The sequence below is a fragment of the Aquamicrobium sp. NLF2-7 genome (genome assembly GCF_022359935.1).
Taxonomy (GTDB): Bacteria; Pseudomonadota; Alphaproteobacteria; order Rhizobiales; family Rhizobiaceae; genus Mesorhizobium; species Mesorhizobium lusatiense.
This window is the reverse complement of record NZ_JAKSED010000001.1, coordinates 1,946,536-2,056,500: the sequence shown is the minus strand read 5'-3', so window position 1 is coordinate 2,056,500 and position 109,965 is coordinate 1,946,536. Positions and strand designations below refer to the sequence as shown.

Sequence of the window (109,965 nt, the reverse complement as noted above, 5' to 3'; positions counted from 1 at the left end):
CGCTCGACGCCGCCAGCGAGACGCTGGTGCAGGAGGCGCTGTCGATGCTGATGCGCGCGCGCACCACGCTGGTCATCGCCCACCGTCTGGCCACCGTGCTGGAAGCCGACCGCATCCTCGTCATGGATGAGGGCCGGATCGTGGAGGAAGGCACGCACCGCAGCCTTGTTGCCAAAGGCGGCCTCTATGCCGAGCTTGCCAGTCTCCAGTTCGATGCCGGTGCGGGTATTCTGGAAGGGGCGGCGGAGTAGCGCGGCCGCTTATCCCAGAAGTGCGCGCGCGGTGCGCATGAAAATCCGCGCGCCGATGGCGATCAGCTCGTCGGGAAAATCGTAATCGGGATTGTGCAGGTTCGGGCGGTCGACGCCGGAGCCGAGATAGAGCATCGCCGATTTCGATGTGTGGCCGAAAATGCCGAAATCCTCGGATGCGCGCATCGGCAGCTCAGCCTCGTCATGGGGCACGTTTTCGGCGTCGAGCGCGGCCGCCAGAAGTGCTGCCGCTTCAGGCTCGTTCAGGCTGGCGACGAAGATCTCGTGATAGTCGAAGCTGCATTGCAGCCCTTCTGCCTTTGCCTCCTCGCGCACCATCGCTTCGGCCGCAGCGCACAGGCCCCCCATGCGTGCATCCTGCCTCGTGCGCAGGGTCACGCGGATCTCAGCATGGCCGGGGGCGACGCCGAAGACGGGCTCGCCCATGCGCAGATGGGTGACGGTGGCCATCGAGAAGTCATCGCTGTCGAAGGAGCCGCCGCCGAGTGCTGCCAGCCGTGGCATCAGCCGGCTTACAGCAAGCATCGGCGAAACGCCGCTTTCCGGCATGGAGGAATGGGCGGTCCTGCCTTCCAGCGTGATGCGCAGGCCGCGCGAGGCGCAGTTGACGACGCCCTCGCGCAGGCGGACGTGCCCCAGCGCAGTGCCGGGCAGATTGTGCAGCGAGAAGGCGAAATCGGGCCGGATCAGCGCATAGCGCGGATCGGCCACCACGCCGGCCGCGCCGTCGCCGGTTTCCTCGGCGGGCTGGAACATCAGCACCACGCGGCCGCTTGCCGGCCGTTGCCGTCCGAAGAGGCGGCCAAGGGCTGCGAGGATCGCCATATGGCCGTCATGGCCGCACATATGGCCCTTGCCCTCGATGGTCGAGCGATGCGGAATGTCCGAAATCTCGGCGATGGGCAGGGCATCCAGTTCGGCGCGGAAGAGAAGTGTGAGGCCGGGTTTTCCGCTGTCATAGACGAGGGCGACGCCATGGCCGCCCAGTCCGGTCAGCATCTCGTCGGCGCCCGTGTCGGCCAGAAAGGCGACCACGCGCTCAGCCGTCTCCTTCTCCTCGTTGGAGATTTCGGGGAAGCGGTGCAGCTCGCGGCGGAAGCCCACGAGGTCTTCGATGTCCTGATTGGTAAGGTCCATTAAGGCTCTCCCTGGCCGCCATAGCGCTTTTGCAGATGGGCGATGAAGTGGCGCGCGTCGAGCTTTTCGCCGGTGGCGCGCTGCATCAGGTCCGGCGTCGACCAGCGCGACCCCTGCGCCCAGATGCGGGTGCGGCGCCATTCGTTGACAGCCGAGAAATCACCTTTGGCGATGGCCTCATCCGTGTCCGGGTGTTCGCGCACAAGGGCTGCCCATTGCTGCGCCGCCATCATCGCGCCCAGCGTGTAGGAGGGGAAATAGCCGAAGGCGCCGCCCGGCCAGTGAACGTCCTGCATCGGTCCGTCGCCCGGATTGTCGATGGTGGAAAGACCAAGATAATCGCGCATGCGCGCATCCCATGCCTGCGGAATGTCGGCGACGTCGAGTTTGCCGGAAATCAGCTCCTGCTCCAGCTCGTAGCGCAGGATGACATGCAGCGGATATGTCACCTCGTCGGCATCGACGCGGATCAGCCCGCGCCCGACCTGATGGACGTGAGGCAGGATGTCGTCCAGCGACCAGCTTTCGCCGAGATGGCTGTCCACCACCGGCAGCGCCCAGCGCCAGAAGGCGGGGTTGCGGCCGATCTGCTTTTCCACGAACAGGCTCTGGCTTTCATGGATGGCCATGCCGCGCGCCTTGCCGAGCGGCCAGTGCGACCAGTCGCGCGGCAGGTTCTGCTCGTAGAGCGCATGGCCGGTCTCGTGCAATATGCCCATCAGCGCCGACAGGAACTCGGTGGTGCGGTAGCGCGTGGTGATGCGCACGTCGCTCGGCACGCCGCCGCAGAACGGGTGGTGCGAGACCGACAGGCTGCCGCGCGTCAGGTCGAAGCCGACCGCCTCCATCATGGCGAGGCCGAGCGCCCGCTGCTTCTCGATCGCATAGGTGCCGGAAAGCGGCTTGAGAGGACGCTTTGCAAGCCGTCCGGCCTGCACATCGAGTGCCTGTGGCACGAAATCCTTCAGGAACGCCTTGAGGTCGGTGAAGACCGGGGTGATGTCGGCGGCGCGGTTGCCGGGATCATATTGCTCCATCAGCGCATCATAGGGGGAAAGGCCCAGCACCTCGGCGCGCATGGCGGCTTCCTCGCGCGCCAGCGCGACGACTCCCTCAAGTGCCGGCTGGAAGCTCGCCCAGTCGCCTTTTGCACGCAGGTCGCGCCACAATTGCTCGCAGCGCAGGCGCGCCGCTGTCTGGCGCTCGACGAATTCGGCCGGCAGGCAGGTGAGGTTGGTGTGGTGGCGCCTGAATTCGCGTAGCGCCGCCGTCTGGTCCTCGTTCAGCGCCTCGGTTTCGGCAGCGGCGATCCAGTCGCCGATTTCGGGTGCGGTCGCCTGTCGGTGATACAGGCCTGAAAGGGTAGCCATGGCCTCGGCGCGCTTTTCGCCGCCGCCCACGGCCATGTGCGTGGCCTCGTCGGCGCCCAGTATGGCCAGCGCATGTTCGAGCGCTTCGAGCCGGCGGCAAAGATCATCGAGCTTCTGAAACGACATTCTGCAGTCCTGATTCTGTAACGAAGGGCAGGGGACAGGAATGCGGCGCGGCTGGCAAGAGGGGACGACATGCGGGCCGTTATGGGCGCTTGCGAATCAGATAAGTGTATGCTTATGTGATGGCATGAACGAGAACGAGATATTCCGCGCGCTGGCCGATCCTACCCGCCGCGCCATCTTCGAGAAGCTGGCGGGCGGCAGCATGAACGCCAGCGCGCTGCGCGAAGGCATGGCGATCAGCCAGCCGGCGATGTCGCAACATCTCGGCGTGCTGCGTGGCGCCCGGCTGGTGCGCGAGGAGCGGCAGGGGCGCTTCGTCAACTATGAGGTCGATCCCGAAGGGTTGATGGCTATGGCGCGCTGGATGGCGAAATACCGCAATTACTGGCCGGCGCGCATCGATGGCCTGCGCGACCTGTTGAAGGATATGGATCAATGAGCGACGCACCGATCGACGAGCAGGATGCCGGCATCGACCAGACTTACGAGCTGGATGCACCGCCGCAAAAGGTCTGGCGGGCGATCAGCCTGTCGCAGTTCCGCGAGCAATGGCTGCCGGGCACGGATCTGGCCGATCCGCAGGCAGAAACCGTCACACCCGGCGCGGAAGTGCGCTACCGCATGCGCGACTCCGCGCCGCCCTTCCTTGAAAGCACGGTGACGTTCCGCATCGCCGCCAATGCGGATGGCGGCACCAGCCTGCGCGTCATCCACCGGCTTGCCGAAGCGCAGCCGGCCAGTCGGACGCAGGCGGCCAACAGCAACGGAATGCCCGTCATGCGCGCCGCCTGACGTTTTCCAGATCGTCTCCCAATCACTGAAAAAATGGAGTTCGCCGATGCGCGAAACGATGCAGCTCGTCCCTATGGTCATAGAGCAGTCGAGCCGCGGAGAGCGGTCGTTCGACATCTTCTCGCGCCTGCTGCGGGAACGGATCATCTTCCTTAATGGCGAGGTCAACGATACGGTTTCGGCTCTGGTTTGCGCGCAGATGCTGTTCCTGGAATCGGAGAACCCGAAGAAGCCGATCCATCTCTACATCAATTCGCCGGGCGGCGTGGTGACCAGTGGCCTCGCCATGTACGACACCATGCGCTACATCCGCGCCCCAGTGCACACGCTGTGCATGGGCACGGCCCGCTCCATGGGTTCGTTCCTGCTGATGGCGGGGGCGCCCGGCCATCGCGCGGCGCTGCCCAATGCCAGCCTGCTCGTCCACCAGCCGTCCGGTGGCTTTCAGGGGCAGGCCTCCGACATCTTCATCCATGCCGAGGAAATCCAGCGGACCAAGCGGCGCATGACGCAGCTTTACGCCGACCATTGCGGGCGCAGCTACGCGGAAGTGGAGCAAGCGCTCGACCGCGATCATTTCATGACGGCGGAGGAAGGACTGGAATGGGGCCTGATCGACCATGTCCTGCATGCACGCGATGAGCGCGCGGATCAGGGAGATGGTGGCTGATCCGGGTTGATATCCGGCAGAGCAGCCAACGAGAGGGACAGTTTCCTCACCGCTCTTTCCGGCATACAATCGCTGACATGGAACCCGCCGCTGCAATCGATGCGATCGTCCGGGAGCTGCGGAGCGAGCCGTCGATAAGGGCCTTGTTCCTTGGCGGCAGCTATGGCGCCGGCCTCGAAGACGCCTACAGCGATATCGATTTCGTCATGGTGGCGTCGGACGGCCCTTCGGACGATGTCGCCGCCTTGTGGAAGAAGGCGGTGAGCCGTACTGGAAAGATCGTCCTTTGGTGGGACCGACAGGTCAGGCCATCGCTGGTCAACGCGATCACGCGGGACTGGCTGCGAACCGATGTGGTGATCCTGAAACCGGACCAGATGGCCGGCCATGCAAAGGACAGCCTCAAAGTTCTGTTCGATCATGACGGGATATTCGCGACATTGCCCGAATCGTTGCCACCAACAGGCCCTGATCCGAAACGCGCACGCTACCAGTTCGAGGAGTTCATCCGCATTCTCGGCCTGCTGCCGCTTGCGCTCGGGCGGGAGGAATATCTCAACGGCGTGCTGGGCGTGTTCCTGCTGCGCAACCTGCTCGTCGACCTGATGATCGGGGAGACCGGCGCGCCACACAGGGGCGGGATTCTGCATCTCAACCGGCTGATCACCGGGGAACAGAAGCAAGTGCTGATCTCGTTGCCGCTGCCGGCGCCCGAAAGGCAGGCGCTGATAGACGCGCATCTTCTTTATGCAGAAGCCTATCTGCCACGCGCCCGCAGGCTCGCACGATTGTGGGGCGAGGAATGGCCGGCAGAGTTCGAGGCCGCGACATGGGAGCGTCTTGCCGCAACGCTGGCGATCAGACCGCCCGGCAGCGCTGACTGACCGGCGTCGATCTCATCGCTCGGTCAGCTTCAGTTCTATGCGACGGTTGCGGTCGCGCGCTTCCTGCGTGGCACCTTCGTCGAGCGGCTGGTACTCGCCGAAGCCCGCGGCGACCAGCCGGTTGGCGGGCACGCCGTTCGCGATCAGGAACTTGACCACGGAGATGGCGCGCGAGGCGGAAAGCTCCCAGTTGTCGCGGAAGCGGCCGGTGCCGGAGAGCGGCCGGTCGTCGGTGTGGCCGTCGACGCGCAGCACCCAGTTGATCTCGGGCGGGATCTCCTTCTGCAACTCGATGATGGCATCGGCGAGCTTCTTCATCTCGCCCTGACCTGCCTCGTTGATCTGGTCCGAACCGAGCGGGAACAGCACTTCCGACTGGAACACGAAGCGGTCGCCGACGATGCGGATATTCTCGCGGTCGGCGAGGATCTCGCGCAGGCGGCCGAAGAAATCGGAACGGTAGCGGTTCAGCTCCTGCACGCGCTGGGCGAGCGCCACGTTCAGCCGCCGGCCGAGATCGGCGATCTTGGTGTTGGATTCGCGGTCGCGCGCTTCCGATGCGTCGAGCGCCTGTTCAAGGGCGGCGATCTGGCGGCGCAGGGCTGAAATCTGCTGGTTGAGCAGCTCCACCTGCGACAGCGCGCGCTGGCTGATCTGGCGCTCGCTGTCGAGCTCGCCCTCCAGCTTGTCAGCGCGGGCGGTGGCGGCACTTCCGGCCCCTGTACCGGCGGCCAGTAATTGCTCAAGCCGGCTCTTTTCGGCTTCCGACGCGGACAGCGAAGCCTGCAGGTTGGCCAGCGCATCCTGCGCGTCCTGCGTGTTGCCCTTTTCCAGAGCGAGCAACTGGGTCAGCTCGTTGATCTGCGCGTTGAGGCGGTTGAGGGCCTCGTCCTTGCCGGAAATCTCGCGGCTGAGCAGGAACTGCGCCAGCACGAACACCGAAAGCAGGAACATGATGGCGAGCAGCAGCGTCGACAGCGCATCGACGAAGCCCGGCCAGTAGTCGATATGGCGATAGCTGCGGCGTCCGCGCCCCAGAGCCACCTCACTTCCCTCCCTTCTGGGTATCGAGGGCGGAGGCGATCTTCTCCAGCGTTTCGCGCATGGCGCGCTGCTCGTCGGACTGGGCTTCCACCCAGTCGCGCATGATCTGCTGTTCGGAGCGCATGTTCTTGACCAGCCCGGCAATGCCGTCGGCCAGATTGGCCATGGCGGCTGCCGTGCGCGGGTTGGAGCCGTTGCTTTCCTGCAAAGAGCGCAGCCGCTCCGACAGGGCGCGAAGCTCGTCGGTGGTGCCGGCGCTGCGTCCGTTTTCGGGGCCGGCGAGGTCGGAGGAGAGGTCCGTGACCGAGGACAGCCAGTTTTCCAGCTCGGTGTAGAAACGGTTCTGCGCGCGGCCGGCCTGAAGGTCGAGGAAGCCCAGAACCAGCGAGCCGGAGAGACCGAACAGCGAGGAGGAAAAGGCCGTGCCCATGCCGGACAGCGGCGCGGACAGCCCCTGCTTCAGCGCTTCCAGAACCGAGGCCGAGTCGCCGGTGCCGGGATCGAGCGACTGGATCGTGTCGCTGATCGAACCGATGGTTTCCAGAAGGCCCCAGAAGGTGCCGAGCAGGCCGAGAAACACCAGAAGGCCGACGAGGTAGCGCGAGGTGTCGCGGGTTTCGTCGAGCCGGGTGGCGATCGAATCCAGCATGGTGCGCATGGAGCTGGTGGAAACGGCGATCGCCGACGAGCGGCCAAGCATCGCCTTCATCGGCGCCAGCAGGACGGGGTCGGTGGCTTCCACGCCGGCGCGGAAGGAGTTCACCCACCGAACCTCGCGAAACAGGCGGCCGACCTGCGCGAAAGCGAGCAATATGCCGACGATGAGCACGCCGAGGATCAGGCCGTTCAGGCCGGGATTGGTGGAAAAGGCCGAGTGGATCTGGCGGGACAGAACGATGGCGATGAAGCCGACCAGCCCCAGAAAGATGACCATGGTGAGCAGGAACACCTGCGGGCTGGAAAGCTTGTGGGGATCATAGCTCAGCACATCCGAGCCGCCGCCTATGCCGAACGATCTGAGCAGGGCCATCCGTCTTCCATTTCGTTTCTGCGCGCTGGCGGCAACTCTAGAGCATCGGACCGAAAAGTGGAATCCGGTTTTCGGTTATTCCGATGCTCCATCAATAATTTAGATCGTCCTTTGTGCGTCCGGATGGACGCGCGGCGATCTAATCGGATTTACGGCGAAATTGGAAGCCGCGCCGTCGAGATGAGAGGATTATGCGGCCGTGCCACACTCTCGCCCATCTCCAAATTATGCTGAAGCAGTCGAATCGGTGATGGCGGGAGGGGCTTTCGAGAGAAAAGACACGGATGCGCGCCGCCACTCATGAATCCAGTAAACACATTCCGCAATAGCCATATCGATGCCCTCAGGGGTGCCGGAATACTTCTTGTCGTCTTCGGACATATGATCGAGGGGCCTTCCTCAGGCTCTGAATTGCTGCAGGCGGTCTATATCGGCATCTACAGTTTTCATATGTCGCTTTTCGTTTTTCTGTCCGGCATGTTCGCCCGTGACAGGCTTGAAGGGCGCGACTATCGCAAGATCGTGTGGACACTGATCCTGCCGCTGGCCGTCTTCCAGCTTGTCTATATCGGCGCCAGCCGGCTGACAGGCTGGTATGAATATTCGCTGCTCACGCCTTACTGGCTGCTGTGGTTCATCGCCAGCATGGTCATCTGGCGTCTTGTGCTGCCGCTGTTCGCCTCCCCTGCGGGGCTGCTGGCAGCCGTGGTGGTGGCGGTGGCGGCCGGATATGACGATGGCATCGGCTATACGCTGAGCCTCTCCCGCACGCTCTATTTCCTGCCCTTCTTCGTGCTCGGCCATCTTTATGGCGCGCAGCTCGTCGCTGCCGCGCGGCGGCATCCGGCTGCCTTCGCGCTGATGTTTGTCGGCTGCGTGGGAGCCGTGCTTTTCTGGTGGAAGCTGGGTCTCAATGCCGGTGCGCTCACCGGCAGCCGCGCCTATGCGAGCGGTGCTGCCGATGCCGATTATCCGGCGATCGCGCGTCTTGGCCTGATGGCGCTGGGCGGTGCGGCGGCTGTGGGTTTCGCGGCTCTCGTGCCGGCGCGGGCAGCGATGCTCGGCTGGCTTGGCGAGCGCTCGCTGGCCATCTATCTGCTCCACGGGCTGGTGGTGATGGCGTTCGTGGCTTCCGGCGCGCCGGCATTCATCCCGCAGGTTCTGCTCCTGCCGGTGCTGGCAACGCTGTCGGTGCTGGTGGCGCTGGTGACCGCGCCGGCAGACGGGCCGATGCGGCGGCTGTTCAGTCCGCCGCAGGCCGCATGGAGCCGGATGGTGTCAGCGTGACGAGACGGGCCTTGAAAGCGTTTTGACTAGCGCGCGGTGGATGGTCTCGTTACCGGCGACGACATTGCCGCTGTCGAGCATGTCCTGACCGCCATCCGGTTCGGAGGCGAAGCCGCCCGCCTCGCGCACCAGCAGAAGGCCGGCGGCGATGTCCCATGCCGAAAGGCCGGTTTCCCAATAGCCGTCCATGCGTCCCGCCGCCACATAGGCAAGGTCGAGGGCGGCAGAGCCCATACGGCGCACGCCCGCCACTTCGTTCATGACGTTTCGCAGCTCGACAAGGAAGTTGCCGTGATGGCCGCGGCCGAGATGCGGAATGCCGCAGCCGACCACGGCATCCGAGAGCTTCGTGCGGGCGGCGACGCGCAGCCGGCGGTCGTTCATGAAGGCCCCGCCGCCGCGCTCGGCGGTGTAGAGCTCATCCATGGCCGGGTTGTAGATGACGGCGGCGACCAGCTGGCCCTGACGCTCCAGCGCGATCGAGATGGAGAAGATTGGGATGCCGTGGAGGAAGTTGGTGGTGCCATCGAGCGGATCGACGATCCAGCGGTGCTGGTCGTCGTCACCGGCCACCGCGCCGCGTTCTTCCATCAGGAAGCCGTAGCCGGGGCGGGCCCTGGAAAGCTCGGTGTAGATGATGTCTTCGGCCTTGCGGTCGGCCTGGCTGACATAGTCACCCGGTCCCTTGAGCGAGACCTGCAGGTTCTGCACCTCGCCGAAATCGCGCGAAAGCGAGCGGCCGGCCTTCATGGCAGCCTGAACCATGACGTTTAATATGGCGGAGCGGGCCATGTCTGTGAGGTCTCCGGATCTGTGGAATGGGCGCCGGCAAAGGGGCGTGCGGTTGGCGTTTCCAAGACCACAAATCGCGTTCCGAAGCAAGAGAAAGGCCGTCGCAGCGGGTGCGTCGCCCGCATCAGGGCCGAATGGCGGGCATCAGGGCAGGCGGTTGGCCTTCTGCACCGCTTCCTTCATCTGCTCGTCGGTCAGGCCTTCGAGATAGTCTTCCATCTCGCGGTCGATGAGCCCGGCGCGGCGTGCAACGATGTACCAGCCAGCGGCGAGGATCGGGTCGGGATCGGTGCCGAGGGCGGCGACATAGAGCTTGGCCAGCCGGTTCTGGGCGGCGACATTGCCGCCGCGCGCAGCCACCTGCATCCAGCCAAAACCTTCCTTGTAGTCGCGCTCGCCGCCGCGACCCTCGATCATCCATTGCGCGAGATCGAGCTGGGCGGTGTCGAAATTCTGACGCGCGGCCTTTTCGAGGAAGCTGCGCGCTTTCGCATCGTCATGCGCCTTGCCGCCCACACCGTTGGCATAGGCCTGCGCCAGCGCATATTGGGCATCGGCAAGGCCGGCTTCCGCGGCACGCTCGTAATAGGTCACCGCGCGGGAGAGATCGCCCGGATTTTCCTTGACCAGAAGCTGGGCGAAATTGAACTGGGCAAGCGCATTGCCGGCCTCGGCTGCCGCCTGCATCAGCGCATGGGCCTGCTTTTCATCCTTCGGAACGAAATCGCCGTCGAGCAGCATCAGCGCATACTGGAACTGCGCCTCCGGGATGCCGCGCTCGGCCGCGGCCGCATACCATTTCGCGGCTTCCTTGGCGTTGAGGGGAACGCCCATTCCGCGTGCCAGCAGTTCCGCCACCAGCGTCTGGGCGGCCGGGTCGCCATTCTGCGCCCGGGGTAGGGCGAGGTTGTAGGCGGTCTGGTAGAGGCCCCGCTGATAGGCGCCATAGGCATCATCGGTCAGCTTGCCGAAGCGAGCCGGATCGAGAGCGGGCAAGACGGCCTTGTCGTCGGCAGGTTGCGGCAGTTGGCGGTCGCCTTTGGCTGTTTCATCCACCTTGCTGGTGGTTTCACGGGTGGAAGCGGCGTCGGCCGGCGTCTCGGCCGCATGCGCGGCGACGTGGCCTGCGCAAAAGATCATCACAGCCAGTGCCACCCGCCTTGCCATGGTTCATTCCCCGAAGCGCGGCGCGTTGGCGTCGAGCAATGCGTTGATTTCTGCGACAGCCGCACGCGGATCAGCGCCTTCGGCGAAGATGGCGGCGGACAGCGCCACGAATTCGGCGCCGGTCGCGGCCACTTCCGTCACCGAGGCGATTTCGGAACCGCCCATCACGATGCAGGGAATTTCCACCATCTCCGCCCACCATGCGCCAAGCCCCAGATTGCGCGGATGAGGCACCGGGTCATTGTCATAGCCGAAACGGCCGAAGAACATGTAATCGGGGCCAGCCTCGCCAAGCTCCAGCGCGGCATCGCGCGTCTTGACCCCGCCCGTGCCGACCATCATGCGCTCCTGCAGGCGTTCGATCGTGTCGGCGAGTTCCGCAGGGGCTGCTTCGACATGGACGCCATCCGCCCTGACCCGGTCGGCCACGCGGCTGTCGCCGGCGATGACGGCGGCCGCACCTGCATTCTGCGCGACTGGCACGAGGTCTGCGGCGACGCGCTGAAATGCGGAATCGTCGAGCGTTCCCTGCACGAAGATCACCGATGCCACATCGCCGCCTTCAAGTGCGGCCTGAAGCCGTCCGGCATCGGTGCCGGGCATGGCGATCAGGACAAGACGGCAGCGTTCGGGAGGCGATTGGGTGTTCATGGCGTTTCCGGTTTCGATCTGCCCTATGCAGGGCGAAATTGGTGGCAATGGGGCATAGAGCAAAGCAGCTGTCTTGAACAGGTCGCTGCCTGAGGCAATGCATAGCGAAGACGCTGAAATACAAGCCTGCTATGCCGCTGCGGAAGGGTTTTTCGAGCAGAAATCGGGCCCCGTTAACCGGGCATTAAGCTTTACAGCTGTTTACTATGTGCATCCAGTGATCTGGATTCTTACCGAGTGGTTGGAGCCACTTTGTTTGACGCCTCCCTGTTAACTTCTGAGAGCCGCCTTACCCGCGGCTCTTTTTTTCTTCTCAGGCCAGGGAATGGCCGGTGTGCCGATTTTGGCACGCAGCCTGTTCATATTAACCCTTTATTAAGTATAAGCTTGCCTTGCGAAGCTCTGAAGCGCATTTTCCGGCTCGGAAGCCTTATAGGGTGGCAGTCATGCTGCAGGGGCGAATCGCTTCTGCAGGTGACCAGGGTGCATCATGAATCGATCTTCACAGGAAAGCGGGAACACGATCAGGCTGGCCGAGCGCCGCATTTTCTCGCAATCCTTCCAGCCGCTGTACAATGAAGGCATGGGGCTGGTTGAACAGGCCGCCGAATATCTGGATTCGCGCGGGCGCACCGAGGCGAAGAAGCTGACCCGGCTGGCGGCGACCCTCTATGCGGCCGAATCGATGCGGCTGACGACGCGCCTCATGCAGATCGCCTCCTGGCTGCTGCTTCAGCGCGCCGCCAATTCCGGCGAGATGACGCGCGATCAGGTGGCGGCCGAAAAGGCCAAGGTGCGTCTCGACACCGTCTCGGCGCATGAGGATGCGGAAGGCTGGAGCGAGCTGCCGGTCGAATTCGTCGATCTGGTGCGCCGTTCGCTGCGTCTGCAATCGCTGGTGCGGCGCATGGACGAGGAAGTCTATGGCGATGCGCTGCCGCAGGGTCTTGAGCGCGGCAGCCCGGTGTTCGACCAGATATCGCTGCTCAACACGGCTTTCGCGCGCGGCTGACGCGCTTTTCGTTTCTGGTTTGTTCACATTTCGCTGGCAAGTCTGCCGCCGGTGAATAGAGTGGGCAATCATGGCGGAAACGATTCGGATCATCGGCATCGACCCGGGGCTGCGGCGCACCGGCTGGGGCATTGTCGAAAGCCTCGGCAATTCGCTGCGCTTCGTCGCCTCCGGTTCCGTGTGCTCGGACGACAAGGCGACGCTCGCGTCGCGTCTGTGCCAGCTTCATGACGGACTGTCGAAGGTGCTGCATGAGGCCATGCCGCATGAGGCGGCGGTGGAGCAGACCTTCGTCAACAAGGACGCGACGGCGACGCTGAAGCTCGGACAGGCGCGCGGCATTGCCATGCTGGTCCCGGCGCTGGCCGGCCTGCCGGTGGCCGAATATGCGCCCAATGCGGTCAAGAAGGCGGTGATCGGCGTCGGCCATGGCGACAAGAAGCAGATCCACATGATGGTCAAGGTGCTGATGCCCAAGGCGGTGTTCGACACCCATGATGCGGCCGATGCGCTCGCCATCGCCATCTGCCATGCCCATCACCGGCAAAGCGTGGCATACAGGCTGAAGCAGATTGCATAGCAGGGACGGGCGGGGATCATGATCGGCAAGCTGAAGGGCACGCTGGACGAGATCGGCGAGGATCATTGCGTCGTCGATGTGCATGGCGTCGGCTATGTCGCCTTCTGCTCGGCGCGGACGCTGGCCTCTATGTCCGGGCCGGGCGAGGCCGTTGTGCTGTTCATCGAAACGGTGGTGCGCGAGGACATGATCCGCCTGTTCGGGTTCAGCTCGGCGCTGGAGCGCGACTGGTTCCGGCTGCTGTCCACGCATGTGCCCGGCGTCGGCGCCAAGGTGGCGATGTCGGTCCTGTCGACGCTCAGCCCTTCGGACCTGGCCAACGCCATCGCGCTGCGCGACATCGCCATGGTCAGCCGTGCCCCCGGCGTCGGCAAGAAGGTGGCCGAGCGCATCGTCACCGAACTGAAGAACAAGGCGCCTGCCTTTGCCGGCGAGGCCGCCGGCACCATCGGGCTCAAGCAGGAACTGGGCGAGGGCGTGGCGCCTGCGCCGATTGCCGACGCGGTTTCGGCGCTGGTCAATCTCGGCTACGGGCGTGACATTGCCGCCAATGCGGTGGCCGCCGCGCTGAAATCCGCCGGCGAAGACGCCGATTCGGCAAAGCTCATCCGTCTTGGCCTGAAGGAACTGGCACGGTGATCGCTGACTTGTTCCCGATATCGCGTCATGGCAGGACGGCACCATGAGTTCCGATGATCGCCTGATCTCCTCCGAAAAGCGGGGCGAGGATGCCGAGCAGACGCTGCGGCCGCAAACGCTTGACGATTTCGTCGGGCAGGCGGCGGCGCGCGCCAACCTGAAAGTGTTCATCGAGGCGGCGAGGGGGCGTGGCGACGCGCTTGACCATGTGCTGTTCGTCGGCCCGCCAGGATTGGGCAAGACCACGCTCGCCCAGATCATGGCGCGCGAGATGGGCGTGAATTTCCGCTCTACCTCCGGCCCTGTGATCGCCAAGGCCGGCGATCTGGCGGCGCTGCTCACCAATCTCGAAGATCGTGACGTGCTGTTCATCGATGAGATCCATCGCCTCAGCCCGGCGGTGGAGGAAATCCTCTATCCGGCGATGGAGGATTTCCAGCTCGACCTGATCATCGGCGAGGGACCGGCGGCGCGCTCGGTCAAGATCGACCTCGCCCGGTTCACGCTGGTGGCCGCGACGACGCGGCTCGGCCTGCTCACCAATCCGCTGCGCGACCGTTTCGGCATTCCGGTGCGGCTCAATTTCTACACGGTCGCTGAGCTGGAGCTGATCGTGCGGCGTGGCGCGCGCCTGCTCACCCTGCCGATGAGCGACGACGGCGCTGTCGAGATCGCGCGCCGGGCGCGGGGCACCCCGCGCATCGCCGGGCGGCTGCTGCGACGGGTGCGCGATTTCGCGACCGTGGCCGGCGCGGAAACGGTCAACCGCAAGATTGCCGACGAGGCCCTGCTGCGGCTGGAGGTCGACAGCCTCGGTCTCGATGCGCTCGACCGCCGCTACCTCACCATGATCGCCGGCAATTTCGGCGGCGGCCCGGTCGGCATCGAAACCATCGCGGCAGCCCTTTCGGAGCCGCGCGACGCCATCGAAGACATTATCGAGCCCTATCTGATCCAGCAGGGCTTCATCCAGCGCACGCCGCGCGGGCGCGTGCTGACGGCCAATGCCTGGCGGCATCTGGGGCTGGAAGCGCCGCGCGACATTGCCCAGCAGCAGATCGGCCTGTTCGAGGACGAATGACCACGGACCCACGCAGGATGGTGACGCTGGACCAAGGCGCCCGGCGGTTCAACTTCAGGGTTGCCGGCGTTGCCCTCCGCGACGGACATCTGCTTGTCCACCGCGCCGAGGCGGACGATTTCTGGGTCCTGCCGGGCGGCCGGGTGGAGATCGGCGAGACGACGGCGGCCGCACTGGCGCGCGAAATGCATGAGGAGCTTGGGGTCGAGCCGGCCATCGGCGCGCTGTTGTGGACAGTGGAGAATTTCTTCGGGCTGTCAGGCAAGGAATGTCATGAACTTGCCTTTTATTACGCCATGGATCTGCCGGAGGCGTTTCCCTTCTCCTGCGCGGAGATCGTGCACCGTGTCGAGGATGGCGGGACAATGCTGGAATTTCGCTGGGTGGAACTGAGCCGGACTGTTCTGGCAGGCCTGCCGCTGCTGCCTGTTTTCCTGCAGGAGAGGCTCTGCGAGCCACTTTCTGCGACGCAGCATGTGGTGTGGTACGGATGAACCAACAGAAAGGTAGGGCAATGACCAGCCAAAGACCGTCACTTGCGGCACAGGAAGCAGCCCTTTCCGGAGAACTCACGGAATTCGGCCACCGGCTGCTGGCGCGCGTCTACTATGCCGATACCGATTTCTCCGGCGTCGTCTATCATGCGCGCTATCTGGAGTTTTTCGAGCGTGGGCGTTCGGACTTCCTGCGACTGGTCGGCGTTCATCACACGGCGCTTGCTGCTGGTGAAGGCGGAGAAAAGATCGTCTGGATCGTGCGGCGCATGGAGATCGATTTCCGCGCGCCCGCCCGCATCGACGACATGCTGACGGTGGAGACCCGCACGGTAGACGTGTCGGGCGCGCGCATCACCATGGCCCAGCAGCTCAGGCGGGGCGAGGAACTGCTGGTGGAGGCGCGGGTGGAGGCCGCCATCATCGGCGAGAACGGCCGTCCGCGCCGGTTTCCGAAGGACTGGATCGCGGCCTTCATGCCGAAATCCTGAAAATTCCGCGGCCGGTGGGCACAAATGTTCCGCCGGCACCACAGAAGATATCGGCTGATCTGCGCAGCGCATCTTGCGGCTGAGAACAACATTCCGAAAACCGGCCGCCATTTCAGGCAAGATCGTGCCGGAAACCCGGCATGAGAAAAAGAGATCCTGTCGCGCCGGAAACGGCGTTGTTCTAACGCATCCTTAACCATAACGGTTCATGAAGGTTTCGATGAAAATCGAAGGAATCGGCGCGCCTTCCTTTTACCAACATTTGCCGCGACAAGGCCGCAAACGGCGCTGATCGCAGGCATTTGCGGCGAGGTTCGGCGCGCTGGACCATGAAGGGTTAAAGCGTCGTGGGCCGGCGGACGCCCAGCGCCCGTGAAGTTTTAAGGAACGTTTGGATGGAAAATATCGCTCTTGCCGAACCGGCGGCGAATCTGTCGATCTGGGCCCTGTTCATGCAGGCCAACTGGGTGGTCAAGCTGGTCATGATCGGCCTGCTCGGCGCGTCTGTGTGGACGTGGGCGATCATCTTCGAAAAGATCGTCTCCTACGGCCGCATGCGCTCGGCGCTCAATCGTTTCGAGCAGATATTCTGGTCCGGCCAGTCGCTGGAAGAACTCTATCGCACTCTGTCGGACCGCAAGACCAGCGGCATGGGCTCGATCTTCGTCGCCGCCATGCGCGAATGGAAGAAGAGCTTCGAGAAGGGCGCCAAGTCGCCGCACGGCCTGCAGATGCGCATCGACAAGGCCATGGATCTTGCCCTGACCCGTGAGATGGAACGCCTCGAAGGCAATCTCGGCTTCCTCGCCACCATCGGTTCCGCCGCGCCCTTCATCGGCCTGTTCGGCACGGTCATCGGCATCATGACCTCGTTCCAGGCAATCGCCGGCTCCAAATCGACCAGCCTGGCCGTTGTCGCGCCGGGTATCGCGGAAGCGCTGCTGGCAACGGCCATCGGCCTGATGGCGGCCATTCCCGCCGTCATTGCCTACAACAAGCTTTCGTCGGACGCGGGCAAGCTTGCCGGACGCATGGAAGGCTTCGCCGACGAGTTCTCCGCCATACTCTCGCGCCAAATCGATGAGAAGGTCGCCCGGTCCTGACCGGTGAGATCTGATCGCGCAACAGGGCAGTCTGAGGTTTTTTAAATGGGAATGTCAGTAGGTACGGGCGGCGGGGCCAGAGGTGGACGCGGAAGGCGCGGTCGCCGCAACACGCTGATGTCGGAAATCAACGTCACGCCCTTCGTGGACGTGATGCTGGTGCTGCTGATCATCTTCATGGTCGCAGCCCCCCTGCTCACCGTGGGCGTGCCGATCGACCTGCCGGAAACGCAGGCCAGGCCGATGAATTCTGACACCCAGCCGATCACCGTTTCGGTGAACGACAAGGGGCAGGTCTATCTGCAGGAAACCGAGATCGCGGTCGACGAGGTGGTGCCACGGCTCGAAGCCATCGCCAAGACCGGCTATGGGGAACGCATCTATGTGCGCGGCGACAAGACCGCCGACTATGGCACGGTGATGCAGGTCATGGCCCGCATTTCGGCGGCCGGATACAAGAATCTCGGCCTCGTCACGCTTCAGGAACAGGATCGGTAACCTTGAAGGCGAGCCTCACCACATCGTTGGCTCTGCATGCGGCGATGCTGGCTTTCGGGCTGGTGTCGTTGTCGGCGCCTGCCGCCTTCGAAGTGAGCGAAGTGGAATCGCTGCCCGTCGACATCGTGCCGCTGGAGGAGCTGACGCAGATCCAGCAGGGCGACAAAAAGGCGCCGATGAACGAGAAGCCGGCGCCGATGCCCACCAAGCGGCCGGATATCGTCGCCGATGCCCGCGAGGTCGGCGAGAACATGGTCGATACCGACAAGCCTGTCACGCCCGACCCCAAGCCGACCCCGGTCGACAATGCCTCCGCACCCCCACCTGCTCCGACGCCGAACGAGAAGCCGGTTCCGGCCGAGCCGCCCAAGCCTGTTGAGCAGCCGAAGCCCGAGCCCGTCAAGCCGCCTGAGCCGAAGCCGGATCCCAAGCCCGAGCCGGTGAAGGAGCCGGAGCCCGCGCCAAAGCCGGCGGAGCCGAAGCCCGCCGAGGCCAAGCCGGAGCCGGTTACGCCCGATGCCGTTGCCGAAGCGATCGCGGCGGAAGACAAGCCGACGGAACAGTCCGCGCTGCCCGACAGGGCACCCGCTCCGCAGGCGCGGCCGAAGCCGGCTGAAACACAGACAGCGAAAGCTTCGGATAGCAAGCCATCCGAGAAGCCGGCGAAGGACAGCTCGGCAGCACAGAAGTCCGACGAAAAGGACTTCAACGCCGATGAGATCGCCGCGCTGCTCGACAAGCGCAAGCCTTCGGGTGGCGGCGCCAAGCGCTCGACGGAGCAGGCTTCGCTGGGCGGCAAGAAGACAACCAGTGGCAATCGCCTGTCACAGAACGAGATGGATGCCCTGCGCCAGAAGCTCGGCGGCTGCTGGAGCATTCCAGCCGGTGTCGATGATGCGGGCATGCTGAAGGTTTCGGTGCGATTCCGGCTCGACCGCTCCGGCGTTCTGGAAGGCCGTCCGGAAATCATTGCCGGGGGCGCTGCCTCCGGGCCCGGCCGCACGGCGGCCGAATCCGCGGTGCGCGCGGTTCAGAAATGCGCGCCCTTCAACCTGCCTGCCGACAAATATGACAGCTGGTCGGAAGTGGTGGTCAATTTCGACCCGAGCGACATGTTCTGATCGCCGGACTGGAACAAATGAGGCTGAAAGCATGAAGACACTGCTCAAGACGCTCATGATGGTCGCAGCCCTTGCCGGTGCGGCCACAGGGCTCGCCATCGGCCCCGCCAGCGCGCTGGTGGAGATTGACGTCAACAAGGGAACGATCGAACCGCTGCCCGTCGCCATCACCGATTTCGCGGGCGGCGCACTCGGTGCGGAGATTTCCTCCATCGTTCAGGCCGACCTGAAGCGCTCGGGCCTGTTCGCGCCGATCGACAAGGCCGCCTTCATCGAGAAGATCGCCAATCCCGACCAGACGCCGCGCTTCGACGACTGGAAGGTGATCAATGCGCAGGCGCTGGTCACGGGCCGCGTCAGCAAGGAAGGCGATGGCCGCATCCGCGCCGAATACCGGCTGTGGGACACCTTTGCCGGACAGCAGCTTTCAGGCGAACAGTTCTTCGCCAACGGCGCCAATACCCGCCGCGTCGCCCATATCATCGCCGACGCGATCTATGAGCGGCTGACCGGCGAAAAGGGCTATTTCGACACCCGCGTCGTTTTCATCGATGAATCGGGCGCCAAGAATGCGCGCAAGAAGCGGCTGGCGATCATGGATCAGGACGGCGCCAATGCCCGCTTCCTCTCCGATGGACGCTCCATCGTGATGACGCCGCGTTTCTCGCCGAACCGGCAGGAAATCACCTACATGTCCTATGAGAGCGGACAGCCGCGCGTCTATCTGCTGCAGCTTGAGACCGGACAGCGCGAACTCGTCGGCAATTTCCCCGGCATGACCTTCGCGCCGCGCTTCTCGCCGGACGGTCAGCGCGTGATCATGAGCCTGATGCGCGACGATGGTAACTCCAACATCTATTCCATGGATCTGCGGAGCAGGAACACCACGCGCCTCACCAATTCCAATGCCATCGATACCTCGCCCTCCTATTCGCCGGACGGCTCGAAGATCGTCTTCACCTCCGACCGGGGTGGTCGCCCTCACATCTATGTGATGGGAGCCGACGGTTCGGGCCAGACGCGCATCTCTTTTGGTGAGGGTACCTATTCCACGCCGGTGTGGTCGCCGCGCGGAGATCTGGTGGCCTTCACCAAGCAGTCGGGCGGCCAGTTCCAGATCGGCGTGATGCGCACGGACGGTTCTGGTGAACGCATCCTGACCTCCGGCTTCCTCCAGGAAGGCCCGACATGGGCCCCCAACGGCCGGGTGATCATGTATCTGAAGGAAACGCCGGGTGCCGGCGGACCGAAGCTCTATTCGGTCGATCTGACCGGGCGTAACGAGCAGCAGATACCAACCCCGAATTTCGGGTCCGATCCGGCCTGGTCGCCGTTGCTCGACTGAAGCTGATGAGGGATGGAGCGTGGCAATTGCGCTCCATTCGCGGCTTTTTCGGCCGGATACGGGCTTAAAATAGCCCGCGGCAGGGAGGCGGACAAGATTTCGCCTCTTTGTCGTCATCTGGCTGCATGCCAGTGAGAGGGATGCGCATTCAGGGGGCTCGCCGGATGCGTGAACCGAATTTTAACCGTGTTTTTTGAGTGCCGGTTAACCGAGATGTGGTTACTGGCAGATCAACGAAGTCACTCGAATGCGAAGGAGAGGCGGTATGCGCCGTATCGCAAAACTAGCAGCAAACCCCGTGATGGTCGCGCTCGTAGCCTCGTTGGCGCTTGCCGGCTGCGCATCCAAGAAGACCCCCAACAACGCAGCTGATCTCGGCCTCGGCGGCAGCGCGGCAACGCCCGGCTCGGCTCAGGACTTCACCGTGAACGTCGGCGACCGCATCTTCTTCGATCTGGACTCCTCGTCCATCCGTGCTGATGCCCAGCAGACGCTGGCCCGTCAGGCTCAGTGGCTCAACCGTTATCGCCAGTATTCGATCGTTGTCGAAGGCCATGCCGACGAACGCGGCACCCGCGAGTACAACCTTGCGCTCGGCGCCCGCCGCGCTGCCGCGACCCGCGACTATCTCTCGTCGCAGGGCGTTGCCGCCAACCGTATCAAGACCATTTCCTACGGCAAGGAACGTCCGGTCGCCGTCTGCGACGACATCTCCTGCTGGTCGCAGAACCGCCGCGCCGTCACCACGCTGGGTGGCGCCGGCTCCTGATAGGGAAGCACGGGCTTTCAAAGTGACAAAAAGGCGGCTCCCGGAGCCGCCTTTTTCATTGAAATAAGCTTCAAACAAAATTTGGCCGAAGTCTCGCGCCCTGCTAGAAACGGTGCTGTTCCTGCCCTCGACGGGAGAGCAGGACGCGAAACCGGGTTTCACTGTAATGGCGAGAGGCTCATGCATCTAAGATCAATCCTGAGCGGCACGCTGGCTGTGCTGCTTCTGTCCGGCGCGGCCGCCATGGCGAGCGAAGCCGGACCTGCGGCTGCCGAGCGCAGCGGCTTTTCCTTCAGGCTGCCGGGCGTGGAACTGCCCGACCTGTTCGGCACCAAAAAGGATGAAGGCACCGTTCAGCTGGCCCAGAGCGGCGGCATGACGGCGCTGGAAGAGCAGATCCGCTCTCTCAACGGCAAGGTCGAGGAACTCAACTTCCAGATCCTGCAAATGCAGGAGCAAATCCGCAAGCAGCAGGAGGACAATGAGTTTCGCCTCCAGCAGCTGGAAGAAGGGTCACAGGGCGGGCAGAAAAAATCCGACGCGGGCGGTTCAGGCAGTTCCATTGCCGCTGCCCCCGGCGCGACAAATTCCGACCCCGCAACCTCTGGCCCAATAACCTCCGGCCCAGCAACCTCCGGCGACGTCGCCGGAGGGTCCACCGTGGAAGACATCATCGTCGATTCCGGCGATGGTGAGCCCGGCAAGGTCATTCCCGGCACGCCTCCCGGTAATTTCGGCACCATCACCGTCGACAAGGACGGCAATGTCATCGACGCCGGCGCCGGCACGCGCTCGGTAACAGTGACCGATCCCGGTGCTTCGGCCACACCGCCGGCCGATAGCGGGAATACGGTGGTTGCAGCCCTGCCGCGCACCGATAACCCGCAGGAGCTCTACCGGAACTCCTATCAGTTCGTGCTTTCCGGCGACTACAGCACTGCCGAGGCTGGCTTCCGCGAGCATATCGATCGTTTTCCCAAGGATGCGAACGCTGCCGACGCGCATTACTGGCTGGGCGAATCCCTGCTTGGACAGCAGAAATACCGTGATGCCGCCGAAGTCTTCCTTGCCGCCAGCAAGAGCTATCCCAAGGCAAAGAAAGCCCCCGACATGCTGCTCAAGCTCGGCGTTTCGCTGGTGGGTCTCAAGCAGCGCGATGTGGCCTGCGCCACGTTCGGCGAGATCGGCAAGCGCTACCCCAACGCATCGGGTGCTCTGAAGGAACGCGTAAAACAGGAACGGGCGCTCGCGTCGTGCTGACGCTGGAAGCAGAACCGGACCACGAAGCCCGCCTTTTTTTTGATCTCGATCTGTCACGCGGTGCGGTCGTGGCAATTTCGGGTGGCAGCGATTCCACCGCACTTCTCTTTCTTCTCAACGATTTCTGCCGCAGGCACCGGCCGCACGCAAAGCTCGTCGCGGTAACGGTCGACCATGCCCTGCGCCCCGCCTCACATCACGAGGCTTTGAAAGTTGGCGCTCTATGCGCTTCGCTCGGCATTGAACATCGAATTCGCGTGTGGGAGGGCGAGAAGCCCAAGGCAGGCCTTCTCGCCGCCGCGCGTGACGCCCGCTACCGCCTGCTGGCCGGGGTTGCCCGTGACGAAGGCATCCCGATGGTGCTGACAGGCCACACGGCCAACGATCAGGCCGAGACCGTGACCATGCGGCAGGAGCGCCGCGACGTCGTTGACGCAACGGAGCGCGGCCTTGCCGGCATGGCCTCTTTCACCCTGTTTGACGGGGATGTCTGGATCGTGCGGTCTTTGCTTGGCATGCGCCGCGAGGCTCTGCGCGCCGTGTTGCGGACAAGAGGTGTCGGCTGGATGGACGATCCCACCAATGAGGACCACAGCTATGAGCGGCCCCGCGTGCGTGCTGCTCTCGACGAGCCCGGCATCGCTGCCGCCCTGAAGGTGGCAGAGGCGGCGGGCAGGAACCGAGGCGATCTCGACGCGCGCGCGGCCAGTCTGATCCGCCGCCATGCCTCCCGCCCCGCCCGGGGACTATTCAGGCTCGATCCCGCTTTCGCCGAAGAAGAAGATCGCGGTGCCGCTATCCATGCGTTGCGTCTGTTGCTGTCGACCATCGGCGGTCTTCCCATGCTGCCGGACGAAGCGGCTGTGACCTCTTTGCTGGCTGCGCTGCGGAAGGACGGTAAGCATCGCGCGACGCTGGCGCGGGTTCTGGTGGATGCGAGACGGACCGGCATTTTCCTGCTGCGCGAGGCGCGCGGCCTGCCGGCGCCCATGCGTGCAGTGGACGGAATGCTCTGGGATGGACGTTTCAGGGTTAGCATGCGGAAAACGGCCGCTGCTGCGGTCATTCGCACGGGCGCGGTCCTGCGCAGGGGTGAACCTGTCGCCGGAACTCTGCCTGACCCATGTCCACTCCCCGATGTGCCGGAAAGCCTCGTGCGCGCGGCCCTCGCTACCGAGCCGGAGGTGGATTGCGCCGGAGAAAATGTCGCACTCCTGCCGGTGATTGCGCCTTTCGCCCGTTTTTTGCCGGGTTTCGATGTTCAGTCGGCCGGGATTCTGGCAGAACTTGCAATGGCATCGCCGCTTCCTCCGCTGCCTTTGCCGAACGCAGCGGCTTAGAAAGCCGGACAGGGACAATGCGCCGCCTTAACCGATTGTCGTGCTTTTGCTTGGCAATGGAGTATGGGCTGCCTATGTTAGGCGAAGGCTCCTTTCAACGACGCGCGCCTGAAGGCCGCCAACGGGACAATCGATGAATCCGAACTACCGCAACCTTGCGCTCTGGGCGATCATAGCGGTTCTGCTTATCGCTCTCTTCAATCTGTTCCAGACGCCGCAGACGCGCGGAGCCGCGACCGACATTCCCTATTCGCAGTTCCTGCAGGATGTTCAGTCGGGCCGCGTCAAGACCGTGACCATTGCCGGCGATCGCATCAGCGGTTCCTACGGCGACAGCGCTTCCGGTTTCCAGACCTATTCGCCGGGCGATCCGTCGCTGGTTTCGAAGCTTGAGGCCAAGGGCGTCACCATCAATGCGCGCCCGGAGACCGACGGTTCCAACACGCTGTTCGGCTATCTGCTGTCGTGGCTGCCGATGATCCTGATCCTCGGCGTGTGGATTTTCTTCATGCGCCAGATGCAGTCCGGTTCCGGCCGCGCCATGGGTTTCGGCAAGTCCAAGGCCAAGCTTCTGACCGAGGCGCATGGCCGCGTCACCTTCGCCGATGTGGCGGGCGTGGACGAGGCCAAGCAGGATCTTGAGGAAATCGTCGAGTTCCTGCGCGATCCGCAGAAGTTCCAGCGTCTCGGCGGCAAGATTCCGCGCGGCGTGCTGCTCGTCGGCCCTCCCGGCACCGGCAAGACGCTTCTCGCGCGCTCGGTCGCGGGTGAAGCCAATGTGCCGTTCTTCACCATTTCCGGCTCGGATTTCGTTGAAATGTTCGTGGGCGTCGGCGCAAGCCGTGTGCGCGACATGTTCGACCAGGCCAAGAAGAACTCGCCCTGCATCATCTTCATCGACGAAATCGATGCGGTGGGCCGTCATCGCGGCGCCGGCCTCGGCGGCGGCAATGACGAGCGCGAGCAGACGCTGAACCAGCTTCTGGTCGAGATGGACGGTTTTGAGTCCAACGAATCGATCATCCTGATCGCCGCCACCAACCGTCCCGACGTGCTCGACCCGGCCTTGCTGCGTCCCGGCCGTTTCGACCGGCAGGTGGTGGTGCCGAACCCGGACATCGTCGGTCGCGAGAAGATCCTCAAGGTGCATGTGCGCAACGTGCCGCTGGCGCCGAATGTCGATCTCAAGGTTCTCGCACGCGGCACGCCCGGCTTCTCCGGCGCGGACCTGATGAACCTCGTCAACGAAGCGGCGCTGATGGCGGCGCGGCGCAACAAGCGCCTCGTCACCATGGCCGAGTTCGAGGACGCCAAGGACAAGATCATGATGGGCGCCGAGCGCCGCTCTTCGGCTATGACTCAGGCCGAGAAGGAGCTGACCGCCTATCACGAGGCCGGCCACGCCATTCTGGCGCTCAACGTTCCGTCCGCAGACCCGCTGCACAAGGCGACCATCATTCCGCGCGGCCGTGCGCTCGGCATGGTCATGCAGCTGCCCGAGGGCGACCGCTATTCGATGAGCTACAAATACATGATCTCGCGACTGGCGATCATGATGGGTGGCCGCGTGGCGGAAGAACTCAAGTTCGGCAAGGAGAACATTACCTCCGGCGCATCTTCGGACATCGAGCAGGCGACCAAGCTGGCCCGCGCCATGGTCACCCGCTGGGGCTTCTCCGACAAGCTCGGCCATGTTGCCTATGGCGACAATCAGGAAGAGGTCTTCCTCGGCCATTCGGTCGCGCGCACCCAGAATATCTCGGAAGAGACGGCGCAGATCATCGACGCCGAAGTTCGCCGCCTGATCGAGGAAGCCTACACCACCGCGATGAATGTCCTGACCAAGAAGAAGAAGGACTGGATCGCGCTGGCGGAAGGCCTGCTCGAATACGAGACGCTTTCCGGCGACGAGATCAGGGACCTGCTGGCCGGAAACAAGCCTTCGCGTGATCTGGGCGATGACACGCCGACCAGCCGTGGCTCGGCCGTGCCCAAGGCCGGCGGCACCGCGAAAGGCAAGAAGAAGGGTCCGGAGCCGGAAGGCGGCATGGAACCCCAGCCTCAGAACTGAGTTCCCCGGCGACCGCGCCGACACAAGGAAAACGCCGCGCTCAGCGCGGCGTTGCCTTTTGAAGGGGTGTGCGAGACGGCTTTTTCGGGGAGGAAAAGAGCCTTTCGTCAGGAAATCTTATGATTTGGGCGAGATATTTTCCAGATTCCGTTCACCGTTTACCTTGGAATGATGACTTTCGATCATATAATTTGATATCGGGTGCGGGTCTGGGTGTGGCAATAGACGCCACTGTGCGATCGGTAAGGGGAAGCTTTTCATGGCACGTTACTTCGGCACCGACGGTATTCGCGGGCAGGCCAACAAATTTCCGATGACGGCGGAGATTGCCATGCGCGTAGGCATGGCGGCGGGCCTGTCGTTCCAGCGCGGCAGCCATCGCCATCGCGTCGTGCTCGGCAAGGACACGCGCCTTTCCGGCTACATGATCGAAAACGCCATGGTGGCCGGTCTGTGTGCGGCCGGCATGGATGTCTTCCTGCTCGGCCCCATTCCGACACCGGCCGTCGCCATGCTGGTGCGATCCCTGCGCGCCGACATGGGCGTCATGATCTCGGCATCGCACAATCCCTTTCAGGACAACGGCATCAAGCTGTTCGGGCCTGACGGCTACAAGCTTTCCGACAAGATCGAGGGGCGCATCGAATCGCTGCTCGACAATGGTGTCGACATGGCACTCGCCGACCCGGAGGGCCTTGGCCGGGCCAAGCGTGTCGACGGTGTCCATGATCGCTATATCGAATTTGCCAAGCGCACCCTGCCGCGCTCCATGTCCCTGTCGGGCCTGCGCATCGTCATCGACTGCGCCAATGGCGCTGCCTACAAGGTCGCCCCGGCCGCGCTGTGGGAACTGGGCGCCGACGTCATCTCGATCAATGACGATCCCAACGGTTTCAACATCAACAAGGAATGTGGCTCGACTCATCCCGCGGGCCTGCAAAACAAGGTCCACGAAGTGCGCGCCGATATCGGCATCGCGCTCGACGGCGACGCCGACCGGGTGGTGATCGTCGATGAAAAGGGCGAGATCGTCGATGGCGACCAGATCATGGCGCTTATTGCTGAATCCTGGCATCAGAGCGGCCGCCTCACCGGCAACGGCGTGGTTTCCACCATCATGTCCAATCTCGGTCTGGAGCGTTTTCTCACCGGACTGAAACTGGACCTCCACCGCACCAAGGTTGGCGACCGCTATGTGGTCGAGCATATGCGCGCCAACGGCCTGAATGTGGGCGGCGAGCAGTCCGGCCATATTGTTCTGTCCGATTTCTCCACCACCGGCGACGGGCTGGTTTCCGCACTGCAGGTTCTGGCCTGCATCAAGCGGCTGAACAAGCCGGTCAGCGAAGTGGCGAAGAAGTTCGAACCGGTGCCGCAACTGCTCAAGAATGTGCGTATCTCCGGCGGCGCGCCGCTGGAGGAGAAGCAGGTTCAGGAAGCCATCGAAGAAGGACGCAACCGGCTTGGAGAGGGTGGTCGCGTGGTCATCCGGCCATCCGGAACCGAGCCCCTCATCCGCGTCATGGCAGAAGGCGATGACGCGAAGCTGGTGGAATCCGTGGTCGACGACATCGTGCAGGTTCTCTCCCAGGTGCGCAGCGCAGCCTGAAACTTTCCTTGTTTCTTGGGGGGTGCGGCCGGGCAAGTTTTGTCCGGCCCTTCAGGCGATGCGACGACCGCAACCTGTGTGCGATTTTTTTACGTCAGACACGTGGTTAATAGGCAGGGTTAAATCACCCTTAACCGTTACCATTCATTGTCCTTACCGAACGCAATGATTTTCAGACCCTCTTCGGGTCAGGGCATTCAGGGGAAGACAAGGATGTTCAGCTTCGCAAGGAAAGCTGTTTTGGCCGGCGTCGGAGCGGGCCTGGTGGCTGGTTTCGCCGGTCCTTCACTGGCAGCGGACATTACGGACGAGCCGCTGGTGATCCGCGATCCCGCGCCGGTGGTTTATGAAGAGCAGGGCAGCTACAGCGGCTGGTACATCCGCGGCGACGTGGACTACCACTGGTCGAAATTCCGCGGCGCCGATTACATCACCTACGGCGCCAATCCGGGCACAGGCAGCTTCGATCATCATAAGCTCAAAGGCGCCATGTCGGCGGGCATCGGCGCCGGTTATCAGTTCGACAACCGTTTCCGCACCGATCTGACACTCGACTGGCTGGCCAAGTCGAAGTTCCGCGGCGGCACCAGCGGCTGGTGCGGCGCCAGCCAGTGTACCTCTGTCGACACCACTTCCTATTCGGCGCTGCTTCTGCTGGCCAATGCCTATGTCGACCTCGGCACCTGGCACAGGATCACGCCCTATGTGGGCGGCGGCATCGGCGGCGCTCATGTGAAATGGGACAAGCTCGACAACACCATCTGCGACGACCCGAACAATCCGGGTTGCTCCACCACGACGCATGGCGGAAAGAAGGGCTGGCGCTTCGCCTATTCGCTTGCCGCCGGCGCATCCTACTGCCTGACGAAGAATCTCGACCTTGATGTCGGTTATCGCTTCACCCGCATCGAAGGCGGCAAGATGTTCGGCTATGCCGGGCCGGCCGGCGGCATCGGCGCGGGTCCCGGGCACGACAAGGGCCTGAACAACCATGAGGTTCGTGGCGGTCTGCGCTACACCTTCGGCGAGGGATCGGGTCGCTGCGAAGAGCCGCAGACGGTCGTCTACGAGCCGGAGCCGATCTACACCAAGTAGCGTCAGCTTCCAGAACAGCCTGTTTTCCACCGCCCGGCCATGCGCCGGGCGGTTTTGCTTTTTCGCCCGGCAACGCAAACTCTTTTGCCGTGGGTGCTGAAAGGATTGGTTAGCCTTAACGCTGATTTAACCGGTATGGTTAACAATGCTTCATGACAGGCGGCTGGGTTTCCCTTTTTTCGACCAGCGCCAACCTCGGGAGTTGGTGACATGAAGCTGAACACTTGCATCGCGCTGGCGCTGGCAACGGCCCCGCTTGCTCTTCTGACGGCGGCCGCATCGGCGGCCGATTACGATCCGCCGATCTTTGTGGAAGAAGCGCCGGAATATGTTCCCGTCGAGATCGGTTCCGGCTGGTATCTGCGCGGCGACGTGGCCTATCTTCCCGAAGAAAGCTACAAGCACGTCAATTTCGATTCCACGGTTTTCAGCTTTTCCGAAAAGGAAAAGCCCGTCTTCGCCAGCCTCGGCTTCGGCTACCATTTCAACGACTATCTGCGCGGCGACGTGAACATCGGCTGGCTTCCCGGCAACAAGACCGATGCATGGGGCACCGACGGCACCGCCGATCTGACGGCGCGGGTCAAGAACAACGCCTGGACGGCGATGGTCAACGGCTATGTCGATCTCGGCACCTATGTCGGCATCACCCCCTATGTCGGGGCCGGCATCGGGGTGATGCAATCGCGCAGCAGCGCGTCATACAGCTATACCGATCCCACCGGAATACTTGCCGCTTCGGGGAAGAAGAGCGAATATTCTTTCGCCTATTCGCTTAATGCCGGCGCAGCTTACAAGCTGACGGACAATCTGGTTCTGGATGTCGGCTACCAGTATCTGTCTTCGCCCGATGCGGAATATTTCTCGCTTGATGGCACCACCGGCCTTTCCCAGCACAAGGGAATCGACAACCATCAGATCAAGGTCGGCCTGCGCTACGACCTGTGGTGAACGGGGCCTCGAACGGATTCTTACGAGGGCGGGCTCCGGTCCGCCCTTTTCGCATGTGCGGCCTTTTTGCGCGTGCGGATGTGTTCCGCACGCGACATCAACTTTCCTCTTGACGCCTGAGGCATGAAGGCATATCGCCGTCCGTGGGCCACCCCTCCCCAACGAGGGGCTACCTATCTGGAAGGATAGACCACGATGACAGCACTGCCTCTGCCGGACAAGCGTCCGGCCAATTCCCGTTTTTCCTCTGGTCCCTGCGCGAAGCGTCCCGGTTGGTCGCTCGAAGCGCTTGCCGATGCCGCGCTCGGGCGCTCGCATCGTGCAAAGCTTGGCAAGAACAAGCTGGCCGAGGCCATCGATCTTACCCGTGAAATTCTGCAGGTTCCGGCCGATTACCGCATCGGCATCGTGCCTGCTTCCGATACCGGCGCCGTCGAGATGGCGCTGTGGTCGCTGCTCGGCCCGCGCGGTGTCGACATGGTCGCCTGGGAATCTTTCGGCGCCGGCTGGGTGACCGATGTGGTCAAGCAGCTGAAGCTTCCCGACATCCGCAGGATCGAGGCTCCCTATGGCGAGCTGCCGGACCTTGCGCAGATCGACTTCGATCGCGACGTGGTCTTCACATGGAACGGCACCACATCCGGCGTGCGCGTGGCCAATGGCGATTTCATTCCCGCCGACCGTCAGGGCCTGACGATCTGCGATGCCACTTCGGCGGCTTTCGCACAGCGTCTCGATTTCGCGAAGCTCGATGTCGTGACCTTCTCGTGGCAGAAGGTGCTGGGCGGCGAGGGCGCACACGGCATGCTGATCCTGTCGCCCCGCGCTGTCGAGCGGCTGGAAAGCTACGTTCCTGCCTGGCCGATGCCGAAGCTCTTCCGCATGACCAAGGGCGGCAAGCTGATCGAGGGCATCTTCAAGGGCGAGACCATCAACACGCCTTCCATGCTGGCCCTTGAGGACTATCTCGATGCGCTGCGCTGGGCGAAGGAGATCGGCGGGCTGGATGGGCTGGTCGCTCGCGCCGACGCCAATTTCGCCGTTGTCGACCGCTTCGTGGAAAAGTCGGGCTGGCTCGCCAATCTCGCCACCGATCCGGCAACGCGCTCGAACACGTCCGTATGCCTGTCGATCGTCGATCCCGACATCGCAGCACTCGACGCGGATGGCCAGGCGGCCTTCGCCAAGGGGCTGGTGGCGCTGCTCGACAAGCAGGGCGTGGCCTACGACATCGGTCATTACCGCGATGCCCCTCCGGGCCTTCGCATCTGGTGCGGCGCAACCGTCGAGACCTCCGATCTCGAAGCGCTGATGCCCTGGCTCGACTGGGCCTTCGCCCAGCAGAAGGCGACGCTGAAGGCCGCTGCCTGATCGCGATTTCGGGCTGCCTGCTGTCAGGCGGCCCATTCCTCTCCCGAACTTCCAGATTTTCAGACGAAGGAGGCCATCATGGCGCCCCGCGTACTCGTTTCCGACAAGCTTTCTCCTACCGCCGTCCAGATTTTCAAGGATCGCGGCGTCGAGGTCGATTACCTGCCAGATCTCGGCAAGGACAAGGAAAAGCTCCTCGAAGTCATCGGCCAGTATGATGGCCTTGCCATCCGCTCGGCCACCAAGGTGACGGAAAAGCTGATCGCCGCCGCCACCAATTTGAAGGTTGTCGGCCGCGCCGGCATCGGCGTCGATAATGTCGACATTCCGGCCGCCTCGCGTCGCGGTATCATCGTGATGAACACGCCGTTCGGCAACTCCATCACCACCGCCGAGCATGCCGTTGCGCTGATGTTCGCCGTGGCCCGCCAGCTGCCGGAAGCCAATGCCTCGACCCATGCCGGCAAGTGGGAAAAGAACCGCTTCATGGGTGTCGAGATCACCGGCAAGACGCTGGGCATCATCGGCGCCGGCAATATCGGCTCGATCGTGGCGACGCGCGCCGTCGGCCTGAAGATGCATGTGGTGGCCTTCGACCCGTTCCTTTCCGAAAGCCGCGCCGAAGAGCTGGGCGTGGAGAAGGTGGAGCTCGACGAGCTGCTGGCCCGCGCCGACTTCATCACCCTGCACACGCCGCTGACCGACAAGACCCGCAACATCATCAACGCCGAATCCATTGCGAAGATGAAGGACGGCGTGCGCATCATCAATTGCGCCCGCGGCGGCCTGATCGTCGAGGCGGACCTTATCGCCGCGCTGAAGAGCGGCAAGGTGGCGGGCGCCGGCATCGACGTGTTCGAGGTCGAGCCGGCGACGGACAACGAGCTGTTCAACATGGAAAATGTGGTCTGCACGCCGCATCTGGGTGCTTCGACCTCGGAAGCGCAGGAGAATGTCGCCCTGCAGGTGGCCGAGCAGATGTCGGACTATCTGGTCAAGGGCGCGGTTTCCAACGCAATCAACATGCCCTCGATCACCGCCGAGGAAGCGCCGCGCCTCAAGCCGTTCGTGAAGCTTGCAGAAGTGCTGGGCGCGTTCGTCGGTCAGGTCACGGAAGATCCGATCAAGGAAGTCGAGATCCTGTTCGACGGCTCGACCGCGACCATGAACACCAGGGCGCTGATCAGTGCTGCCCTTGCCGGCCTGATCCGCCCGCAGGTGGCCGATGTGAACATGGTGTCGGCACCGATCATGGTGAAGGAGCGCGGCATCATCGTCGCCGAGGTCAAGCGTGACAAGTCCGGCGTCTTCGACGGCTATATCAGGCTGACGGTCAAGACCGAGCATCAGGAGCGTTCGATCGCCGGAACCTGCTTCTCCGACGGCAAGCCGCGCTTCATCCAGATCAAGGGCATCAATCTCGATGCCGAGGTCGGCCAGCACATGCTCTATACGACCAATGCCGACGCGCCCGGCATTATCGGCCTGCTGGGCACGCTGTGCGGCAAGCATGAGGTCAACATCGCCAACTTCGCGCTGGGCCGCAACCGCCCCGGCGGCGATGCGATCGCGCTGCTCTATCTCGATGCGCCGTTCCCGGAAGATGCTCTGGCCGAGGTGCGCGCGCACGAAAAGATCGATTCGGCCAAGCGCCTGCAGTTCGACGTCAACGGTCTGTAGACCACAGCTTCCCATATTCAGAACAAGGCCGGGGACGGGTTCCCCGGCCTTGTTTACGTCCGGGCGCCCGAGGCCCGGCGGCGTCCGTCCCACTCGGCGACGAGCACGCCCGACAGCACCAGAACCAGCGCAATGGCGTGGTAGGCCTGAAATTCCTCGCCGAGGATGACGACCGCCAGCAGCGCGCCCCAGACCGGCAAAAGGTTGATGAACAGGCCGGCGCGGTTGCCGCCGATGATCTCGACGCCGCGTATGTAGAAGATCTGCGACAGCAGCGACGGGAACAGCAGGACATAGGCGATGATCGCCCAGCCCGTGGCATCGGGCAGGATCAGCGCTCCGGCCGCCGCTTCCGCCCAGAGCAGGGGCAGGGCGCTGATGAACGCGCCCGCGCACAGCGCCGCCATCAGGCTCATCCAGTGAAGCTGCGGCTTGCGCCGCAGGGCGGCGGTGTAGAAGCCGTAGGTCAGGATGGCGATGATCATGAGGGCGTCGCCGAAGTTGACGTCGAGCTGCAATATCCGCTCCGGTTCGCCATGCATGGCGGTGAGGATGATGCCCGCGAACGACAGCACGAAGCCGCCGAACTGGGCAAGCGTGGTGCGGGTGCCATAGAGCAGGTAGCTGAAAATGAAGACCAGCAGGGGGATGCCTCCCTGCTCGATGCTGGCATTGGTGGCGGAGGTGTAGAGGAGCGCGCTGTAGAGCGCCGCGCTGAAAATGGTGAACCCGATGGCGCCCATGGCCAGCAGATACCATTTGTGCTGGCGGATGACGGGCCAGTCCGCCTTGATCTCGCGGCGCCCGGCAACAGCCAGAACAACCAGCACGATGCCCCAGCGGATGGCGTTGAGGAACATCGGCGACACATGGCCGACCGCCATCTTGCCTGCAACGGAATTTCCCGCCCAGAACAATGTGGCGGCGGCCAGCAGGAGATAAGGGTTCTGTTTCATGGGATGGAAACCACCGGGACGGAAGGCAAGTGCGTTCGGGACGTTGTAATGGCTCTTCTTGCCAGATAAACCACTGCCAAGCCAAAATTGTTGTGCTGCCAGCGCCTCCAAACGGCAAACAAAGGTCGCGCGCAGCGTTTGTGGACGCTATAGAGGCCTGTCGTTTTTACGGGCGCGCTGGATTGCGGCCCGATTGAAGGGAAGAAGACATGGCCAATGTGGTGGTCGTCGGCTCGCAATGGGGCGACGAAGGCAAGGGCAAGATCGTGGACTGGCTGTCGGAGCGCGCCGATGTGGTGGTGCGCTTTCAGGGCGGGCACAATGCCGGGCATACGCTCGTCGTCGATGGCAACGTCTACAAGCTGTCACTGCTGCCTTCGGGCGTGGTGCGCAACAAGCTCTCCATCATCGGCAATGGCGTGGTCTTCGATCCGCACGCCTTCGTGGCCGAAGTGGCCAAGCTGCGCGGGCAGGGCGTGGAAATTAATCCCGACAACCTGAAAATCGCCGAAAACACCGCGCTTATTCTTTCCCTGCACAGGGAACTGGACGGTTTCCGCGAAGACGCGGCCTCCAATTCCGGAACGAAGATCGGAACGACGCGGCGCGGCATCGGTCCTGCCTATGAGGACAAGGTCGGTCGCCGTGGCATCAGGGTGATGGATCTGGCGGATATGGAAACACTGCCGGCAAAGGTGGACCGCCTGCTGACGCATCACAATGCGTTGCGCAAGGGGCTGGGCCATGCCGAGGTGGCGCATGAGGCGATCATGCAGGAACTGACGTCGGTGGCCGGCGAGATCCTGCCCTACATGGACAGGGTGTGGAAGGTGCTGGACGACTGCCGCAAGGCGGGCGAGCGCATCCTGTTCGAGGGCGCGCAGGGCACGCTGCTCGACATCGATCACGGCACCTATCCTTTCGTGACATCGTCCAACACGGTGGCCGGGCAGGCCGCCGCCGGCTCCGGCATCGGGCCCGGCGCGCTCAGCTACGTGCTCGGCATCACCAAGGCTTACACCACGCGCGTCGGCGAAGGCCCGTTCCCGACCGAGCAGGTCAACGAGATCGGCGAGTTCCTCGGCACGCGCGGTCATGAATTCGGCGTCGTCACCGGCCGCAAGCGCCGCTGCGGCTGGTTCGATGCCGTGCTGGTGCGCCAGGCCGTGGCCGTCAACGGCATCAAGGGCATCGCGCTCACCAAGCTCGACGTGCTCGACGGTCTCGACGAGATCAAGGTGTGCACCGGCTATATGCTCGACGGCGAGAAGATCGACTATCTGCCGGCCAGCCAGGGTGCGCAGGCTCGTGTGCAGCCCATCTACGAGACGCTGGAGGGCTGGAAGGAAACGACCGCCGGCGCGCGCAGCTGGAACGATCTGCCGGCGCAGGCAGTTAAGTATGTGCGCCACATCGAGGAACTGATCGGCGCCCCGGTGGCGCTGCTTTCCACCAGCCCGGAGCGGGACGACACGATACTTGTGACGGACCCGTTTCAGGATTAACTATGCCCGTTCGGCGGGGCGGGCCGTGGGCTCCGCGCTGCCGATGACAAGGACAGGTCGACTGTAGCATGGCAGATTTCGTTGCGGTTCTGAAGAAGACGCTCGGCGGTCTGGGTGAAACCACGCCCGAGATCCGGGCCAGGGTCTATGACAAGGCCCGTGCGACGATCGCTTCCAAGCTGGCCGCTCTGGACCCGCAGCCGCCGGAAGCGGTGGCCGAACGCCAGAAGAAGATGCTGGAGGACGCCATCGCCACGGTCGAGCGCGATTACGCGCCGCCGCCACCTCCACCGGAACCTGAGATCGACCCGCTGGCCGAGCTGGAGAACATCTTCTCCTCCATCGACCGCAACAAGAACCAGCAGACGCATACGGCTCCTGCCGTGTCTGCTCCGGTCATTGGCCGCACGCCCCCTGCGGCTGCGCTCGCGCAGACGTCGGCTCCAGCCCCGGCTCCGGCAAGATCGGAACCGACGGCGCCGACACCTGCTGCTTTCCCTGCCAAGACGCCTGCTTCTCCTCTCGCGTCGGAAAAGCCGGTGCCGCCTCCACCCGCTCCCGCGCCTGCCGAGGTCATGGGCGCAAAACCCTTTTCGGACCGTGCAGAGCCGGTTTCCCGCGCGGAACCGTTCCGGTCCGAGCCTGAAGTCGATGACGGCAAAGCCGATATCGGGCCAGATCATTCCCCTGCCGGCAACGCATATCCGCAGGATGATGACGATGAGCTGTTCGACATCCCGCCTGAGCCGCCTGTGGACCGCCAGCCCGAACTCGCGTTCGACTTCGAGGAGGAACGCGGCAGCAGAAGCTACCGGGGGCTGATCATCGGCCTGCTGGCACTGGTGGTTCTGGGCGGTGGCGGCTACGCGGCCTGGCTCAACAAGGACGCCCTCGGCACCATGTTCGCAAGCAGCGATGGCGATCCGAAGCCGATTGTCGTCAAGCCGGTCAAGGTGCCCCCGCCTGCCGAGAATACGGCCGATGCGCAGCCGGCAACGCCCGCGCCTGCGCCGGCTCCTGCTGCCCCTCCAGCAACCGGCAATGGCGAAGGTTCGGAAAAATTCACCCAGCGCCTGCTGCCCGACGGCAAGGAAACCGATCCCGGCCCGGCTGGTGGCGGCAGTTCCATCGGCGAGGGTTCCTCGGTCGTGGCGCTGACGACGCCTCCGCCTTCGGCAGCTCCCGATTCCAGCCAGCCGGCCGCACCTTCGCAGGCTCAGCAGGGTCAGACCGGGCAGGCAGGCGTGGCGGTCGGCCAGAAGGCGATCTATTACGAAGAGCGCACCAATGTCGCGCAGGGCTCCGCCGAGCCCGGCAATGTGGTGTGGTCGCTGGTTCAGGAATCACCGGGCGGCGACGAGCCGCCGGAGCCCGCCATCCGTGGCGAGGTCCAGGTTCCGGGCAAGGAGGTGCAGCTTCGCTTCACCATCCGCCGCAATGCTGACGACACCCTTCCCGCCAGCCACATCATCGAGATGATCTTCCTGACGCCCGACGGTTTCGAGGGCGGCGGCATCGACAATGTTCTGCGCATCGCGCTGAAGGCGGCCGAGCAGGAAGCGGGCAATCCGCTGATCGGCATCCCGGCCAAGATCGCGGACGGTTATTTCCTCGTCGCGCTCAACGACACGAAGGCGGATCAGGAAGCCAACCTGTCGCTGCTGCGCAATCAGGAATGGATCGACGTGCCGGTGATCTACAAGTCCGGCCGGCGTGCCCTGCTCACCATGGAAAAGGGCATTCCCGGCGACAAGGTCTTCGACGAGGCGATCAAGGCATGGCAGGCGAAAGCGTCCGGACAATGATGTCCGGGCGGGGCTGACAGCTTAAAGCCGCCGAGGGTTGCCGGGAGGGGCGTCCATGGAAATCGTTGTTCCCAGTGCCGCCAGTCTCGGCCTGTTCGTGGTCTCCGCCATCGCGCTACTCATCATTCCGGGGCCAGCGGTGCTTTACATCGTGGCGCGTTCGGTGGCGCAGGGGCGCAAGGCCGGGCTGGTTTCCGACATGGGCATCCATGTCGCCACGCTGGTTCACGTCGCTGCCGCAGCGCTCGGCCTTTCGGCGCTGCTCGCCTCCTCGGCCGTTGCCTTCTCCATCGTCAAATATGCCGGTGCCGCCTATCTGATCTGGATCGGCCTGCGCAAGATTTTCGGACGCGACGAAGAGGGCGGCGCGGACATGCAGATGAAGCCGCACAGCTATCCGCGCCTGTTTCGCGACGGCTTCGTCGTCAATCTGCTCAATCCCAAGACGGCTCTGTTCTTCCTGGCCTTCCTGCCGCAGTTCGTCGAGGTGGAGCGCGGGCATGTGGCCATGCAGATCGCCTTTCTGGGGCTGGTGTTCACGGCTCTCGGCGTGGTCAGCGACGGATGCTACGCTTTCGCGGCTGGCGCTCTGGGTGAGAGGCTGCGCCAAAGCCGCTCCTATGCCCGTTTCGAGCGCTATGTGAGCGGGGTTCTGTTCATCGGCCTTGGCGTCAGCGCCGCCTTCGCCGGGAACAACCGCAAATAGATCGGCCGTCAGGAATCGGGTCGCCAGCAGCCTGACCGCGTGGCAGGGACCAGCGCGCGGCATTTCTGCTCTGTCTGTTTGTTTTAGCCGCATTCATGCGACGCCCGCTGTTTTCAGCTGGCATGCGAAATGCCCGGGGTGAGACATGACGAAACCAGTTGCGGCAAACCGGCCGATGACCCCGGCGGAATGGGCAACCTTGTTGTGCCTGTCGCTGTTGTGGGGCGGGTCGTTCTTCTTCAATGCCATCGCGGTGCGGGAACTGCCGGTGTCCACCGTCGTGGTGGGGCGCGTGGTGGTGGCGGCGGTGCTGATGCTTGTCCTGTTGAGGGCGACGGGGCAGAAACTGCCGACCGGCCGGCGCATATGGGCGGCCTTTTTCGTCATCGGCCTTGCCAACAACGCCATTCCCTTTTCGCTGATCGTCGGCGGCCAGCAGCATATCGCGGCCGGCGTCGCCTCCATCCTCAACGCGGCGACGCCGCTGTTCACCGTGCTCTTCGCACATTTCCTGACTGCGGACGAAAAGATGACGGGCAACCGCTTCATCGGCGTGGTCATCGGCTTTCTGGGCGTTGCCGTCATGGTCGGCATCGATGCGGTGCAGGATCTGGGCAGCCACGTCACGGCGCAGCTGATGTGTCTGTCGGCCACGGTGTCCTATGCGCTGGCCAGCATTTATGGGCGGCGCTTCCGCACCATGGGCGTGGCGCCGCTGGTGACGGCAACCGGGCAGGTGGTGACCGCCAGCATCCTTTTGGTGCCGGTCATGCTGGTGGTGGACAGGCCGTGGGAACTGCCGATGCCGTCAATTGCAGCAATCGGCGCCGTGGCAGGGCTTGCGGTGCTTTCGACGGCGCTTGCCTATGTGCTGTTCTTCAGATTGCTGGCCTCGGCCGGAGCCAGCAATCTGGCACTGGTCACCTTCCTCGTGCCGGTCAGCGCCATCTTGCTGGGTTTCCTGCTCCTCAATGAGGTGGTGCTGCCGCGCCATCTGGCCGGCATGGCGCTGATCGGCCTCGGCCTCGCCGCGATCGACGGAAGGCTGTGGCGCGCGCTGACCGGATGGCGAGTGCCGCCGCCCGCGGACGGGGCCTGACCGATTTACCCTTCCAGCTCTTCGCGCAGCATTTCCAGTTCCAGCCATTCCTCCTCGAAGGCGGCGAGTGCCGCGCGCTCCTTGTCGAGGGCGGCGATGGTTTTCTGGAAACCTGTCGGGTCGCGGTCGTAGAAGCCCGGATCGGCGATCTGGTCTTCCAGCCGGTTGATCGTGTCGGTCGCGGCCTCGATTTTCTTCGGCAGGTTTTCGAGCGCGAACTTCTGCTTGAAGGACAGTTTTTTCGACGCAGCCTTCGCAGTGTCCTGCGATCTGGCGGCGGGCTTGTCGTCATCGCCTGAGGTGCGCGCGCGCAGCTTGCGGTCGTCAAGCTTTGAGGTTCCGCGCTGCGAGAGCATGTCGGAATAGCCGCCGGCATATTCGATCCAGCGTCCGTTCCCTTCGGGGACGATCACGCTGGTGACGGTCCGATCGAGGAAATCGCGGTCATGGCTGACGAGGATGACCGTGCCGGAAAAGCCCGCAACGAGTTCCTGCAGCAGTTCCAGCGTTTCCATGTCGAGGTCGTTGGTCGGCTCGTCCAGCACCAGAAGATTGGCCGGACGCGACAGCACGCGCGCCAGAAGCAGGCGGGCGCGCTCGCCGCCCGAAAGCTCGCGCACCGGCGTGCGCGCCTGTTCGGGCTTGAACAGGAAATCCTTCATGTAGGAGACAACATGGCGCTGCTCGCCATTGACGATCAGGCTCTCGCCGCGCCCATCAGTGAGATAATGGGCGAGCGTCTCGTTCGGATCGGCGGCCTCGCGCTTCTGGTCGAGGGTCGCGATCTCCAGATTGACGCCGAGGCGCACGCTGCCCGCATCCGGCTTCAATTCGCCGGTCAGCATCTTCAAAAGCGTGGTCTTGCCGGCACCATTGGGGCCGACGAGGCCGATGCGGTCGCCGCGCTGGATGCGGGTGGAGAAATCGCTGACGACGGTGAGCTCGCCAAAGCTCTTCGAGATCGACTTCGCCTCGATCACCAGCTTGCCGGATTCCGCCGCGTCGCTTGCCACCATGGTGGCAGCGCCTTCCGCCCCGCGATAGGTGCGGTGGCGCTGGCGCAGGGTCTGCAATTCGCCGAGGCGGCGCACATTGCGCTTGCGCCGGGCGGTGACGCCATAGCGCAGCCAGTGTTCCTCGCGCGCGATCTGGCGGCCAAGCTTGTGCTGGTCGCGCTCTTCCTCTTCGAGGATCTGGTCGCGCCATTCCTCGAAATGGGCAAAGCCCCGGTCGAGCCGCCTTGTCTGGCCGCGATCCAGCCAGACGGTGGCGCGCGACACGCGCTCGAGAAAGCGGCGGTCGTGCGAGATGATGACCAGCGCCGAGGAGGAACGGATCAGTTCCTCTTCCAGCCATTCGATGACATTGAGGTCGAGATGGTTGGTCGGCTCGTCGAGCAGCAGAATGTCGGGCTCCGGTGCCATGACGCGGGCAAGGGCGGCGCGGCGCGCCTCGCCGCCGGAAAGCTCGCCCGGTGCTTCATCGCCGCTGAGGCCCAGATGTTCGAGCAGATAGGTGGCGCGGTAGGGATCGTCGGCGGGGCCGAGACCTGCCTCGACATAGGCGCGCACCGTGGCGAAGCCGTCCATGTCGGGCGCCTGCGCCAGATAGCGGATGGTGGCTGTCGGCTGGCGGAAGACCTCGCCGTCCTGCGCCTCGGCCAGACCGGCCGCGATCTTCAGCAGCGTCGACTTGCCCGAACCGTTGCGCCCGACCAGCGCGATGCGGTCGCCGGGGGCTACGGTGAGGTCGGCGCCGTCGAGCAGCGGCGTGCCGCCGAAGGTCAGGCGGATGCCGGCGAGATTGAGAAGCGGGGGAGCCATGTCAGCCCTCTTTTGGGGTTGGAGCATTTTGCAGCCAGACTGCATCGTCTGGCGTCGCAGGAATGCGGCTAAACAGATAGCCTGAGAAACGAAACGGCATCAGTCAAAATGCCTGTTGCTGCGGTGGGTGGGCAACGAGCAGGGCGCGGCCCTGTTCAAGCCCCACGCCGAGCCGGCCGCGCACCTCGTTCGACATCGTCAGCGACGAACCGAACGGGACGCGCACGGCTTCAAGCGGCCATTTCGCGCCCTCAACCGTCAGGCCTGTCAGGTCCGAAAAGCCGAGGATCGAGAACAGCGTTCCGTCCGCATAATCGAAGATTGTGGTGCTGCCATGGGGAAGCGGGCGGCCTTCCTGCGTGCCGCTGGTCAGCAGCACCTCTGTTCCCGCCTCTGCCAGCCGCAGCGCCAGCGCAAGATGCAGGAACGCATGGTCGGCGCGTGCGCCGCCGAAAGCGCCGGCCAGCACCAGCGCGGTGGCGCCCTGTTCAAGGGCGATGTCCACCGCCAGTTCGCCGTCGGTGCTGTCCTTGTCGGATGGGAATTTCCGCGTCGGCACTGATGCCATATGCTCAGGCAGGTCCGGCGGCGCGGAATCAAAATCGCCCACCCACAGTTCGGGAACGATACCGAGCGCCTCGGCGTGGCGAATGCCGGAATCGGCGGCGATGACGCGCGTGCCGGCGATCTGGCGGTCAAGGGCGGGGGTGCGGACAAGCTCGCCGCCGAGAAGAATGGTGTATCGGCTCATGGGATCAGGGCATTAGCAGTCCCGCCGGAGGAACGGAAGAGCGGGGCGTCGCTCTTGCTTCCCGCCGCATGGGGGCCTATTTCTGAAGATGCTCTAACGGGGTGCCGGACGCGTCATCGCGGCCCGGCTGAGAGGCGAGACCACGCCAACCCGCTGAACCTGATCCGGTTTGTACCGGCGGAGGGATTAGAAGCTGTCGGAGATCCGGCGCCTCGACCCCCTGAAACGCAACCAAGGAGGCGCCGATGCGCACGATGCTCTTATCCTTTCTGTCAGTCGCGGCCCTGCTGGCCGCCGCGCCCGCTTCGGCGGAAGGCAGGCTCACCATCTACACCTATGACAGCTTCACCGCCGAGTGGGGTCCCGGCCCGCAGGTGAAGACGAATTTCGAGGCCGAATGCGGCTGCGAGGTCGATTTCGTCTCGGTGGCCGATGGGGTCGCCCTGCTCAACAGGGTGAAGCTCGAAGGCGCGTCCACGAAGGCCGACATCGTGCTCGGCCTCGACACCAATCTTACCGCCGAGGCGCGGGGCACAGGCCTGTTTGTCGCCAATGGCGCGACGCCGCAGGTCAACGTTCCGGGCGGCTGGGACGATGACATGTTCGTGCCCTATGACTACGGCTATTTCGCGGTGGTCTATGATACGGAAAAGCTGCCCAACCCGCCGGCCAGCCTCAAGGAACTGGTCGAGGGAGATGCGTCGCAGAAAATTGTCATTCAGGATCCGCGCACTTCGACGCCGGGCCTTGGCCTGCTTCTGTGGGTGCGCTCGGTCTATGGTGACGAGGCTGGTGCAGCATGGGAGAAGCTGAAGGGCCGCGTGCTGACGGTCACGCCGGGCTGGAGCGAGGCCTATGGGCTGTTCACCAAGGGCGAGGCGCCGATGGTGCTCTCTTACACGACGTCGCCCGCCTATCACATGATCGCCGACAAGAGCGACCGTTATCAGGCCGCCGCCTTCGCCGAAGGGCATTATCTCCAGGTCGAGGTGGCCGGCATCACCGTTACCGGAGCGAAGAACCCGCTGGCCGAAAAGTTCCTCGCCTTCATGACAGGTCCGGGTTTTCAGGACGCGGTGCCGGAAACACAGTGGATGTATCCGGCGGCGAAGACCGACAAGCCGCTCGATCCTGCCTTCGACAAGCTCGTGAAGCCGGCAAAGGCCCTGCAATTCAGCTCGCAGGAGGTCGCCGACAACCGCAAGGCATGGGTGGACGAGTGGCTGTCCGTGATGGGCAGGTAAGAAAACTTGGCCGATCGCGCCGCCTCTGCATACAGGGATCCGCGCGTCGCCGCCGGCATCGTAGCGCTGACGGCGATCTCGCTGCTGATCGGCGGCGCCTTCGCCGGGCTGATCGTCGAGGGCGCACGCGATCTTTCCGGCGCGATTGCCGCTTTCGATCCCTACCTGTTCAGGGTGGCCCGATTCACGCTGTGGCAGGCGCTGCTGTCGACGCTTTTGTCGGTTGTGCCGGCGCTGTTCGTGGCGCGGGCTCTGGTGCGCCATCCGGATTTTCCGGGGCGCGGGCTGATCCTTCAGCTTTTCGCCGTGCCGCTGGCGCTGCCGGCTCTGGTGGCCGCTCTCGGGGTGCTGGCGCTCTATGGCCGCGCCGGTTATTTCGCCGACTTTCTTTCGATGCTGGGTGGCGAAACATGGCCGGGCATCTACGGGCTTTCCGGTATTCTCGTGGCGCATGTGTTCTTCAATCTGCCGCTGGCCACGCGCCTGTTCGTCGAGGCCTTGCAGACCGTGCCGGCGGACCAGTGGCGGCTGGCCAGCCAGCTTGGCATGGGCGCGCGCGCCGGCTTCAGGCTGATCGAATGGCCGGTGCTGCGGCAGGCGCTGCCGGGTGTCGCCGGGCTGGTGTTCATGCTGTGCGTGACCTCCTTCACCATCGTTTTGACGCTCGGCGGCGGCCCGCGCGCCACCACACTGGAAGTGGCGATCTATCAGGCGTTGCGCTTCGACTTCGATCCCGCGCGCGCCGTGGCGCTGACCGCTTTGCAGATCGTGCTGACGCTCGCCATCGTCTTCGTTCTCAGCCGTTTCGGGGCCGGCACCGTGGCCGAGGCCAGCCTCTCGGTGGCGCCGCGGCGCTTCGTTTCGGTGAGCGGCGGAGAGACGGCGCTGAACGGTGCGTTGATCGTGCTGGCCCTTCTGTTCGTGGCCGGACCGATGGCGGCCACCGTGGCGGCGGGGCTGCAGGCCGAGCTTGGCCGTCTTGTCATGGAAGCGGCGGTGCAGCGTGCCGCGCTGACCAGTCTCGTCCTGGCGCTGTTGTCGGCCCTGCTCGCGGCAGCCCTCTCCATGGCGCTGGTGATGGCAAGGCAGGCGCTTGCCCTGCGCCGCGCCGGCGCGCGTAGGCCCTTGCTCGAATATCTCACCGATACCGGAGCAGGCTTCGTTCTGGTGGTGCCGCCCATCGTCGTCGGGGCGGGCTGGTTCATCTTGCTGCGCCATGTGGCCGATGTGTTCGCTTTCGCGCCCGTGCTGGTCGTCACCGTCAATGCGGTGATGGCGATGCCCTTTGCGCTGAGGGCATTGCGCCCGGCCTATGATGCGGCCAGCGCCCGTCACGAGCGGCTGTGCGCACAGCTCGGCATCGGCGGCTGGACGCGGTTCCGGCTGATCGACTGGCCTTCGCTGCGCCGGCCTCTGGCTACCGCCGCCGCCTTCGCCATGGCGTTGTCGCTGGGAGATCTGGGCGTCATCGCGCTGTTCGGCTCCGATGCGGTGCAGACGCTGCCCTATCTGCTTCTGGCGCGCATGGGCAGCTACCGCACGGCGGACGCGGCGGGGCTGGCGCTGCTTCTCGGGCTTGCCTGCCTTGCCCTGATGTTCCTGTCCGCCCGGCTGGCGAGGGAGACGAAGCCATGATCCAACCGGCTGCATCCGGCGTGGAGGTCCGTCTGGACAAGGTGGCCTTCAGCTATGGCGACACCGCGTTCGCCTTCAATGTGACGTTCCGGCCGGGCTGCATCACCGCCGTCATGGGGCCGAGCGGATCGGGCAAATCCACCCTTCTCAACCTGGTGGCCGGTTTCGAGATGCCGCAGAGCGGCCGGGTGCTGATCGGTACGCGCGACGTGACCGGCGCTCCGCCGGCGGCCCGGCCGGTCTCCATGGTGTTTCAGGAAAACAATCTGTTCGCGCATCTTTCGGTGGAGCAGAATGTCGGGCTCGGCCGCTCGCCGTCGCTGCGCCTCACCGATGCCGACCGTGCGGCTGTGGCGCAGGCGCTGGAGCGCACCGGGCTTTCCGGCAAGGGGCGACGGCTGCCGCGCGAACTGTCGGGCGGCGAGCGGCAGCGGGTGGCGCTGGCGCGGGTTCTGGTGCGCGAGCGGCCGGTGCTATTGCTCGACGAACCCTTCGCTTCGCTGGGGCCGGCCCTGCGCGAGGACATGCTGGATCTGGTGGCCGGTTTGCAGGCCGAGCGCAACATGACGGTGCTGTTCGTCACCCATCAGCCCGAGGATGCACGACGCATTTCGCACGACATGACCTTCATCGAAGCCGGCAAACCCGTGGCGAGCGGTCCGATCGGCGACTTCTTCGGCGAGGCTGGACCGGAGGCGTTCCGGCGCTATATCGGGCTTTCCTGAGGGTTGGCGCTCAGGTTTGCCCGCATGCGGACATAATTTGCCATCAATGCGACATTAGGGAATATGGCAGGACTGGCCGAATCGTGGCCGTTTGGTGCCTGATCAGGTCCGGGCGGGTGCGGCCGGCGCCACAGCCGTGGAAAGGAAGTTCAACTGTCGTCCGTCGTCAAGCCCGAACGCAAGCAGTTCCCGGCCCGAGCTTTGCTGCTCGGGGGCGTCGCTCTGGCGCTGGCGTCATGTCAGGCCATCGTGCCGCCGGACATGCAGGAATCGGCGTTCCGGCCATCCGCGAAGCCCGTGACGGTGGACAACGTTACCGCCAACAACAAGCTGGCGGAACTGGCGCGCGCGCAGCATCCCAGAATTCTGGCGACCTATGGCGGCGAATATTCCGATCCCAAGCTTGAGCGCATGGTGGCCAAGGTCATCGGCAGCCTGACCACGGTTTCGGCGAATCCGACTCAGAACTACCGCATCACCATTCTCAACTCGCCCAACGTCAACGCCTTCGCACTGCCGGGCGGCTATCTCTACATCACGCGCGGCCTTTTGGCGCTCGCCAATGATTCATCGGAGCTGGCGGCGGTGGTGGCGCACGAGATGGGCCACGTCACCGCCAATCACGGGCTCCAGAGGCAGCGTCTGGAGGCGGAAGAGGGACTGGCCACCAAGGTCGTTTCCGACGTTCTGGGTGACAGCCCGACCGCCAAGGCAGCCCTCATCCGCGGCAAGCTGAGGCTCGCCCAGTTCTCGCGCAATCAGGAACTGGAAGCTGACGTCATCGGCATCCGGTCGGTGGGCGAGGCGGGCTATGATCCTTATGCGGCGAGCCGCTTCCTGCAATCCATGTCGGCCTACACCGATTTCCGCTCGGTCAGCGGAGCGACCGACGCCAGTCTCGATTTCCTCGCGACACATCCGAACACGCCGCAGCGCATCGAACTGGCGTTGCGCCACGCGCGCCAGTTCGGCCAGCCGGGCACCGGCACGCGCGATCGCGACAGCTATCTGGCCGGGATAGACGGTCTGCTCTATGGCGACACGCCTGATGAAGGCTATGTGCGCGGCAACAATTTCCTCCATCCGAAGCTCGGCATCTCCTTCTCCGTGCCGGATGGCTTCATGATCGATAATTCGGCCGCCGCCGTGACCGCTACGGGTCCGGGCGACATGGCGGTGCGTTTCGACGGCGTCTCGCTCGATCCGAACCGGTCGCTGGCCGACTATATCCGCAGCGGCTGGGTGGCGGGCCTCGAAACGGATAGTGTGCGTGAAACGACTATCAACGGCAGCCCGGCGGCAACCGCGCGGGCGCGGGCCGAAGGCTGGCAGTTCGACGTCACCGTGATCCGGGCCGGCAGTCAGGTCTACCGGCTTTTGACCGCGGCACCCGCAGCCAGCACCTCGCTCGACAGCGTGGCCAGGGCGGTCGGCGGCTCCTTCCGGGTTCTTACGCAGGCGGAGAAGGATGCCCTGAAGCCGCTTCGCATCCGGGTTGTGACCGTCAGGCCAGGCCAGACCATGGGCATGCTGGCGGCGCAGATGGTGGGCGTCGATCGCAAGCTCGACCTGTTTCGGGTGCTGAATGCGCTGGCGCCGGGCGCGACGCTTTCAGCCGGAGACAAGGTCAAGATCGTTACCGACAGGTAAGTGCCGCCACGGCGTTCTTCCGTGTCGGCGCGTCGGCTATGCCGTCTGCCTCAGGCGATGATGTCGGGAATGATGCGATCTTCGAGCGTGCGCAGCCTGTCTTTCAGCGCCAGCTTCTTCTTCTTCATGCGCTGAATCTGCAACGGATCACAGCCCGTGGCGATCATGGCGTTTATCGCGGCGTCGAAATCGGCATGGTCCTGCTTCAAACGCGCAAATTCGAGTCGAATCTCGGCCTGTTCCTGCTCGGACATTACCTACCATATATAAAATTCGACGCCCGCCGCGTGCCGCAACGGGTATCCGATTAGGAGGGGGAGAGGCTCGAAAAAAACCGCTCGCTGGCAAATCACTACCACATTTTGGCCAAGGGTGGAATGCAACCCTTATGCGTTCGACAACCGCCGCCGTTGATGGCACAGTGTCATGCAGCCGTCACAAATGTGGACTGGCAACATCGGTGGCGGCCGCAATCGAGGAAACCATGAAAGGGAGAACCAATCATGTCTCTTGCATCCCATCTTGACGAACTCAGCAGGAAGCACAGCGATATCGAGCGGCAGATCAATGCGGCGATGCTGCATCCATCCATCGATGCTCTCGAAATCGCCAACCTGAAGCGACGCAAGCTGGCCCTCAAGGACGAGATTGAGAAACTCAAGTCCCAACCAACCTCTCACTGAATTTCCGCCGGCCTGACAGCCGGAAACAAGGCAGACCCGGTCAGCGGCGTCAGGCTGCTGGCTGGGCAGTCGTTTTGCCGGATCAACGGTCAGCCGCATCATGAGGATGTCTGCGGGCGCCCGCGCCTGATGTGATTTTCCATCACATGGCAGCCGCGTGCATTGGCGGCATTGACAAGATCGGTTGCGTCCTCCACCTCATGACAGAGTTTCGCGTGCCTGATCTGCGCGTGCCGGTGCCTGTTCTGCCGGTCACGGTATCCCGGACCGGTGTGCAGAATGTGTTGCAACAGGGTTTGCGACGCGTCCCGCGGGATGCGGACAAGTCCATGGAATAATGTCAGAGGCAGCCGGTATGACCGGGTATTTTTCCTCTCCGTTCCCGCGTCGCGCCTCGGTCGGCGTCGATGTCGGCGGCGTCATGGTCGGCGGCGATGCGCCTGTCGTGGTGCAGTCGATGACCAATACCGACACGGCCGACATCGACGGCACGGTCGCGCAGGTGGCCGCCCTGCATCGGGCCGGTTCCGAACTGGTGCGCATCACGGTGGACCGCGACGAGAGCGCCGCGGCCGTGCCGAAAATCCGCGACCGGTTGGCGCGGCTCGGCATCAACGTGCCGCTGGTCGGCGATTTCCACTACATCGGCCACAAGCTTCTGGCCGACCATCCCGCCTGCGCCGAAGCGCTGGCGAAGTACCGCATCAATCCCGGCAATGTCGGCTTCAAGGACAAGAAGGACAAGCAGTTCGCCGATATCGTGGAAATGGCGATCCGCTACGACAAGCCGGTGCGCATCGGTGTCAACTGGGGCTCGCTCGATCAGGAACTGCTGACGCGGCTGATGGACGAGAACCAGGCCAACGGCTTTCCGATGACCGCGCAGCAGGTGACGCGCGAGGCGATCGTGCAGTCGGCCATCCTGTCGGCGCATATGGCGGAAGAGATCGGCCTTGGCCGCAACCGCATCATCCTTTCGGCCAAGGTTAGCGGCGTGCAGGACCTGATCGCCGTCTATGCCGAGCTGGCACGGCGCTGCGACCATGCGCTGCATCTTGGCCTCACCGAAGCCGGCATGGGGTCGAAAGGCATTGTCGCCTCCTCGGCATCGATGGGCATCCTGCTCCAGCAGGGCATCGGCGACACCATTCGCATCTCGCTGACGCCCGAGCCCGGCGGCGACCGCACGCGCGAGGTGCAGGTGTCGCAGGAACTGCTCCAGACCATGGGCTTTCGCCAGTTCGTGCCGATCGTCGCCGCCTGTCCGGGCTGCGGGCGCACGACCTCGACCGTGTTTCAGGAACTGGCGCAGAACATCCAGGCGGACATTCGCCGCAACATGCCCGTGTGGCGCACGAAATATCCGGGCGTGGAACAGCTCAAGGTGGCCGTCATGGGCTGCATCGTCAACGGACCGGGCGAATCCAAGCATGCCGATATCGGCATATCTCTGCCCGGCACCGGCGAGACGCCCTCCGCACCCGTGTTCATCGACGGCCAGAAGGCGGCGACGCTGCGCGGACCCAACATCGCCGCCGATTTCGAGAAGATGGTTTCCGAATATATCGAAAACCGTTTCGGCATGGGGATCACGGCCAGAGCCGCCGAGTGACGCCATGCGTCTGGCCGCGCCGCTGATCGCTGTCCTGATCGGCGCCTGTGCCGCCAATGCCGCCTGTGCAGATCCGCCGAGGCCGGCGCGGGAGCGGCTGATAGACCGGGTATGTGACCTCATCGAGTTTCATTCGGAACGCGCCGGGCTGCCGCGTGATTTCTTCGCGCGGCTGATCTGGAAGGAAAGCCGCTTCGATCCCAATGCGGTGAGCCCGGTGGGCGCGGAAGGCATTGCCCAGTTCATGCCGGGCACCGCGAAGATGCGAGGGCTGGCCGATTCCTTCGACATCGAGCAGGCAATCCCGGCCTCGGCCGCCTATCTGGGCGAACTGAAGCGGAGTTTCGGCAATCTGGGACTGGCTGCCGCTGCCTACAATGCCGGCGAGAACCGGGTGGCGCGATGGCTTTCCTCCGGCGGTTTCCTGCCGCTGGAGACGGAAAACTACGTGCTCGACATCATGGGCGAGCCGGCCGATGTGTTTTCGGACAGGGCCTATGCCGGCAAGGTGCAGCCGCTGCATACCGCGCTCGGCTTCGGCCCGGCCTGCCGGCGCCTGCCGGTTTCCGCGCCGTCGACCATCGCCATGGCGACGGTGACGGTCCAGCCATGGGGCGTGCAGGTGGCCGGCGGCTTCAACCGGGCGGCGGTGATCCGGCAGTGGCAGCGCTTGCAGGCGCGCCATTCCAGCGTGCTCGAAGGGCATGATCCGGTGTTGAGCCGGGTGCGCTCGCCGCGCGGACGGCGTGGCATCTATGCGGTGCGCATCGGTGCGGAAAGCCGTTCGCAAGCCGACACGATCTGCCAGAAGCTGCGCGGCTCCGGCGGCTCCTGCGTGGTGCTGCGCAACCGCTGAGGACTGAAGATCAGCCCGTTCTGGCAGTCAGCGTCTCGCCCAGCCAGTTGCCGATCTTGGCGGCCAGCCGGTCGGGCGATACGGGCTTGGGAAGGTAATCGTCCATGCCGGAATCGAGGCATTTTTCGCGGTCGCCCTTGAGGGCGTGTGCCGTCACGCCGATGATCGGGATGCGGTGGCCGCTGACAGCTTCCGAGGCCCGGATGGCGCGGGTTGCCTCATATCCGTTCATGTCGGGCATCGAGACATCCATGAGGATCAGCCTCGGATTCAGCGCCCGGTGCATGTCGATCGCAGTGCGGCCGTTGCCGGCGATGCGATAGCTGAGGCCGAGCCCATTGAGGATCTGGCTGAACACCAGCTGGTTCACCTCATTGTCCTCAGCAATCAGGATGTCGATCGATCCGTCAGCCATATCATTGCCTGAAACCGAAACGAGGACCGGCTTCTCGATCTTCCGCACGGCCTGTAAAGGCCGTGGCGGTTCGCGCACGAACTGTGTCGCACCCGGCTGCATGCGCGCCTTCTGGATGGTCGATATGATGGTTCCCAGGAGCACGACCGAGCGGGCCGGCTTGGTGAGGTGCGCGGCGATGCCGTAATCGATGACCAGACGGCCGAAATCCACCTGATCGACCGATGTCAGGAGCACCACGGGTATGGAGGAGAAGCGGCTGTCGGCGGCAAGCGCGCGCGCCACGTCCGCGCCGTTCATGCCCGGCATCTGGTAGTCGAGGATGATGCAGTCGACGCAGGCGCCGAGCTGGCTCGCCCGTTCGAGGAAGGCGAGGCCGACGGCGCCGCTTTCGGCGGCCGCGCAATCGAAGCCCCAGCTCCGCAGCTGTTCCAGCAAGATGTCGCGGTTGACTGGATTGTCGTCGATGATCAGCACCCGCGCGCCGGTCACGTCTCCGGGGACGTTCTCGTCCTCGACATGGGTGTCGTGGACCGGCATCGGCACCCTGAACCAGAAGATGGAACCGCGGCCCGGCTCGCTGCTCACGCCCATCTCGCCGCCCATCAGCTCCACCAGCCGCGCGCCGATGGCGAGGCCGAGGCCGGTGCCCTCGTGGCGGCGGGTCGAGGAGGCGTCCACCTGCGCGAATTTCTCGAATACGCTTTCCAGCTTTTCCGCGGGAATGCCGATGCCGGTGTCCTCGACGCTGACCTTCAGCATTGCGATGCCGTCCACAACCTCGCCGCTGACATCGACCAGGACATGGCCCTTTTCGGTGAATTTCACGGCATTGCCGAGCAGGTTGGTGATGATCTGGCGCAGGCGGCCGGCATCACCCACCATGAAATGCGGCAGGCGGGGATCGACACGCACGATCAGTTCGAGGTTCTTCTCGGCGACGCGCGCCGAAACCAGCGTGGCCACGTCCTCCACGGCTTCGCTCAGCCGGAAGGGCGCGGGGCTCAGCGTCAGCTGGCCGGCATTGATCTTGGAGAAGTCCAGAATGTCGTTGATGATGGTCAGCAACGCATGGCCGGATTTCACGATCACGTCGGTAAAGGTCTTCTGGCGCGGGGTCAGGTCGGTATTGGCCAGCAGTTCCGCCATGCCGAGAACGCCATTCATCGGCGTACGGATCTCATGGCTCATATTGGCCAGGAACTCGGATTTGGCGCGATCGGCTTCCTCGGCGCGCTTGAGCGATTCCGCCGTGCGGGCGAAGGCGCGCCGGATGGCCTTTTCCATCGGCCGGAAGATCCAGAAGGTGACGCCCGCCAGCGTCAGCGCGAAGACGATCGTTCCCCACATGAGCAGGTTTGATGAGCGGGCATCGGCCAGCCGGCGCTCGCCGTCCAGCGCGACGCGCGCCCGCATCAGCAGGGGCTGCGCAAACAGGGTGTTCTGGTTGAGGATGTCGCGATGGTTCCAGTCGTCGAGGCTTTTTGCCTGCGTCATCAGCGCGAGGTTGCGGGCCATGTCGCGCGCCGACCACATGAGATCGCGATTGACCGAGGCCGCCGCAAGCGCGTCGGTCGTTTTTTGCGTCATCCGGGGCGTAAGTTCCGCCAGATCGTCGGTGATTTCCTCGATGCCCTGCATCAGCTTGCGGGCATGCAGGCCGGCCGACCCGGTGAATTCTTCCTTCGCCGTGACGTGCCATGCGGATGCGGCGTTCTCAGCGAAGTTCGCCGCGTTGTCGAGGCTGGTGCCGAAGCTGGCGATGAGCGCGCTCAGCATGTCGACGCGGTTGCGGTAGGTGTTGATGTGGTTGAGGGTCGCGATGAGGCCGATCACCGACAGCGCCAGCACGGTGAGGCCGGAAAGATATCTGATCCGGACCGACCGGATGAACGACGAATATTCCGGCATGCGCAGTCCCCAGCCCATCTACGCAATTCCAGAGCGTGTCGCGATCTTTCGAATTCGCGCCTTACGCTTCAGGTCTTGTTCTGCGCATGTCGTTGCCCCGAAAGCGGTTCACACTTTCGGGCGACATGCGTGTGGCCGGGATTACGCTCCATATACCATTAACATTCCGTTGCCGGCGGGCCGGCGGGATCACCTGTCGCGATAGGCCACGAAACGGGCTGCCTGCCTGAGGATCGCGGCGTTGTCGCCAAAGGGTTCGAGCAGGCTGGATGCCTGTTCGACAAGGCCGTGAAGCTGACTGCGGGCCCAGTCCGGCCCATGCAGCGCGGCAAGCGTCGCCTTGCCGGCGGCGGCATCCTTGCCTGTCGCCTTGCCAAGCTGGCTGGCGTCGGCGGTCAGGTCGAGCAGATCGTCGGCAAGCTGGAAGGCAAGCCCGATGGCCGAGCCGAATTCGGCCAGCCGCTCGCGGTCGCCTTCGCCAGCGCCGGCCACGATGGCGCCTGCCTCGCAGGCATAGCGGAACAGTGCGCCGGTCTTCATCGCCTGCAGGCGGATGATACCGGTTTCGTCGGGTTTTTCCTGCCCGGCGGAAAGATCGAGCATCTGGCCGCCGACCATGCCGCCGGGGCCCGAGGCGCGGGCAAGGCCGCGCACCAATGCAAGGCGCGCCGCCGGCGGCACGGCTGCCGGGCCACGGTCATGGGCATCGTCGGAGAGGATATCGAAGGCCAGCGTCAGTAGCGCGTCACCGGCCAGAATGGCGGTTGCCTCGTCGAAGGCCTTGTGGACCGTCGGCTGCCCCCGGCGCATGTCGTCGTCATCCATCGCCGGCAGATCGTCATGAACCAGCGAATAGCAATGCACGCATTCGAGCGCGGCCGCCACGCGCAGGGCTTCAGGCTGACGCGCCTTCGCGCCGAACAGGGCGGCACTTTCGATGACAAGGAAGGGCCGCAGGCGCTTGCCGCCGTTGAGCGCGCCGTGGCGCATGGCATCGATCAGGCGTTCCGGGCGCACGATCTCGCCGGGCAGCGGGGTCTGATCGAGAATGCTGCGCAGCAGCGTCCCGACGGCCTGAGCGCGTTCATCGAGCAGGGTTTCGAAGCGAATTCGGGCATCGTTTTCCATGCCGGGAGCGGTAGCCGACGCGCAGACATTGCGCAAGAAGCCAACCACCTTTATGCGGGAAGGGAGAAGGCGGGAGCGGCCGGGTGTCGGAACCGATCATAGAGCAGGAGACCGAGGGGCTGGTCCATCGGCAACGGAGCAGGGCTTCTCGATCCCGGGCGAGAGGCGGTCGTCGGGGATGGATTCGCTCGTTCGTGCGGCTTGCGGTGATCATCGCACTGGTTCCGGTGGTGCTGACCCTGCTTTACCTGCCGTCCTTCGTGCATCCGGTTTCCACGCTGATGCTGAAGGACCTCGCCACGTTTTCCGGCTACGATCGCCGCTGGGTGCCGCTGGACGACATCGCGCCTGTGCTCGCCCATTCCGTGATCATGTCCGAAGACGGGCAGTTCTGCTCGCATCATGGGGTGGATCTGGGCGAATTGCGTGCGGTTGTCACCGATGCGATGTCCGGCGGCGGCGCGCGGGGCGCATCGACGATCACCATGCAGACGGTGAAGAACCTCTATCTGTGGCACAGGCCGCTCACCACTCTGCGCAAGGGCGTCGAACTGCCGCTTGCGGTCTATGTCGATCTGGTGATGTCGAAACGACGCATCATGGAAATTTATCTCAATATCGCCGAATGGGGGCCGGGCATCTATGGCATCGAGGCGGCTGCGCAGCACCATTTCGGCGTGTCCGCCTCCAAGCTGACGCGCCGGCAGGCGGCCCTTCTGGCCGTGACGCTGCCCAATCCCGAGGCCCGCAATCCGGCAAAGCCTGGTCCCGGCCTGCGCCGGCTCGCCAACCTGATAGAGCGGCGCGCGGCCCGCTCCGGCAGCTATGTCGGCTGCCTCAAATCGGCGCGCAGCTAAAAAACTTGGCTCCCCCGCTGGCCAAAAGGCTGCAGGACGTGTATAGGCACGCCACTTTCATCTGGAATTTGGCCCTGCAGGCGGCCCTTCATCAAGGGCGAAGCGGGCTGTCGAACATGAGCGGAGCATATCCATGGCCGTACCGAAGCGAAAAACCTCCCCGTCCAAGCGCGGCATGCGCCGTTCGGCCGACGCGATCAAGGCGCCGACCTATGTCGAGGACAAGAACTCCGGCGAGATGCGTCGTCCGCATCACGTCGACCTGAAGACCGGCATGTATCGCGGTCGTCAGGTTCTGACGCCGAAGGAAGGCTGATCCTTCAGGATCGGCAAGAGCTTTGAAGAGACCGCCTCCGGGCGGTCTTTTCGTTTCTGCAACCTGTCACCACCGCGTGCGCAACCCGCCACTGCCGCGCGGAGAAACGGATCCGGGCCTCAAACGGCCCAGAACTGGTCAAGCCACAGGTTCAGGCTGACGAAGCCATTGTTGCTGACACTGTAGACGCGACGGGTTCCTTCCGCCTGCGCGCTGACCAGCCCGGCGTCCAGAAGCACCTTCAGATGCTGGGAAACGGCCGGCCGCGAGACGGGAAGCCCCGATGCAAGTTCAGTAACGGTTTTCGGGCCACGCCGGAGTTCCTCCAGAATATAGCGCCGGTTCGGATCGGCAATTGCCATGAATGCATCTGCAAGCATCATGATGCTAGTAGTGCGTCAAACTTGCTTAATTCTCAACCGTCGGTTTCATTTTTTGTGCGGGGATCGAGGGTCAGGGACTGCGGCGTAATCGACCGCTCCACCGGAAGGGTGTTGAAAGCCTCACGATCCTCGATCGGGACCGGAGCCCGGCGCCTGATCCGCAGCATGGTGTAGCCCGCGATCAGTAGGTGGGCGAGCGCGGTGGTGAGGAACAGGCCCTCCGGTCGCCACCATTCCATCATGCCCGCCGCCAGCATGGGGCCGATCATGGTGCCGAAGCCGTAGAGAATCAGCAGCCCGCCGGATACCTTGACGAACTCCTCGGCCTTTGCGTGGTCGTTGGCGTGGGCGACCGCAATCGAATAGAGCGTGTAGGCGAAGGCGCCATAGGCGGCGGTCATGATCAGCACGAAAATGCCGGAGCGTGGCTGGACCAGAAAGATCAGCACGGCCACGATCGTGCCGCCAAGCGAGGCGGCAGCCAGAACATAACGGCGGTCGGTGCGGTCGGAGAGGCGGCCGGCCGGAAGCTGCATGAAGGCGCCGGCAATGACCACGAGGCTCATCATCAGCGCGATCTCGGCGGTGGAAACGCCGATGCGTGCGCCGTAGACGGCGCCGAGCGTTCCCCATGCGCCATTGGCCACGCCGACCAGAAGGCAGGCCAGCGCCGACACCGGCGAGTTGGCGTAAAGCCCCTTCAGGTCGAGCGACACGTCCTGCAAAGGCTGCGGGTGCGAGGCGGTGGAGACTGCCGTGGGAATGAGCGACAGGCAGAAGAAGATGCCGGTGATCATGAACAGCGAGGCCGAGCCGACATCGCCCGCGGCGACGATCATCTGCCCGCCCATGATCGAGGCATAGGTGACCATCATATAGAGGCCGAAGACGGTGCCACGGTTCTCGTTGGTGGATTTTTCGTTCAGCCAGCTCTCGATGACCATGAACGCGCCGGCCATGACGAAGCCGGTGAAGGCACGCAGCGTGATCCAAGCTGCCTCGTTGATGACGAGGCCGGTGAGCAGGGCGATGATGGCGCCGCAGGCGGCGAAGGTGCCGAAGGCGCGCACATGGCCGGCGCGGCGCACGATGCGCGGGGCAAAATAGCAGCCAAGCACGAAGCCGGCCGCCCATGCCGTGCCGATCAGGCCGAGCGAGGTGGTCGAAAAACCTTCCATCTGACCGCGCAGGGGCAGAAGAAGACCATGCAGACCGGATGCGGCCAGGAGAAAGGCCGTGCCGCGCAGGAGGGACAGGATCGGTCTGTAGGCTGCAAGCATCTGGCGGGTCCGGCGTCGAATCAGGTCTGCTGGGTATCTCGGCAGATTGTTTCAGGCTTTTCGGTGGCCGTCTCCCCGGTTGGCGACCATCCCGCGTCGCGATGTGCTGCTTTTCGCCGCCTGTCAGCTGCGGCGAAAGAGCGCCTCGGCTGCCGAGCGGGTCGATCCTCTGCTGTGCAGCTCTGTCTCGACGCGTGTGATCTCGCCGCGCAGCATGTCGATGCGCGCCCGCAGATCGTCAATCGAGAGCCGGCTCAGATCCTGGCCGATTTCATGAGGGGCGTTTTTTTTCGCCGGTTCGTCGTCGAAGATCGCCATGGTCGTTCCCCGGAAATCCTTTTGTGTACGGCATCGACAGTTTGCCTGCGCCGTCAATCCGAATAGATAGAAGCATAGATAGGGCAGGTGTCCTGTGCAAACAGGGCTGTCAGAGACGGGAAAGGAAGACGTCGCATGACAAGGACCGAAAATTTGCCGGAAACCATGACGGCAGTCGCCATTTCGGAACCGGGCGGGCCGGCCGTGCTCAAGCCGGAGCGGCGTGCTTTGCCGCAGCCGGGGCCGGGTGAAATCCTGATCCGCGTGCGTGCCGCCGGCGTGAACCGGCCTGACATCGCTCAGCGCAGCGGTTCCTATCCGCCGCCTCCGGGCGCTTCCGACCTACCGGGGCTGGAGGTGGCCGGCGAGGTGGCGGCACTTGGAGAAGGTGCTGCGCGCTGGCGGGTTGGTGATCAGGTGTGCGCGCTGACGCCGGGCGGCGGATATGCCGAATATGTGAAAGTCCACGCCAGCCATGCCTTGCCGGTGCCCTCAGGCTTTACCTTCACCGAGGCTGCTGCCGTGCCGGAGACCTATTTCACGGTCTGGCACAACGTTTTCGAGCGTGGCGGCCTTCAATCCGGCGAGACACTGCTGGTGCATGGCGGCACCTCCGGCATCGGCACGACGGCTATCCAGCTTGCCACCGCACGGGGATCGCAGGTGATCGTCACCGCCGGTTCGGCAGAAAAATGCGAGAGCTGTGTGAAGCTTGGCGCGGTGCGCGCGGTAAACTATCGCGAAGAGGATTTCGTCAAGGTCGTCAGGGAGGTCACGGACGGCAAGGGCGTCAACGTCATTCTGGACATGGTGGGAGGCGAATATGTCGACCGCAACTACATGGCGGCAGCCGAGGAGGGCCGCATCGTGCAGATCGCCGTGCAGGGCGGCATGACTGCGACGGCCAATTTCGCCCGGCTGATGGCCAAGCGGCTGGTGCATACCGGCTCCACGCTCAGGCCGCGCAGCGACGAGTTCAAGGGCAGGATCGCGCAGGCGCTGGAGGCGGAGGTCTGGCCGCTTCTTGCCAGTCGCCGTGTCGCGCCGGTAATGGACATGATCTTCCCGCTTCGGGAGGCCTGGCGCGCGCATGAGCGGCTGGAAAGCGGCGAGGCGATCGGCAAGATCGTTCTCGACGTCGCATGAGTGAAAGGTTCGCTTAACCTTTCGTTTATGCTGCAATGCACAAACGCATTGCCGCTATGCAAAAGCGTCTGTTCAATAATTGGGCAGGACAGCCTATCTGGAGGGCATCGAATTCATACACCCTTAGGAGGCAAACATGAACCTGATCCAATCTTACAAGAACTGGCGCCGTTACAACGAAACCGTTCGTGCGCTGAACCGCCTGAACACCCGCGAGCTCAAGGATCTCGGCATCAACCGCGCCGACATTCCTTCGGTTGCCCGCGCAGCTCTCTAAGTCTGAGAGCGCCCAAGCAGAGCTGATGTCTGGCACTTGAGAAAGTGCCTCCGGCTCCGAGCCCGCTGGACCTTGTCCGGCGGGTTTTGTTTTTGTGCCTGCCAGATGTGCACTATGTTGCACTGCACATAATAAGATCATTTCGAGCCTGTCGGCCTGTGGCCTTCTCGACATCGGCAGTATCTCCCCCTTATCTGTCCTCCATGGAATCGGGCAAGGACGACACAATCGCGGTGCGAATCGCAAAGGCTCTGGCCGAGCGCATCATTTCGGGTGCGATCGAGCCGGGTGCGCGTTTGCGTCAGGACCATGTTGCGGAGGAGTTCGGTGCCAGCCATGTGCCGGTGCGCGAGGCGTTCCGGCGGCTGGAGGCGCAGGGCCTTGCCGTGAGCGAGGCGCGCCGGGGTGTGCGGGTCGCGGCTTTCGACCTCGATGAGGTGAAAGAGGTGGCGGAGATGCGCGCTGCCCTTGAGGTTCTTGCGCTGAAGCATGCGGCACCGCATCTGACGGCCGCGATCCTCGACAAGGCCGAGGAGGCGACGCACGCCGGCGACCGCTCGCGCGATGTGCGCTCATGGGAAGAGGCCAACCGCACCTTCCACCGCCTGATCCTGACGCCCTGCGGCATGCCCCGCCTGCTGGCTGCCATAGACGATCTTCATGCCGCCAGCGCCCGCTTCCTGTTTGCTGCATGGCGTTCGGAGTGGGAAACCCGCACCGACCACGATCACCGGGCAATCCTCAGCGCCCTGCGGCAGGGGCAGGTGGATACGGCGGCCTCCATTCTTGCCCGGCATGTCCAGTGGATCGGCCAGCGCCCGGTGCGCATGCAGTCCGGTGCCACCCGCGAGGCTTTCACAATCGTCGGCTGACGTTGCCGCCGAGGGAAAAGACGAATCGGTGGTCCGTGTCGCGGGTGCCGTTTTGAGCCCGCGCTTGGATGCGTTGTGTGCGCATGGCGGGCGACGCCCCTGAACCAGCCGTTGAAATCAAAATGAAATTTCGGATTCTGCGTGGGTTTTTCCAGCGCCGGAGAGCCGGTTTTTGTCTGGCCGGATCAAAAGCACTTGCCTCCTGCCTGAAAATATGGATTCGATAATAGATCAGAATCGAAAATTATCTATAATTTGGAGAATGCCTGTGTCGCAATCAGAAATCCCCGCCGTAACGCCCTCCCTCAGCCCGCTTCGCCTGCAGGAGCGACCCCTGCTGTGGCAGGTGGCCGCTATTGCCATCGGTACGCTGCTGCTCGCGCTGTCGTCGCGGATCGAGGTGCCGATGATTCCGGTGCCGATCACCATGCAGACCTTCGCGGTCACGCTGGTCGGTGCGCTTTACGGCTGGCGGCTTGGCGCGCTCACCATTCTGGCATGGCTTGGCGAAGCGGCCATCGGCATGCCGGTGCTGGCCGGAGGCTCGGGCGGCCTGGCGCCTTTCGTCGGTCCGACTGCCGGCTATCTGGTCTCGTTCCCGATCGTTGCCGCCCTTGTCGGCTGGCTGGTCGAGCGCGGCTGGAACGGGGATCGCGTGTTCATGGCCTTCGCGGCCATGCTGATCGGCAACGGTCTGTGCCTTGTCATCGGCGCGCTGTGGCTGGCCGGCCTCGTTGGGTTTGAAAAGGCGGTGGCGCTTGGCGTCACGCCCTTCATCGTCGGCGGCGTGCTGAAGTCGGCCCTCGCTGCCGCCACGCTGCGTTTGTTCCCCCGCGCAAAGACGGAGCAGCAGGCTTCGTGACCATCAGGCTGAGGGCGCATCACCTTCTGTGCATGCTCACCTATGTCGGCAAGGGGTACACCCCTGCCTTCACAGCCAATTATGACGTGATCGCCGGGCGGCTGAGCCGTGGCGAAGACATCGTGATCGTGGAGGGGCCGGACGATGTCTGCGCCCCTCTGCTGTCAGAGCCGGAAGCGCATTGTTTCAACACAAGCGTTCTGGAACGGGATGCGCAGGCGGCCCGCGATGTCGGAGATCTGCTTGGCCGGCGTATCGGTGCCGGCGAACGGATCGCACCGGACACGATCTTGCTGGAAAAGCTGCGGTCGGGTTTTGCCGCCGGGCTGACGCGCACTGCCTGTGCGGGGTGCGAATGGGCCGGATTGTGCACAGCCATCGTTGGTGATGCCTATGCCGGCGTGAAGGTTGGCGGGCCGCCCTGCTGACGGCCCGCCTTTCTGGAAATCAGTTCAGTGCGGCGACGTTGCCGAGCCGCAGGAACAGGGTCTCGCCGGACGAATCGGCGACGCCATCATTGTCGGTGACGACGAAGGCTTCGCCGTTCTTGTCGACGGTGAAGCCTTCCACCTTGTCGAGCACATAGCCGTTGGTGGCCGCCCTGAGGTCAGGCACCAGATCGCGCACCAGCGTCTTTTCCACCAGCGGCAGGTCGCCGCCCAGTTCCGCCGGCTTAAAGCCGTCGAGGGCCACGCTGTAGATGCGCTTCACCCTGGCTGCATCGCCGATCAGATTGTCGCGCTCGACGATGTAGAGCTTGCCGTCATGGGCGGTGATTTCCGACAGGCCGATCCAGCCGCTTTCGGCCTTCTCCAGCGGATAGCGCACGGCCGACCATTCCTTTGCCTTCGGCTTGTAGGCGAGCAGTTTCACTTCACCCTTCGGATCGTCACCCCATTCGCGCTGCACGGCGGCGATCAGCGTCAGCTCATCGCCTTCGCCAATAGTGGTGATGCCTTCGAGACCGTAGCGGGTCTGGTGCGCGACCAGCTCGGCCGGCAAGGCGATTTCCTGTTTGATCTCGCCTTTGGCGTCGACGCGGAAGATGGCATGCGGGACGAGTTTGGCGACGTCGCCTTCATTGGCCAGCCAGAACCCGCCTTCGCCGTCCGAAGCAATGCCTTCGAGGTCGAGCTTCTGGGCCGGGTTGCCGCCGCGCGTGATCACGGTCTTGCTTGTGATGCGGGCCGGGGACTGGGTGGCATCGATGGTGAAGATCGCCGGTTGCGCGCCATAGACCGAATCGGAGACGGCATAGAGCTTGCCGGGCGTCTCAGGATCGGCGGCCAGGCCCGACAGCGCACCCCAGCCGATCGGCAGGCCGTTGGCGTCGTTTTCGGACTGGATCATCGGGTAGACCGGCTGGCCTTCGGCGCGCTCGAAGATCATCACATGCGAGCGGGCGCCGCCATCCTCGACCAGATCGGTTTCGTTGGCGGTGACGAAGAGGTTGCGGGCGGGAATGGCCAGCAGGCCTTCCGGACCGATGCCGGAGGGCAGCGCCTGGAGGAATTTCGGCTCCGCGCTGGTGTCCTCATAGACGCCGACCAGCGAGGCGCGCTCGGCGCCGACGAAGATCAGCTTCTGATCGCCATAGGCGCCGGCTTCCATGCCTTCGGGCTCGATGCCCTTCTTGTTGCGGTGCTCGGGATAATGGCCGAGCTGCGCTGCGATGTACTCGAAGCTGGCTGCGGATTCGTAGAGCACTTCGCCCGTCTTCGAGAAGATGGTGAAGCCGCGCGAGCCGCCTTTGTAGTCGCCCTCATTGGCGATGACGAGGCGGTCGTTGTCGAGCCACTGCACGGCGTCCGGCTCGCGTGGGGCGTTCTCGATCTTGCCGGTGAAGGAGAGCTTGCCGTCCTTTTTGGTGTCGACGTTTTCCAGCGAAACCGATCCGGCCGAAAAATGCGAGACGATCTCGCCGGTTTCGGCTTTCACGATGGCGATGTGGTTGTTCTCCTGCAGGGTCACGGCGATCTCGCCGGCCTCGTTGAAGTCGACGAATTCAGGTTCGGCATCTTCCGGCGCGATTTCGGCAAGGCCGTTCAGGTCGACGGTGCGGATGGTGGCGCAATCCGGTGCGCCATCCTTCAGCGAGACGATCTTGAGATTGCCGGCGGGAAGCTGCGGAAGTTCGCCGTCATTGAGGTCCTCGTCGCGCTCGTTCTCGATGGCGACGGCGAGGAAGCGGCCATCCTTGCTCACCGCCACCGAATCCGGCTGGCCGCCGAGATCGCAGGATGCTTCGATCGTCTTCGAGGCGATGTCGATGACCGTCAGGTTTCCGGAAGGCTCGGTGTAGCTCTTCGAGGTGTTGACGCCGGCCAGAACCCTGTTGCCGATGACGGCGACGGAGGTGGGCTCGCCGTCGATCCTGACGATGCCGCCGGCCTTCGGGGCTTTCGGGTCGGTAATGTCGATGAAGCCGACGGCGCCCAGCGGGCTGTCGGAATAGACGAGCGTGTTGCCGTCTTCAGTGGCGGTGATAATCTCGGAGGATGTCGCGGTTGCCGGATCGGTGCCTTCGGGCAAGTTGGAGGCAACCGGGAACGTGGCGATGCGGTTGAAGACCTGATCGGCGTGAGCCGGCAGGGAAACGGATGCGGCAAGTGCGACCATGGCCGCGACAAGTGACGAACGGGTGCGCATGAGATCTCTTTCCCTCATGAGAAGAATGCGCATTCCCTTTGTGCCATCGGTATTTCAGCCCGATGACGGTTTCGCGACACAAGCATGACGTTCCGGAGCGTGCTTCTTTCGGCCCGGATTTTCTTGCTCTCGGGCTCGAACGCGGTTATAGGAAAGCGGATTTTCCCTTTTTCGGTGGCTTGTAAAACCACCGCCCGCGTAACGGGACGCGGGCGAACGAGAGGATTTTATTCGATGGCAAATACGCTTCTCATGCCGAAGGCGACCGCCGTCTGGCTGGTCGACAACACCGCGCTTTCCTTCGACCAGATCGCCCAGTTCTGCGGCTTGCATCCGCTCGAAGTGAAGGCGATCGCCGATGGCGAATCGGCGCAGGGCATCAAGGGCATGGACCCGGTGATCACCGGCCAGCTCAGCCGCGAGGAGATCGCGCGCGGCGAGCAGGACCAGAACCATCGCCTGAAGCTTTCCGAGCCGAAGGTGCGGGTGCCCGAGACCAAGCGCAAGGGTCCGCGCTATACGCCGCTGTCCAAGCGTCAGGATCGTCCCAACGCGATCCTTTGGCTGGTGCGCAACCATCCCGAGCTGAAGGATGCGCAGATTTCGCGTCTGGTCGGAACCACCAAGTCGACCATCGAGCAGATCCGCAACCGCAGCCACTGGAATGCGGCCAATCTGGTGCCGATGGATCCGGTGACGCTGGGGCTGACCTCGCAGATCGACCTCGACATCGAGGTGCAGCGCGCTTCCCGCAACCGCGAGGTTCAGCCCACCGGTGATACGCTGCTGCCGGCTTCGCTCACCGAGCGCCTCGACCCGCGGGCCGATGCACCACGCGACGAGGATGCGGAGCTGGACGCGGATGCCGTGTTCGCCAAGCTCTCGGCGCTGAAGGGTGCGGAGCCGGAAGAGGACGACGAGGAATAAGCCTCGCCTCGATATTTATTCAAAAAGCGCGGGCCTGACCCGCGCTTTTTTGTTGCGGTTTCAGCGGCGGATCAGCCGGGTGACGGCAATGCCGCAAACCATCGAGGCGACGAAGATCAGTGCGGCGGGTTCGCCCAGTCCGAGCGCCGGGATCGAGCCGCCGGGGCAGAAACCGGCGATGCCCCAGCCGACGCCGAACAGGCCGGCGCCTGCCAGCAGCGGCAGGTCGATCTCTTTGCGGGCCGGCAGGTGGAAGCTGGTGTCGCAAAGCGGCGCCGGGTTTTTCAGAACCAGCCGGTAGCCGATTGCCGTGACGATGAGCGCGCCGCCCATGACGAAGGCGAGCGAGGGATCCCATGTTCCGGCAACATCGAAGAAATTCAGCACCTTGGCCGGATTGATCATGCCGGAAAGCGCGATGCCGGTTCCGAAGACGAGGCCGATCAGCAGGGCGGTGATCATGCGCGACATCACAGCCCTCCCACAATGTGACGCACCACAGAGACGGTGATGCCGGTCGTCGCCATGAAGGTCAGCGTGGCGGCGATGGAGCGCGCGGACAGGCGCGCCATGCCGCACACGCCGTGACCGGAGGTGCAGCCGGAGCCGAAGGTAACGCCGACACCGACGATCAGGCCGCTGACGATCAGCCAGGGTGTCGGCGTGGCGCTGGCAAAGGCAATGTCATGTCCGGTCAGCGCGATGATGAGTGCAGGTGCGGCGATCGCGCCGGCAAGGAAGGCAGCGCGCCAGCCCCAGTCGGCGGCCACAGGTGGCAGGATGCCGCCGATGATGCCCGATATTCCGGCGATCCGGCCATGCAGGGCCATGAGCAGCACAGCGGCCAGGCCGATCAGCGCACCTCCGGCAAGGGATGTCAGGGGCGTGAATTCGGTCATCGCCTGCAGGCCTTTCCGTTGGTGGAGCAGCCCAGCATGCAATAAGCGGGGCAGAAGCGCAGGAGGCCGGTGACGATAAGGACAAGGCCGACGATGACCGACAGCCACGTCCACAGTGCGCTTTCAAAGAATGCCCAGCCGGACACGAAGGGCAGGGCAACGAGCAGCAGACCGGCGACGATCCTGACGATGCGCTCCGGGGCTCCGATATTGGCGGTCATGGAGTGTTCTCCTGTGAAACGGCCACTGCCCTATTTGCAGAACAGGGCATGCATGGTGTGGATGAAGGTCGCGATGCGAGGGTCGGCAAGCCGGTAGAAAACCTGCTTGCCTTCCTTGCGGCTGGCAACGAGACCGGCCTCGCGCAATTCGGCGAGCTGCTGCGACAGGCCCGGCTGACGGATGCCGAGCAGGTCCTCGAGCTCGCGAACCGAATGCTCGCCATCGACAAGCGCGCAGCACACCATCAGCCGGTCCGGGTTGGACACCTTCTTCAGGAAGGTGGACGCCTCGTCGACATGGGCGCGAAGATTGGCGGCCTCGCAGGACAGCTTTTCCGATGTGGTCATGTCCGGTGTCACCCCCATGGTGCGCCCTTGAGCAGGTCGAGCGGAATCTTCAGGTAGCGGGTGCCGTTGGCCTCCGGCTCGGGAAGACGCCCCCCATTGGTGTTCACCTGCAGGGCGTGCAGGATCAGCTTCGGCATGGGCAGGGTGGCGTCGCGCGCCTCGCGGGCGGCCACATAGTCGGCCTCGGTCAGATATTTCGACATGTGGCTGTTTTTCGCCTTCTGCTCGGCCACGGTCGATTCCCACAGCGGTTCGCGACCGCCCGGCTGGTAGTCGTGGCCGGTGAAGATGCGGGTGTCGTCGGGCAGGGCAAGGATCGCCTGGATCGACGCCCACAGGGCCGCAGCGCTGCCGCCGGGAAAATCGGCGCGGGCGGTGCCGCTGTCGGGCATGAACAGCGTGTCATGCACGAAGGCCGCATCACCGATGACATAGGTGATGGAGGCGAGCGTATGGCCGGGCGAGAACATCACGCGTGCGGGGATCGAGCCGACCATGAAGGTGTCGCCGTCGGCAAGCAGCCGGTCCCACTGCGAGCCGTCGGCCGGAAAATCGGGCCAGTTGTAGAAACCCTTCCAGAGCTTCTGGACGTCGACCACCTTTTCGCCGATGGCCGTCGGGGCGCCGGTCTTCTGCTTCAGATAGTGCGCGGCCGAGAAATGGTCGGCATGGGGGTGGGTGTCGAGGATCCATTCGACCGTGAGGCCCTTTTCCTGCACGAAATCCAGGATTCGGTCGGCATTGGTGGAGGCGGTCTGCCCGGACTTTTCATCGTAGTCATAGACCGGGTCGATGATGGCGCATTTGCCGGTGGCCGGGTCGGCGACGACATATTGCACCGACCATGTGCGCGGATCGAAGAATGCGGTGACATCCGGTTTCTGGCTCATGCGATGTTTCCTCTGGCTTGCCGGATGGTTCATCCGGTCACATCTTAATATTTGCATAAATACGATTGCAAAAAAACGCAATCGTTATTTTGAAGAAATAAAGGCCAGAGGCGGCGGTCGTCAAAATATGGCGGCGTTTCAGTTGCCGAGCAGGGTTCTGGTCAGGGGATGATCGGGGTCGGCGAGGCCGTCGATGACGTTGAAGTGATGCCGGTCGGGTTCCGTCACAGCGGCGGTGCGCGCACCAAGCCCGGTCCAGATGTTCGCCAGCAGCGCGTTCTGGCGCAGGAATTCCGCCCGCTCCGCGCCGCCGACCCAGCAGGTGAGGCGGATGCCTTCGCGCGGCTGCAGCAGGGCCGGGCTCTCGGCCAGCGCCTCGGCCTCGTCGATGTGCAGGGTTGCGTTCATGCCGGTGCGCATCAGCGGTCGCAGGTCGTGTACGCCGGAGATCGACACGACATGGCGGATGCGGGCCTGTACGGCTTCCGGCAGCGGCGCACTGATGCTTGCCATGTGCGACACGAGGTGGCCGCCGGCGGAATGGCCGGTGAGCATCAGCGGGCCGTCGATCTCGCCGGCGGCGAAGGCGATGGCGGATGCAATCTCGCGGGTGATGCCGGCAATGCGGATATCCGGGCACAGCGTGTAGGAGGGCATGGCGACCGCATAGCCATGGGCGAGCGGCCCGGCCGCCAGATGCGACCAGTAACTCTTGTCGAGCCCCATCCAGTAGCCGCCATGCACGAACACGACCAGTCCGCGCGGGCTGGCTTCAGGCAGGAACAGGTCGAGCCGGTTGCGGCCGGCATTGCCATAAGCGAGGTCGATTTTTGCGCTTCCCTGCGCCGCCAGCTGTTCGCGGAAACTCTGTGCCGGCTCCACCCATGCCGCGGGCCAGCGGTCGCCGCCGGGTATATGCGCGCCATTGGTGTAGGCGTCGCTCCAGTCCTCGATATGGCGGCTCAGCATGGTCGGTTCTCCGGTCTTTCGGTATCGGTGCAGAAAGCCCTGCACCGGGCGGCGAAGTCAATTCCCGTCGCAATCATCGTAGCGAAGAAACTTTAGGCTTGAAATAATTTTCGGCCGGTGTCATTTTTTCTTCTGTCGACGATGCCGGCGTGCCCCTTCCGGGAAGCGCGGATGCCAGGCCGGAGGAGGAACCGGCCGGCAACGATCCGGCGCTCCATGCTGAGCGGGCCCCGGCAGTCGTCGCAGGGAGGACATCACGCGCATGCTTGGGCCTACGGCACATATCGACACCTTCACCCGTGACAATCTTCCCCCGCAGGAAGAGTGGCCGGATTTCCTGCTCGACGGGTTCGACTATCCCGAATTCATCAATGCGGGCCACGAACTCACCGACCGGCTGGTCGAGCAGGGTTTTGGCGATCATACGGCGCTGATCGGCAACGGGCGGCGGCGCACCTACAAGGAACTGTCGGACTGGACCAACCGCCTCGCCCATGCGCTGGTGGAGGACTACGGCGTGCAGCCCGGCAACCGGGTGCTGATCCGCTCCGCCAACAATCCGGCCATGGTGGCCTGCTGGCTGGCTGCAACCAAGGCGGGCGCGGTGGTGGTCAACACCATGCCGATGCTGAGGTCGGGCGAACTGGCGCAGATCGTCGACAAGGCGGAAATCTCGCTGGCGCTGTGCGACACGCGGCTGATGGACGAGATAGTGGCCTGCGCCAAGGACAGCCGTTTCCTGAAGAAGGTGATCGGCTTTGACGGCACGGCCAACCATGACGCGGAGCTGGACCGCATCGCGCTCGGCAAATCCGTGCGGTTCGAGGCGGTGAAGACCGGCCGCGACGACGTCGCTCTGCTCGGCTTCACCTCGGGCACCACGGGCGTGCCGAAGGCGACCATGCATTTCCACCGCGACCTGCTGATCATCGCCGACGGCTATGCGAAGGAGGTTCTGGGCGTGACGCCGGACGATGTGTTCGTCGGCTCGCCGCCATTGGCCTTCACCTTCGGGCTTGGCGGGCTGGCGGTGTTTCCGCTGCGCTTTGGGGCGACGGCCACCCTGCTTGAAAACGCCTCGCCGCCAAACATGATCGAGATCATCGAAAGCTACAAGGCGACCATTTCCTTCACCGCGCCCACCGCCTACCGGGCGATGATGAAGGCGATGGACGAGGGCGCCGACCTGTCGTCGCTGCGCGTCGCGGTGTCGGCCGGCGAGACGCTGCCAGGGCCCGTCTTCGAGGAATGGGTGCAAAAGACCGGCAAGCCCATTCTCGACGGCATCGGCGCGACCGAGATGCTGCACATCTTCATCACCAACCGCTTCGGCGACATGCGCGCCGCATCAACCGGCAGGCCCGTCGGCGGCTATGAGGCGAGGATCGTCGACGACGACATGAACGAAGTGCCGCGCGGCACGGTGGGCCGGCTCGCCGTGCGCGGCCCGACCGGCTGCCGCTACATGGCGGACGAGCGCCAGCGCGCCTATGTCCGCAATGGCTGGAACCTCACCGGCGACACTTTCGTGCAGGACGAGGACGGCTTCTTTCATTTCGCCGCCCGGTCCGACGACATGATCGTCTCGGCCGGTTACAACATTGCCGGGCCGGAAGTGGAAGCCGCACTGTTGGCCCATGACGATGTGGCCGAATGCGCGGTGATCGGCGCGCCCGACACGGACCGGGGACAGATCGTGGAAGCCTATGTGGTGCTGGCGCGCGGCATGGCGGGCGATGCGGAGATGGTCAGGCGCTTGCAGGATCACGTCAAGGCGACTATCGCTCCCTACAAATATCCGCGCTCGATCCGCTTTCTCGATGCCCTGCCCAAGACGCAGACGGGGAAGATTCAGCGCTTCAGGCTCAGAGTGGAGCGCCAATGAGCGACAAGCCCTACGATCCGTCTGCCGAGGGCGCGCAGATGTCCTTTCGGGGGCGTATGTCCTATGGCGACTATCTGCGGCTGGACAAGGTGCTCGACGCGCAGGAGCCGCTTTCTGCCGCGCATGACGAGATGCTGTTCATCATCCAGCATCAGACCTCCGAATTGTGGATGAAGCTGGCGCTGCACGAGCTGCGTTCGGCCATCGCCTGCGTGCGGCGCGGCGAGGTGCGGCCCTGCTTCAAGATGCTGACGCGCGTGGCGCGTATCTTCGAGCAGCTCAACAGCGCCTGGGACGTGCTGCGTACCATGACGCCCAGCGAATACACCGAGTTCCGCGATTCGCTCGGCCAGTCCTCCGGCTTCCAGTCGTGGCAGTATCGGGCGATCGAGTTCCTCGCTGGCAACCGCAACCTCGCCATGCTGGGGCCGCACAACCATCGCCCCGATGTGGTGGCGAAGCTTGAGGAAATTCTTAGCCAGCCCTCGCTCTATGACGAGGCGATCCTGCTGCTCGGGCGCAGCGGCTTCGACATCGGCACGGATGGCCGGCGCACGGACTGGCGCGAAACGCGCACCGAAAGCGAAGCCGTTCTGGAGGCGTGGCGGGCGGTCTATCACGAGCCGAACCGCTACTGGGAGCTTTACGAACTGGCCGAAAAGCTGGTCGATTTCGAGGATTATTTCCGCCGCTGGCGCTTCAACCACGTCACCACGGTGGAGCGGGTGATCGGTCTGAAGCGCGGCACGGGCGGCACCGGCGGCGTTTCCTACCTGAAACGGATGCTGGAGGTTGAACTGTTTCCGGAACTCTGGAAAGTTCGGACACGGCTGTAGAAAACGTCTGCGGACGGGGAACTCTGGGAGGAGAATGATATGAAGAGAATTCTGACGGCGAGCCTGCTCGCACTTTCAATGACGGCGGCCGGCGCAGCACTGGCTGATCCGGTCAAGATCGGCGTCATCACCACGCTTTCGGGCGGCGGCGCCGGACTTGGCGTCGACACGCGCGATGCCCTCGTTCTGGCGTTCAAGAAGTCCGGCAACACGGATGTCGAGCTGGTCATCGAGGACGATGCGCAGAAGCCGGAACTGGCCGTGCAGATCGCGGAAAAGATGATCCAGAGCGACAAGGTCGATCTGATGACCGGCATCATCTGGTCGAACCTCGCCATGGCGGTGGTGCCGAACACGGTGGCGCAGGACGTGATCTATCTCTCGCCCAACGCCGGCCCCTCGGCGCTCGCCGGCGCCAACTGTAACAAGAATTATTTCAACGTCGCCTATCAGAACGACAATTTCCACGAGGCGATGGGCCAGTACGCCAATCAGGACTACAAGAAGACCTTCATCCTCGCGCCCAACTATCCGGCCGGCAAGGATTCGCTGACCGGCTTCAAGCGCTACTACAAGGGCGAACTGGCCGGCGAGCTCTACACGCAGGTCGGCCAGACCGACTATGCGGCCGAGATCGCGCAGATCCGCGCTGCGGGCGCGGATTCGGTGTTCTTCTTCCTGCCCGGCGGCATGGGCATCGCCTTCATGAAGCAATATGCGCAGTCGGGCGTCGGCCTGCCGGTGCTCGGTCCGGGCTTCTCCTTCTCTCAGGACGTTCTGCCGGCCGTGGGGGATGCTGCACTCGGCGTGAAGAACTCGGCGAGCTGGTCGAAGGACCTCGACAACGAGGCCAACAAGGAATTCGTCGAAGCCTTCCAGGCCGAATATGGCCGGCTGCCGTCCATCTATGCGGCGCAGAGCTGGGATACGGCGAACCTCATCCTGTCGGCGCTCGCCAAGGCCGACGTCAAGGACAAGGACGCCTTCCGCGCGGCGCTGAAGGCAGCGGACTTCAAGTCGGTGCGCGGCGAGTTCACCTTCAACACCAACCAGCACCCGATCCAGAACATCTATGTGCGCGAGGTGGTGAAGGAAGGTGACGTGCTGACCAACAAGATCATCGCTACCGCCTTCGAGAAGCATGGCGACGCCTATGTCGAGCAGTGCAAGATGTAGTCTTCGCCTCCCTCGCGGGGTGAAGCACCTTCTTGTTTCTCTTGCCTGAACGGGTTTATCCCGCTGCCGGTTTCCCGCCTTCCTGTGAGACGGGAAACCGGCAGGGGATGTGAACCTCGAAGCAGGTGGATGTATCTGAAAATCCAGCCGGAAGCTTTCGCTTTTGTCCATCGCCCTCATCATCGAGCAACTGCTGAACGGATTGCAGCTCGGCGTCATGCTGTTCCTGATTGCGGCTGGCCTGACGCTGATCTTCGGCGTCATGGGGCTGATCAACCTCGCCCATGGCTCGCTCTACATGATCGGGGCCTTCGCCTGCGCGGCCGTCGCCGCGGCGACCGGCTCGTTCTGGCTGGGGCTGGCGGCGAGCCTTGCCGCCGCCGCCGCCGCCGGGGCGCTGATGGAAGTGGCCATCATCCGCCGGCTTTATGAGCGTGACCATCTCGATCAGGTTCTGGCGACCTTCGCGCTGATCCTCATCCTGTCGGAAGGCACGCGCTGGCTGTTCGGCTCCTTCCCGCTCTATCTCGACATTCCGCCGCTGTTGCAGGGCGCCGTGCCGCTGCCGGGCGGCGGCCAATACCAGCTCTACCGGCTGGCGATCATCGGCGTCGGCATCGTCGTGGCGGTGGGGCTCTACCTGCTGATTTCGCGCACAAGGCTCGGCATGCGCATCCGCGCCGGCGAAAGCGACCGCGAGATGATCGCCGCACTCGGCGTCGATATCCGCACGCTCTACACGGTGGTGTTCGCGCTGGGCGCGGCCCTTGCCGGCCTTGCCGGTGCGCTGGTCGGCGCGCTGCAGTCGGTGCAGGTGGGCATGGGCGAGCCGGCGCTGATCCTTGCCTTCGTGGTCATCGTCATCGGCGGCATCGGCTCCATCAAGGGCGCGCTGGTCGGGGCCATTCTGGTCGGCGTGGTCGATACGATGGGCCGTTTCCTGCTGCCCAAGCTGCTGGCGCTGACCATGCCCGCCTCGCAGGCCAATCTGGTGGGGGCGGCCCTTGCCTCGATGCTGATCTACATCGTCATGGCGCTGATCCTGGCATTGCGCCCCCGCGGCCTGTTTGCGGGGCAGGCATGATGGCCCTGTCGCGCGAAACGCTGGTCAGCGCGCTGCTGCTCGTGCTGCTGGTCGCCATTCCGGTGGCGGCAACGATGGCGGGCGAGCCGTTCTACGTCACGCTTGCCACCCGCATCGCCATTCTGGCGCTGGCGGCGGTGGGGCTGAACATCGCGCTCGGCCTCGGCGGGCTGGTGTCGTTCGGACACGCCGCCTTTTTCGGCCTTGGCGGCTATGTCGCCGGCATCTTCGCCTCCCATGCATTCAATGGCGAGCCGCTGCCGTTCGGCCTTGCGGCGACCACCTCGATGCCGGTGATCTGGCTGAGCGCCATGGCGCTGTGCGGACTTGTGGCGCTGCCGATCGGGGCGATCAGCCTGCGCACCTCCGGCGTCTATTTCATCATGATCACACTGGCCTTCGCCCAGATGATATATTATTTCGCCGTCTCCTGGCCGAGCTATGGCGGCGAGGACGGGCTGTCGATCTATGTTCGCAACAGCTTTCCCGGCATGAATACGGCGCAGCCGCTGCCTTATTTCCTGCTTTGCCTCGCTGTTCTGGCAGCGGGGCTCGTGTTGTTCCAGCTCATCAAGGGCTCGCGCTTCGGCACGGCGCTGGAAGCCTCGCGGCAGAACCCGACGCGGCTTGCCGCGGTCGGCATCGCACCGTTCGGCATCCGGCTGGTGGCCTTCGCCGTCTCGGCTATGGTGACGGGGCTGGCCGGTGCGCTGTTTGCCGATCTCAACCGCTTCGTCAGCCCCTCCATGCTGTCCTGGCACATGTCGGGCGAACTGATCGTGCTCATCATTCTTGGCGGCAAGGGCCGCCTGTTCGGGCCGCTGGCCGGGGCCATGGTCTATGTGCTGTTCGAATATGCACTGGGCGGCATTACCGAACGCTGGCAGTTCTTCCTCGGTCTGATCCTGCTTGGCGTGGTGCTGTTCGCGCGCGGGGGACTTCTCGGGCTTCTGGCCGGAAAGGCGCGCCATGGCTGAGCCGGTCCTCCAGCTTTCCAATCTGCGGAAGAACTTCGGCGGGCTGAAGGCCACCGACGGCGTGAGCCTCGACCTGCGGCAAGGTGAAATCCATGCGCTGATCGGTCCGAACGGGGCCGGCAAGAGCACGCTGATCCATCAGATCTGCGGCTCGATCCGGCCCGACAGCGGCATCATCCGTTTCCTCGGCGAGGATATGGCCGGGCTCGACATGGCGGCGCGCGTGCGCAAGGGGCTAGGGCGCAGCTTCCAGATCTCCTCGCTGGCGCCGGAATTTTCCGCTCTGCGCAACGTCATGCTCGCCGTGCAGGCAAGGCAGGGTTCCAGCTTCCGCTTCCTGCGTCCGGTGGCGCGCGATGGCAGCCTGACCGGGCCCGCCATGGCCATGCTGGAGCGTGTCGGCCTTGAGGCGCGCGCAAAAGTGCCGGCGGCGGAACTGTCGCATGGCGAGCGCCGCCAGCTCGAGATCGCCATTGCACTGGCGCTGGGGCCGAAAGCCTTCCTGTTCGATGAACCGATGGCGGGGCTTGGGCCGGAAGGCTCGAAGCGGCTGACCGGATTTCTCGACGGCCTGCGCCATGAAGCGCCGATCCTGCTGGTCGAGCACGACATGGATGCCGTCTTCGCGCTGGCCGACCGCATTTCGGTGCTGGTCTATGGCCGCATCATCGCCACCGGCACCGTCGCCGAAATCCGCTCCGACCCTGAAGTGCGCCGGGCCTATCTCGGAGACGCGGCATGAGCCTGCTCGTCCTCAATGGCGTTGAAAGCTTCTATGGCGCCTCGCAGGCGCTGTTCGGCGCCAGCCTCACAATCGAGGATGGCGAGGTGGTGGCGCTGATGGGCCGCAACGGCATGGGCAAGACCACGACCATCAATTCCATCCTCGGCCTTGTGCGGCCGCGCGCGGGCTCAATCCGCTTCGCCGGCAGCGAACTGGCGGGCCTGCGTCCGCATCGCATCGCGCGGCTGGGGCTCGGCCTCGTGCCGGAAGGACGGCGCTGCTTCCCGAACCTCACCGTGGAAGAAAACCTGCTGGTGGCGGCGCGCGGCAATGAATGGACGCTGGAGCGGGTGACGGAGCTGTTCCCGCGCCTCGGCGAACGGCGCGGCCAGTATGCCAACACGCTGTCCGGTGGCGAGCAGCAGATGCTGGCCATCGGCCGGGCGCTGATGACCAATCCGCGCCTGCTGATCCTCGATGAGGCGACGGAGGGGCTCGCCCCGGTGATCAGGCAGGACATCTGGGCTGCGATCCGCAAGCTGAAGGCGGCCGGCCAGTCGATCCTCGTGGTCGACAAGACGCTGTCGGAACTTCTGCCGGTTGCCGACCGCTGCTTCGTGCTGGAAAAAGGCGTCACCGTCTTTGCCGGCACGCCACAGGCGCTGACGCCCGACTTGCAGGACCGCTATCTGGGCGTTTGAGCCCTGAGCCTCGTTCTCATCCGGGAAAGCCTTCGCCATGCGATGGCTTCCCGGGTCACGGGCCGGATGACGGAAAAGGTCAGGTCACCGCGGCGCGCACGGCGAAGCGTGGCTCCTTCCACACGCCGCTCGCCAGAATGTCTTCCAGAACGGCGACCGCATCCCAGACATCGCGATAGCTGGTGTAGAGCGGCGTGAAGCCGAAGCGGAGTGTGGACGGGGCGCGGAAATCGCCGATCACGCCATGCTCGATCAGCGCCTGCATCACTTCATAGGCATGGTCATGCGCGAAGGACACCTGACTTCCCCGACTGGTGCGGGCGCAGGTGGTTTCCAGCGAAACGCCATATTGGCCGCAGCGGGACTCGACCAGTTCGATGAACAGGTCGGTGAGCGCCAGGCTCTTCTCCCGCAGCGCCTGCATGTCGACCTCGTCCCAGATGTCGAGCGCGCCCTTCAGCGCCCGAATCGACAGGATTGGCTGGGTGCCACACTGGAAGCGGCGTATGCCTTCAGCCGCCGCAAATCCGGTTTCCATGGCAAAGGGGCGGGCATGGCCCCACCAGCCCGAAAGCGGCTGCACGATGTTGTCGTGATGCCGGCGGGCCGCATAGATGAAGGCCGGGGCGCCGGGGCCGCCATTGAGATATTTGTAGGTGCAGCCAACGGCGAAGTCGGCGCCGGCGGCGTCGAGTTCCACCGGCAGGGCGCCGGCGCTGTGGCACAGGTCCCAGACGGCGAGCGCACCGGCATCGTGGATGCGCTTCGTCAGCGCCGCCATGTCGCGCAGGGTGCCGCTCTTGAAGTTGACGTGGTTGACGAGCACCACGGCCACGGTCTCGTCGATGAGATCCTCGATCGCCGGCGCATCGATGCCTTCCAGTTTCAGCGATGTGCCCGAACGGGTCGAGACGACGCCTTCGGCGACATAGAGATCGGTCGGGAAGGAGCCGCTTTCGGCGACGATGGTGTTGCGCCCGGGTCGCAGCGCCAGCGCCGCGTGCAGAGCCTTGAAGATGTTGACCGAGGTGGTGTCGCCGACAACGATCTGGCCTTCAGCTGCACCCACCAGCCGGCCGAGGCGGTCGCCGAGCTTCACCGGCATGTCGAACCAGCCGGCCGTGTTCCATGAGCGGATCAGGTCCTGGCTCCATTCCTGCCGGGCAGCCGTTTCGAGCTCGGCAAGTGCGGCATGCGAGGCAGCTCCCAGCGAATTGCCGTCCAGATAGATCACGCCTTCGGGCAGCACGAAGCGTTCGCGGAATGCGCGAAGCGGATCGGCCGCATCAAGTGCCTCGATAGCGGAAAGATCGGGAAGAGCGGACATGCAAACCTCCTGGAGCTTTTTGTGCTTTTCTCCGCATCGGAGAAAAGCTCCAGCTCCTTGTTCTGGCGCAATTCCGAACGCAAAAACGCTTCGCTTTTTGCTGGAACTGCTAAGGCGGGCCACGCCGTGGGAGCAGAGGCAGTGCCCGGTTACTTGCGGGTTACGGGCTGCCGGCGAAGCGCTGAGGCTTCGCCGGAGCTTTTTTAAAGGAGCAGGGCTCCTATTCGCGAAACGTTTCCTTTGCAGCGGCGGGGCCGCGTCCGCGCTTGATGCTGGGCAGCGCCAGCATGATGAGCACGAAGAGGCCGGTGGCCAGCTTCAGGTCGGGCGGTGGCATGCCGGCGGCAAGGCACAGCGAGACAAGCTGGTAGTAGACGATGGCGCCGACAAAGGGGGCCAGAAGCTGGCGCAGCACGGTCTGCTTGCCGGTGATCGCCTCGCCGATCATCAGCGCGGCCAGACCGTTGATCAGCACGCCAATGCCCATGTTGACGTCGGCAAAGCCCTGGCTCTGCACCATCAGCGCGCCGCCGGTGGCGGAGAAGGCGCCGGCCAGCCCGATGCCGCCGATGGTGGCGGCCCAGACATTGATGCCCTGCGCTTCGGCCATATCCGGATTGGAGCCGACCGCGCGCATGGCGGTGCCCTTCTCGGTCTTGAAGTAGAAGTAGAGCAGGCAAAACACGGCCAGAACCACGATGCCGGCGACCACGATCTTGGAGGCCGGGAACCCGCCCTGAAGGCCCGGCACCCAGTCGAAGACGGTGGTGTTGCCGAACACGGACAGGTTGGAGCGACCCATGATGCGCAGATTGACGCTGTAGAGCATCGTCATGACCAGAATGCCGGCCAGAAGCGTGTGGATGCGGAAGCGCAGATGGATGAAGGCCGTGCAGCAGCCGGCCACGAAGCCGGCGAGCAGAGCGCCGGCAATGGCGGCGACCGGCGAAGCGCCGGCGATCATCAGCACGCCGCAGACGCTGCCGCCCAGCGGGAAGGCGCCTTCGCTGGTCAGGTCCGGAAAGCTCAGCATGCGGAACGGGATCATGATGCCGAGCACGACAAAGCTCAGGATCAGGCTCTGCGCCAGCGTGACGGGAATGAGCGAGACGAAGCTCGACAGGGTGGTTTCGATGAAGCCCATGATGTCAGCTCGCCAGCAGCATGCGGTCGGTCTTGACGGAGAAGTGGCCGATCAGGTCCACCACCGTGACGTTCTTTTTTTCCTCGCCGGCGATTTCCAGCTTCACCTTGCCGGCATCCAGCATGATGACACGGTCGCCGAAGTCGACGGCATGCTGCATGTTGTGGGTCACCATCAGCGTGGTCAGTTTCAGCGAGGAAACGGTGCGGATGGTGGCCTGCATGACGATGTCGGCGGTGCGCGGGTCGAGCGCTGCGGTGTGCTCGTCGAGCAGCAGCACGTCCGGCCGGTCGCTCACCGCCATGATCAGCGACAGCGACTGGCGCTGGCCGCCGGAAAGCAGCTCGACCTTGGTGTCGAGGCGGTTTTCAAGGCCGAGACCAAGCACCGAAAGGCGCTCGCGATACTCAGCCAGACGGCCGGCATTCAGGCCGGGCCGAAACGTGCGGCTCTTGGCGCGCAGTTCGGCCAGCAGCATGTTCTCGGCCACCGTCATCGAGGCGGCGGTGCCGCGCATCGGGTCCTGAAACACGCGCGCCAGCCGTGCGGCGCGCTTGTGGACCGGCATCGAGGTGACGTCGGCGCCGTTGATGAGGATCTTGCCGGAATCGAGCACCAGCGAGCCCGAGATGGCGTTGAGCATGGAGCTCTTGCCGGCGCCGTTGGAGCCGATGACGACGCCGAATTCGCCGGTGGCGAGCGTCAGATTGAGATTGTCGAGCGCGACCTTCTCGTCGGGCTGACCCCGATAGAAGACCTTGCGCGCGGACCGGACTTCCAGCATCCGCACCTCCTGCGCGTTTCTGAAAAACCTAAGAAAAAGGCGGCGCTTTCAGAGCGCCGCCATTTTCGGCGATGGAGATATTCGTCAGTCGACGAAGCATCCGCAATCATCGAGAGCGGCCGGGATTTCGAGGCCGAACTCCTTGGCGGACTTCTTCGAGATCACCATGACGTGGTCCTCGTAAGCAGGCTTGGACGGGGCGATGGACTTGGGGTCTTCGCCCTTTAGAATGCGCACGGCGATCTTGCCGGCGTTCTCGCCGACCTTGTCGTAGTTGACGGCGAAGCTTGCCGGAACCACACCTTCGCGGACAGCGCCGTCGTCGGAATTGACGATCGGGATGCCGGCCTGGCGGGCGGCGGCGGCCACGGCCGCAACGGCCGGCTGCAGCAGGTTCGAGGTCGGCACGTAGATCACATCGGCCTTGCCGGCGAAGGAGGCAACGCGCTGCTGGATGTCGTTGACGTTGTCGACGCCGACGGCAACGATCTCCAGACCGGCATCCTTGGCCAGTTCGCGGGCGCTGTCGACCAGCGCCACGTCATTGGCCTCGCCGGGATTGTAGGGAATGCCGAAGCGCGTGGCATTGGGCATCAGCTCCTTGGTGAACTTCATCACGGCGGCCAGATCCTGAAGGTCGGAAGAGCCGGTGATGCCCTCGCCGCCTTCATCCCAGGACGGCACCAGCTTGGCGGCGACCGGATCGGTGACAGCGGTGAAGACGATCGGAATACCGGAGCCCGCGAGCGCCTTCTGGGCGATCTGCGAAACCGGGGTGGTGACGGTGTAGATCAGCTTCGGCTGCTCGGCCTGCAGCTTGGCGATCATCTGCGGCACCAGCGAAGCGTCGAAATTGGTGTGGCTTTCGGTGTAGACGACATCCTTGCCGTCTTCGTAGCCGGCGTCGGAAATGGCGCGCTTGAAGCCTGCAATGGCAATGTTGAGCTGCGAATGCTCACCGAAATTGGCGATGCCGATGCGGACAGGGTCCGCCGCCGCCGTCATGGCGCTTGCCAGCATGGCGCCGGCGACAACAATTCCGGACAGCCAGCCGGATTTCGACATGTTCATTGTAACCTCCCGAGACATCGACCATCGGCGTTTTCATTTTCGCCTTGGGGCGTGATCATACCGGCTTCGGAAGTCTTGTCAAACGTATATATATAGATCGGAGAAATGCAGCGGATGATATATAATTTGGCTCCGGAGCCATTTCATATATAATTCGCGCGGAGCCGGGGAGGAGACGCGATCATGGCCGGAGACGGCCGGATGCAAGCGGATGGCACGATGCAGGAAGAAACCCGACAGAGCAAGACGGAAGCAGCCTACAGCCTGCTGCGGCGCGATATTCTGGCCACACGGCTGAAACCGGGTGCGGCGCTGAAACTGGGCGCCTTGCGCGATGCCTATGGCGTCGGCTGGACGCCGCTGCGCGAGGCGCTGTCGCGGCTGGAGGCCGAGAAGCTAGTCACCGCCATCTCCAATCGCGGTTTCGCCGTGGCGCCGGTGTCGAAGGGCGAGCTGGAGGATCTGGCGCGCGCGCGCATGGTGGTGGAGTTGCCGCTGCTGCTGGAATCGATCGCCAATGGCGATGAGGCGTGGGAGGCGGCCGTCGTCACCAGCCATTTCCGTCTGTCGCGCTGCAAGATCGCGCCCGACGATCCGTCCGAGGCGGCGGTCGACGAATGGGATGAAAAGCACAGTGCTTTCCATGATGCGCTGCTGAGCGCTGCGCGCTCGAGCTGGCTGCTGCGCTTCCACGCCACGATCTCCGATCAGTTGCGCCGGCACCACCGCTTTCTTGGTCTGGCACCCACCCTGCGCGCCGCTGAGGGGCGGCAGGAAGGGTATGAGGCCGCGGTGACGGCGTTGCGCGAGGCGATGGGGATCGAGCATCACACGGCGCTGATGGAGGCGGCGCTCGACCGCGACATGGAGCGCGCGCGCCGGCTGATGGAAGAGCATATCGGCTACACGCTGCATGCCTACATTCAGGCCGGGGAAGAAGCGGGGCGCCGCAAAAGGTCAGACAAGGCAGGGGGCAGAAAGGCCGCTGTTGAATGAACGCCCCGCAAAGACCGGTGCTCGCAGCGATGCAGGCTGCGCAGGCACGCCTTGGCGCTTACATGCAGCCGACTCCGCTGGTACCGCTCGATCTCGGGCTTCCGGACCGGCGTATTTTCCTGAAGCTGGAAACGCTCTCGTCCATCGGCGCCTTCAAGCTGCGGCCGGCGCTCAATGCGCTGCTGTCGCGCCAGCGTGCCGAACTGTCGAACGGCGTTGCCACGGTCAGTTCCGGCAACATGGCCTATGGCATGGCGTGGGCGGCGCATGCGCTCGGCGTGAAGATGGCCGCTTACATGTACGAAGGCGCGCCGCAGACCAAGATCGACGGCGTGCGGGGCCTCGGCGGCGAGGTGCGTTTCATCGGCATGGACGACTGGTGGCGCTACATCACCGATGCCGACCGCCCGCAGCTTGACGAGTTGCTGATCAATCCGGTCACCGATCAGGCCGTGCTGGACGGCAACTGCACCATCGGGCTCGAAATCGTCGAGGCGCTGCCTGAGGTCGACGTGGTCCTCACGCCCTATGGCGGCGGCTCGATGACCACGGGTGTCGCCAGCTCTGTGCGGGCGCTGAAGCCGGACACAAAAATTCTGGCCGTCGAGGACGAGAATGCCGCGCCGGTCACGGCGGCACTGGCGGCCAGCCGCATCGTGGACATTGAAACGAAGCCGTCCTTCATCAAAAGCATCGGTGGACCTTCGCTGGTGCCGCAGCTGTGGCCGGTGGTGCGCGAGCTGATCGACGGCGCCGAGACCGTCAGCCTTGAACAGGTGACGGATGCCATGCGGCTTCTGTTCGCGCGGGCAAAGGTGGTGGCGGAAGGTGCAGGTGCTGCTTCGCTGGCCGCTGCCCTTTCCAGTCCGCGCGCGCAAGGCAATGTGGTGTGCGTGATCTCGGGCGGCAACATCGATGCGGACGCCTATGCGACGGTGCTTGCAGGGGGCATTCCCCGGCCCTGACGCCCGCCCGGTGCAAGCTGCGGCTTGTCCAGACCGGCTAAACGGCTCTACAAGAGCCGGATTGCTGGAGGACGACCGGGCCGGAGATGAACGAGATCAGGGACGACGAGCGTCAGGCCGAATGGCTGGACGGGGAGACCAAGGTGCTGGAGGCGCCGGGCGACCATGGCGCGGAAATTCGCCTGTGGCTCAGGCTCCTGACCTGCGCGACGCTGGCCGAGACCGAGATCCGGCGGCGGTTGCGCGAGGAATTCGACTTCACCCTGCCGCGCTTCGACCTGATGGCGCAGCTCGAACGCGCCGAAAACGGCATGGTGCTGGGCGAGGTTTCGCGGCGCATGATGGTTTCGGCCGGCAATCTCACCGCGCTTGTCGAGCGGCTGGTGGAGATGGGCTATGTCAGCCGCACCGTTTCGCCGAAGGATCGTCGCGTGCAGATCATCGCCCTGACCGATGAGGGACGTGCCGCATTCCGCACCATGGCGGACCGCCATGGCGAATGGATCGGCGAATTGTTCGGCCACCTGTCGCGCAATGACGAAGCCCTGCTGATGGATGCGCTGGGGCGGCTCAAGGGCTCGATCCGTCAGGCACTGTCGGGCACGTAACCCCCTTTTCGCTGGCTGGTGCACGGTTCCCGCCAGTTCGCCCGGCGGGAGCATTGCGATTTTTGCTCCGCCTGAAGAAACTTTAAGCTTGAAGTTTTTTTCGGAATGCTCTTTCTTGGGAGCGGCAAAGGTGGTGTTCAGGCTCCGCCATGCCGATGACGGGAGGAACAATCATGCGCATTGTCTGCATCGGAGGCGGGCCGGCCGGTCTCTATTTCGCCCTGCTGATGAAAAAGCAGAACCCGGCGCATCAGGTGACCGTGGTCGAGCGCAACCGGGCCTTCGATACGTTCGGCTGGGGCGTGGTATTTTCGGACGCCACCATGCAGTCGATGCGCGAATGGGATCCGCAGACAGCCGCCACTATCGAGGACGCCTTCAACCACTGGGACGACATCGAGCTGGTGTTCAAGGGTCGCAAGATCCGCACCACTGGTCACGGTTTCGTGGGCATCGGCCGCAAGAAGATGCTCAACATCTTGCAGGAGCGCTGCCTCGAACTCGGCGTCGAGCTGGTGTTCGAGCAGGATGTGCAGAGCGACGAGGAATTCGCCGATGCGGATCTGATCATCGCTTCGGACGGCGTCAATTCGCGCATTCGCGCCCGCTATGAAGACGTGTTCCGACCCGACATGCTGATGCGGCCCAACCGCTATATCTGGCTCGGCACCGACAAGGCCTTCGATGCCTTCACCTTCGATTTCCAGCGCACCGAGCATGGCTGGTTCCAGGCGCATATCTACAAATTCGACGACAGCACCTCGACCTTCATCGTCGAGACCACCGAGGACGTGTTCAACGCCCACGGCATCGGCGAGATGGATCAGGACCAGTCGATCGCTTTCTGCGAAAAGCTGTTCGCGGATACGCTGGACGGCTCGCGCCTGATGAGCAATGCGCGCCATCTGCGCGGCTCCGCATGGCTGAATTTTGGGCGGCTGATCTGCGAGAAGTGGAGCCATTTCAACGGCAAAAGCCATGTCGTGCTGATGGGCGACAGCGCCCACACCGCCCATTTCGCCATCGGCTCGGGCACCAAGCTCGCCATCGACGACGCCATCGAGCTGACCCGCCAGTTCAACGCCTTCGGCCACGATGCGAAAAATATCCCGGCCGTGCTGGACGCCTATGAGGAGGTGCGCCGCGTTGATGTCGCGCGCATCCAGAACGCGGCCCGCAACGCCATGGAATGGTTCGAGGTCGTGGGGCATCGCTATGCCGACCGGCTTGAACCCGAACAGTTCATGTATTCCATGCTGACCCGCTCGCAGCGCATCAGCCACGAAAACCTGCGCCTGCGCGATCCTGAATGGCTGGAAGGCTACGAGCGCTGGTTCGCCAGGCGCGCAGGCGTGGAGCCGGCAGCCGACGGCAGCGTGCCGCCGCCCATGTTCACGCCCTACACGGTGCGCGGCCTGACCCTGCGCAACCGCATCATCGTATCGCCCATGGCCATGTATTCCGCCACGGACGGGCTGGCCGACGACTTTCACATGGTGCATCTCGGCGCACGCGCCATGGGCGGTGCTGCCCTCATCTTTCCCGAGATGACCTGCACCTCGCCGGATGCCCGCATCACGCCGGGCTGTCTTGGCCTGTGGAACGACGGACAGGCTGCGGCGCTGAAGCGCATCGTCGATTTCGTGCATGGCCAGACGCCGGCGAAAATCGGCATCCAGCTTGGCCATGCCGGCCGCAAGGGTTCCACAAAGCGCGGCTGGGAAGGCATGGACCAGCCGCTTGATGAGGGGAACTGGCCGCTTCTTTCGGCCTCCGCCATTGCCTATCTGCCGCAGTCGCAGGTGCCGCGCGCCATGACGCGGGAAGACATGGACCGCGTCGTCGCCGATTTCGTCGCGGCCACGAAACGTGCAGCAGCGGCCGGCTTCGACATTCTCGAACTCCATGCCGCGCATGGCTATCTGCTGTCGTCCTTCCTGTCGCCGCTGACCAACCGGCGCGACGACGAGTATGGCGGCAGCCATGAGAACCGGGCCCGCTTCCCGTTGGAGGTGTTTCGCGCCGTGCGCGCGGCATGGCCGCAGGATCGCCCGATCTCGGTGCGCCTCTCGACCACCGACTGGCATGAGGGTGGCAACACGCCGGAGGATGCGGCCATCTTTGCCAGGATGTTCAGGGAGGCCGGGGCCGATCTCATCGACTGCTCGACCGGGCAGGTGGTGACCGACGACAGGCCCGTCTATGGGCGATTGTGGCAGACGCCGATGTCGGACAAGATCCGCAACGAGGTGGGCGTGGCGACCATTGCGGTCGGCGCGATTTCCGAGGCTGATCATGCCAATTCCGTCATTGCCGCCGGCCGTGCCGACCTGTGCGCGGTCGCCCGCCCGCATCTGGCCGATCCGTCCTTCGTTCTGCATGAGGCGGCGAAGATCGGTTTTTCCGGCGTGGAATGGCCGAAGCAATATCTGTCGGCGCGTTCGCAGTATGAAAACAATCTGGCCCGTGCGGCCGCAGAAGCGGCGGGCCGGAAATGAGCGCGCAACACGCCTTCGTCACCGGGGCGGGCACCGGCATCGGCCGGGCCATCGCGCTGGCGCTGGGGGACAAGGGCTTTGCCGTCTCACTGGCGGGGCGGCGGCCCGGACCGCTTCAGGCGGTTGCCGCCGAAATCGTGGCTTTGGGCGGCAAGGCGCTGGTGGTCGACGGTTTCGACGTGACCGACGAGCAGGTCGTGGCCACAGCTGCCGTGCAGGCAATTTCGGCGTTGGGCGAGGTCTCGGTGCTGGTCAATTGTGCCGGCGAAGCGCCGTCCGCGCCCTTCGAAAAAACCGATCTGGCGCTGTGGAACCACGTTGTCGCGATCAATCTCACCGGCACCTATCTGGTCACGCGGGTGCTGCTGCCGTCGCTGCGCAAGGCTGGTGCGGCGCGCATTATCAACATCGCCAGCACCGCCGGCATGACCGGCTACGCCTATGTTTCCGCCTATTGCGCGGCCAAGCATGGCGTGGTCGGGCTGACGCGATCGCTGGCGCTGGAACTGGCGCGCACCGGCATAACCGTCAATGCCGTCTGCCCCGGCTTCACCGACACGCCGCTGCTCGATGCGGCGGTGGACAACATCACCGGCAAGACCGGGCGCAGCGCCGATGAGGCGCGCGCGGCACTGGCGCGGGCAAACCCGCAGGGCAGGCTGGTCACGCCGCAGGAGGTTGCCGATGCCGTGCTGTGGCTGTCCGGAGAGGGGGCCGGTGCCATCACCGGGCAGGCGATCGCGGTTGCCGGCGGTGAAGTGATGAACTGAAACCGGGAGGACATGATGGCAGAAAAAGATGAAGTCGAAGGCGGGATCACCGCGAACGGCACCGGCTACGGGAATGTGGAGTGGAACATTCTCGGCCAGCGTTATTTTCCCAAATCCGTCGGCGCTTCGAGCTTCGCATTCGAGACCAACAGCGCGGCCGGTCAGTTCGTTCCGGTCCACATTCACCCGACGCAAGATGAGTTCATCCTCGTTCAGGAGGGCGAGTTGCAGGTGAAGCTGGACGGCAAGTGGTTCACCGCTTCCGCCGGCGATCTCGTGCGCATGCCGCGCGGTGTTCCGCATGGCTATTTCAACAAAACCGACAAGCCTGCCCGCGCCCTGTTCTGGGTGTCGCCGGCCGGTCGGCTGAAAGAGCTTTTCGAGAAGCTGCACAACATGACCGACACCGACCAAGTGGTGAAGGTCTCGGCCGAACACGATGTGGATTTTCTGCCGCCTTCCGCCAACGACTGAGCGGGCCGGACAAGAGGAAGAGAGTTTGTCATGACCAATGCCATGCAGGCCAAGCTCCGGCCGTTCCGGAATTTCCAGCCGAAGCATTTCCGCTTTGAGACGGATGAGGACGGGGGCGTGGCAACGATCACGCTCAACCGGCCGGACAAGAAGAACCCGCTCACCTTCGAGAGCTACGAGGAGCTGGGCGATCTGTTCCGGGCGCTGGCGCGCGCCAGCGATGTGCGCTGCGTGGTGCTGACCGGCGAGGGCAACAATTTCTGCTCCGGCGGCGACGTGTTCGAGATCATCGAGCCGCTGACGGCCATGAAGATGCCCGACCTTCTGGCCTTCACCCGCATGACCGGCGATCTGGTGCGCCAGATCCGTGCCTGCCCGCAGCCGGTGATCGCCGCCGTGGACGGCATCTGTGCGGGTGCGGGTGCGATCCTCGCCATGGCGTCCGATTATCGCCTTGCCACGCCGGAGGCGAAAACCGCGTTCCTGTTCACGCGCGTCGGGCTGGCCGGGGCCGATATGGGCGCCTGCGGCATTCTTCCGCGCATCATCGGGCAGGGCAGGGCGGCGGAGCTTCTGTTCACCGGCCGTGTGATGACAGCGGCCGAAGGCCATAACTGGGGCTTCTACAACGAGATTGCCGAGCGCGATGCGCTTCTGGGGCAGGCGCAGGCCTTTGCCCGCAGGCTAGCGGACGGTCCGTGGTTCGCCCATTCCATGACCAAGAAGATGCTCGATCAGGAATGGTCGATGGGCATCGAGGAAATGCTGGAATCGGAAGCGCAGGCGCAGGCGATCTGCATGGCGACCGGCGACTTCCGCCGTGCCTTCGAGGCATTCGCGGCCAAGGCGAAGCCCGATTTCAAGGGGAACTGAGCCATGGCGCATTCCTCGACTCCAGCGCCGGCCAAGCCGCCGCCGCGCGACCATCTCGACTGGCCCTTCTACGGCGACGGGCATCGGGCGCTGGCGGCGGAGGCAGACGCCTTCATCGCTGCCGGCGGGCTTGGTGAGATCGACCACGGCGATGCCGACGCCGCCTGCAAGACGCTGGTGAAGAAACTCGGCGCTGCCGGTTTCCTGCGCCATTGCGTGCCTGAGGCTTATGGCGGCATCTCGCCGGAGATCGACAGCCGCTCCCTGTGCATTCTGCGTGAAACGCTTGGCCATGAGGACGGATTGGCCGATTTCGCCTTCGCCATGCAGGGACTTGGCACGGGGGCCATCAGCCTCTCGGGTAGCGAGGAACTGAAACAGCAGATCCTGCCGAAGATCGCGAAGGGCGAACTGATTTCGGCTTTCGCGCTGACCGAGCCCGACGCCGGCTCGGACGTGGCGGCAATGAGCTGCTCTGCCCGCCGTGACGGTGACCATTATGTGCTCGATGGCGAGAAGATCTTTATTTCCAATGGCGGCATTGCCGATGTCTACACGGTCTTTGCCCGCACCGGCGAGGCACCCGGCACGCGTGGCATTTCGGCTTTCGTCGTCGATGCCGATACGCCCGGCTTCATCATCGCCGAGCGCATCGAGACCATCGCCCCGCATCCGCTGGCGCTGATTCGCTTCGAGAACTGCCGCATTCCGACAAGCCGGCTTTTGGGCGCGCCGGGCGAAGGTTTTAAGATCGCCATGCGCACGCTCGACATCTTCCGGCCTTCGGTAGCCGCTGCCGCGCTTGGCTTCGCGCGCCGGGCGCTTGCTGAGGCTGTCGCCCATGCCGGGGCCCGCAACATGTTCGGGGCCACGCTGGCCGATCTTCCGACGGCACAGAGCACGCTGGGTGAAATGGCGACGGCCATTGATGCGGCAGCACTTCTGGTGGCGCGCACCGCATGGCGGCGCGACGTGCAGAAGCTGCCTGCGACGAAGGAAGCGGCCATGGCCAAGCTGACCGCCACCGAGAACGCGCAATGGGTGATCGACCAGGCCGTGCAGATGTTCGGAGGGCGCGGCGTGCAGGTCGGCAACATCACGGAGCGGCTCTATCGCGAGATCCGGGCGCTCAGAATCTACGAAGGCGCCACCGAGGTGCAAAAGCTGATCATCGGCCGCGAGCTGGTGAAACTATCGAGACAGGAGTCGTCATGAGCGAGACCAAGCCCGCAGAGCAGGCCCCGCCCGCAACCTTGCCCCGTACCCCGCACCGCATTCTGCACCCGGAAGGCTGGGACAAGCCGGTCGGCTATTCCAACGGCATCGAGGCGCGCGGACGCACCATCTATGTCGGCGGCCAGATCGGCTGGAACGGCCAGATGAAGTTCGAGGCGCACGATCTGCCGGGCCAGATCAGGCAGACGCTGGAAAACGTGCTCGCCATACTGCGCGAAGGCGGCGCGGGTCCCGAGCACATCACCACCATGACGTGGTACGTCACCGACAAGAAGGTATATTCGGCTTCGCTGAAGGAAATCGGCGCCGCGTGGAAGGCCACGATGGGACGCAACTTCCCGGCCATGGCCGTGGTCGAGGTGTCGGGCCTGATCGAGGACGAGGCGCTGGTCGAGATACAGGCGACGGCGGTTATCCCGGACTAAGCGGCTCGCCTGCCGCCCGCCCGATGGCCGGGCTGACCCGGCCGGCGGTGTAAGCCGTTCTTCTGCCTGTGCTGTCAAAATGGCTTGCCTGCTCTTTTTCCCCGCCCCGAACTGTTCTATATTTTGACCAGAGTGGAACAATCTGCCGGGATCGGGACAGGCATGACAGAGGAATTCGATATCGGCGCGCGGCTCAAGGCGCTGCGCGCAGCCGCTGGCCTGTCGCAGCGCGAACTGGCGGGGCGCGCGGGTGTGCCGCATGCCCAGATTTCGATCATCGAGAAAAACAAGTCGAGCCCGTCCATCGCCACGCTGCGCAAGATACTGGGCGGTCTCGACGTGTCGATGTCGGACTTTTTCGAGGACGATCAGCGCCAGCGGCATGGGCCCTTCTTCGGCGCCGACGATCTCAAGGATCTTACCTCGCGTGTCACGGCGCGGGCTATCGACAAAGGGGCCATCAACAAAGGGGAGGGCCGCCTGACGTTGCGCCAGATCGGCGATGCGCGCGCCTACAACCTCCAGATTCTGCACGAGATCTATGAGCCCGGCGCCGATACCGGCGAAGCCATGCTGGCGCATTTCTCCACCGAGGGTGGTTATGTGGTGGAGGGAGAACTGGAGCTTACCGTCGGCGATGATGTGCGGGTTCTGAAGGCGGGCGAATCCTATCTGTTCGACAGCCGCCTGCCGCACCGGTTTCGCAATGCCTCCGAGGGCGTCACCATCGTCATCTCTGCCTGTACACCCCCCTACCTTTGACTAATGGCGCTCAATATATTGAGCGGTATGTTGCGCAAAATTTTGAACGGTGTTAGGAATTCTGTAGGGGCAATGTCGCCGATATGGCGGCATCTGGGGCGCGGCAGGAATGGAGGCCTGCATCGCGGCACATCGGGATCCGGGCCCCGCAAGGCAGGCTGAGGAGACGACTGCATTGATTGCAAAGCATGGTGAAATGCCGTCGCAAACGGTCTGCCTCGTGCAGAGCGGTGCTTTGGTCCGGGCCGGCCGCATCCGTTCATCTGGTGATGCGCCAGGGGGCGCTGCGCCTTCTTCCGCAACAGAGCGAAAAGCGGTCGGGTCCTGTCCGGCCCTCCTTATCTGATCCGAAATGCTTGACAGTTTTCCGCGACGGTCTTTGGATTGTCGCTGAGGGCTTCAGGCATACGAAAACAACAACCTGGCCAAAATGGGAGATAGCATGCGTAAATTGACGGGAATTCTGGCAATCAGCGGCCTGATGGCCGCAACGATGGGCATGATGTCGCCGGTTCAGGCCCGCGACCTCACCGTGGTGTCATGGGGCGGCACCTATCAGGACGCGCAGCGCGAAATCTATTTCAAGCCCTATGCGGAAAAGACCGGCAAGCCGCTTCTGGACGAGGCCTGGGATGGCGGTATCGGCGTGCTGCAGGCGAAGGTGAAGGCCGGCAACCCGAACTGGGATGTCGTGCAGGTCGAGGTCGAGGAACTGGCGCTGGGTTGCGCCGACGGCCTTTACGAAAAGATCGACTGGGCAAAGCTGGGTGGGGAGGACAAGTTCATTCCTTCGGCCGTGAACGAATGCGGCGTCGGCGCGATCGTCTGGTCGACGGCGATCGCCTATGATTCCGAGAAGATCGCCGACGGGCCGCAGTCCTGGGCGGATTTCTGGAACGTGGAGAAGTTCCCGGGCAAGCGCTCGCTGCGCAAGGGACCCAAATACACGCTCGAATTCGCGCTGATGGCCGATGGGGTTGCCCCCGCCGACGTCTACGACACGCTCGCCACCGACGAGGGTGTGGAGCGCGCCTTCAAAAAGCTTGAGGAGCTGAAGCCCAACATTGTGTGGTGGGAAGCCGGCGCCCAGCCGCTGCAGTTCCTGGCATCCGGCGAGGTGGCGATGGCTTCCGCCTATAATGGCCGCATCACCGGCATCAATCGTTCGGAAAACCGCAAGTTCAAGGTGGTGTGGCCGGGCTCGATCTATGCCGTGGACAGCTGGGCGATCCTCAAGGATGCCGAGAACAAGGAAGCCGGCATGGATTTCATCGCCTTCGCCAGCCAGCCGGAAAATCAGGCCAAGCTGCCGCAGTATGTGGCCTATGGTCTGCCGGCAAAGGATGCGGCAGCGATCGTGCCGGACGAATACAAGGCAGACCTGCCGACCGAGCCTGAAAACATGAAGGACGCTCTGGCGATCGATGTCGATTTCTGGATCGACAATGCCGAGGCCCTGACCCAGCGCTTCAACGCCTGGCTGGCGCAGTAACGGCCACTTCGATGAAAGACGGCACGGGACTGCTATGGTCCCGTGTCCCATTCCCTTTTTGCAGAGGGCCGCTTTCCTGGGCGGTGATCATCCTTGAGCCAGTCGGACATCCGCTTTGAAAAAGTCAGCAAGGCCTATGGCACGCTGCGCGTCGTAGACGATCTCGACCTGAACATCGCTCAGGGTGAGTTCCTCAGCCTGCTCGGCCCCTCGGGGTCGGGAAAGACCACCATTCTGATGATGCTGGCGGGCTTCGAGGCGCCGAGCGGCGGCACCATCTCGGTGGGCGGCCGGCGCGTCGACCATCTGCCGCCGCACAAGCGCAATATGGGCGTGGTTTTCCAGAACTATGCGCTCTTTCCGCATATGAGTGTTGCGGCCAACGTGGCCTTTCCGCTGGAAATGCGCGGTGTTGCGCGATCCGAGATCGAGGAGAAGGTCACGCGCGCGCTCGACATGGTGCAACTCGGCGCCATGAAGGACCGCCGCCCGGTGCAGCTCTCCGGCGGCCAGCAGCAGCGCGTGGCGCTGGCCCGGGCGCTGGTGTTCGAGCCTTCCGTCGTGCTGATGGACGAGCCGCTCGGCGCGCTCGACAAGCAGTTGCGCGAACAGATGCAGCTCGACATCCGCGCCCTGCACAAGCGGCTTGGCCTCACCATCGTGTTCGTGACCCACGACCAGTCCGAGGCGCTGACGATGTCCGACCGCATCGCGGTGTTCAACCGGGGCAAGATCGAGCAGATCGGCAGCCCGCGCGAAATCTATGATCAGCCGCGGTCGCGCTTCGTGGCGCAGTTCATCGGCGAGACCAACCTCGTCGAGGGAACGCTCGCCGAAGCCGGCGATGCCGGTGCGACGGTCAAGCTGGACGGCGGCGGCACCATCCGCGTGCAGCCCTCCGATATTCGTGCCGACGCTGGCCGGATCCTCGTGTCGGTGCGGCCGGAGCGCATCCGGCTCGGCACGGATGCCGGCTCGCAGAACGCCTATCCGGCGACCGTGGCCGACGCCGTCTATCATGGCGATCATCTGCGCATTCAGCTTGATGACGGCGCTTTCGGCTTCATCGCCAAGGCAGACCGCAAGACGGCCGAATTCAATCCCGGCGACAAGGTCGTCGTGTCCTTCGCCCCGTCCGATTGCTGGATGCTGCCGGCATGAGCGAGACCTCGTTCAAGGGACGCCTGACGGCACTCGTGCTGGTCGCGCCTCTGGTGCTGTTCCTGGCGATCTTCTTCGCCTGGCCGCTGGCCACGATGCTCAAGGAATCGGTTTCCGATCCGGTGGGTTCGCGCGCCTTTCCGCTCACCGCCGATGTGGCGGGCGACTGGGACCGGCAGTCCGATCCGCCCGAAGAGCTGAAGCAGGCTTTCGTGGACGACCTGCGGGCCATTGACGACCAGCAATTGCTGGGCGATGCGGTGCGCCGCCTCAACAGCGCCCAGAATGGCTTCCGCACGCTGATGAGCCGCACCACGCGGGCGCTGGAAGATCAGCCGCAGGGGCCGGTCGATCTGGTCGCCATCGACAAGCGCTGGTCCGATATACGCTTCTGGCGCGCTGTCGCCGATTCCACGAACCCCTACACCGACCGCTATCTGCTGGCGGCGCTGGATTATGAGCGCGATGCCAGTGGCAAGATCACGGCCCTGCCGGCGGAAGCTTCCGCCAACAGCGCAATCCTTTTGCGCACGCTCGGCATCGGTGCCCTCGTGACGCTGGCTTGTGCGCTGATCGGTCTGCCCTATGCGATGCTGGTGGCGTCCGTCGATGGGTGGAAACGCCAGCTCCTGCTCGGCGCTGTGCTTCTGCCGCTGTGGACTTCGCTTCTGGTGCGCACTGCCGCATGGTTCATCCTGTTGCAGGAGAAGGGGCTGATCAACGACATGCTGATGTCGTTTGGCCTCATCAGCGGACCTTTGCCGCTGATCTTCAACCGGCTGGGCGTTATCATCGCCATGACCCATGTGCTCTTACCCTTCATGGTGCTGCCGATCTATTCGGTGCTCTTGTCGATCCCGCGCAACCTGATGCCGGCAGCTGCCTCTCTTGGTGCGCCGCCGTGGCGGGCCTTTCTGCGGGTGCTGTTGCCGCTGTCGCTGCGCGGCGTGGTGTCGGGCTCGCTGCTCGTTTTCATGACCGCTATCGGCTACTATATCACGCCCGCACTGATCGGCGGCGCGCAGGACCAGATGATCTCCTCGGTCATCGCCTTCTACGCCATCGGCTCAGCCAACTGGGGCATGGCGGGCGCGCTGGGCGCCATCCTGCTGGTCGCCACGCTGGCACTCTACACGGTGTATGGCCGTCTTTCCGCTGACCGTACGGGAGGCCGCTGATGCGCGCGTCGAACCTCGTCAGGCTGGTGTTCGCGATCGCTGCGGTGGTCTTTCTCATCGCGCCGCTCATCGCCATCCTGCCGCTTGCCTTCACCTCAAGCGTGTTTCTGACCTATCCCATTCCCGGCTATTCGATGCGCTGGTTCGATGAGCTGGCCAGCGCCGATGTGTGGCGCATGTCGATCGTCAACAGCCTGATCATCGGCACGGGAACGACGCTGCTGGCGGGAACTCTGGGAACTTTGGCGGCACTGGGGCTGCGTAATGCCGGGCTGGTGCTTCCGGGCTTGTTCCGCACCGCCTTCCTGCTGCCGATGGTGGTGCCGGCGGTGGTGCTGGGCGTCGGCATGCAGGTGTTCTTCGTGCATCTGGGCCTCGCCAACTCTTATGCCGGCGTCATCGCGGCGCATTCGGTGGTGGCGGTGCCTTTCGTCGTGGTTTCGGTAACGGCTTCGCTCGCCGGCATCGACAGGCGGGTCGAGCGGGCCGCTGCCAGTCTGGGCGCGGGGCCGCTGACAGTGTTCCGTCGCGTGACCCTGCCGCTGGCGCTGCCCGGCATATTGTCGGGCGCGGTGTTCGCCTTCGCCACATCGCTTGACGAGGTGGTGCTGACGCTGTTCGTCGCCGGTCCCAACCAGCGCACGCTGGCGCGGCAGATGTTTTCCTCGATCCGCGAGAACATCAGCCCCGCGATTGCCGCTGCCGCCTTCCTGTTCATCATCGGCACGCTGCTGATTGCGGCGGTGGCGGTGCTGGTCAGGCGGCGCACCGAAAGGCTGAAGCAGCCGGCGGAAGCCTAAAGCGTTTCCAGGAAAAGTGGAAACACTTTTCCGGTTCGGAAACGCGCCAAAACAAAGACTTATAGCCGTTCAGCGATTTCGTGAAACGCTGAACGGCTATAAAGCATGGCGCGGGAAAGTGGGAACCGGTTTGGGGATAACGACATGCGTAAAAACAGCAACTGAAAGCGTAACGAGCGAATCTGAAAGATCGCGACACGCTTTCAGTGGCGCTTACATGCCCCGGGCCGTCGGCCCGGTGCCGTAGGTTTCGCTGTCTTCGACGGCGCGGTAGAAATCGGTGAGCTGTTTGCCGGGCTCGGGCCGGAAACCCCGCCCGGCCCTGACCAGTGAGGTGATGCGGTCGATGCGGAAGGCGCGGAAGTCGTTGCGCATCTCGCACCAGGCGATCAGGGTCCACACCTTGCCCCAGAACCACAGGCCGAGCGGGCGGATGTCGCGCATCGTGGCGCGCCCTGCCTCGTCGCTGTAGTCGAGGGTCAGCACCTGCCGCTTTTCGACGGCGCGCTCGATGAGGTCGATGGCTTCGCGGGCGCTGTCGGAGAGCACCCATAAGGGGGTGTGGATCTCCGTGCGGGCAATGCGCTCGCGCTCGGTCTGCGGCAGAACCGCGCCGATCTTCACCAGCGCCTCGTCGGCGGCCCGTGCCATGGCGGCCCCTCCGAAGGCACGCACCATGCGCGCTCCGGCGACCAGCGCCACGATCTCGTCACGCGTGAACATCAGCGGCGGAAGGTCGAAGCCTTCCCGCATCAGATAGCCGACGCCCGCCTCGCCGTCGATCGGCACGCCGGTCGATTGCAGGTCGGCTATATCGCGATAGATGGTGCGTTCGGACACTTCCAGCCAGGTCGCCAGCTTGCGGGCGGTGACCAGCCGGCCTCCGCGCAGATGCTGCACGATCTGGAAAAGCCTGTCGGCCCTGCGCATTGTTCGCTCCCTCGGCGTCTGTCCCCCGAGCCCTTGCTGGCAGTTCCTGACAATCTCCCTTTGGGCGGCTCGTGCCAAGCATTATCTGGCCCGGCTGCTTTTGCCACAGCCCTGCTGACAGCATGGTGTCAGCAGCCACCGGCTCCCTGCACACGGCGCGGTCAGGCGGCGCGCCTTGGCGGCAGCGAGGGCAGTTTCCATCTCGCCTGCTGGTGTTGCGCGGCTGTGCCGGGAAGCGCGGTGTGCGGGCGCAACCGCGCCACGGCGGAGTCGGGCTGGCCTTTGTCGGGAGGAAGGCGGACGAAACCGTCCGTTGCGACATGGAAATCGGGCCAGCCTATGTCGGCCTGGATTTCCGGTGGCAGGGATGCCAGCAGGCGTATGGTTCGCACCTGTCTGCGACGGAGGCGCGACCATGCGACGTAGCGCGCAAGCGCGGAAAAAATGCCGGTGCGGGTCATGGGGCTCTCCTTGCAATCTGAAGGGAGCATCATCGCACAGGGCTGCTGACAGCTCTCTGTCAGCAGCGGCGCAGACAACCGCCTATAGCGGCCAGACCAGCATCAGCATCGGAACGGCCACGATGATGACCATGAAGGAGAGCGGCAGGCCGAGGCGCGGATAATCTGAGAAGCGGTAGCCGCCGGGGCCCATCACCAGCGTGTTGCACTGGTGACCGATGGGGGTCAGGAAATCGCAGCCTGCGCCGATGGCCACAGCCATCAGGAAGGCTTCCGGCCGGTAGCCCAGATTGGCGGCGAAGCTTGCGGCGATCGGCGCCATGACCAGAACCGTGGCGGCATTGTTGAGGAAGGGCGTGACCATCATCGCCGCGATCAGCATGAGCGCCAGCGCGCCGTAGCCGGGCAGCATGTGGCCGAGATCAGCAAGAACGGCTGCGATCACATCGGTTGCGCCGGTGGTGCGCAGCGACTCGCTGACCGGAATGAGGGCGGCGAGCATGACCAGGATCGGGCCATCCAGCGCATCATAGGCCTCGCGCAGCGGAATGGCGCGAAACAGCACCATGGCCACAGCGGCGGCGAAGAAGGCCAGCGCCACCGGCAGCAGGCCGAGCGCGGTCGCGCCCATGGCGGCGACGAGGATCGACACCGGCACCAGCCCGCGCCGCACGGAGCCCAGCAGCACCTGCCTTTCGGCGAGCGGCAGGAGCTCGAAATCCTTGAGGAACTGCGGCAGGGTCTGGCTGTCGCCGCGCAGCATGACGATGTCGCCGAAATTGAGGGTGATGCTGCCGAGCCGCTGGTTGAGCCTCGTGCCCTTGCGGGAGACGGCGAGCAGATTCACATTGAAACGGTCGTAGAGCATCAGATGCTGGGCCGACCAGCCGATGAGGCTGGAATTCTGGGTGACCACGGCTTCCACGGCCATGGTTTCGGGCCCGGCGCCCTTGCCGCGTCCTGCGCCCACTTCGAGCTTTGCCTGCGCGACCAGCCGGTCGAGCGCTTCCTGTCCGCCCTCGATCAGCACGATGTCGTCTTCGTGCAATATGGCGTCCGGCAGCGGCGCGATCCGCAATCCGCCCGCGCGCAATATCGCCGTTATGGCAGCTTCGCCGGCGGAAATCCTGAGCAGGGCCGACAGGGGTTTGCCCGCCACCGTTGAGGTGGCGGTGATGCGCGCTTCGGCCGAATAGTTCTCGATGGCAAGTGCCGCGTTCAGGCCATTGTCGTTGCGCTCGCGCGCCGGCACGAGGAAATAGAACAGGGTGAGGAACACGCAGCCGGCCGCCGTCAGCGCCAGCCCGACCGGGGTGAAGTCGAACATGGTGAAGGACGTGCCGGTCAGTTCCTCTCGCAGGCGCGACACCACCACGTTGGGCGAGGTTCCGATCTGCGTCATCAGCCCGCCGAGCAGCGAGGCAAAGGCCATAGGCATCAGGAAGGTGGACGGCGACACACCGGAGCGACGAGCGAACTGGAAGGCGATGGGGATCATGATCGCCAGCGCGCCGATGTTCTTCACGAAGGCGGACAGTATGGCGACGGTGACGACCAGCAGGGCAAGCTGCGCGCGCACCGAGGTGACGCCCGGCGCATAGCGCTGCAGTGCAAATTCCATGATGCCGCTTCGGGCGACGCCGGCGCTCACCAGCAGCGCGCTGCCGACGATGATGACGATGTCGTCGCTGAAGCCGGAAAACGCCTCTTCGAACGGCACAACGCCGACCGCCACGGCGGCCAGCAGCGACAGGGCCGCGACCAGATCGTAACGCAGGCGGCCCCATATGAAGGCCGCCATCATCAGGATGATGACGGCAAATGACAGGGTCTGCGGCAGTGTCAGCATGATTTTTCCTGATCGGCGAAGAAAAACGCCGCATGGCGGCGCTTTTCCGTCTGAACAGGGAAAGATTATGCCGCGATGCCCATGTCAAGCGGCATCAGCTTTCAATGGCCTATTCCGCGCGACTTCAGCACCGCGTCGATCTCGTCGAGAACTGCCGGATCGTCGATGGTGGCGGGCATCTTCCATTCCTGCCGGTCGGCGATCTTCTGCATGGTGGCGCGCAGCACCTTGCCCGAGCGCGTCTTGGGCAGGCGCTTGATGGTCAGCACCGTCTTGAAGGCTGCGACCGGCCCGATGCGCTCGCGCACCAGCGTCACCACTTCCTGCTCGATGGCGACCGTGTCGCGGGCGACACCGGCATTGAGCACCACGAAGCCCAGCGGCGACTGGCCTTTGAGCGTGTCGGAAATGCCGATCACCGCGCATTCGGCCACATCGGGATGGGCGGCCAGAACTTCCTCCATCGCCCCGGTGGAGAGGCGGTGGCCGGCGACGTTGATGATGTCGTCGGTGCGCGCCATGACGAAGAGATAGCCGTCCTCGTCGAGGATGCCGGCATCGGCCGTGTTGTAGAAGCCGGGGAAGGCATCGAGATAGGATTTGCGGAAGCGATCTTCCGCCTCCCACAGCGTCGGCAGGCAGCCGGGCGGCAGCGGCAGCTTCAGAACGACATTGCCGAGCGTTCCGGGTGGCACCTCGTGGCCGGCCTCGTCCAGCACCCTGATGTCGTAGCCGGGCATGGGAACGCCGGGCGAGCCATATTTGACCGGCAGCATGCCGAGGCCGACCGGATTCTGGGTGATCGGCGCGCCGGTCTCCGTCTGCCACCAGTGGTCGATGACGGGAATGCCGAGGCGCTGCTCGGCCCATTTGATGGTCTCGGGGTCGGCGCGCTCCCCGGCGAGGAACAGCGTGCGGAAGGTCGACAGGTCGTATTCGCCGATGAATTCGCCCTGCGGGTCCTGTCCCTTGATGGCGCGAAAGGCGGTCGGCGCGGTGAACAGGGCGACCACGCCATGATCGGAAATGACGCGCCAGTAGGTGCCGGCATCGGGCGTGCCGACTGGCTTGCCTTCGAAGACGACCGTAGTGCAGCCGTGCAGCAGCGGTGCGTAGACGATATAGGAATGGCCGACCACCCAGCCGACGTCGGAAGCGGCCCAGAACACTTCGCCCGGCCTGATGCCGAACTCGTTTTCCATGGACCATTTCAGCATGACCATGTGGCCGCCATTGTCACGCACCACGCCCTTGGGCTGGCCGGTGGTGCCGGAGGTGTAGAGCACATAGAGCGGATCGGTGGAGGCGACGGGCACGCAGGGCACTTGCGTGCCGGCTTCCTTTTCCCGCGCCACGGCTTCAGCGTAGTCGATGTCGCGGCCTTCGATCAGGTCGCAGGCAAGCTGCTCGCGCTGGAACACGACGCAATGCTGCGGACGGTGTTCCGAAAGCGCGATCGCCTCATCGAGCAGCGGCTTGTAGGCGACGATGCGGTTGGGCTCCAGTCCGCAGGAGGCGGCGATGACCAGGTTCGGCCGGGCGTCGTTGATGCGGGTGGCCAGTTCGCGCGCCGCGAAACCGCCGAAGACCACGGAATGGATGGCGCCGAGACGGGCGCAGGCCAGCATCGACACCACAGCCTCGGTGATCATCGGCATGTAGATGATCACCCGGTCGCCCTTGCTCACGCCATGATTGGCGAGAACGGCGGAAAGCGCCACCACTTCGCGCAGCAGTTCGCCATAGGTCAGGCTCTGCTTCGTGCCGGTGATGGCGCTGTCGTGGATCACCGCTGCCTGGTCGGCGCGGCCGTTGGCGACGTGCCGGTCGAGCGCGTTGTAGCAGGTGTTGCAGGTCGCGCCGGGAAACCAGCTTCCATAAACGCCGGCGTCGGCGTCGAACACTTTATCGAAGGGCGTGAACCAGTCGATGTCGCGCGCGGCTTGCGACCAGAATGCTTCAGGGTCCCGCTTCCAGTCGGCATAGACCTGATGATAACGCGATACCATGTTTCAAGAACCTCCCAATTCTCCTCGACAGGTTTGTAGCCCCTGCGAAGATGGGCGTCCATCTGACTAAGGGCCAATGGCCGGATTGGGGAGACGGACTGCCGCAGGTGCAAGTGCTTTGACAGAACGGGCCGGGGCTGCTCAAAAGCGGCATGACGAAGATCCTCGCCTTCCTGATCCTTGCGATGATGGTGTTTCACCTGATCAAGCCGCTCGGCCTGCCCGGCCTGAGGCGACGCGCGGATTTCTGGAAGCTGGCGGTGCTGGCGCTGGGGCTGATGGCTCTGGCTGCGGCAGCCAGTCACGGCCGCTGAGTGCAGATTAGGGGCCTTGCCCCGTGACAAAGCGGCCGGAATGGTGTATCGCCCCGACCGGATCGGAGAAATGGGTCTTCCGGTCCGGGTCACCCGTCAATACAGGACGGTGTAGCCGCCCCTGCCAAAGGCCTTCACGGTCGGCGGCATAGCCCAGCGGTCATGGTACTGCTGCGGCGAGTGCAGGGCGCTCTGGCTGTCGGAAGAACAAGAAGTGGATTGAAAGATGGATATCATCCGTCAGCTTGAGGCCGAGCAGGCCGCAAAGATCGAAGAAAAGCGCAAGCTTCCCGAATTCCAGCCCGGCGATACCGTGCGCGTCAATGTGCGCATCACGGAAGGCAGCCGTACCCGCGTTCAGGCCTATGAAGGCGTCGTCATCGCGCGTTCGGGCTCGGGCCTGCATGAGAATTTCACCGTCCGCAAGATTTCCTACGGCGAAGGCGTGGAGCGTGTGTTCCCGATCTACTCGCCGATGGTCGAAAGCGTCGACGTCGTGCGTCGCGGCAAGGTTCGCCGCGCCAAGCTCTATTACCTGCGTGACCGTCGCGGCAAGTCCGCGCGCATCTCGGAGAACACGGGCGTTCGCGCCCGCAAGCTCAACGATGCCGAGCGCGAGGCGCTGAACGCCGAGAAGGCCCGCATCGAGGCCGAGAAGGTCGCCGCCGCGCAGGCTCTGGCTGCCGAGAAGGCCGCTCAGGAAGCTGCTGAAAAGGCCGCTGCGGAAGCCGCTGCCGCCGAGGCTGCTTCGGCCGAGTAAGCTGTTTTCAGCAAAAAATATCGGAAAGGCGGCTTCGGCCGCCTTTTTCGTACCCGCCATGCAGAAGCTTTCAGAGCTTTTTCGCCCGCTGACCGTTTCGGCGAACGACGTGTCTTGCAAGCGGCCGGCAGTTGGCTAATCTTGGCTGATACCAGCCATTTCATCTGAAAATTTTCCCACACCGGAGCGCCCCATGAACAGGTTTACCATCGCACTGGCGGGTTTGCTGGCCTGTGTTGTCTCGCCCCTGACGGCCGTGGCGCAGTCGCTTCCCGATCTTGGCGGCAGAACAATCACGGTGGTGACGGAAAATGCCTATCCGCCGCTGCAGTTCGTGGATCCCAAGACGGGCGAGAAGATCGGCTGGGAATATGACGCTATGGCGGAAATGGCGAAGCGCCTGAATTTCAAGGTCGAATATCAGAACACGTCGTGGGACGCGATGATGCAGGCGGTGTCCGATGGCGAATACAATATCGGCATGACCGGCATCACCATTAAGGAAGAGCGCAAGCAGAAGGTGGACTTCTCCGATCCCTACATGCATTCGGAAATGCGGATGCTGGTTCGGGCCGATGAAGACCGCTTTACCGACGAGAAGTCCTTTGCCGCTTTCGAGGACGGGCTGATCGCAGCGCAACCCGGCACCACGCCGTTCTTCGTATCGGTCTACGATATTCTCGACGGCAACGAACAGAATCCGCGCATCAAGCTGCTGGAGACGTTCGGCGCGACCGTGCAGGCCCTCAAGGCCGGCGACGTCGATCTGGTGCTGACCGATGGCGTTGCCGCCCAGGGATATGTCGATACTTCGGAGGGCAAGCTGAAGATCATCGGCGGCCCGCTGGGCAATGAAGAATTCGGTTTCATTTTCCAGAAAGGGTCCGATCTCGTTGCGCCCATCAATGCGGTGATTGCCGCGATGAAGGCCGATGGCACTCTCGATGCCCTGAACAAGAAGTGGTTCCTCGACTACAGGATGGGCCAGTAGCGGATCAGGCAGGGCCGGCTGTCCGGTTGATGCCGGACGCCCGGTTCCCGAATTTTCGAGATGCAGGCTCCCCCGACCGCTCCGCGCACGAAAGCTGATTTCCCCTGGTGGCTTGCAGTCGCTGCTGCGATTGCAGTTGCTGTTGCGGTTTTCGTGGCCACCAACGATCTTTATGCGCAGGTCTTTTCGACCGTCATACAGGGCCTCGGGATCACCATATTCGTCACGCTGGTCGGTTTCAGCCTTGCTTCGACCCTGGGGCTGCTCGTCGCCCTGATGGGGCTTTCGGGATCGATATGGCTTCGCCAGATTTCGCGCTTCTATGTCGAGGTGATCCGTGGGGTGCCGATCCTCGTCCTTTTGTTCTGGATCGCCTTCGTCGGGGCACCTGCCTTTGTCGCAGGGTGGAATGCGTTGACGGCCTCCCTTCAGGAGGCCGGATTGCTGAAGCCATTGCATGTGCGCGACGTTTCGCTGCTGTGGCGCGCCATCATGGCTCTCACCATCGGCTATTCGGCTTTCATCGCCGAAGTGTTCCGTGCCGGCATCCAGTCGGTCGAGGCGGGGCAGATCGAGGCGGCGAAGGCGCTCGGTCTGAGCCGTTTCCAGCGTTTCCGCCTGATCGTCCTGCCGCAGGCGATCCGCACCATCCTGCCGCCGCTCGGCAATGATTTCGTCGCCATGGTGAAGGACTCCTCGCTGGTTTCGGTGCTCGGCGTGGCCGATATCACCCAGATGGGCAAGGTCTACGCCACCGGTTCGTTCCGCTTCTTCGAGACCTATGCGATCGTGGCCTATATCTATCTCGTGCTGACGCTGAGCCTTTCGCTCGCGCTGAGGGCGCTGGAGCGGCGCATGCGCAAGGGGCGCGGCGCGTAGTCTGCAGCCCGTCCTGATCATCTGCGGCAAGCGCCGTCATTGCGGACCCCATCAACCGACGCGCGCACTGGCCGCAGGGTGCGCGTGCGTGGGCAATTGCCGTGTCGGCAAAAGATTGGTATCTAGGGGTGATGGAAGAACTGTTTGGAGACCCGTGCTACAAAGGGTTCGTGCTGCAGGACAAGAAGCGTCTGCCGGCACGGTTCTTTGCGTGGGTCTCAGGCTCGGCGACAAGCCGACTTCGCTAAAGCGCGCCTGATCGCCATCGGCCCGGCTTGAGGGCCTCCCTTTCCATTATCGACGGATTTACGCAAATGAGCGCACCGCGCACCCTCTATGACAAGATTTTCGACGATCACGTGGTCGATCGCCAGGAAGACGGCACCTGCCTGCTCTACATCGACCGCCATCTCGTGCATGAAGTGACCAGCCCGCAGGCCTTCGAAGGGCTGCGCATGGCCGGCCGGAAGGTCCGCCATCCCGAGCGCACGCTGGCCGTGGTCGATCATAACGTTCCGACCTCGCCCGACCGCGTCAACGGCATCAAGAACGAGGAAAGCCGCATTCAGGTCGAGGCTCTGGCCCGAAATGCCGCCGACTTCGGCGTGGAATACTACTCCGAGAAGGACCGCCGGCAGGGCATCGTCCACATCATCGGTCCGGAGCAGGGTTTCACCCTTCCCGGAATGACCATCGTGTGCGGCGACAGCCACACCTCGACGCATGGCGCTTTCGGGGCGCTGGCGCATGGCATCGGCACCTCGGAGGTGGAGCATGTGCTCGCCACCCAGACGCTGATCCAGAAGAAGGCGAAGAACATGCTGGTGCGCGTCGACGGGCAGTTGCCCGATGGCGTCACCGCCAAGGACATCATCCTCGCCATCATCGGCGAGATCGGCACGGCCGGCGGCACCGGCTATGTCATCGAATATGCCGGCGAAGCGATCCGCTCGCTGTCCATGGAAGGCCGCATGACGGTCTGCAACATGTCGATCGAAGGTGGTGCCCGTGCCGGCCTTATCGCGCCCGACGAGATCACCTTCGACTATGTGAAGGACAAGCCCCGCGCGCCGACAGGCAAGGCGTGGGACATGGCGGTCGATTACTGGAAGACGCTGAAGACCGACGAGGGCGCGCATTACGACAAGGTCGTGGTGCTGGATGCAGCTTCGCTGCCGCCGATCGTCACCTGGGGCTCATCCCCGGAAGACGTGGTGTCCGTCACCGGCACGGTTCCCGATCCGGAGCTGATCGAGGACGAGAACAAGCGCAATTCCAAGAAGCGCGCGCTGGAATATATGGGGCTGACGGCCGGCACGAAGATCACCGACATCGAGATCGACCGCGTCTTCATCGGCTCCTGCACCAATGGCCGCATTGAGGATCTGCGCGCCGTTGCGGCGGTTGCCAGGGGCAAAAAGGTCAATCCGCGCGTCAATGCCATGATCGTGCCGGGTTCGGGCCTTGTGAAGGCGCAGGCCGAGGCCGAGGGGCTGGACAAGATCTTCATCGAGGCCGGGTTCGACTGGCGTGAGCCGGGCTGCTCCATGTGCCTTGCCATGAATGACGATCGGCTGAAGCCGCATGAGCGCTGCGCGTCGACCTCGAACCGCAATTTCGAGGGCCGTCAGGGCTTCAAGGGCCGCACCCATCTGGTCTCGCCGGCCATGGCGGCGGCCGCGGCGATTGCCGGCCATTTCGTCGACATTCGCGACTGGCAGTAAGCCGTTCCATCCACATATGTGAAAAGGCCCCGTGCGATCCGCGCGGGGCCTTTTTCTTTCTGGCTGCTCCGGCTGCTCTAGCGGCAGGGGCTCAGTTCCGGCATCTCGCCCTCGGCGAGCCCGTACATGTAGCTGCGGCCCTTGACGAAGACGGGCGGCCGGTAGCAGTCGGACCATGCCGCATCCTGTTCCGCTCCATTCAGATAGACGACACGCGGTTCACCCGTCGTCGTGTTCGCAGCCATGTGCCGTGCCATATGGCCCTGCCCGACGACGATGCGCTTGTAGCCGGCTGCACTGTCGACCACGAGATTGCCGAACGAATCAGCGTAGACATGGTCGTTGTTCTGAAAGGCGCTGGCGGGAACGGCAGCCCCGGCGCACAGCGCTGCAAGGCCGAAACCCGCAGCACGCAGCAGATGGTGAATATGCGGCATTTCTGCCTCCTTCGGGACTGCGGGGAGGGCTTCCCCGCAAGAATTCAGGATGCAGAATTAACTATTTCTTAATCTTTGTTAAGAGGCAGAAGAAGAGCGCGGCAGCTTTTCTGAAGACGCTTCCTATGTGGCTGATATCAAAGGCTGTTTTCAAGGTGCTCCACCGCTTTCTCGTGAAAGGCGTGCGTTTCCCTTGATCCTGAAAGGGGAGCGCGGTTACATCGTGCCGCGCCACCGCTCGTGGGCGCATGGTTCGGTTTGCAGATGCAGACGATCGAATTGATCCGCGTCCGGATGCCGCCTCGGGGCATGTTTGCTCTGGCAGTCCGGTTCGGTTCCCCTTGGAGGTATCACCGCATGAAACTGTGCCGGATGGCGAGGGTGGCTTTCGTTCTTCTTCCTGTCGCCTGCGCGGCCTGCGTGTCCGGTCAGGATGCGAAAGTGCCTGAAGACAAGGCGCTGATCGGTCCCGACGGCGAGAAAACATCGATGACCATCACGGCTGAGAAGGAGGTCTCGCAACCTTCTACCTCCACATATAATTGTGCCGACGGCTCAATGATGACGATCCGCAATCTCGGCAGTTCCATCCGGGTCATGGGACCGGACGAAGAGGAAGAGCTGCCGGCCGCACCGGCAAATCAGCGCAGCCGCTACGGCAAGGGCGTGGATGCAGTTGTGCTGGACGGGCGTGAGGCACTGGTGGTCAAAGGACGCCATCCTCCACTCACCTGTACAAGATGACTATTTTTGTCAACTTAAGTATTCGCGCTGCTGATCTTGAATTTCTTAACCGGTTGAATGTCACCGAATCGAATTGTTCAGACTAAATTATGAATAGGAAACGGTTTTCTGGCTTTGACGCGGTGCAAAAAGAGTTCTAGAACGCCGCTGTCCTTAAAGTCGCTTTCCGAGCCGGCCATGACGCATATGCGTCCGACGGCCTGTATCGGTGGAGCTCAATTGGGGGAGCCATGAGCCGTTCACCAGCCACCCACGCGCAGCCGAGACCAAGGCCGCTATCGCCGCATCTGACGGTCTACCGGCCGAAGATCACGATGACCACGTCGATCCTGCACCGCATTACCGGCGGCGCGCTTTATGTCGGCACCGTTCTGGTCGCGTTCTGGCTGATCGCCGCCGCCGGTTCGAAAGAAAGCTTCGACTACGTCAACTGGCTTTTCGGCACCATCATCGGCCGGCTGATCCTGTTCGGCTACACATGGGCGCTGATGCTGCATATGCTGGGCGGCATCCGCCACTTCATCTGGGATACGGGTGCTGCGCTTGAGAAGCACACGGCCTCGAAGCTCGCATGGGCGACCGTGGTGGGCTCGGTGGTGCTGACGATCGCGGTCTGGGTTGTCGGCCTGATGGTTCGGGGAGGCTGGGCATGAGTCGTTCCCGCAAGGATATGCGTACGCCGCTGGCCAAGGTGCGCGGGCTGGGCTCCGCCCATGAAGGCACCATGCATTTCTGGCGCCAGCGTCTGACCGCAGTGGCCAACATCCCGCTGTTCCTGTTCTTCGTCGGCTTCCTGATCGTGATGAATGGGGCGGGCTATGATGAGGTGCGCACAGCGCTCGCTCATCCCGCCGTGGCGCTGGTCATGGTCGCCATGCTGGTTTCCGGCCTCTACCACATGCGTCTCGGCATGCAGGTCATCATCGAGGACTACGTTCACGCCGAAGGCATCAAGCTGGTGTGCCTCCTCCTCAACACCTTCTTTACCGCAGCAGTCGGCATCGCTTCGATCTTTGCCCTGCTCAAGCTTGCATTCGGAGGCTGACCCGTGGCCGCCTATACTTATGTCGATCATAAATTCGATGTCGTCGTCGTCGGTGCCGGCGGTGCCGGCCTGCGCGCTACGCTCGGTATGGCCGAGCAGGGGCTGAAGACGGCCTGCATCACCAAGGTTTTCCCGACCCGTTCGCACACGGTCGCGGCACAGGGCGGCATCGCCGCCTCGCTGCGCAACATGGGGCCTGATCACTGGCACTGGCATCTCTACGACACCGTGAAGGGCTCCGACTGGCTGGGCGACACCGACGCCATGGAATATCTGGCGCGCGAGGCGCCGGCTGCCGTCTACGAGCTCGAGCATTACGGCGTGCCGTTCTCGCGCACCGAGGAAGGCAAGATCTATCAGCGCCCGTTCGGCGGCCATATGCAGAATTTCGGCGACGGCCCGCCCGTGCAGCGCACCTGCGCTGCCGCAGACCGTACCGGCCACGCCATCCTGCACACCCTCTACGGCCAGTCGCTGAAGCACCATGCGCAGTTCTTCATCGAGTATTTCGCGCTCGACCTGATCATGGATCAGGACGGCACCTGCACCGGCGTGGTGGCCTGGAACCTCGATGACGGCACCATCCACCGCTTCTCGGCCAAGATGGTCGTGCTGGCGACCGGCGGCTATGGCCGCGCCTATTTCTCGGCCACTTCGGCCCACACCTGCACCGGCGACGGCGGCGGCATGGTGGCACGCGCCGGCCTGCCGCTTCAGGACATGGAGTTCGTCCAGTTCCACCCGACCGGCATCTATGGTGCGGGCTGCCTGATCACCGAGGGTGCGCGCGGCGAGGGCGGCTATCTGGTCAATTCCGAGGGCGAGCGCTTCATGGAGCGCTATGCGCCATCGGCCAAGGACCTTGCCTCGCGTGATGTGGTTTCGCGCTGCATGACGCTGGAAATCCGCGAAGGCCGTGGCGTGGGCAAGAACAAGGACCACATCTTCCTGCATCTCGACCATCTCGATCCGGCCGTGCTGCATGAGCGGCTGCCCGGCATCTCCGAGTCGGCCAAGATCTTCGCCGGCGTCGACCTCACCAAGGAGCCGATCCCGGTGCTGCCGACGGTGCACTACAATATGGGCGGCGTTCCGACCAATTACTGGGGCGAGGCGCTCAATCCGACCGCCGACGATCCCAATCGCGTGACGCCCGGCCTGATGGCTGTTGGCGAGGCCGGCTGCGCCTCGGTGCACGGCGCCAACCGTCTCGGCTCCAACTCGCTGATCGATCTTGTGGTGTTCGGTCGTGCGGCTGCTATCCGCGCCGCCGAGGTCGTCGACGCCAAGGCGCCGGTGCCGGACCTGAACATTGCCGCGTGCGACAAGATCATGGAGCGCTTCGACCGCCTGCGCCACGCCAACGGCTCGACGCCAACTGCCGTCATCCGCGAGCGCATGCAGCGCGCCATGCAGGAAGACGCTGCCGTGTTCCGCACCCAGGAATCGCTTGAGAATGGCTGCAGGCGCATCGCCCAGATCTGGGGCGAACTGAAGGACATCAAGGTTTTCGATCACTCGATGATCTGGAATTCCGATCTGGTGGAAACGCTGGAGCTGGAAAACCTGATGGCCAACGCCATCACCACGGTCGTCAGCGCCGAAGCGCGCAAGGAAAGCCGCGGCGCCCATGCGCGTGAGGATTTCTCGGCACGCGATGACGTGAACTGGCGCAAGCACACGCTTTCGCACCTCAGCCCCGATGGCAAGGTCACGCTCTCCTACCGCCCGGTGAAAACCGAGCCGCAGATCAAGCCAGAGGACGGCGGCATCGACCCGGCCAAGATCGCGCCCAAGGCGCGCGTGTATTGAGGATCTGAAAAATGGTCGAACTCACGCTCCCCAAGAACTCGCAGATCCGGCAGGGCAAGACCTGGCCGAAACCGGAAGGCGCCACCAATCTGCGCGAGTACCGGATCTACCGCTGGTCGCCCGACGACGACGAGAATCCGCGCATCGACACCTATTTCGTCGACATGGACGATTGCGGGCCGATGGTTCTCGACGGCCTGTTGTGGATCAAGAACAAGATCGATCCGACGCTGACGCTGCGCCGCTCCTGCCGCGAAGGCATCTGCGGTTCATGCGCCATGAACATCGACGGCGCCAACACGCTGGCCTGCACCAAGGGCTCTGAGGAGATCAAGGGGCCGATCAAGGTCTATCCGCTGCCGCACATGCAGGTGGTGAAGGATCTGGTTCCCGACCTCAACAATTTCTATGCCCAGCACGCATCGATCGAGCCGTGGCTGCAGACCGTTTCGCCCGAACCGGCCAAGGAATGGCTGCAGAGCCACGAGGACCGCGAGAAGCTGGACGGCCTCTACGAGTGCATCCTGTGCGCCTGCTGCTCGACCTCGTGCCCGAGCTACTGGTGGAACGGCGACCGCTATCTCGGCCCGGCCGTGCTGTTGCAGGCCTATCGCTGGCTGATCGATTCCCGAGACGAAGCCAAGGGCGAGCGCCTCGACAATCTGGAAGATCCCTTCCGGCTTTATCGCTGCCACACCATCATGAACTGCGCGCAGACCTGCCCCAAGGGCCTCAACCCGGCCAAGGCGATCGCGGAGATCAAGAAGATGATGGTGGAGCGCCGCGTCTGACGGCAGCATTCCTCAAAGCCGGCGCGAAAAGTTTGCGCACCGGTTTCGATGGGTTATAGCAAGGCCGCTGCCGGAACCCCGGCGGCGGCTTTTTTGTCTGGATCGGAGAGTTCAAAGCGATGGATAGCGAAGGATTGCCGCAGCTGAGCGCCCTTGAGGCCCGCATTCTGGGCTGTCTCATCGAGAAGAAGGAACTGACGCCGGACGTCTATCCGCTCACATCGAATGCGCTTCTGGCGGCGGCGAACCAGAAGACTGCGCGCGATCCGGTCATGGCGCTGACCCAGCCGGACGTCCTGCGCGGCCTCAAGATGCTGGAGCAGAAGGGTTTCGTGCGCCAGATCTTCGCGTCGCGGGTGGAGCGCTACGAACATCTGATGGCGCAGAAATTCTCGCTGACCGTGCCGCAGACGGCGCTGCTCGGCCTGCTCATGCTGCGCGGCCCGCAAACGGTGCACGAGCTTCTGGCGCGCGCCGAGCGCCTTGCACGCTTCGCCTCCGCCGACGATCTGCGCACCGAACTCGACATGCTGGTCGGCAAGCGTCCGCCGCTGGTGCAGGAAATCGGCCGTGGTCCCGGTCAGCGTGAGGATCGCTATGTGCATCTTCTGTGCGGGCCGGTCGATGTCGCAGCCCTTTCCGCGGCATCGGGCCCGGTGGTGGTAGCGGGGGATGCAGAGCTCGAAGCGCGCATTGCAGCGCTTGAGGAGCAGGTACGCCAGCTCACCGAACGGCTGGACGCGTTGGGCGCCTGAGAGTGCTTCATGAAAAAAGCCCCGGATTTCCGGGGCTTTTTGTTCATGCCGGGTGGTGCCGGAAGGGCGGTTCAGGCGAGTTTCGCGTCGAGCGATACCTTGATCGCACCGAGCGCTTTTGAAACGGGACAGCCGCTCTTTGCCTTTTCGGCCAGTTCCCGGAACTTCGCCTCGTCGATGCCCGGCACCTTGCCGGTCAACTTCAGCGCGCTTTCGGTGATCTCGAATCCGCCACCTGCCGCCGGGCCGTAGGTGACGACGGCTTCAGCCTTCAATTCCTCGGCAGGAGTGCCGTTCTCGGCCAGAAAATGCGAAAGCTGCATGGCGAAGCAGCCGGCATGGGCGGCCGCGATCAGTTCTTCGGGGTTGGTGCCCGACTTGCCGGCTTCATCCTGAAACCGGCCCTTGAAGGAATAGGGCTGCCCTGAGAAAGCTCCGCTCTGGGTGTCGAGCGTGCCGGCTCCGTCGGTGAGCGTGCCTTTCCAGACGGCGGTGGCGTGACGGTTCATGATCTTCTCCTTCTGCCAGATCGGCAGGCGGCGCCTGCCTGATGAAGGAGATAGTGCGCGCGGCCGGCTTTGTAAGGCAAGGCTGCGTGAAGCACGTCGCGTCCGGATGCAGCCAGATGCCGTTGCTTCAGGCCTTCGCCTTACGTCGTTTTCCGGATCCGAACCGCCTTCGGGGGGATGCTTTTACTGGCAGACATCCACCCATTCGGCGCCGGTCAGTTCGGCCAGACGTTCGGTTTCCATGCGCACGGCGGCGTTGGTGGCGCCGGCGGCCGGCACCACCTCGGCGAATGCGCGCAGCGAGATATCGCAGTAGATCGGCAGCGGGGCCGGCAGGCCGAACGGGCATACGCCACCGACCGGGTGGCTGGTGAGTTCAACCACTTCCTCGGCGCCTGCCATGCGCGCCTTGCCGCTGAACCTGTCCTTGAACTTTCGGTTGTCGATACGGGCGAGGCCGCCGGTGACGATCAGCATGGGCGGCTGGTCTGCGGCCCTGAGGCAGATGGTCTTGGCAATCTGCGAAGGTTCGACGCCATGCGCCGCCGCGGCAAGCGCAACCGTTGCCGAGCTTTCCTCGGTGACGATGATTTCAACGTCGGGCGCATGTTCGCTGAACCAGGCACGGACGGACTCAAGGCTCATGGGCCACCTCCTCAAATGATTGCGATGATGGGAAAGGCTTCAGATAGGCTCGCCCCGGAGCAGTTTTGGCGTGTGGGGGGAAAGACCTGCGGCCTGACGGATGAAGAAGTCCTTCAGCCGGGGCAGGCGCTCGACCAGCCCGAGACCGAAGTCGCGGGCGAAACGCAGGGGGGTGCTGTCATTGGAGAACAGCCGCGTCAGAACGTCCGTGGTCACGCCCATCTGCACCGTGTCGAACCGGCGCCATTGCTGATAGCGCTCCAGCACGTCGAGTGCGCCGATGTCCTGACCCAGGCGGTCGGCCTCGACGATCACTTCCGCAAGTGCTGCCACATCCCTGAAGCCGAGATTGAGGCCCTGTCCGGCAATGGGGTGGATGCCGTGCGCGGCATCGCCGGCCAGCGCCACGCGCGGGGCGACGAAACTGCGCGAGAGAGTGAGCCCGAGCGGCCATGCGCGCGGCTTGTTCTCGACGCGGATTTCACCGAGTTCCAGTCCGAAGCGGCGCTCCAGTTCCGCCTCGAAGATCATTTCGTCGCCATTGACGAGCCGCTCGGCTTCTTCCGTCCGTTCAGCCCAGACCAGCGATGAACGGTTGCCTTTCAGGGGCAGAATGGCGAATGGGCCGGAAGGAAGGAAATGCTCAACGGCGCGGCCATTATGCGGGCGTTCATGGGCCACCGTGCAGACGATGCCGGACTGGCCGTAATCCCAGTGCACCGTCTTGATGCCGGCCAGGTCGCGCAGCCTCGAGCGCACGCCGTCGGCGGCGACCAGCAGCCGGGAGCGCAGCGAAGCGCCATCCGCCAGTTGAACGGTGATGCCGCCGCCATCGGTTTCGAACCCCTGCACGCCCACGCCCTGAATGATGTCGATGCCAAGTTCGGCTGACCGCGTGCGCAATGCGCCGTTGAGGTCGCGGTTGGCGATCATGTGGGCAAAGGGTTCGCCCTCACCCACCTCGCCATCGAAGGTGAGGAACACCGGCCGCACCGGATCGGCCGTGCGTGAATCGGTGATGATCATTTCGGTAATCGCCTGCGCTTGCGGTGCGACGCGGTGCCAGACATCGAGTTGCTCCAGCATCCGACGGGCGGCAGCGGCGATTGCGGAGGCGCGGTTGTCCTTCTGCCAGGCGTCGGCAGGGGCGGCATCGACCACGGCAACCCTGAGATTCGGGCGGGCATGCTTCATGGCGATGGCGCTGGCCAGCCCCACATATCCGGCGCCTGCGATCAGAATGTCGAGCTTGTCGGCACCGGCCGGCTTTTCCGCTGTTTTCGTCGCTTTGCTCTTGACCGTCATCGTCCAACCTTCTTCACCGGCTGCCTGAGGATATATAGCAGCCTTGACGCCATGCCCATCCTGTCGGACATCACAGAACACGATAAGGCAGGGGACCACTCATGATCACCGCGATGGACGAGCTTCTTTCCATTCTCGACCTCGAAAGGCTGGAGCACAATCTGTTCCGTGGTCGCAGCCCCGAAAGCGACTGGCAGCGCGTGTTCGGCGGCCAGACCATCGCGCAGGCGCTGGTGGCGGCGCAACGCACCGTGGGCGGGGATCGCCATGTGCATTCCCTTCACGGCTATTTCATGCGTCCCGGCGATACCAAGCTGCCGATCGTCTATGAGGTCGACCGCATCCGCGATGGCGGTTCCTTCACCACGCGCCGTGTGGTGGCGATCCAGCATGGCCATGCCATTTTTTCTCTGGAAGCCTCCTTCCAGCAGGATGAGGAGGGGCTGGAGCATCAGGTGGCGATGCCGCTCGACGTTCCCGAACCCGATTCGCTGATGACGCAACAGGAGCTGATCGGCCATTTCGGCGACAGCGTGCCGGAGGGAATAAGCCGCTACTGGGAGCGGCCGCGTCCGGTGGAAATGAAGCCGGTCATGCTCAAGCACTAT

Annotated in this window: 111 protein-coding genes, 1 pseudogene and 1 riboswitch (2 of these 113 cut by a window edge); of the genes and pseudogenes, 77 read left to right on the top strand and 35 right to left on the bottom strand. The window is 63.9% G+C overall.

The window, feature by feature from the left end:
• Positions 1 to 251 carry the 3' portion of an ABC transporter transmembrane domain-containing protein gene (locus tag MIC97_RS10215; RefSeq protein ID WP_239799922.1) on the top strand. 1,549 nt of this gene lie to the left of the window's left edge, so 251 of the gene's 1,800 nt are visible here — the last part of the coding sequence; its start codon lies beyond the left edge, outside the window; it ends in the stop codon at positions 249 to 251.
• Positions 252 to 260: 9 nt separating this feature from the next.
• Here the strand turns inward: MIC97_RS10215 and MIC97_RS10210 are convergent, their stop codons facing one another.
• A complete protein-coding gene (locus MIC97_RS10210) occupies positions 261 to 1,409 on the bottom strand; it encodes an amidohydrolase (RefSeq protein ID WP_239799921.1) in 1,149 nt (382 codons plus the stop codon).
• Positions 1,409 to 2,905 (bottom strand): carboxypeptidase M32, encoded by a 1,497-nt coding sequence (locus tag MIC97_RS10205; RefSeq protein WP_239799920.1) that lies wholly within the window; start codon positions 2,903 to 2,905, stop codon positions 1,409 to 1,411. Before MIC97_RS10205 ends, MIC97_RS10210 begins: the two co-directional genes overlap by 1 nt.
• Positions 2,906 to 3,029: 124 nt before the next feature.
• Here MIC97_RS10205 and MIC97_RS10200 point away from each other — a divergent pair, with 124 nt between their 5' ends.
• The 4 genes from MIC97_RS10200 to MIC97_RS10185 all read left to right on the top strand — a co-directional run bounded on the left by MIC97_RS10200 (position 3,030) and on the right by MIC97_RS10185 (position 5,251).
• Positions 3,030 to 3,344, top strand: a complete 315-nt coding sequence (locus tag MIC97_RS10200) for a metalloregulator ArsR/SmtB family transcription factor (RefSeq protein WP_239799919.1) — start codon at positions 3,030 to 3,032, stop codon at positions 3,342 to 3,344.
• The gene (locus MIC97_RS10195) at positions 3,341 to 3,697 is read left to right on the top strand and encodes a hypothetical protein (protein WP_239799918.1); all 357 of its coding nucleotides are present in this window, start codon (positions 3,341 to 3,343) and stop codon (positions 3,695 to 3,697) included. Before MIC97_RS10200 ends, MIC97_RS10195 begins: the two co-directional genes overlap by 4 nt.
• Before the next feature lie 46 nt (positions 3,698 to 3,743).
• A complete protein-coding gene (locus MIC97_RS10190; protein ID WP_239799917.1) occupies positions 3,744 to 4,367 on the top strand; it encodes an ATP-dependent Clp protease proteolytic subunit in 624 nt (207 codons plus the stop codon).
• A 77-nt stretch (positions 4,368 to 4,444) separates the two neighbouring features.
• On the top strand, positions 4,445 to 5,251 hold the full coding sequence (locus MIC97_RS10185) for a nucleotidyltransferase domain-containing protein (protein ID WP_239799916.1): 807 nt from the start codon (positions 4,445 to 4,447) through the stop codon (positions 5,249 to 5,251).
• Positions 5,252 to 5,263: 12 nt separating this feature from the next.
• Here the strand turns inward: MIC97_RS10185 and MIC97_RS10180 are convergent, their stop codons facing one another.
• Together MIC97_RS10180 and MIC97_RS10175 are read right to left on the bottom strand one after the other, a co-directional pair.
• Positions 5,264 to 6,295 (bottom strand): peptidoglycan -binding protein, encoded by a 1,032-nt coding sequence (locus MIC97_RS10180; RefSeq protein WP_239799915.1) that lies wholly within the window; start codon positions 6,293 to 6,295, stop codon positions 5,264 to 5,266.
• 1 nt (position 6,296) lies between these two features.
• A complete protein-coding gene (locus MIC97_RS10175; RefSeq protein ID WP_239799914.1) occupies positions 6,297 to 7,325 on the bottom strand; it encodes a MotA/TolQ/ExbB proton channel family protein in 1,029 nt (342 codons plus the stop codon).
• A gap of 300 nt (positions 7,326 to 7,625) precedes the next feature.
• Here MIC97_RS10175 and MIC97_RS10170 point away from each other — a divergent pair, with 300 nt between their 5' ends.
• The gene (locus MIC97_RS10170; RefSeq protein ID WP_239799913.1) at positions 7,626 to 8,612 is read left to right on the top strand and encodes an acyltransferase family protein; all 987 of its coding nucleotides are present in this window, start codon (positions 7,626 to 7,628) and stop codon (positions 8,610 to 8,612) included.
• Here the strand turns inward: MIC97_RS10170 and MIC97_RS10165 are convergent.
• The 3 genes from MIC97_RS10165 to MIC97_RS10155 all read right to left on the bottom strand — a co-directional run bounded on the left by MIC97_RS10165 (position 8,604) and on the right by MIC97_RS10155 (position 11,222).
• The gene (locus MIC97_RS10165; RefSeq protein WP_239799912.1) at positions 8,604 to 9,404 is read right to left on the bottom strand and encodes an inositol monophosphatase family protein; all 801 of its coding nucleotides are present in this window, start codon (positions 9,402 to 9,404) and stop codon (positions 8,604 to 8,606) included. The two genes, MIC97_RS10170 and MIC97_RS10165, sit on opposite strands and share 9 nt — an antisense overlap.
• A 144-nt stretch (positions 9,405 to 9,548) precedes the next feature.
• On the bottom strand, positions 9,549 to 10,571 hold the full coding sequence (locus tag MIC97_RS10160) for a tetratricopeptide repeat protein (protein ID WP_239799911.1): 1,023 nt from the start codon (positions 10,569 to 10,571) through the stop codon (positions 9,549 to 9,551).
• Positions 10,572 to 10,574: 3 nt separating this feature from the next.
• A complete protein-coding gene (locus MIC97_RS10155) occupies positions 10,575 to 11,222 on the bottom strand; it encodes a thiamine phosphate synthase (RefSeq protein WP_239799910.1) in 648 nt (215 codons plus the stop codon).
• A gap of 490 nt (positions 11,223 to 11,712) precedes the next feature.
• Between MIC97_RS10155 and MIC97_RS10150 the strand changes: the two genes are divergently transcribed.
• From MIC97_RS10150 to serA, 19 genes are all read left to right on the top strand, one after another.
• Positions 11,713 to 12,234 (top strand): DUF1465 family protein, encoded by a 522-nt coding sequence (locus MIC97_RS10150; protein ID WP_183825315.1) that lies wholly within the window; start codon positions 11,713 to 11,715, stop codon positions 12,232 to 12,234.
• Between the two features lie 70 nt (positions 12,235 to 12,304).
• Positions 12,305 to 12,814 (top strand): crossover junction endodeoxyribonuclease RuvC, encoded by a 510-nt coding sequence (gene ruvC / locus MIC97_RS10145; protein ID WP_239799909.1) that lies wholly within the window; start codon positions 12,305 to 12,307, stop codon positions 12,812 to 12,814.
• A gap of 18 nt (positions 12,815 to 12,832) precedes the next feature.
• The gene (gene ruvA / locus MIC97_RS10140; protein ID WP_239799908.1) at positions 12,833 to 13,453 is read left to right on the top strand and encodes a Holliday junction branch migration protein RuvA; all 621 of its coding nucleotides are present in this window, start codon (positions 12,833 to 12,835) and stop codon (positions 13,451 to 13,453) included.
• A 43-nt stretch (positions 13,454 to 13,496) separates the two neighbouring features.
• Positions 13,497 to 14,534, top strand: coding sequence for a Holliday junction branch migration DNA helicase RuvB (gene ruvB / locus MIC97_RS10135; protein WP_239799907.1), 1,038 nt, complete (start codon positions 13,497 to 13,499; stop codon positions 14,532 to 14,534).
• Positions 14,531 to 15,028, top strand: a complete 498-nt coding sequence (locus tag MIC97_RS10130) for an NUDIX hydrolase (protein WP_239799906.1) — start codon at positions 14,531 to 14,533, stop codon at positions 15,026 to 15,028. Before ruvB ends, MIC97_RS10130 begins: the two co-directional genes overlap by 4 nt.
• 20 nt (positions 15,029 to 15,048) lie before the next feature.
• Positions 15,049 to 15,519 (top strand): tol-pal system-associated acyl-CoA thioesterase, encoded by a 471-nt coding sequence (ybgC, locus tag MIC97_RS10125; protein WP_183825300.1) that lies wholly within the window; start codon positions 15,049 to 15,051, stop codon positions 15,517 to 15,519.
• Positions 15,520 to 15,914: 395 nt separating this feature from the next.
• Entirely contained in the window at positions 15,915 to 16,622 is a 708-nt protein-coding gene (gene tolQ / locus MIC97_RS10120; protein ID WP_183825297.1) for a protein TolQ, read from the top strand.
• Between the two features lie 45 nt (positions 16,623 to 16,667).
• On the top strand, positions 16,668 to 17,120 hold the full coding sequence (tolR, locus tag MIC97_RS10115; protein ID WP_239799905.1) for a protein TolR: 453 nt from the start codon (positions 16,668 to 16,670) through the stop codon (positions 17,118 to 17,120).
• 2 nt (positions 17,121 to 17,122) lie between these two features.
• Positions 17,123 to 18,241 carry a hypothetical protein gene (locus tag MIC97_RS10110; RefSeq protein WP_239799904.1) on the top strand — a complete coding sequence of 373 codons (1,119 nt, stop codon included), beginning with the start codon at positions 17,123 to 17,125 and terminating at the stop codon, positions 18,239 to 18,241.
• 31 nt (positions 18,242 to 18,272) lie between these two features.
• Entirely contained in the window at positions 18,273 to 19,586 is a 1,314-nt protein-coding gene (tolB, locus tag MIC97_RS10105; RefSeq protein ID WP_183825288.1) for a Tol-Pal system beta propeller repeat protein TolB, read from the top strand.
• Positions 19,587 to 19,851: 265 nt separating this feature from the next.
• A complete protein-coding gene (pal, locus tag MIC97_RS10100; protein ID WP_183825286.1) occupies positions 19,852 to 20,355 on the top strand; it encodes a peptidoglycan-associated lipoprotein Pal in 504 nt (167 codons plus the stop codon).
• A gap of 180 nt (positions 20,356 to 20,535) precedes the next feature.
• Positions 20,536 to 21,615 (top strand): tol-pal system protein YbgF, encoded by a 1,080-nt coding sequence (gene ybgF / locus MIC97_RS10095; RefSeq protein ID WP_239799903.1) that lies wholly within the window; start codon positions 20,536 to 20,538, stop codon positions 21,613 to 21,615.
• Positions 21,609 to 22,955, top strand: coding sequence for a tRNA lysidine(34) synthetase TilS (gene tilS, locus MIC97_RS10090; protein WP_239799902.1), 1,347 nt, complete (start codon positions 21,609 to 21,611; stop codon positions 22,953 to 22,955). Before ybgF ends, tilS begins: the two co-directional genes overlap by 7 nt.
• Positions 22,956 to 23,088: 133 nt before the next feature.
• Positions 23,089 to 25,026: an ATP-dependent zinc metalloprotease FtsH gene (gene ftsH, locus MIC97_RS10085; protein WP_183825280.1), complete on the top strand. Its 1,938-nt coding sequence runs from the start codon at positions 23,089 to 23,091 to the stop codon at positions 25,024 to 25,026.
• Positions 25,027 to 25,285: 259 nt separating this feature from the next.
• Positions 25,286 to 26,635, top strand: a complete 1,350-nt coding sequence (gene glmM / locus MIC97_RS10080) for a phosphoglucosamine mutase (RefSeq protein ID WP_183825277.1) — start codon at positions 25,286 to 25,288, stop codon at positions 26,633 to 26,635.
• A 240-nt stretch (positions 26,636 to 26,875) separates the two neighbouring features.
• Positions 26,876 to 27,730: an outer membrane protein gene (locus tag MIC97_RS10075; protein WP_345773545.1), complete on the top strand. Its 855-nt coding sequence runs from the start codon at positions 26,876 to 26,878 to the stop codon at positions 27,728 to 27,730.
• A 210-nt stretch (positions 27,731 to 27,940) separates the two neighbouring features.
• Complete coding sequence (locus MIC97_RS10070) at positions 27,941 to 28,681, top strand: outer membrane protein (protein WP_239799900.1); 741 nt, start codon at positions 27,941 to 27,943, stop codon at positions 28,679 to 28,681.
• Positions 28,682 to 28,876: 195 nt separating this feature from the next.
• On the top strand, positions 28,877 to 30,052 hold the full coding sequence (locus tag MIC97_RS10065; protein WP_239799899.1) for a phosphoserine transaminase: 1,176 nt from the start codon (positions 28,877 to 28,879) through the stop codon (positions 30,050 to 30,052).
• A gap of 78 nt (positions 30,053 to 30,130) precedes the next feature.
• Positions 30,131 to 31,732, top strand: a complete 1,602-nt coding sequence (gene serA / locus MIC97_RS10060; RefSeq protein WP_239799898.1) for a phosphoglycerate dehydrogenase — start codon at positions 30,131 to 30,133, stop codon at positions 31,730 to 31,732.
• Between the two features lie 53 nt (positions 31,733 to 31,785).
• Here the strand turns inward: serA and MIC97_RS10055 are convergent, their stop codons facing one another.
• On the bottom strand, positions 31,786 to 32,688 hold the full coding sequence (locus tag MIC97_RS10055) for a DMT family transporter (RefSeq protein WP_239799897.1): 903 nt from the start codon (positions 32,686 to 32,688) through the stop codon (positions 31,786 to 31,788).
• A 209-nt stretch (positions 32,689 to 32,897) separates the two neighbouring features.
• Between MIC97_RS10055 and MIC97_RS10050 the strand changes: the two genes are divergently transcribed.
• From MIC97_RS10050 to MIC97_RS10035, 4 genes are all read left to right on the top strand, one after another.
• Positions 32,898 to 34,193: an adenylosuccinate synthase gene (locus MIC97_RS10050; protein WP_239799896.1), complete on the top strand. Its 1,296-nt coding sequence runs from the start codon at positions 32,898 to 32,900 to the stop codon at positions 34,191 to 34,193.
• 68 nt (positions 34,194 to 34,261) lie between these two features.
• The gene (locus MIC97_RS10045; RefSeq protein WP_239799895.1) at positions 34,262 to 35,998 is read left to right on the top strand and encodes a hypothetical protein; all 1,737 of its coding nucleotides are present in this window, start codon (positions 34,262 to 34,264) and stop codon (positions 35,996 to 35,998) included.
• A gap of 55 nt (positions 35,999 to 36,053) precedes the next feature.
• The gene (locus MIC97_RS10040; RefSeq protein WP_239799894.1) at positions 36,054 to 36,704 is read left to right on the top strand and encodes a LysE family translocator; all 651 of its coding nucleotides are present in this window, start codon (positions 36,054 to 36,056) and stop codon (positions 36,702 to 36,704) included.
• 145 nt (positions 36,705 to 36,849) lie between these two features.
• On the top strand, positions 36,850 to 37,803 hold the full coding sequence (locus tag MIC97_RS10035; RefSeq protein WP_239799893.1) for a DMT family transporter: 954 nt from the start codon (positions 36,850 to 36,852) through the stop codon (positions 37,801 to 37,803).
• Positions 37,804 to 37,808: 5 nt separating this feature from the next.
• On the opposite strand, the gene MIC97_RS10030 is transcribed toward MIC97_RS10035, so the two are convergent.
• Together MIC97_RS10030 and MIC97_RS10025 are read right to left on the bottom strand one after the other, a co-directional pair.
• Entirely contained in the window at positions 37,809 to 39,626 is a 1,818-nt protein-coding gene (locus MIC97_RS10030; protein WP_239799892.1) for an ATP-binding cassette domain-containing protein, read from the bottom strand.
• A 103-nt stretch (positions 39,627 to 39,729) separates the two neighbouring features.
• Entirely contained in the window at positions 39,730 to 40,377 is a 648-nt protein-coding gene (locus MIC97_RS10025) for a thiamine diphosphokinase (RefSeq protein WP_239799891.1), read from the bottom strand.
• 87 nt (positions 40,378 to 40,464) lie between these two features.
• Positions 40,465 to 40,580, top strand: a riboswitch (TPP riboswitch).
• 42 nt (positions 40,581 to 40,622) lie between these two features.
• Between MIC97_RS10025 and thiB the strand changes: the two genes are divergently transcribed.
• From thiB to MIC97_RS10005, 4 genes are all read left to right on the top strand, one after another.
• On the top strand, positions 40,623 to 41,621 hold the full coding sequence (gene thiB, locus MIC97_RS10020) for a thiamine ABC transporter substrate binding subunit (protein WP_239799890.1): 999 nt from the start codon (positions 40,623 to 40,625) through the stop codon (positions 41,619 to 41,621).
• 6 nt (positions 41,622 to 41,627) lie between these two features.
• The gene (thiP, locus tag MIC97_RS10015; protein WP_239799889.1) at positions 41,628 to 43,256 is read left to right on the top strand and encodes a thiamine/thiamine pyrophosphate ABC transporter permease; all 1,629 of its coding nucleotides are present in this window, start codon (positions 41,628 to 41,630) and stop codon (positions 43,254 to 43,256) included.
• The gene (gene thiQ / locus MIC97_RS10010; RefSeq protein ID WP_239799888.1) at positions 43,253 to 43,981 is read left to right on the top strand and encodes a thiamine ABC transporter ATP-binding protein; all 729 of its coding nucleotides are present in this window, start codon (positions 43,253 to 43,255) and stop codon (positions 43,979 to 43,981) included. The genes thiP and thiQ overlap by 4 nt, the downstream gene beginning before the upstream one ends.
• A gap of 261 nt (positions 43,982 to 44,242) precedes the next feature.
• Positions 44,243 to 45,631, top strand: coding sequence for a M48 family metalloprotease (locus tag MIC97_RS10005; protein ID WP_239801092.1), 1,389 nt, complete (start codon positions 44,243 to 44,245; stop codon positions 45,629 to 45,631).
• A gap of 50 nt (positions 45,632 to 45,681) precedes the next feature.
• Here MIC97_RS10005 and MIC97_RS10000 read toward each other — a convergent pair whose 3' ends face one another.
• Positions 45,682 to 45,885 carry a YdcH family protein gene (locus MIC97_RS10000; RefSeq protein ID WP_183825234.1) on the bottom strand — a complete coding sequence of 68 codons (204 nt, stop codon included), beginning with the start codon at positions 45,883 to 45,885 and terminating at the stop codon, positions 45,682 to 45,684.
• A 249-nt stretch (positions 45,886 to 46,134) separates the two neighbouring features.
• Between MIC97_RS10000 and MIC97_RS09995 the strand changes: the two genes are divergently transcribed.
• From MIC97_RS09995 to MIC97_RS09985, 3 genes are all read left to right on the top strand, one after another.
• The gene (locus MIC97_RS09995) at positions 46,135 to 46,314 is read left to right on the top strand and encodes a DUF465 domain-containing protein (protein ID WP_183825231.1); all 180 of its coding nucleotides are present in this window, start codon (positions 46,135 to 46,137) and stop codon (positions 46,312 to 46,314) included.
• Positions 46,315 to 46,669: 355 nt separating this feature from the next.
• Entirely contained in the window at positions 46,670 to 47,926 is a 1,257-nt protein-coding gene (gene ispG / locus MIC97_RS09990; RefSeq protein ID WP_183825228.1) for a flavodoxin-dependent (E)-4-hydroxy-3-methylbut-2-enyl-diphosphate synthase, read from the top strand.
• Positions 47,927 to 47,930: 4 nt separating this feature from the next.
• A complete protein-coding gene (locus MIC97_RS09985) occupies positions 47,931 to 48,782 on the top strand; it encodes a lytic transglycosylase domain-containing protein (protein WP_239799887.1) in 852 nt (283 codons plus the stop codon).
• 10 nt (positions 48,783 to 48,792) lie between these two features.
• On the opposite strand, the gene MIC97_RS09980 is transcribed toward MIC97_RS09985, so the two are convergent.
• Together MIC97_RS09980 and MIC97_RS09975 are read right to left on the bottom strand one after the other, a co-directional pair.
• Positions 48,793 to 51,108, bottom strand: a complete 2,316-nt coding sequence (locus tag MIC97_RS09980) for a response regulator (RefSeq protein WP_239801091.1) — start codon at positions 51,106 to 51,108, stop codon at positions 48,793 to 48,795.
• Positions 51,109 to 51,297: 189 nt separating this feature from the next.
• On the bottom strand, positions 51,298 to 52,236 hold the full coding sequence (locus tag MIC97_RS09975) for a polyprenyl synthetase family protein (protein ID WP_239801090.1): 939 nt from the start codon (positions 52,234 to 52,236) through the stop codon (positions 51,298 to 51,300).
• 83 nt (positions 52,237 to 52,319) lie between these two features.
• Between MIC97_RS09975 and mtgA the strand changes: the two genes are divergently transcribed.
• A complete protein-coding gene (gene mtgA / locus MIC97_RS09970) occupies positions 52,320 to 53,093 on the top strand; it encodes a monofunctional biosynthetic peptidoglycan transglycosylase (RefSeq protein WP_239799886.1) in 774 nt (257 codons plus the stop codon).
• A 133-nt stretch (positions 53,094 to 53,226) separates the two neighbouring features.
• Positions 53,227 to 53,409 carry a 50S ribosomal protein L32 gene (rpmF, locus tag MIC97_RS09965; protein WP_183825218.1) on the top strand — a complete coding sequence of 61 codons (183 nt, stop codon included), beginning with the start codon at positions 53,227 to 53,229 and terminating at the stop codon, positions 53,407 to 53,409.
• 119 nt (positions 53,410 to 53,528) lie between these two features.
• Here rpmF and MIC97_RS09960 read toward each other — a convergent pair whose 3' ends face one another.
• From MIC97_RS09960 to MIC97_RS09950, 3 genes are all read right to left on the bottom strand, one after another.
• Positions 53,529 to 53,792: a metalloregulator ArsR/SmtB family transcription factor gene (locus MIC97_RS09960; protein ID WP_183825215.1), complete on the bottom strand. Its 264-nt coding sequence runs from the start codon at positions 53,790 to 53,792 to the stop codon at positions 53,529 to 53,531.
• Positions 53,793 to 53,824: 32 nt separating this feature from the next.
• Entirely contained in the window at positions 53,825 to 55,072 is a 1,248-nt protein-coding gene (locus tag MIC97_RS09955) for an MFS transporter (protein ID WP_183825212.1), read from the bottom strand.
• A gap of 123 nt (positions 55,073 to 55,195) precedes the next feature.
• Positions 55,196 to 55,390 carry a DUF1192 domain-containing protein gene (locus MIC97_RS09950; RefSeq protein ID WP_239799885.1) on the bottom strand — a complete coding sequence of 65 codons (195 nt, stop codon included), beginning with the start codon at positions 55,388 to 55,390 and terminating at the stop codon, positions 55,196 to 55,198.
• Positions 55,391 to 55,525: 135 nt separating this feature from the next.
• Between MIC97_RS09950 and MIC97_RS09945 the strand changes: the two genes are divergently transcribed.
• From MIC97_RS09945 to MIC97_RS09925, 5 genes are all read left to right on the top strand, one after another.
• Entirely contained in the window at positions 55,526 to 56,536 is a 1,011-nt protein-coding gene (locus MIC97_RS09945; RefSeq protein WP_239799884.1) for an NAD(P)H-quinone oxidoreductase, read from the top strand.
• Between the two features lie 136 nt (positions 56,537 to 56,672).
• Complete coding sequence (locus MIC97_RS09940) at positions 56,673 to 56,813, top strand: DUF1127 domain-containing protein (RefSeq protein ID WP_183825203.1); 141 nt, start codon at positions 56,673 to 56,675, stop codon at positions 56,811 to 56,813.
• A 203-nt stretch (positions 56,814 to 57,016) separates the two neighbouring features.
• Entirely contained in the window at positions 57,017 to 57,685 is a 669-nt protein-coding gene (locus tag MIC97_RS09935) for a GntR family transcriptional regulator (RefSeq protein ID WP_183825200.1), read from the top strand.
• A gap of 268 nt (positions 57,686 to 57,953) precedes the next feature.
• Positions 57,954 to 58,547 carry a biotin transporter BioY gene (locus tag MIC97_RS09930; RefSeq protein WP_239799883.1) on the top strand — a complete coding sequence of 198 codons (594 nt, stop codon included), beginning with the start codon at positions 57,954 to 57,956 and terminating at the stop codon, positions 58,545 to 58,547.
• Positions 58,544 to 58,975, top strand: a complete 432-nt coding sequence (locus tag MIC97_RS09925) for a DUF1284 domain-containing protein (protein ID WP_239799882.1) — start codon at positions 58,544 to 58,546, stop codon at positions 58,973 to 58,975. Before MIC97_RS09930 ends, MIC97_RS09925 begins: the two co-directional genes overlap by 4 nt.
• A gap of 19 nt (positions 58,976 to 58,994) precedes the next feature.
• Here the strand turns inward: MIC97_RS09925 and MIC97_RS09920 are convergent, their stop codons facing one another.
• Complete coding sequence (locus MIC97_RS09920) at positions 58,995 to 61,196, bottom strand: esterase-like activity of phytase family protein (protein WP_239799881.1); 2,202 nt, start codon at positions 61,194 to 61,196, stop codon at positions 58,995 to 58,997.
• A 234-nt stretch (positions 61,197 to 61,430) separates the two neighbouring features.
• On the opposite strand from MIC97_RS09920, the gene MIC97_RS09915 reads away from it, so the two are divergent.
• Positions 61,431 to 62,123, top strand: a complete 693-nt coding sequence (locus tag MIC97_RS09915; RefSeq protein ID WP_239799880.1) for a DUF1013 domain-containing protein — start codon at positions 61,431 to 61,433, stop codon at positions 62,121 to 62,123.
• A gap of 60 nt (positions 62,124 to 62,183) precedes the next feature.
• On the opposite strand, the gene MIC97_RS09910 is transcribed toward MIC97_RS09915, so the two are convergent.
• The 6 genes from MIC97_RS09910 to MIC97_RS09885 all read right to left on the bottom strand — a co-directional run bounded on the left by MIC97_RS09910 (position 62,184) and on the right by MIC97_RS09885 (position 65,450).
• Entirely contained in the window at positions 62,184 to 62,594 is a 411-nt protein-coding gene (locus MIC97_RS09910) for a DUF6691 family protein (protein WP_239799879.1), read from the bottom strand.
• A complete protein-coding gene (locus tag MIC97_RS09905; protein ID WP_239799878.1) occupies positions 62,594 to 63,022 on the bottom strand; it encodes a YeeE/YedE family protein in 429 nt (142 codons plus the stop codon). Before MIC97_RS09905 ends, MIC97_RS09910 begins: the two co-directional genes overlap by 1 nt.
• Positions 63,019 to 63,243, bottom strand: a complete 225-nt coding sequence (locus MIC97_RS09900; protein ID WP_239799877.1) for a DUF2892 domain-containing protein — start codon at positions 63,241 to 63,243, stop codon at positions 63,019 to 63,021. The genes MIC97_RS09905 and MIC97_RS09900 overlap by 4 nt, the downstream gene beginning before the upstream one ends.
• A 30-nt stretch (positions 63,244 to 63,273) precedes the next feature.
• The gene (locus MIC97_RS09895; RefSeq protein ID WP_239799876.1) at positions 63,274 to 63,591 is read right to left on the bottom strand and encodes a metalloregulator ArsR/SmtB family transcription factor; all 318 of its coding nucleotides are present in this window, start codon (positions 63,589 to 63,591) and stop codon (positions 63,274 to 63,276) included.
• Between the two features lie 8 nt (positions 63,592 to 63,599).
• Positions 63,600 to 64,481 carry an MBL fold metallo-hydrolase gene (locus MIC97_RS09890; RefSeq protein ID WP_239799875.1) on the bottom strand — a complete coding sequence of 294 codons (882 nt, stop codon included), beginning with the start codon at positions 64,479 to 64,481 and terminating at the stop codon, positions 63,600 to 63,602.
• A 138-nt stretch (positions 64,482 to 64,619) separates the two neighbouring features.
• The gene (locus MIC97_RS09885) at positions 64,620 to 65,450 is read right to left on the bottom strand and encodes an alpha/beta hydrolase (RefSeq protein ID WP_239799874.1); all 831 of its coding nucleotides are present in this window, start codon (positions 65,448 to 65,450) and stop codon (positions 64,620 to 64,622) included.
• 262 nt (positions 65,451 to 65,712) lie between these two features.
• On the opposite strand from MIC97_RS09885, the gene MIC97_RS09880 reads away from it, so the two are divergent.
• From MIC97_RS09880 to MIC97_RS09850, 7 genes are all read left to right on the top strand, one after another.
• Positions 65,713 to 67,335 (top strand): AMP-binding protein, encoded by a 1,623-nt coding sequence (locus MIC97_RS09880; RefSeq protein WP_239799873.1) that lies wholly within the window; start codon positions 65,713 to 65,715, stop codon positions 67,333 to 67,335.
• Entirely contained in the window at positions 67,332 to 68,171 is an 840-nt protein-coding gene (gene kynA / locus MIC97_RS09875) for a tryptophan 2,3-dioxygenase (RefSeq protein WP_239799872.1), read from the top strand. The genes MIC97_RS09880 and kynA overlap by 4 nt, the downstream gene beginning before the upstream one ends.
• Positions 68,172 to 68,210: 39 nt before the next feature.
• Positions 68,211 to 69,347, top strand: coding sequence for an ABC transporter substrate-binding protein (locus tag MIC97_RS09870; protein ID WP_239799871.1), 1,137 nt, complete (start codon positions 68,211 to 68,213; stop codon positions 69,345 to 69,347).
• Between the two features lie 163 nt (positions 69,348 to 69,510).
• On the top strand, positions 69,511 to 70,431 hold the full coding sequence (locus MIC97_RS09865; RefSeq protein WP_239799870.1) for a branched-chain amino acid ABC transporter permease: 921 nt from the start codon (positions 69,511 to 69,513) through the stop codon (positions 70,429 to 70,431).
• 5 nt (positions 70,432 to 70,436) lie between these two features.
• Positions 70,437 to 71,408: a branched-chain amino acid ABC transporter permease gene (locus MIC97_RS09860; protein WP_239801089.1), complete on the top strand. Its 972-nt coding sequence runs from the start codon at positions 70,437 to 70,439 to the stop codon at positions 71,406 to 71,408.
• Positions 71,401 to 72,150, top strand: a complete 750-nt coding sequence (locus MIC97_RS09855) for an ABC transporter ATP-binding protein (protein WP_239799869.1) — start codon at positions 71,401 to 71,403, stop codon at positions 72,148 to 72,150. The genes MIC97_RS09860 and MIC97_RS09855 overlap by 8 nt, the downstream gene beginning before the upstream one ends.
• A complete protein-coding gene (locus MIC97_RS09850) occupies positions 72,147 to 72,833 on the top strand; it encodes an ABC transporter ATP-binding protein (RefSeq protein ID WP_239799868.1) in 687 nt (228 codons plus the stop codon). Before MIC97_RS09855 ends, MIC97_RS09850 begins: the two co-directional genes overlap by 4 nt.
• A gap of 79 nt (positions 72,834 to 72,912) precedes the next feature.
• Here the strand turns inward: MIC97_RS09850 and kynU are convergent, their stop codons facing one another.
• From kynU to MIC97_RS09830, 4 genes are all read right to left on the bottom strand, one after another.
• Entirely contained in the window at positions 72,913 to 74,160 is a 1,248-nt protein-coding gene (gene kynU, locus MIC97_RS09845) for a kynureninase (RefSeq protein WP_239799867.1), read from the bottom strand.
• Positions 74,161 to 74,380: 220 nt separating this feature from the next.
• Complete coding sequence (locus tag MIC97_RS09840; RefSeq protein WP_239799866.1) at positions 74,381 to 75,304, bottom strand: ABC transporter permease; 924 nt, start codon at positions 75,302 to 75,304, stop codon at positions 74,381 to 74,383.
• 4 nt (positions 75,305 to 75,308) lie between these two features.
• Positions 75,309 to 76,088, bottom strand: a complete 780-nt coding sequence (locus MIC97_RS09835; protein ID WP_183825142.1) for an ABC transporter ATP-binding protein — start codon at positions 76,086 to 76,088, stop codon at positions 75,309 to 75,311.
• 84 nt (positions 76,089 to 76,172) lie between these two features.
• A complete protein-coding gene (locus tag MIC97_RS09830) occupies positions 76,173 to 77,159 on the bottom strand; it encodes an ABC transporter substrate-binding protein (protein ID WP_239799865.1) in 987 nt (328 codons plus the stop codon).
• Positions 77,160 to 77,378: 219 nt separating this feature from the next.
• Here MIC97_RS09830 and MIC97_RS09825 point away from each other — a divergent pair, with 219 nt between their 5' ends.
• From MIC97_RS09825 to MIC97_RS09760, 14 genes and pseudogenes are all read left to right on the top strand, one after another.
• Positions 77,379 to 78,155 (top strand): GntR family transcriptional regulator, encoded by a 777-nt coding sequence (locus tag MIC97_RS09825; RefSeq protein ID WP_239801088.1) that lies wholly within the window; start codon positions 77,379 to 77,381, stop codon positions 78,153 to 78,155.
• Entirely contained in the window at positions 78,152 to 79,120 is a 969-nt protein-coding gene (locus MIC97_RS09820; protein WP_239799864.1) for a pyridoxal-phosphate dependent enzyme, read from the top strand. Before MIC97_RS09825 ends, MIC97_RS09820 begins: the two co-directional genes overlap by 4 nt.
• A gap of 86 nt (positions 79,121 to 79,206) precedes the next feature.
• Complete coding sequence (locus MIC97_RS09815; RefSeq protein WP_239799863.1) at positions 79,207 to 79,728, top strand: MarR family transcriptional regulator; 522 nt, start codon at positions 79,207 to 79,209, stop codon at positions 79,726 to 79,728.
• A gap of 173 nt (positions 79,729 to 79,901) precedes the next feature.
• Positions 79,902 to 82,226, top strand: coding sequence for a bifunctional salicylyl-CoA 5-hydroxylase/oxidoreductase (locus MIC97_RS09810; RefSeq protein ID WP_239799862.1), 2,325 nt, complete (start codon positions 79,902 to 79,904; stop codon positions 82,224 to 82,226).
• Positions 82,223 to 82,996 (top strand): SDR family NAD(P)-dependent oxidoreductase, encoded by a 774-nt coding sequence (locus tag MIC97_RS09805; RefSeq protein WP_239799861.1) that lies wholly within the window; start codon positions 82,223 to 82,225, stop codon positions 82,994 to 82,996. Before MIC97_RS09810 ends, MIC97_RS09805 begins: the two co-directional genes overlap by 4 nt.
• 15 nt (positions 82,997 to 83,011) lie before the next feature.
• Positions 83,012 to 83,470, top strand: a complete 459-nt coding sequence (locus MIC97_RS09800) for a cupin domain-containing protein (protein WP_239801087.1) — start codon at positions 83,012 to 83,014, stop codon at positions 83,468 to 83,470.
• Between the two features lie 30 nt (positions 83,471 to 83,500).
• Positions 83,501 to 84,343 carry an enoyl-CoA hydratase family protein gene (locus tag MIC97_RS09795; protein WP_239799860.1) on the top strand — a complete coding sequence of 281 codons (843 nt, stop codon included), beginning with the start codon at positions 83,501 to 83,503 and terminating at the stop codon, positions 84,341 to 84,343.
• Positions 84,344 to 84,346: 3 nt separating this feature from the next.
• Positions 84,347 to 85,558 carry an acyl-CoA dehydrogenase family protein gene (locus MIC97_RS09790; protein WP_239799859.1) on the top strand — a complete coding sequence of 404 codons (1,212 nt, stop codon included), beginning with the start codon at positions 84,347 to 84,349 and terminating at the stop codon, positions 85,556 to 85,558.
• A complete protein-coding gene (locus MIC97_RS09785; protein ID WP_239799858.1) occupies positions 85,555 to 86,004 on the top strand; it encodes a RidA family protein in 450 nt (149 codons plus the stop codon). The genes MIC97_RS09790 and MIC97_RS09785 overlap by 4 nt, the downstream gene beginning before the upstream one ends.
• A gap of 162 nt (positions 86,005 to 86,166) precedes the next feature.
• Positions 86,167 to 86,766: a cupin domain-containing protein gene (locus MIC97_RS09780; protein WP_239799857.1), complete on the top strand. Its 600-nt coding sequence runs from the start codon at positions 86,167 to 86,169 to the stop codon at positions 86,764 to 86,766.
• Between the two features lie 517 nt (positions 86,767 to 87,283).
• Positions 87,284 to 88,258 (top strand): annotated as a pseudogene (locus MIC97_RS09775) (ABC transporter substrate-binding protein); the annotation flags it as partial.
• Positions 88,259 to 88,351: 93 nt separating this feature from the next.
• A complete protein-coding gene (locus MIC97_RS09770) occupies positions 88,352 to 89,419 on the top strand; it encodes an ABC transporter ATP-binding protein (RefSeq protein ID WP_183825106.1) in 1,068 nt (355 codons plus the stop codon).
• Positions 89,416 to 90,597 (top strand): ABC transporter permease, encoded by a 1,182-nt coding sequence (locus tag MIC97_RS09765; RefSeq protein WP_239799856.1) that lies wholly within the window; start codon positions 89,416 to 89,418, stop codon positions 90,595 to 90,597. Before MIC97_RS09770 ends, MIC97_RS09765 begins: the two co-directional genes overlap by 4 nt.
• Complete coding sequence (locus MIC97_RS09760) at positions 90,597 to 91,397, top strand: ABC transporter permease (RefSeq protein WP_183825100.1); 801 nt, start codon at positions 90,597 to 90,599, stop codon at positions 91,395 to 91,397. The genes MIC97_RS09765 and MIC97_RS09760 overlap by 1 nt, the downstream gene beginning before the upstream one ends.
• 213 nt (positions 91,398 to 91,610) lie before the next feature.
• On the opposite strand, the gene MIC97_RS09755 is transcribed toward MIC97_RS09760, so the two are convergent.
• The 4 genes from MIC97_RS09755 to MIC97_RS09740 all read right to left on the bottom strand — a co-directional run bounded on the left by MIC97_RS09755 (position 91,611) and on the right by MIC97_RS09740 (position 96,646).
• Positions 91,611 to 92,327 carry a YafY family protein gene (locus MIC97_RS09755; protein WP_239799855.1) on the bottom strand — a complete coding sequence of 239 codons (717 nt, stop codon included), beginning with the start codon at positions 92,325 to 92,327 and terminating at the stop codon, positions 91,611 to 91,613.
• 161 nt (positions 92,328 to 92,488) lie between these two features.
• The gene (locus tag MIC97_RS09750; protein WP_239799854.1) at positions 92,489 to 92,788 is read right to left on the bottom strand and encodes a hypothetical protein; all 300 of its coding nucleotides are present in this window, start codon (positions 92,786 to 92,788) and stop codon (positions 92,489 to 92,491) included.
• 82 nt (positions 92,789 to 92,870) lie between these two features.
• Positions 92,871 to 94,634 (bottom strand): SLC13 family permease, encoded by a 1,764-nt coding sequence (locus tag MIC97_RS09745; RefSeq protein ID WP_239801085.1) that lies wholly within the window; start codon positions 94,632 to 94,634, stop codon positions 92,871 to 92,873.
• A gap of 104 nt (positions 94,635 to 94,738) precedes the next feature.
• On the bottom strand, positions 94,739 to 96,646 hold the full coding sequence (locus tag MIC97_RS09740) for a propionyl-CoA synthetase (RefSeq protein WP_239799853.1): 1,908 nt from the start codon (positions 96,644 to 96,646) through the stop codon (positions 94,739 to 94,741).
• 152 nt (positions 96,647 to 96,798) lie between these two features.
• Between MIC97_RS09740 and MIC97_RS09735 the strand changes: the two genes are divergently transcribed.
• The 5 genes from MIC97_RS09735 to leuC all read left to right on the top strand — a co-directional run bounded on the left by MIC97_RS09735 (position 96,799) and on the right by leuC (position 101,314).
• Complete coding sequence (locus MIC97_RS09735) at positions 96,799 to 96,960, top strand: hypothetical protein (protein ID WP_183825087.1); 162 nt, start codon at positions 96,799 to 96,801, stop codon at positions 96,958 to 96,960.
• A gap of 226 nt (positions 96,961 to 97,186) precedes the next feature.
• Positions 97,187 to 97,720 (top strand): 50S ribosomal protein L19, encoded by a 534-nt coding sequence (gene rplS / locus MIC97_RS09730; protein WP_239799852.1) that lies wholly within the window; start codon positions 97,187 to 97,189, stop codon positions 97,718 to 97,720.
• 193 nt (positions 97,721 to 97,913) lie between these two features.
• Positions 97,914 to 98,711: a transporter substrate-binding domain-containing protein gene (locus MIC97_RS09725; protein ID WP_239799851.1), complete on the top strand. Its 798-nt coding sequence runs from the start codon at positions 97,914 to 97,916 to the stop codon at positions 98,709 to 98,711.
• Positions 98,712 to 98,771: 60 nt separating this feature from the next.
• Entirely contained in the window at positions 98,772 to 99,590 is an 819-nt protein-coding gene (locus MIC97_RS09720) for an amino acid ABC transporter permease (RefSeq protein WP_239799850.1), read from the top strand.
• A 314-nt stretch (positions 99,591 to 99,904) separates the two neighbouring features.
• On the top strand, positions 99,905 to 101,314 hold the full coding sequence (leuC, locus tag MIC97_RS09715) for a 3-isopropylmalate dehydratase large subunit (RefSeq protein ID WP_239799849.1): 1,410 nt from the start codon (positions 99,905 to 99,907) through the stop codon (positions 101,312 to 101,314).
• A 77-nt stretch (positions 101,315 to 101,391) separates the two neighbouring features.
• Here leuC and MIC97_RS09710 read toward each other — a convergent pair whose 3' ends face one another.
• Entirely contained in the window at positions 101,392 to 101,751 is a 360-nt protein-coding gene (locus MIC97_RS09710; protein WP_239799848.1) for a hypothetical protein, read from the bottom strand.
• 372 nt (positions 101,752 to 102,123) lie between these two features.
• Here MIC97_RS09710 and MIC97_RS09705 point away from each other — a divergent pair, with 372 nt between their 5' ends.
• The 6 genes from MIC97_RS09705 to MIC97_RS09680 all read left to right on the top strand — a co-directional run bounded on the left by MIC97_RS09705 (position 102,124) and on the right by MIC97_RS09680 (position 106,898).
• The gene (locus tag MIC97_RS09705) at positions 102,124 to 102,495 is read left to right on the top strand and encodes a hypothetical protein (RefSeq protein WP_239801084.1); all 372 of its coding nucleotides are present in this window, start codon (positions 102,124 to 102,126) and stop codon (positions 102,493 to 102,495) included.
• A gap of 230 nt (positions 102,496 to 102,725) precedes the next feature.
• Entirely contained in the window at positions 102,726 to 103,148 is a 423-nt protein-coding gene (gene sdhC / locus MIC97_RS09700; RefSeq protein ID WP_183825068.1) for a succinate dehydrogenase, cytochrome b556 subunit, read from the top strand.
• Positions 103,145 to 103,540, top strand: coding sequence for a succinate dehydrogenase, hydrophobic membrane anchor protein (gene sdhD / locus MIC97_RS09695; RefSeq protein WP_239799847.1), 396 nt, complete (start codon positions 103,145 to 103,147; stop codon positions 103,538 to 103,540). Before sdhC ends, sdhD begins: the two co-directional genes overlap by 4 nt.
• A 3-nt stretch (positions 103,541 to 103,543) precedes the next feature.
• A complete protein-coding gene (gene sdhA, locus MIC97_RS09690) occupies positions 103,544 to 105,352 on the top strand; it encodes a succinate dehydrogenase flavoprotein subunit (protein WP_239799846.1) in 1,809 nt (602 codons plus the stop codon).
• 11 nt (positions 105,353 to 105,363) lie between these two features.
• Positions 105,364 to 106,143 carry a succinate dehydrogenase iron-sulfur subunit gene (locus tag MIC97_RS09685; protein ID WP_183825058.1) on the top strand — a complete coding sequence of 260 codons (780 nt, stop codon included), beginning with the start codon at positions 105,364 to 105,366 and terminating at the stop codon, positions 106,141 to 106,143.
• 119 nt (positions 106,144 to 106,262) lie between these two features.
• Entirely contained in the window at positions 106,263 to 106,898 is a 636-nt protein-coding gene (locus MIC97_RS09680; protein ID WP_239799845.1) for a DUF480 domain-containing protein, read from the top strand.
• Positions 106,899 to 106,969: 71 nt separating this feature from the next.
• Here MIC97_RS09680 and MIC97_RS09675 read toward each other — a convergent pair whose 3' ends face one another.
• The 3 genes from MIC97_RS09675 to MIC97_RS09665 all read right to left on the bottom strand — a co-directional run bounded on the left by MIC97_RS09675 (position 106,970) and on the right by MIC97_RS09665 (position 109,357).
• The gene (locus MIC97_RS09675) at positions 106,970 to 107,407 is read right to left on the bottom strand and encodes an OsmC family protein (protein ID WP_239799844.1); all 438 of its coding nucleotides are present in this window, start codon (positions 107,405 to 107,407) and stop codon (positions 106,970 to 106,972) included.
• 183 nt (positions 107,408 to 107,590) lie between these two features.
• Entirely contained in the window at positions 107,591 to 108,052 is a 462-nt protein-coding gene (locus MIC97_RS09670; protein ID WP_239799843.1) for a YbaK/EbsC family protein, read from the bottom strand.
• A gap of 39 nt (positions 108,053 to 108,091) precedes the next feature.
• Positions 108,092 to 109,357 (bottom strand): ubiquinone biosynthesis hydroxylase, encoded by a 1,266-nt coding sequence (locus tag MIC97_RS09665; protein ID WP_239799842.1) that lies wholly within the window; start codon positions 109,355 to 109,357, stop codon positions 108,092 to 108,094.
• A gap of 101 nt (positions 109,358 to 109,458) precedes the next feature.
• On the opposite strand from MIC97_RS09665, the gene MIC97_RS09660 reads away from it, so the two are divergent.
• A protein-coding gene (locus MIC97_RS09660; RefSeq protein ID WP_183825043.1) for an acyl-CoA thioesterase II crosses the window boundary here: on the top strand, positions 109,459 to 109,965 show its 5' portion. 363 nt of this gene lie beyond the right edge of the window; the window shows 507 of its 870 coding nt (coding positions 1-507); its start codon is at positions 109,459 to 109,461; the stop codon falls past the right edge of the window.

Excerpts from the sequence above, each read along its gene's own strand:
- ftsH (WP_183825280.1), top strand. The coding sequence starts at position 23,089 with ATGAATCCGAACTACCGCAACCTTGCGCTCTGGGCGATCATAGCGGTT.
- rplS (WP_239799852.1), top strand. The coding sequence starts at position 97,187 with ATGGATATCATCCGTCAGCTTGAGGCCGAGCAGGCCGCAAAGATCGAA.
- MIC97_RS10165 (WP_239799912.1), bottom strand. The coding sequence starts at position 9,404 with ATGGCCCGCTCCGCCATATTAAACGTCATGGTTCAGGCTGCCATGAAG.
- serA (WP_239799898.1), top strand. The coding sequence starts at position 30,131 with ATGGCGCCCCGCGTACTCGTTTCCGACAAGCTTTCTCCTACCGCCGTC.
- MIC97_RS09985 (WP_239799887.1), top strand. The coding sequence starts at position 47,931 with ATGCGTCTGGCCGCGCCGCTGATCGCTGTCCTGATCGGCGCCTGTGCC.
- MIC97_RS09870 (WP_239799871.1), top strand. The coding sequence starts at position 68,211 with ATGAAGAGAATTCTGACGGCGAGCCTGCTCGCACTTTCAATGACGGCG.
- MIC97_RS10190 (WP_239799917.1), top strand. The coding sequence starts at position 3,744 with ATGCGCGAAACGATGCAGCTCGTCCCTATGGTCATAGAGCAGTCGAGC.
- MIC97_RS09735 (WP_183825087.1), top strand. The coding sequence starts at position 96,799 with ATGACGAAGATCCTCGCCTTCCTGATCCTTGCGATGATGGTGTTTCAC.
- MIC97_RS09740 (WP_239799853.1), bottom strand. The coding sequence starts at position 96,646 with ATGGTATCGCGTTATCATCAGGTCTATGCCGACTGGAAGCGGGACCCT.
- MIC97_RS09785 (WP_239799858.1), top strand. The coding sequence starts at position 85,555 with ATGAGCGAGACCAAGCCCGCAGAGCAGGCCCCGCCCGCAACCTTGCCC.
- MIC97_RS09825 (WP_239801088.1), top strand. The coding sequence starts at position 77,379 with ATGCAGGAAGAAACCCGACAGAGCAAGACGGAAGCAGCCTACAGCCTG.
- rpmF (WP_183825218.1), top strand. The coding sequence starts at position 53,227 with ATGGCCGTACCGAAGCGAAAAACCTCCCCGTCCAAGCGCGGCATGCGC.
- sdhC (WP_183825068.1), top strand. The coding sequence starts at position 102,726 with ATGAGCCGTTCACCAGCCACCCACGCGCAGCCGAGACCAAGGCCGCTA.
- MIC97_RS09795 (WP_239799860.1), top strand. The coding sequence starts at position 83,501 with ATGACCAATGCCATGCAGGCCAAGCTCCGGCCGTTCCGGAATTTCCAG.
- ispG (WP_183825228.1), top strand. The coding sequence starts at position 46,670 with ATGACCGGGTATTTTTCCTCTCCGTTCCCGCGTCGCGCCTCGGTCGGC.
- MIC97_RS09670 (WP_239799843.1), bottom strand. The coding sequence starts at position 108,052 with ATGAGCCTTGAGTCCGTCCGTGCCTGGTTCAGCGAACATGCGCCCGAC.
- MIC97_RS09920 (WP_239799881.1), bottom strand. The coding sequence starts at position 61,196 with ATGCGCACCCGTTCGTCACTTGTCGCGGCCATGGTCGCACTTGCCGCA.
- MIC97_RS10005 (WP_239801092.1), top strand. The coding sequence starts at position 44,243 with ATGCAGGAATCGGCGTTCCGGCCATCCGCGAAGCCCGTGACGGTGGAC.
- MIC97_RS09780 (WP_239799857.1), top strand. The coding sequence starts at position 86,167 with ATGACAGAGGAATTCGATATCGGCGCGCGGCTCAAGGCGCTGCGCGCA.
- MIC97_RS09960 (WP_183825215.1), bottom strand. The coding sequence starts at position 53,792 with ATGATGCTTGCAGATGCATTCATGGCAATTGCCGATCCGAACCGGCGC.
- MIC97_RS09995 (WP_183825231.1), top strand. The coding sequence starts at position 46,135 with ATGTCTCTTGCATCCCATCTTGACGAACTCAGCAGGAAGCACAGCGAT.
- MIC97_RS10170 (WP_239799913.1), top strand. The coding sequence starts at position 7,626 with ATGAATCCAGTAAACACATTCCGCAATAGCCATATCGATGCCCTCAGG.
- tolR (WP_239799905.1), top strand. The coding sequence starts at position 16,668 with ATGGGAATGTCAGTAGGTACGGGCGGCGGGGCCAGAGGTGGACGCGGA.
- MIC97_RS10205 (WP_239799920.1), bottom strand. The coding sequence starts at position 2,905 with ATGTCGTTTCAGAAGCTCGATGATCTTTGCCGCCGGCTCGAAGCGCTC.
- ruvC (WP_239799909.1), top strand. The coding sequence starts at position 12,305 with ATGGCGGAAACGATTCGGATCATCGGCATCGACCCGGGGCTGCGGCGC.
- kynA (WP_239799872.1), top strand. The coding sequence starts at position 67,332 with ATGAGCGACAAGCCCTACGATCCGTCTGCCGAGGGCGCGCAGATGTCC.
- MIC97_RS09820 (WP_239799864.1), top strand. The coding sequence starts at position 78,152 with ATGAACGCCCCGCAAAGACCGGTGCTCGCAGCGATGCAGGCTGCGCAG.
- MIC97_RS10175 (WP_239799914.1), bottom strand. The coding sequence starts at position 7,325 with ATGGCCCTGCTCAGATCGTTCGGCATAGGCGGCGGCTCGGATGTGCTG.
- MIC97_RS09705 (WP_239801084.1), top strand. The coding sequence starts at position 102,124 with ATGGCGAGGGTGGCTTTCGTTCTTCTTCCTGTCGCCTGCGCGGCCTGC.
- MIC97_RS09800 (WP_239801087.1), top strand. The coding sequence starts at position 83,012 with ATGGCAGAAAAAGATGAAGTCGAAGGCGGGATCACCGCGAACGGCACC.
- tolQ (WP_183825297.1), top strand. The coding sequence starts at position 15,915 with ATGGAAAATATCGCTCTTGCCGAACCGGCGGCGAATCTGTCGATCTGG.
- MIC97_RS09940 (WP_183825203.1), top strand. The coding sequence starts at position 56,673 with ATGAACCTGATCCAATCTTACAAGAACTGGCGCCGTTACAACGAAACC.
- ruvA (WP_239799908.1), top strand. The coding sequence starts at position 12,833 with ATGATCGGCAAGCTGAAGGGCACGCTGGACGAGATCGGCGAGGATCAT.
- leuC (WP_239799849.1), top strand. The coding sequence starts at position 99,905 with ATGAGCGCACCGCGCACCCTCTATGACAAGATTTTCGACGATCACGTG.
- MIC97_RS10160 (WP_239799911.1), bottom strand. The coding sequence starts at position 10,571 with ATGGCAAGGCGGGTGGCACTGGCTGTGATGATCTTTTGCGCAGGCCAC.
- MIC97_RS10150 (WP_183825315.1), top strand. The coding sequence starts at position 11,713 with ATGAATCGATCTTCACAGGAAAGCGGGAACACGATCAGGCTGGCCGAG.
- MIC97_RS09665 (WP_239799842.1), bottom strand. The coding sequence starts at position 109,357 with ATGACGGTCAAGAGCAAAGCGACGAAAACAGCGGAAAAGCCGGCCGGT.
- MIC97_RS10000 (WP_183825234.1), bottom strand. The coding sequence starts at position 45,885 with ATGTCCGAGCAGGAACAGGCCGAGATTCGACTCGAATTTGCGCGTTTG.
- tolB (WP_183825288.1), top strand. The coding sequence starts at position 18,273 with ATGAAGACACTGCTCAAGACGCTCATGATGGTCGCAGCCCTTGCCGGT.
- glmM (WP_183825277.1), top strand. The coding sequence starts at position 25,286 with ATGGCACGTTACTTCGGCACCGACGGTATTCGCGGGCAGGCCAACAAA.
- MIC97_RS10210 (WP_239799921.1), bottom strand. The coding sequence starts at position 1,409 with ATGGACCTTACCAATCAGGACATCGAAGACCTCGTGGGCTTCCGCCGC.
- kynU (WP_239799867.1), bottom strand. The coding sequence starts at position 74,160 with ATGTCCGCTCTTCCCGATCTTTCCGCTATCGAGGCACTTGATGCGGCC.
- MIC97_RS09980 (WP_239801091.1), bottom strand. The coding sequence starts at position 51,108 with ATGCCGGAATATTCGTCGTTCATCCGGTCGGTCCGGATCAGATATCTT.
- MIC97_RS09950 (WP_239799885.1), bottom strand. The coding sequence starts at position 55,390 with ATGGCGATCTTCGACGACGAACCGGCGAAAAAAAACGCCCCTCATGAA.
- MIC97_RS09855 (WP_239799869.1), top strand. The coding sequence starts at position 71,401 with ATGGCTGAGCCGGTCCTCCAGCTTTCCAATCTGCGGAAGAACTTCGGC.
- MIC97_RS09685 (WP_183825058.1), top strand. The coding sequence starts at position 105,364 with ATGGTCGAACTCACGCTCCCCAAGAACTCGCAGATCCGGCAGGGCAAG.
- MIC97_RS10045 (WP_239799895.1), top strand. The coding sequence starts at position 34,262 with ATGGCAGATTTCGTTGCGGTTCTGAAGAAGACGCTCGGCGGTCTGGGT.
- MIC97_RS09750 (WP_239799854.1), bottom strand. The coding sequence starts at position 92,788 with ATGACCCGCACCGGCATTTTTTCCGCGCTTGCGCGCTACGTCGCATGG.
- MIC97_RS09790 (WP_239799859.1), top strand. The coding sequence starts at position 84,347 with ATGGCGCATTCCTCGACTCCAGCGCCGGCCAAGCCGCCGCCGCGCGAC.
- thiQ (WP_239799888.1), top strand. The coding sequence starts at position 43,253 with ATGATCCAACCGGCTGCATCCGGCGTGGAGGTCCGTCTGGACAAGGTG.
- MIC97_RS09945 (WP_239799884.1), top strand. The coding sequence starts at position 55,526 with ATGACAAGGACCGAAAATTTGCCGGAAACCATGACGGCAGTCGCCATT.
- MIC97_RS09710 (WP_239799848.1), bottom strand. The coding sequence starts at position 101,751 with ATGCCGCATATTCACCATCTGCTGCGTGCTGCGGGTTTCGGCCTTGCA.
- MIC97_RS09760 (WP_183825100.1), top strand. The coding sequence starts at position 90,597 with ATGCGCGCGTCGAACCTCGTCAGGCTGGTGTTCGCGATCGCTGCGGTG.
- MIC97_RS10200 (WP_239799919.1), top strand. The coding sequence starts at position 3,030 with ATGAACGAGAACGAGATATTCCGCGCGCTGGCCGATCCTACCCGCCGC.
- MIC97_RS09890 (WP_239799875.1), bottom strand. The coding sequence starts at position 64,481 with ATGAGCCAGAAACCGGATGTCACCGCATTCTTCGATCCGCGCACATGG.
- MIC97_RS09895 (WP_239799876.1), bottom strand. The coding sequence starts at position 63,591 with ATGACCACATCGGAAAAGCTGTCCTGCGAGGCCGCCAATCTTCGCGCC.
- ybgC (WP_183825300.1), top strand. The coding sequence starts at position 15,049 with ATGACCAGCCAAAGACCGTCACTTGCGGCACAGGAAGCAGCCCTTTCC.
- MIC97_RS09675 (WP_239799844.1), bottom strand. The coding sequence starts at position 107,407 with ATGAACCGTCACGCCACCGCCGTCTGGAAAGGCACGCTCACCGACGGA.
- MIC97_RS09935 (WP_183825200.1), top strand. The coding sequence starts at position 57,017 with ATGGAATCGGGCAAGGACGACACAATCGCGGTGCGAATCGCAAAGGCT.
- MIC97_RS09805 (WP_239799861.1), top strand. The coding sequence starts at position 82,223 with ATGAGCGCGCAACACGCCTTCGTCACCGGGGCGGGCACCGGCATCGGC.
- MIC97_RS10195 (WP_239799918.1), top strand. The coding sequence starts at position 3,341 with ATGAGCGACGCACCGATCGACGAGCAGGATGCCGGCATCGACCAGACT.
- thiB (WP_239799890.1), top strand. The coding sequence starts at position 40,623 with ATGCGCACGATGCTCTTATCCTTTCTGTCAGTCGCGGCCCTGCTGGCC.
- MIC97_RS09720 (WP_239799850.1), top strand. The coding sequence starts at position 98,772 with ATGCAGGCTCCCCCGACCGCTCCGCGCACGAAAGCTGATTTCCCCTGG.
- MIC97_RS09910 (WP_239799879.1), bottom strand. The coding sequence starts at position 62,594 with ATGTCGCGCATGATCACCGCCCTGCTGATCGGCCTCGTCTTCGGAACC.
- MIC97_RS10040 (WP_239799894.1), top strand. The coding sequence starts at position 36,054 with ATGGAAATCGTTGTTCCCAGTGCCGCCAGTCTCGGCCTGTTCGTGGTC.
- ruvB (WP_239799907.1), top strand. The coding sequence starts at position 13,497 with ATGAGTTCCGATGATCGCCTGATCTCCTCCGAAAAGCGGGGCGAGGAT.
- sdhD (WP_239799847.1), top strand. The coding sequence starts at position 103,145 with ATGAGTCGTTCCCGCAAGGATATGCGTACGCCGCTGGCCAAGGTGCGC.
- MIC97_RS09835 (WP_183825142.1), bottom strand. The coding sequence starts at position 76,088 with ATGCTGGAAGTCCGGTCCGCGCGCAAGGTCTTCTATCGGGGTCAGCCC.
- pal (WP_183825286.1), top strand. The coding sequence starts at position 19,852 with ATGCGCCGTATCGCAAAACTAGCAGCAAACCCCGTGATGGTCGCGCTC.
- MIC97_RS09885 (WP_239799874.1), bottom strand. The coding sequence starts at position 65,450 with ATGCTGAGCCGCCATATCGAGGACTGGAGCGACGCCTACACCAATGGC.
- MIC97_RS09975 (WP_239801090.1), bottom strand. The coding sequence starts at position 52,236 with ATGGAAAACGATGCCCGAATTCGCTTCGAAACCCTGCTCGATGAACGC.
- ybgF (WP_239799903.1), top strand. The coding sequence starts at position 20,536 with ATGCATCTAAGATCAATCCTGAGCGGCACGCTGGCTGTGCTGCTTCTG.
- MIC97_RS10025 (WP_239799891.1), bottom strand. The coding sequence starts at position 40,377 with ATGAGCCGATACACCATTCTTCTCGGCGGCGAGCTTGTCCGCACCCCC.
- MIC97_RS09765 (WP_239799856.1), top strand. The coding sequence starts at position 89,416 with ATGAGCGAGACCTCGTTCAAGGGACGCCTGACGGCACTCGTGCTGGTC.
- MIC97_RS09850 (WP_239799868.1), top strand. The coding sequence starts at position 72,147 with ATGAGCCTGCTCGTCCTCAATGGCGTTGAAAGCTTCTATGGCGCCTCG.
- MIC97_RS09810 (WP_239799862.1), top strand. The coding sequence starts at position 79,902 with ATGCGCATTGTCTGCATCGGAGGCGGGCCGGCCGGTCTCTATTTCGCC.
- MIC97_RS09755 (WP_239799855.1), bottom strand. The coding sequence starts at position 92,327 with ATGCGCAGGGCCGACAGGCTTTTCCAGATCGTGCAGCATCTGCGCGGA.
- MIC97_RS09725 (WP_239799851.1), top strand. The coding sequence starts at position 97,914 with ATGAACAGGTTTACCATCGCACTGGCGGGTTTGCTGGCCTGTGTTGTC.
- MIC97_RS09880 (WP_239799873.1), top strand. The coding sequence starts at position 65,713 with ATGCTTGGGCCTACGGCACATATCGACACCTTCACCCGTGACAATCTT.
- MIC97_RS10055 (WP_239799897.1), bottom strand. The coding sequence starts at position 32,688 with ATGAAACAGAACCCTTATCTCCTGCTGGCCGCCGCCACATTGTTCTGG.
- MIC97_RS10050 (WP_239799896.1), top strand. The coding sequence starts at position 32,898 with ATGGCCAATGTGGTGGTCGTCGGCTCGCAATGGGGCGACGAAGGCAAG.
- MIC97_RS09815 (WP_239799863.1), top strand. The coding sequence starts at position 79,207 with ATGAACGAGATCAGGGACGACGAGCGTCAGGCCGAATGGCTGGACGGG.
- MIC97_RS09955 (WP_183825212.1), bottom strand. The coding sequence starts at position 55,072 with ATGCTTGCAGCCTACAGACCGATCCTGTCCCTCCTGCGCGGCACGGCC.
- MIC97_RS10155 (WP_239799910.1), bottom strand. The coding sequence starts at position 11,222 with ATGAACACCCAATCGCCTCCCGAACGCTGCCGTCTTGTCCTGATCGCC.
- MIC97_RS09680 (WP_239799845.1), top strand. The coding sequence starts at position 106,263 with ATGGATAGCGAAGGATTGCCGCAGCTGAGCGCCCTTGAGGCCCGCATT.
- MIC97_RS10130 (WP_239799906.1), top strand. The coding sequence starts at position 14,531 with ATGACCACGGACCCACGCAGGATGGTGACGCTGGACCAAGGCGCCCGG.
- MIC97_RS09905 (WP_239799878.1), bottom strand. The coding sequence starts at position 63,022 with ATGACCGAATTCACGCCCCTGACATCCCTTGCCGGAGGTGCGCTGATC.
- MIC97_RS10185 (WP_239799916.1), top strand. The coding sequence starts at position 4,445 with ATGGAACCCGCCGCTGCAATCGATGCGATCGTCCGGGAGCTGCGGAGC.
- MIC97_RS09830 (WP_239799865.1), bottom strand. The coding sequence starts at position 77,159 with ATGAACATGTCGAAATCCGGCTGGCTGTCCGGAATTGTTGTCGCCGGC.
- MIC97_RS09915 (WP_239799880.1), top strand. The coding sequence starts at position 61,431 with ATGGCAAATACGCTTCTCATGCCGAAGGCGACCGCCGTCTGGCTGGTC.
- MIC97_RS09900 (WP_239799877.1), bottom strand. The coding sequence starts at position 63,243 with ATGACCGCCAATATCGGAGCCCCGGAGCGCATCGTCAGGATCGTCGCC.
- MIC97_RS10070 (WP_239799900.1), top strand. The coding sequence starts at position 27,941 with ATGAAGCTGAACACTTGCATCGCGCTGGCGCTGGCAACGGCCCCGCTT.
- MIC97_RS10065 (WP_239799899.1), top strand. The coding sequence starts at position 28,877 with ATGACAGCACTGCCTCTGCCGGACAAGCGTCCGGCCAATTCCCGTTTT.
- MIC97_RS10030 (WP_239799892.1), bottom strand. The coding sequence starts at position 39,626 with ATGGCTCCCCCGCTTCTCAATCTCGCCGGCATCCGCCTGACCTTCGGC.
- MIC97_RS10035 (WP_239799893.1), top strand. The coding sequence starts at position 36,850 with ATGACGAAACCAGTTGCGGCAAACCGGCCGATGACCCCGGCGGAATGG.
- MIC97_RS09840 (WP_239799866.1), bottom strand. The coding sequence starts at position 75,304 with ATGGGCTTCATCGAAACCACCCTGTCGAGCTTCGTCTCGCTCATTCCC.